The sequence below is a fragment of the Paractinoplanes durhamensis genome (assembly GCF_016862175.1).
Lineage (GTDB): Bacteria > Actinomycetota > Actinomycetes > Mycobacteriales > Micromonosporaceae > Actinoplanes > Actinoplanes durhamensis.
In genome coordinates this window covers 1-113,797 of sequence record NZ_BOML01000052.1, presented here as the reverse complement: position 1 = coordinate 113,797, position 113,797 = coordinate 1, and the positions used below count along the sequence as shown (strand labels likewise).

The following is a 113,797-nucleotide window of genomic DNA, read 5'->3' as shown; positions in this document are numbered from 1 at the left end:
CTCCAGCTCGGCGAACAGCGGGTTGTTCTGGGTGCTCGCGGCCAGCGAGGTCAGCGCCGTCTTGACCGCGGCCGCCTGGGCGGCCGGGGCCTGCACGACGACCATGTGGTTGGTGCCGTTGCTGGGGTAGGCCGCGGCCAGCCGGTCGTACGCCTGCATGGCCGGGGTGGTCCGGGGCAGGTCCTCGGTGCCCGGGAACTTGAGCTTCATGCCGAGCGCCGGGGCGGCCAGGGCGAGCAGGGCGAGGACGCTGACCAGCAGGGTGATCGCCGGGCGGCGCAGCGCCGGGGTGAGGATCCGGCGCCAGAGGCGGGATTCGCCGCGGTTGGCGGTGAGCCGCCAGATCAGCGGGACCCGGGGCCGGTCCACCCAGCGGCCGAGCTTGGCCAGGATGGCCGGCAGCACGGTCAGCGAGCCGAGCACGGCCACCGCGACGACCAGGATCGAGCCGGTGGCGAGCGAGGAGAACGTGGAGTCGCCGGCCAGGAACAGCCCGGCCATCGAGATGATCACCGCGAAGCCGGAGACCACGACGGCGTGCCCGGAGGTCTCGGCGGCGATCTCCACCGCGTCCACGTGCCCGCGCCCCTTGGCCCGCTCCTCGCGTTCCCGGCGGACGTAGAACAGCGAGTAGTCGACGCCGACCGCCATGCCGATCAGCAGGATCACGCTGCTGGTCGCGTCGCCCATCGGCACCAGGTGCGAGGCGAGCGTGGACAGGCCCATCGCGGCCGCCACCGAGGAGAGCGCGAGCAGCAGCGGCACGCCGGCCGCGATGAGCGCGCCGAACGCGATGATCAGGATGAACAGGGTGACCGGCAGGCTGAGGATCTCGGCCTTCTGGAAGTCGTCGCCGAGCGTGTCGTCGAGAGCCTTGTTGATGGACGGGCCGCCGACCTGTTCGATCCGCAGGTCCGGGTGGGCCTTCTGCACCTCGGCGGTGGCCGCCCGCAGCGGCTCGACCCGGTCCGAGGCGGTGTCCGGGTCGCCGGACATGGTGATCGGCACGAGCAGCGCGGTCCCGTCGGTGGCCGGGATCGGCTCGCCGACCTTGGCCACGCCCGCCACCGTGCCCAGCCGGGTGGCGGCGTCCTTGGCGGCGGCCTGCGCCTTGGCCTGGTCGAGCCGGCCGGACGGCGCGGTGATCAGCACGTTGTCGACGGCCGGTTCGTCGGCGAACTTCCCGTCCTCGATCATCACGTAGGCCTGACCGGCCTCGCCGATCGCGTCGTCCTGGGCGGTCGCCTCCCGTGTGCCGGCCGCGTTGCCGCCGACGAAGCACACCGCCACGAAAACCACCCAGAGCGCGATCGCTCGCCACGGGTGTTCGGCGCTCCATCGCGCCATGCGTACCGTCACCGGTCGCTTCGCCATTTCCCTGCCCCCTGTACCCGGTTTCTGTGTCGAAACTGAAGTTAGGCAGTGCGGGAGCTGGGAACATCCGGGTCAGACCCCGGTCGCCCCCGGAGTCGCCGGCGCGCGGGAGTTGGTCAGGTAGCCGACTTCCGGATGCCCCAACCGCCCCAAAAGGGGCATCGAACCCCGAGAAACACTCAGGGCTTCCCCCGAAAATGATGTGAGGACCACCACGGTCGGTTCCCGACCGGATTGGTCCCTTCCCGTCTAGGCTGGTCCGCATGCCGCGTCCGACGAAGCAACAGATCGAGGACGAGATCCTGGAGACCGCCGCCGCGCTGTTCGCGCGGCACGGCTTCAAGGAGACCTCGATCCAGCGGGTGGCCGACGCGGTCGGCTATTCGAAGACCGGCCTGCTGCACCGCTTCCCGACCAAGGAGGCGCTGCAGGCGGCGGTGATCGAGCGGGCCCTCGTCGACCTGCGGGTGATCGCCGCCGAGGCGGACGGCCTGCCGGTCGGCCCGGAGCGGGACCGCATCGTGATCACCGGCGTGGCCCGGCTCGCGATGGAGCGACCCGGTGCGGTGGCGCTGCTGCTCAGCGGCCTGATGAGCGCCCCCGACGGCGAAACGCTGCACGAGACCGGCAACGCGATCTTCGCGGCCTTCGGCATCGCCGACCCGGAGTGCGTCGCCGACCAGGACCTGCCCCGGCTGATGCGGATCGTCGGCGCTCTTGGCGGGCTCGCCGTCACCACGGTGGCGATGCACGACAAGCTCACCCCCGCCGCCCTCGCGGAAATCGTCGAGGTCAGCTACGACGCGCTCGGTCACGAGCGCCCGACTAACTAAGGCAAGGGACTCCCCTCATGGCAACCCTGCTGCATCGCCTCGGTCTCTCCGCCGTGCGGCACCGGATTCTCGTGACCGTCGTCTGGCTGGTGGCGCTGGTCGCCGTCGGCGTCGGCGCGGCCACCCTCTCCGGCCCGACCGTCAACACGTTCTCCATCCCCGGCCAGGAGTCGACCACCGCGCTCAACCTGATGAAGGAGCGCTTCGGCGACGCATCCGGCGGGGCCACCGCCCAGGTCGTGTTCGCGGCCCCGGCCGGCGGCAAGATCACCGACCAGCAGAACGCCGCGACGGTCGTGCAGACCGTCGCCGCGCTGGCCAAGCTGCCCGGCGTGGTCGCGGCCAGCAACCCGCTCGACCCGAAGTCGCCGGTGGTGTCGCAGGACCAGTCGGCGGCCTACAGCACGGTCAGCTACGGCGTGCAGGGCTCGGAGATCACCGTCGAGGAGCGGGAGGCGCTGCTCGGCGCGGTCGATCAGGCCCGCAGCGGCGGCCTGACGGTCGAGGTCCGCGGCGAGGCGTCCAAGGAGTCCGGCGCCGACGTCGGCGGCCCGGCCGAGGGCCTCGGCGTGGTGGTCGCGCTGCTGGTGCTGGCCCTGACCTACGGCTCGCTGGTCGCGGCCGGGATGAACCTGCTGACCTCGATCGTCGGCGTGGGCATCGGCGCGGCCGGCATCTTCACCCTGACCGGCTTCGTCGAGTTGCAGTCGACCACGTCGATCCTGGCGATCATGCTCGGCCTCGCGGTCGGCATCGACTACGCGCTGTTCATCATCACCCGGTTCCGCCAGGAGCTACGCCGCGGCCTGGACGTGCCGGAAGCGGCGGCGATGGCGGTCGGCACGGCCGGCTCGGCCGTCGTCACGGCCGGCCTCACCGTGGTGATCGCGCTGGCCGGCCTGTCGGTGGCCGGCATCCCCTTCCTCACCGAGATGGGCCTGGCCGCGGCGGCCACCATCGTCATCGCCGTGCTGGTCGCGATCACCCTGGTCCCGGCGATCCTCGGGATGATCGGCCGGCGGGCGCTGCCGAAGAAGCTGCGCAACGCGCCGCCGGTCGAGCACGTCGAGGACGAGACCGGTCGCGGCTTCTTCAAGGGCTGGGCGCACCTCGTCTCGACCCGCCGCTGGGCCGGCCTGCTGATCGCGGTGGCCGCGCTCGGCGTCATCGCCATCCCGATCACCAAGATGCAGACCTCGCTGATCCTCAAGGAGGTGCCGGGCAGCACCCAGGAGAAGGCCGACGAGCTCATCGCGGAGCGGTTCGGCGCCGGCTTCGCCGGCCCGCTGCTGGTCCTGGTGGACGGGTCCGGCTCCGGGTCGTACGCGGCGACCGTGCAGCAGCAGGTCAGCACCCTGCCCGGGGTCCTCGTCGCGACCACGCCGCAGCCGGACGCGAACGGCACCGCGGCCCTGATCACGATCATCCCGAAGACCGGCCCGGACGACACCGCGACGGTCGACCTGGTGCACGCGATCCGCGACAAGGTCGCCGACGGCCCGGACGCCAAGGTCTACGTCACCGGCCAGACCGCGGTCAGCATCGACGTGTCGCAGAAGCTCGACGACGCCCTGCCGATCTACCTGGTGCTCGTCGTCGGCCTCGCGTTCGTGCTGCTGGTGCTGGTGTTCCGGTCGATCCTGGTGCCGGTGGCCGGGGTGCTCGGCTTCCTGCTCACGATCGGCGCGGCACTCGGCGCCACCACCGCGGTCTTCCAGTGGGGCTGGCTGGACGCGGTGGTCAACGCCAAGGTCAACGGCCCGCTGCTGAGCCTGTCGCCGATCATCATCGTCGGCATCCTGTTCGGCCTGGCGATGGACTACATGGTGTTCCTGGTGTCCCGGATGCACGAGGCGCACGCGCACGGCGCCGAGCCGCGCCAGGCCGTCGTGAGCGGGTTCCGGCACGCCGCCCCGGTGGTGGTCGCGGCCGCCACGATCATGTTCTCGGTCTTCGCCGGCTTCGTCCCGCAGGGCAACGACACCATCAAGCCGATCGCGTTCGCGCTGGCCATGGGCATCCTCTTCGACGCCCTGGTGGTCCGGATGATCGCCATCCCGGCCGCGATCGCGCTGATGGGCAAGGCCGCCTGGTGGTTCCCGACGTGGCTGTCGAAGCTGCCGGAGCTGGACGTCGAGGGCATCGCCCTGGAACGCCGGCCGGCGGCGCGCGCCGCGGAGGAAACCGTCCCGGCGGCGTGATCGGCGATTCGCCCGCTTCCGAGGCCTTCGCCTGTTATGTGGCGGAATATCCGGAAGGAAGCGGGCGAATCCCCAGCGTAACGGCCGTCCGTCTTGCTGCAATTAGAGGATGCGGCCGGATCATGCAGCGGAACTGAGCGAGCAACCCGACGGCGTGGTCCGGGCTGCGCTGGAAACGTGGCGCTCCGGACTCGTCGACCTTACCGACGGCAACCGGCTGCTCAACTTCGGCCGGACCCCGTCCGACGCCGTGGAGATCACCCGCCCGTCGCCCAAGAGCATCCTCAAGGTGCTCCAGGAGGGGGACGCGTTCGGTTTCCCCGGCGGCGACGGCGAGGAGGACCCGAACCGGCCGGTGCTGCGCACCGACCTGGCCGAGCACGACCTCGGTGCGCTGCTGCACCGCTTCTACCGCCGCTCCCGGCAGGAGATGATCGACCGCGGGGTGGGTTCGCTCTACCTCGCGATCGGGATGCTGCACTGGAGCGACGAGCGCAACACCCCGCACCAGAGCCCGATCCTGCTGGTCCCGGTCGAGATCGACCCGGCCGGGCCGCTGCTGCGGGCCCGCGGCGAGGACCCGATCATCAACCCGGCCCTGGCGCTGCGGATGTACCCGCAGGGCATCGACCTGCCCGAGGTGAAGTCGCTCGGCGAGCTCGACGTCACCGTGCTGTGGGCGCACATCGACGTGGCCATCGGCGAGCAGCGCGGCTGGTACGCCGACGAGACCGTGGTGCTGTCCACCTTCGGGGTGCACCGCGAGTCGATCCACGCCGACCTGATGGAGAGCGAGCCGCACATCGCCGAGCACCCGCTCGTGCGGGCGCTCGCCACCCGGGACGCCGACCGGACGTTCGCCTTCGACCCGATCGACGCGGGCCGGATCGACGAGCTGGTGCCGGCCGAGGAGGTGCCGCTGCTGCTCGACGCGGACGCCTCGCAGCGGGCCGCGGTGGCCGCCGCGGTGGCCGGGCACAGCTTCGTGCTCGACGGCGGGCCGGGCAGCGGCAAGTCGCAGACCATCGCCAACATCGTCGGCTGCCTGCTGCACTCCGGCAAGCGGGTGCTGGTCGTCTCGGAGAAGGCGGCCGCGCTGGACACCGTGCACCGGCGCCTGGTCGAGGCCGGGCTCGGCAACTATCTGCTGCCGCTGCACAGCGACCTGATGGGGCGGCGGGAGGTGGCGACCGCGCTGTCCGAGGCGCTCGACACCGACCCGGTGCCGCTGGCCGCCATGGACCCGATCGACCGGCGCGCGGTCCGGGAGCGGCGGGAGCGGCTCACGTCGTACGCGGAAAGCCTCAATCGCGTGCGCCCGCCGCTCGGCCGGACCCTGCACGAGGTGATCGGCATCTGCGCCGGCCTGCAGGACGTGCCGGCCGCGCCGGTGCCCGCCGAGATCCCGGCCGAGCTCACCCCGGAGGCGATGGTCGAGATCCGCGAGGCGGTCGGCCGGCTCGGCCGGCTGCGCAGCGAGAGCTACCTGTGGCGGGATGCCAGCGAGCGGGAGCCGATGGAGGGCCGGCTGCGGGCCGCGATGTCCGCCCTCGGTCAGCTCGCCGAGACGGTGATCGCCAACTCGGCCCTCGCCGACGCGTTCGACCTGCACGAACCGGCCGGCGCGAGCACCCTGGCCGCGCTCGCCGCGCACACCGCGCACCGGCCGAGCACGATCGTCGAGGAGTGGCTGATCGCGACCAGCCTCGCCCCGGTGCAGGAGGCCGCCGAGGACCTCACCACGCATCTGGCCGCGCTGCGCTACGGCGGCATCCCGTGGGCCGAGCTGCCGTCCGCGGCCGAGCTGACCTCGGTGCCGGACATGTCCGAGCTGACCCCGCCCGGGATCGACCTGCGCCCACTCAACGCTGCCCAGGCCGAGCACCTGGCCAACAAGTTCGCCGAGGAGGCCGACCGGCTGGAGACCCGGCAGGAGAGCCTCGACCGGGTCACCGCCCGGCTCGGCCTGCCGAACGTGGTGAGCTTCCCCGACTCGACCCGGGTCATCAAGATCTCCGAGCTGATCAACCGGGAGAACAAGCCGGAGGCGGCCTGGTTCGCCGAGGGCGGGATGGCCGCCGCGCACGCCGCGGTGCGTGCCCTGCGCCGCGGCGTCGAGGCGGTCAACGCCGCCGAGGCGCAGGCCCGCCGGCACTTCGACGAGGGTGTGCTGAACGAGCCGATCGAGGAGATGGCCGACCGGCTCAACAAGCAGCGCGGCCCGCGCAAGCTGCTGCGCACCTACCGGCGGGACAAGAAGGCGGCGATCGAGGCCGCGCTGCCCGAGGTCAAGCCGGAGGACGCGGTCGCCAACGTGGAGGACGCCGCGATCTGGAAGGCGGCCCTCGACGAGTTGGAGGAGCTGGCCGAGGAGCACGCCGAGATCCTCGGCCGGCACTGGGACGGCCTGGACACCGACTTCGCCGCCATCCTGGAGGCGCTGCACAACGCGGACGAGGTGATCCGGGAGACCCCGGCCGACGCCCTGGCCGCGGTCGTCGTGCACGTCTCCGCGCCCCGGCCGAACGGCGCGCTGCTGCGCATCGTCAGCGAGGCCCGTGACGAGTTCGACCGGTTCCGCACCACGCTGCGCGAGGCGCCGGCCCGCGCTCCCCGGCCCGAGTTGGGCGAGGGAGCCGTGCAGGACGCCGTCCTCTGGCTGCGCGCGCACATCAGCCCGCTGCGGGCGGCCGCCGAGATGCTGCGCGCCTACGGCGGGCCGACCGGGCGCGGCGACCTCACCCTGGCCGAGGCGGTCGAGATCGCCCAGCAGCGCCAGGCCGCGGTCGACGCCGAGGCCGCCATCTGGTCGAACGCCGGCCCGCACGCCGCCGTGCTCGGCTCGATCTACCGCGGCACCAAGACCAACGACGAGCTGATGAACCAGATCGTCGCGTGGACCGCCGAGGCCCGCCGGATCCACACCGGGCACGACGCCGCGCTCACCCCGGACCAGGCGCACGCCCTGCACGAGGCTCAGCCCAGCGACGGGCTGTCCGCCTCGGTGGCCGGCTGGGAACAGGCCCGCGAGCAGGTGCTGGCCGCGTTCGGGCCGGACCGGCGGGTCGAGCTGACCACCCACCTCGGCGACTACGACAGCGCCCGGGACCTGCTGATGGAGCTGATCCACGACGCCGAAGGGCAGCAGGAGTGGTTCACCCACTCGGACGCCCGGGACGTGATCACCTCGTTCGGGCTCAAGGACGCCCTGGAATTCTGCGCCGACCACCACACCGCGACCGAGCAGATCTGGCCGGTGCTGGAGAAGGCGCTCTACCGGGGATGGGCCGACGCGATCATCCGGGACGACGCCGGGCTGATGCCGGTCGACGCCGAGGAGCGCGGCCACCTCGTCGAGGTGTTCAAGCTGCTCGACCACGAGCTCAACGCGGCCGCGCTGGCCGACATCGTCTACGCGGTCGAGGCTCGCAGGCCGTCCGCGGCCACCACCGGCGAGCCCGCCCTGATCCGCCGGGAGGGCAGCAAGCGCACCGGGCACCTGGCCGTCCGCGACCTGATCGCCCAGGCCCGGCACGCGGTGCAGGCGCTCAAGCCCTGCCTGCTGATGTCGCCGCTCGCGGTCAGCCGGCTGCTGCCGCCGGAGATCGAGTTCGACGTCGTGATCATCGACGAGGCGTCCCAGGTCACCACAGCCGACGCGATCAACTGCGTCTACCGCGGCGACGCGCTGATCGTGGCCGGTGACGAGCGGCAGCTGCCGCCGACCACCTTCTACGACAAGGTCGAGGACGACGTCACCGACTTCCCGTCGATCCTCGACCTGGCCAAGGAGACCTTCCCGATCCTCGAGCTCGACTGGCACCACCGCAGCCGGCACGAGGCGCTGTTCGCCTTCGCCAACCTCGCCTACTACGGCGGGCGGCTGGTCAGCCTGCCCCGCGCCTACGCCCGCGAGCCCGACCACGGCGTGCAGCTCTACCACACCGACGGCGTCTACCACCGGCTCACCACCTCGGACAATCCGATCGAGGCGGACGCGGTCGCCGCCCGGGTGCTGCACCACTTCACCCACCGGCCCGGCCGGTCGCTCGGCGTGGTCACGCTGTCGGTGGCGCAGGCCGACGCGATCGACACCGCCGTCCAGCGGATGATCTCCGACCGGCCCGACCTGGATCACCTGCTGGACGACTCGGACCGGCTCAACGGCTTCTTCGTGAAGAGCCTGGAGGCGGTGCAGGGCGACGTCCGCGACGTGATCATCCTGTCGATCGGTTACGGCTACGACGACCACGACAAGATCAGTACGAACTTCGGCGTGCTCAACCGCCCGAAGGGCTGGCGCCGGCTGAACGTCGCGATCACCCGCGCCCGGCAGCGGATCGAGGTGGTCTCGTCGATCCACGCGTCCGACGTGCCGGACATGGGCAACGAGAGCATCCGACACCTCAAAGCATTCCTTGAGTACGCCGAGCGGGACGCGGCCACGCTGGGTAGGGACAGTTCCGACACCGAGGGCGTGAGCGCGTTCGAGAAATCGGTGCTGAGCACGATCAAGGGCTGGGGATTCGACGTCCGCCGGCAGATCGGCGCGGCCGGCCACTGGATCGACATCGGCGTCGTGCACCCCGACCACCCGGACGAGGTGTACGCCCTGGGCATCGAGTTCGACGGCCCCGGCTACCGGCAGATCGGCGCGGCCCGCGACCGGGACCGGCTGCGCGAGCAGGAGCTGCGCGAACTCGGCTGGCACCTGCACCGCGTCTGGTCCACCGCCTGGTACACCAACCAGGCGCAGGAGGCCGGCCGGCTGCTCGGCGCGATCCAGACCGCGCTCGCCGACCCGGCCCCCGGCTTCGACCGGCTGCCCGGCCGGGCCTGGGGCGGCATCCCGCACCGGCCGATCGGCCACGTCCTGGTCGAGCCGTCGATGGAGGACATCTCACCGGTGGCGGGGGGCGACCAGGCCTGACTCGTACGCCCAGACGACCAGCTGGGCCCGGTCCCGGCAGTGCAGCTTGGCCATCGCCCGGTTGATGTGCGTCTTCACGGTCAGCGGGCTGATCACCATCCGCTCGGCGAGCTGGTCGTTGCTGAGCCCGCGCGCCACCAGCTGGACGAGCTCCTGCTCGCGGGCGGTCAGCGAGTCGCGCCCGGCGGCCGGGTCGGCCGGCGCCGGACCGGCGGCGAACTCGCTGATCAGGGTGCGGGTCACCGACGGGGCGAGCAGGGCGTCGCCGCGCGCCACCACGGTGACGGCCTGGAGCAGGTCGGCCGGGTCGGCGTCCTTGAGCAGGAAGCCGCTGGCTCCGGCCCGCAGCGCGGCGAACACGTAGGAGTCCAGGCCGTAGTTGGTGAGGATGAGGACCCGGACGCCGTCCAGGGCCGGATCGGCGGCGATCCGCCGGGTCGCCTCGATGCCGTCCAGCCCCGGCATCTGCACGTCCATCAGCACCACGTCGGGCCGCAGCCGGCGGGCCAGCTCGACCGCCGCGGCGCCGTCGGCGGCCTCGCCCACCACCACCATCTGCTCCTCGGCGTCGAGCAGGGCCCGGAAGCCGACCCGCATCAGCGGCTGGTCGTCGACGAGCAGGACGCGGATCATGCCGAACCGGGCAGGGGGAAGGTGGCCCGCACGGCGAAGCCGCCCTCGTCGCGGTGGGCGGCGATCAGCGTGCCGCCCAGCCCGGTGACCCGTTCCCGCATGCCGCGCAGCCCGACGCCCGGGGTCAGCGGCTCGGCCGCCGGCTTCTGCCCGTCGTCGAGCACCGAGACGGTCAGCCGGGTCGGGGCGTACTCGACGCGGACCTCGGCGGTGGCCGGGCCGGCGTGCCGGGCGATGTTGGTCAGCGCCTCCTGGATCACCCGGTAGCCGGCCTGGTCGACCTCCTCGGGCAGACCCGGTGGCTCGCCGGCGACGCTGACCCGCACCGGCACCCCGGCCGCCCGGGTGCGTTCGGCCAGTTCGCCGACCAGCGCCAGGCCGAGCCGTTCGGCGTCCGGCTCGCGCAGCACGTCGAGCGTCGCGCGCAGCTCGCGCATCGCCGCGCTGCTCGCCTCCTGAATCGCCAGCAGGGCCGGGGCCGGCTCGTCGCCGGCCTTGCGGGCCAGGTGGACGGCGATCCCGGCCTGCACCTTGACGATCGAGATGCTGTGCGTGAGCGAGTCGTGCAGGTCGCGGGCGATCCGCAGCCGCTCCTCGCCGGCCCGGCGCAGCGCCGCCTCCTCGCGGGTGCGCTCGGCCTCGGCCGCCCGCTCCTCGGCCTGCCCGATCAGCGCCCGGTGCTGCCGCGCCACCAGGCCCGCGACGTTGACCGCGACGAACCAGCCGAGCAGCAGCGAGGTCCGCTCGACCAGGACCTGGCCGGGGCGGCCGGGCGGGGCGGCCGCGATGTCCCGGGCCAGGAAGCCGGCCAGGAACACCACGCTGGCCAGTCGCGCGGGCAGCCGGTAACCCCGCCACGCGGCCAGGCAGACCAGGCCGAGCACCGGGAACGCGGCGGCCACCCCGGCGTGCACCCGGACGTGGGCGGCGAGCATGGCCGCGGTGGCCACCGCCAGCGCCGGGATCGGGAACCGCCGGGCCAGCGCCACGGCCGCCGCCATCAGCAGCACCAGCAGGACGTCGGCCGGATGCACCGGGGCCGCGTCGGGGGCGACCGCGGCGTTGCCGAGCAGCAGGGCGCCGAGGGTGACGCCGGCGAGGGCGTAGGGCAGGTCCGGACGCATGACCGCACTGTAGGACGAGGGTCCACTGCGGAGCATCCAACTTCCGCAGTACATCGCGGTCCATCCTGCGCAGTGCGGCGGGCCGGCCAGAAGCCTGCGCCGGCTGGACGCTTTCTGGTCGCCCCGCGACCAGCATCGACGCCATGACATTCCGCTTCTTCACGCCACCGGCGGGATCTCCCGCCGATCCGGTCCTGGCGGCCCTGTCGGTCGCGCCGGACCTGCTGACCGCAACCTTGGCGCTCCTGCGCGAGACGACCGGCCCGCGCCCGCTGGCCCTCGACTTCACCGGCCGGATCGCGGCGGCGCTGCTGACCTTGGAACCGCTGCCCGGGCGGTTTTTTCACCGTGGGCCGGCCTACTCGACGCTGCGGGACATCGCTTACCGAGGCGGGGAACTGCTGAGCGGCACCGGCCGGGACACCGTCACCGGCACCGTCGGCTGGGAGGGCGGTCGCCGGCCCGACCGGCCGGGGGAGTGGGCCACCGAGCTGGTTCAGGACCTGCCGCCGGCCGATCGGGTCGGCACCCGGATCGCGCTGCTCGCGGCGTTCGCGCCGGCCGCCATCGGGCACGGCGACGTCGGGCTGTGGCGGCTCTTCCATCCGGCCGACGCCGATCTCGTCCGGCTCGTCGCCTATGGCGCGATCACCGCCACCGACCACGCCGCCCGGGCGCTCGCCCCGGCGCACCGCTGAGGACGGTCACCATGCGCAAGGCCTTCGTCATCACCACCGGGCTGCTTCTGGTCGCGTTCGCCCTGCAGTTCGTGTTCGCCGCGGTGGGCGCCTTCACCAAACCGGCCGGCGGCGACGACTCGTACGCGCTGCACAGCATCAACGGGATGGCCGTCATCCCGCTGCTCACGATTCTCACGGTCGTCTTCGCCGCGCTGGCGAGGGCGCCGGGCCGGGTCATCGCGATGGCGGCGCTGCCGTTCGGGCTGGTGCTGCTCCAGGTGCTGCTGGCCGCCCTGGCCGGTGGGCTCACCGACGACTCGGGCGGCAGCACCACGGCCGGCCTGATCATCGGCGGCCTGCACGCGGTCAACGGGATCATCGCGGTGCACGTCGTGGTCGGCGTGCTCCGGGCCGCCCAGAAACTGGCCCAGCCGGTACCGGTGGAGCAGCCGGCATGACTACCGGCTCGCTGATCGTTGTCGACCTGCTGGTTGCCCTCCTGGCGGCGGCCGGTTGGCTCGGCTCGGGCGGCGCGGCCGCCGCCGGACGCCGGCGCGTCACGCTGGGCCTGTCGGCCGGTGCGTTCCTGGCCACGCTGGCCCGCGTGGCGACGGTCGCGGCGCTGGCCAGGGCAGGCTGGTGGTTCGCCGCCGAGAAGGTGCTCATCGCCGGGCCGTTGTCGCTCGTCGCCCTCGTGGTGGCCGGGACGCGGCTGGTCCGGCCGGCGCGCGACATCCGCGCGGCGGCCGTCGCGTTGCTCTTCGCCGGGTACGCCACGGCCGCCGGGCTGCTCGTGACGGTCCTGCACGGGTATCCGGCCTCGGCCGGGGCAGGGCTGCTCGCGGTCGCCGCGGTCGCGGCCGGGACCGCCGTCACCTGGCGTCTGGTCGGGCCGCGGCCCTCGCCGGGCGTGTCCCGGGCGATCCTCGCGGTGGCGGCCGTGGCGGTGGTGGCGGGCGTCGGGCTCAGCGCCGCGCCGGGCGCCCCCTCCGGCCTTCCCCACCAGCACGAATACGCCGCCGCGGTGGACGTGGGGGCGCCGACCAAGCGGTTCACCCTGACTGCCGGGACCGTGGCTGGGAAGGACGTCTGGGCGTTCAACGGGCAGGTGCCGGGCCCGGAACTGAGCGCGACCGTCGGTGACGTCCTGGAGGTGACCCTGCGCAACCGGGACATCGGCCAGGGCGTCACGCTGCACTGGCACGGCTACGACGTGCCGAACGCGCAGGACGGCGTCCCGGGCGTGACCCAGGACGCGGTGCTGCCGGGGAAGGAATTCGTCTACCGATTCAGGGCCGACCAAGCCGGCACCTACTGGTACCACACGCATGAGGCGTCCTCGCTCGGCGTGCGCAAAGGACTCTACGGCGCGTTCGTGGTTCGCCCTGCACCCGCGACGGGGGTGGACCGGGTGATCCCTGTGCACACGCTGGCCGGCCACCCGCTGCACGCCCCGGTATCCGAGAACGTCAAGGTGGGCACTCCGATCCGGCTGCGGCTGATCAACACCGACTACACCACCCATCGGTACGCGCTGGCCGGCGCGCCGTTCCGGGTGGCCGCGATCGACGGCACCGACCTGAGCGGCCCCACCGACCTGACCGAGACCGCCGTGGCCATCCCGGCCGGCGGCCGCTACGACCTGACCCTGACCGCCCCGGCCACACCGGTCGCGCTGCTGGCCGACGGCCGCGAGGTCTGGTCGACCGGCCCGGTCACCGCCACGACCGCGCGGTGGCCGGTGCTGGACCCGCTCACCTACGGCACCCCCGCACCCGCCCCCGCGCCCCGGCCGGCCTTCGACCGCACGTTCACGCTGGTGCTGGACCGCGGTCTCGACCTGCGCGGTCTGCTCCCGCGCTACGCCCACACGGTCGGCGGCGCGGCCTACCCCGACATCCCGACCGAGGTCGTACGCCGGGGTCAGACCGTGAAGTTCACCGTCGTGAACCGCTCATTGGCCGTACACCCATGGCATTTGCATGGTTTTCATGTGCTCGTGCTGAAGCGCGACGGCCGGGCGCCGACCGGCAGCCCACTGTGGCTGGACTCGTTCGACGTGCGGCCGGGCGAGGTCTGGGAGGTCACCTTCCGCGCCGGCAGTCCGGGGATGTGGGCCAATCACTGCCACAACCTGCCGCACGCCGACGCGGGGATGATGCTCCACCTTCAGGTCATTTAGCCTTTGTGCTGTCCGCGACGATCGCTTCCAGGCGGGTCCGCTCGAACGGGTCGCCGTATTCGTGGATGGCCCGCCGGGCGAACGCCTGCTGGATCGTCGACACCCGTTCCGAGCGGCCCCGGCCGATGAAGCTGACCGCCCAGTGCATCACCGCGGACACCCGGTTCTTGAAGCCGACCAGGTAGAGCAGGTGCACCGCGACCCAGATCAGCCAGGCCGGAAAGCCACCGAGGCGGAGCTTGCCGATGCTCGCCACGGCCGAGAACCGGGAGATGGTGGCGAGGCTGCCCTTGTCGAAGTACCTGAACGGCTTGCCCGCGGGCTTGCCGTCGAGGCGGTCCTTGATGGTCGCGGCCGCGTAGCGACCGCCCTGGATGGCGACCTGGGCAACGCCGGGCAGCTGGTTCCCGTGCTCGTCGTTGAGGTTCATCATGTCGCCGAGCACGAAGATCTCGGGGTGGTTCGGGACGGTGAGGTCCTTTTCCACAAAGATCCGGCCGGCCCGGTCCGTCTTCGCGCCGGCCTGCTCGGCCAGCTTGCGGGCCAGCGGGGGAGCGGACACACCGGCCGCCCACACCTTCGTCATGCTCGGGATGCGCTGGTGGCCGCGCTCGCTCTCCACCTCGATGCCGGTCGGGTCGACCCCGACGACCTTGGTGTTCAACTCGACCTCGACGCCGAGCAGGTGCAGCTGGCGCAGCGCCTTGGTGGAGAGGTGGTCGCCGAACGTGTTGAGCACCGCGCCGAGCGCGTCGACCAGGATGATCCGGGCCTTCCGCGGGTCGATGTGTTTGTACTGCCCCGGGAGGGTGCGGTGGGCGAGCTCGGCGATCTGGCCGGCCATCTCGGTGCCGGTCGGGCCGGCGCCGACGACCACGAAGGTGAGCCAGCGCTCGATGTCCTCGGGATCGGTGTGCAGGTCGGCGATCTCGAACGCGCCGAAGATCCGGGCACGCAACTCGAGGGCGTCGTCGATGTTCTTCATGCCGGGCGCGTTGTCGGCGAACCCGTCGTTGCCGAAGTAGGACTGCGCCGCGCCGGCCGCCACGATCAGCGTGTCGTACTCGACCTCGTAGTCGATGCCGGGGCCGTCCACCTTCACGACCTTGTTCTCCACGTCGATCTCGCGGGCCCAGCCGAGGCGTACGTCCACGTTCTTCTGCCGTTTGAGCACCTCGCGGATCGGGGGCGCGATCTCGCCCTCGGAGAGGATGCCGGTCGCCACCTGGTAGAGCAGCGGCTGGAAGAGGTGGTACGCCGTGCCGTTGATCAGGGTGATCTCGACCGGGGCGTTGCGCAGTGCCTTGATCGCGAAGAGACCGCCGAACCCCGCGCCGATGACGGCTACACGATGCATTTTCGCTCCCGTTCTATGCGCTTATTACAGCGCCCTGATCAGGGTGATTATGCCGTGACTCCGCGCACGCGGAAGGGCCCGGCGATCAGATCACACCGGGCCCCACCGAGGTTTAGAACTAAGGCGTCCAGACGATGTTCGGGTTCACGTGGCCGGTCCAGTCGAAGATGGCCATGTTGTCCCAGCCGTTGCCGGAGCCGCTGATGTTGGCCGGATCCCAGCCGTTGCCGGCCACCGCGTACCAGGTGGGCTCCCAGTAGAAGACCCCCACCGCGCCGGCGTTGCGCGCGGTGTTCTGCACGTAGGTGAACTCGGTCGCCTGCCCGGCCCAACTGGCCGATTGGCCGTCGCAGGTGGTCGTGCCCGGGATCGAGTTGCTCGTACCGTCGGCGTTGGCGGTGGTGAACATGTATGCCGTCTCGGCGATCACCACCGGCTTGCCGTAGCGGGACTTCACGTCGGCGATGACGTTGTAGAGGTTCGCCAGCGTGCCGTGCCACATGCAGTAGTAGGACAGCGCGGTGACGTCCCAGGTGACGCCCTGCGCCTTGATCCCGTCGTAGAACCAGCGGGCGTTGGCGTCACTGTCCGCGTCGGCCGTGTGGATCCAGACCTGGGTGGCGCTGTTGCACGCCTTGGTCGCGGCGTAGCCCTGCTTGAGCAGCGAGGCGAGCGGGGCGAAGTTGTTGTTGGTGACCTTGCCGTTCGGCCAGAGCATCCCGACGTTGATCTCGTTGCCGATCTGCACGCTGTCCGGCGTGGTGCCCTGCGCCTTCAGCGCGGTGCACACGTCGTACGTGTAGTTGTAGACGTCGGTCTGCATCTGGGCGAGCGTGTGCGACGACCAGGCGGCCGGCGGGTACTGCTTGCCCGGGTCGGCCCAGGTGTCCGAGTAGTGGTAGTCGATCAGCAGCTTCAGGCCCTTGGCCTTGATCGCCTTCGCCTGCTGGAGCACCTTGGCCTTGTTGTTGTAACCGCTGGCCGGGTTGTTCCAGACCCGCAGCCGCATGTAGTTGGCGCCGGCCGTCTTGAGGATGTCGTAGGGGTCGGCGGCCGTACCGGCCTTGTTGTAGTACTTCGCCCCGAGGTCGAGGCTTCGCTGCAGCGTGGACACGTCCGCACCGAGCATGGTGAGGGTGTTCGCCGCGTTGGCGGGGGTGGCGGAGAGGGTCAGCGGGACCGCGAGGACGAGGGCGGCCGCCAACACTCGGAGGGACGGTTTCATGACGCTCCTTCATCGAAGAAACGGCTGACCGGCGTGGGGGACGCCGGGGCCCGGCGGTCGGTGGCTCCGCCGGGGGCTCAGGAGGGCGACGACTCCCGGATCACCAGTGAGGTGGGCACGGTGATCGAGAGCGGGGTACGCCCGTTGATGACGTCCGTGAGGAGACGGACCATTTCGTCGCTGATCCGGTCGAGGGGATGCCGGACCGTGGTGAGCGGCGGGTCGAGGGTGGCCGCCAGCCCGGAGTCGTCGAAGCCGATGACCCGCACATCACCGGGCACGTCCCGGCCGGCGTCACGCAGCACCGGCAGCGCGCCGGCCGCCATCGCGTCCGAGGCGGCGAACACCGCGTCCAGGCCGGGGTCCTGTTCGAGGAGCTGCCGCATGGCGGTGGCCCCGCTGACCCGGCCCCAGTCGCCGTGCACGATCCGGGCCTCGTCGACCGGCAGGCCGTGCGCCATCAGCGCCTCGGTGTAGCCCTGCAGCCGGTCGACGCCGCCGGCGGTGTCCTGCGGGCCGGTGATAGTGGCGATCTTGCGGCAGCCGACCGAGATCAGATGCTCGACCGCCGAGCGGCCGCCGGAGCGGTCGTCGGCCATCACCGAGCTGATCTGCTGCTCGTAGCCGAGGACCCGGCCGCACGCCACGATCGGCACCTCGGCCTGCACGAGGTGCGACAGCAGCGGGTCGCCGGAGTGCGGCGACACCAGCAGCACGCCGTCGACGTGCCCGCCGGACAGGTAGGCGATGGTGCGGGTGCGTTCCTCCGGGGTCGACGCGATCATCAGGATCAGCGTCAGCTCCCGGTCGCTCAGCGCCTGGGCGACGCCGCGCAGCAGCACCGAGAAGTTGGGGTCCTCGAAGAGCAGGTGCTGCGGCTCGGTGAGCAGGAACGCGATCGACCCGGACTTGCCGGTGGCCAGCGAGCGGGCATGCGGGTTCGCCGTGTAACCGGTCCGGGCGATGGCCTCCCGCACCACGCGGACGGCTTCCGGGCTGACCCATTCCCGGCCGTTCAGGACTCGGGAGACGGTCGCGTAGGAGACCCCTGCCTCGCGAGCGACGTCGCGGATGGTGGGCCGTTTGCGCACGTTCGGGATCATAGACTGCGCCATCAGGCCTTCACCGCGCCCGCGCCCAGGTCCACCCGCCAGTAGCGCTGCAGGCTGAGGAAGAGCGCGACCAGCGGGATGATCGAGATCAGCGCCCCGGTGACCACCGTGATGTACATCGCGGGCTGGCTGGCGCCCTGATTCAGCAGTCCGGACAGGCCCACGGTGATCGGAAACAGATGGTCGTCGCCGAGCATGATGTACGGCAGCATGAAGTTGTTCCAGATCGCCACGAACTGGAACAGGAAGACCGTCACCAGGCCGGACTTCATCATCGGCAGCACCACCCGGCCGAAGGTGCGCCAGTCGCCGGCACCGTCGATCCGGGCCGCCTCGAGGACCTCGGTCGGGATGGTTGCGGCGGCGAAGATCCGGGACAGATAGATCCCGTACGGGGAGATCATGCTGGGCAGCAGCACCGACCAGTACGTGTTGGTCAGCCCGACCTTGGCCAGCAGCAGGTATTGCGGGATGGCAAGGATGACGCCGGGCACCAGCACCCCGGCCAGGATCACGTTGAACACGAACTTCTTGCCGGGGAAGTCGTACTTCGCGAGGGCAAAGCCGGCCATCGCCGAGATGAGCGTGGAGACGGCCGAGCCGACCCCGGCGTACAGCACCGTGTTGGCCATCCAGCGCCAGTAGAGCCCGTCCCGGTAGGCGAACAGGTCGCCGATGTTGTCGAACAGGTGCGTGCTGGGGGCCAGGGTGAACGTGGAGAACAGCTCGCCCGAGCTCTTGGTCGAGGCGATCAGCACCCACAGCACCGGGAACAGGCAGTAGAGCGCGCCGAGCAGCAGCAGAACCGTGGCCAGGGTGCTGTTCCTGCGGTTGCCGCGACGATTCCGGGCGGTGGCCGGTGGCGCGGCGGTGGCCGGGACGGCCGGCACGACGGTCGAGATGGTCATGATCAGTCCTCCTGGTTGAAGGCCCGGTTCCCGACGAGCTTGAGGAACCCGAAGGACACGGCGAAGGTGGCGACCGCGATGATCACCGAGGTGGCGGCGGCGGAGTAGATGTCGTTGCGGACGAAGGCGTCCCGGTAGACCTTCATCAGCGGCGTCCAGGTGCTGGAGATCGTGTTGCTCAGCGGCTTCAGCGTCATCGGTTCGGCGAAGACCTGGAGCGTCGCGATCAGCGAGAACACGAACGTCATGATCAGGCTCGGCAGCACGATGGGAATCTTGATGCGCCAGGCGATCTGCCGATCGCTGGCGCCGTCCAGGCGGGCCGCCTCGAACAGGTCGGTCGGGATCGCCCGCAGCGCGGTATAGATGACGATCATGTTGAAGCCGGTGCCGCCCCAGACCGCGATGTTGGCGACCGCCCACAGCACCCACGAGCCGCTGAGCACGTCCGGCGGCGTGAACCCGAGACCCTGCACCAGATCGGTGAACGGGCTGACCCGCGGCAGGTAGAGGAAACCCCAGAGCAGCGAGCTGATCACGGCGGGCACGGCATAGGGCAGGAAGATCGCGGTACGGCTGAAGGTTCCGACACGGGTGCGGCCGGCGTCCAGCAGCAGCGCCATGAGCAGGGCGAGCCCGAGCATGGTGGGCACCACGATCAGGCCGTAGGCGCCGATCCGGTAGACGCTGGGCATGAAGTCGGGATCGGCGAGCGAGCGGCTGTAATTGCTCAGGCCGGCCCAGATCTCGGTGCGTGCCCCGGCGCCGAGGCCGAGGCCGCTGACTTTGACCCGACGGAGGCTCAGGTAACCCGCGTAGACGATCGGCGCGGCCAGGAACGCCACGAACAGGATCAGGGCGGGGGCGAGGAACGAGTACGGTGCGGCGGCGCGCCCGCCACGGCGGGTTGCCGTCCTCGGCGTACGGGATGAAGTGGGAAGCGCCGACACGGGCCGTCACCTTCTGTCGTGCTGGGGGTGCGGCGCGGCTTTCGCCGCGCCGCATCCGGGGTTGATCAGCCGGCGACCTTGAAGCCGGTGTTCTTCATGTCGTCGACGGTGGTCGACTGCATCGTGGTGAGGGCGGCGGTGAAGTCGGCGGCCTTCTTCGACGTGGCGGCCTTGCCGAAGGCGTCGTTGTAGCTGCTGTAGGCCACGTTGACGTTCGGGCCGTAGGTGAACGGCTTGGTGATCTTGGCAGCTTCGGCCGCGACCGTGTAGAAGTCGGGCTGGTTCGACAGGAACGCCGGCGGCGTGGTCAGCGCGGCCGACGAGTCGACGCTGGCCGGGTAGACGTTGGCGGTGCCGGCGAGAGCCTTGATGCCGGCCGGGTCGGTGTTGAGCCAGGCGATGAACTGGGCCGCCTCGGCCTTGTGCTTGCTCTGCGTGGTGACGCTGGTGGCCGAGCCGCCCCAGTTGCCGTTGGCCGGGCTGGCCGCGTCCCACTGCGGGAGCAGTGTGGCCTTCCACTTGCCCTTGGTGCTCGCCGCGTTGCCCTCGAGCACGCCGGGGCCCCAGACCGAGCTGGTCCAACCGACCTGGGTGCCGTCGTTGAGGGCCGCGTTCCACTCCGGGGTGTACATCGGCTTGTTGTCGATGACGCCCTCCTGCACCAGGCCGCCCCAGTAGCCGGCGACCTTCTGCGTGGCGGCGTCGTTGATCGCGACCGACCAGGTGTCGCCGTTGATGCCCCACCAGGACGCGCCCGCCTGCTGCGACAGGCCGGCGAACCAGCCCGCGTCAGTCGCGGAGAAGGTGCCGAGGTACTGCTTCTTGTTGGCGGCGTGGATCTTGCGAGCCGCCGCGGCGTAGTCGTCCCAGGTCTTGGGGGCCTGCAGGCCGAGCTTCTCGAAGACGTCGGTGCGGTAGTAGAACATCATCGGGCCGGAGTCCTGCGGCACGCCGTAGAGCGCCTCGCCGCCAAGGGTCACCGCGTTCCAGGCCGAGTCGGGGAACTTCGACTTCAGGCTGCCGGACTCCTTGGCGATGTCGGCCAGCGCGTTCGCCGAGACCAAGGTCGGGATCTTCTGGTATTCGGCCTGCATCACGTCGGGGGCGCCGCTGCCGGCCTTGATCGCGGTGAGCAGCTTGGTGACGGCCGGGTCGCCGCCGTCCTGCTTGTTGACGGTCACGTGGATGTCGGGGTGCGCGGTGTTCCAGCCCTCGACGACCTTGTCCATGTTCGGCGCCCAGGTCCAGTAGGTCAGTTCGACCTTCTCGCCGGGCTTGGCCGAGCTGCCGGTGGTCGCGTCGTCGTCGGAGCTGGAGCACGCGCTGGTCATCAAAAGGGTGGCGGCGAGAACGCCCACGATTGTCTTTTTCAACGATCCTCCTCGATCGGCCGGCCGGGGGTGGTGCGGGCCGGGGTCGCTGCCAGGTTCGCCACGGGGGAGACGTGCGTCACCGAACAGGACCTGTGACCGGTTACAGTGCTGCGAGTTTTCGTGGTTGTCAAGTCCTTGCGTCCGACCCGTTAACTGGATGTATCGTGCGGAGCACTACGCCTGTGACCGGTTACAGTGCCGATCGCAGCAGGGGTCGCTCGTTGATCACGTTGGCCCGCAGCATCCGTTCGTCGCAGAGGAGTCCCTGTGTCCACCGACCCGCTCGCCGTACGGCACCATCCCTGGTCCCAGCCGCTGCGCCGGCCACGGATGAGCAACGACGAGGAGGCGCGGCCCGGTGTCTCGCTGACCAGCCGCTACCTGCAACGCAACGGCGTTCCGGTCATCCCGGTCTCCGGGGAGATCCACTACAGCCGGATCCCGCGCGCCCGCTGGCGGCAGCGCCTGCGGCAGATGCGCTCCGGCGGCGTCACCGTCGCGGCCAGCTACATCTTCTGGCTGCACCACGTCGAGCATCAGGGCCGGCCGCGCTTCGACGGCAACCTGGACGTGGCCGCGTTCGTCGACCTGGCCGTCGCCGAGGGCCTCGACGTCATCCTGCGGATCGGCCCGTGGTGCCACGGCGAGTCCCGCAACGGCGGTTTCCCCGACTGGGTGCAGCAGGCCCCGGTCCGGCACCGCACCGACGACCCCGGCTACCTCGACCTGGTCCGCGAGTGGTTCGGCCAGATCGCGGCCGCGCTCGACGGCCGCTGCGGTCCGGACGGCCCGGTGCTCGGCATCCAGCTGGAGAACGAGCTCTACGACCAGCCCGAACACCTCCGCACGCTCAAGCGGCTGGCCCGCGAGGCCGGCATGTCCGCGCCGCTCTGGACCGCCACCGCGTGGGGCGGCGCCGACCTGCCCGCCGAGGAGTTGCTGCCGCTCTACGGCGGCTACGGCGACGGCTTCTGGGTCGACGCCGACGCGCCCTGGGACCCGACGTTCCGCGACCACTACTTCTTCTCGCACGTCTGGGACGACCCCGGCATCGGTGCCGACGTGCGGCGGATGCAGCTGCAGGGGATGCGGGCGGACACCGCCCACCCGCGTACCCCCTCGGATCTTTTCCCGCCCTCGACCTGCGAGCTCGGCGGCGGCATGGCCACCGCCTACCACCGCCGGCCGCGGCCGGCCGCCCTCGACGTCGCGACCATCGCGCATTGCAAGATCGGCAACGGGTCGGCCTGGCAGGGTTATTACATGTACGCCGGGGGCACGAACCCGCCCGGCGACTCCGGGATGCAGGAATCGCACGCCACCGGCTACCCGAACGACATGCCCAGGCTCGGGTACGACTTCGGCGCGCCCATCGGTGAGGCCGGACTCCTGGCCGCCAGCCATGCCGAGTTGCGCCGGCAGCACGCGTTCCTGGCCGCGTTCGGCGCCTCGCTCGCCGAGATGCCGTCCAGCCTGCCCGACGTGCGGCCGGCCGGCGTCGAGGACTCGCAGACCCTGCGCTGGGCGCTGCGCAGCGACGGCACCAGCGGCTTCCTCTTCATCGCCTGGCACCAGCCGCACGTGCCGCTCGAACGCTATGCCGGAGCGCAGTTCCGGGTCGCGCTGGCCGACTCGGAGATCGTGCTGCCGGCCGCGCCGGTCGACATCCCGGTCGGCACCCTCGCCCGCTGGCCGATCGCGCTGACCGCCGGGGGAGTGCGCCTCGACTGGGCCACCGCGTCCGCGCTCACCCTGCTCCCCGGCCCGGTGCCCACCCTCGTGCTGGTCGCCGAGGCCGGCATCGACACCACGTACTCGGTCGACGGCGAAGCCGTCGCCGTCGAGCCGGTCCTGTCGCCGGTCCGGCTCCGGCAGCACGGCGGCGAGCTGGACCTGCTGGTCCTGCCCGCCGCCGTGGCCGCCGACGTGTGGGTCTGCGAGGACGGCCCGGCCCGCCGGCTGCTGCTCTCCGCGGCCGACCTCACCTGGGGTGCCGACGGGCGGATCGAGTCCGCCGGTCCCGGCGTGCGGGTCTACGAACCCGCCGCCCGCGCCTTCACCGACCTGCCGCTCGAGGGCCACGCCGCGCCCGCCGCGCCGGCCGCCGTGGTCGCCTCGCTCGTGCGGCCCGCCGGGAATGCGGTGCCGGTCGGCTACGAGAAGTTCGACGGGCGGCAGTCGGCGCCCTCGCCGGCCGCGTTCGACGAGCTCGCCGCGGTCTACCGGCTGTCGCTGCCGGACTCGATCGGCGTGCCCGGGCTCGACAGCTACCTGCGGATCCGCTGGGCCGGGGACGTCGGGCAGCTCCGGGTCGACGGGCGCACGGTCACCGACCGGTTCTGGGACGGCTCGGAGTGGACCGTCAGCCTGCGCGACATCGGCGCGACGGCCGCCTCCGAGGTCACGCTGCACCTGCTGCCGCTCGCGGTCGGGTCGACCATCTCGCTGCCCGAGGACGCCCACGAACGCCTGGCCGCCGCCGACGGGCAGCTGCTGGCCATCGACTCGCTCAAGGTCGAGGCGCGCAGCCTCGGTCAGGAGCCGCACCGGGTACGCCGGACCGCGCGCTCGATGGCCGACGGGCGGGAGATCATCTACTTCGACGACACCGAGCCCTTCCCGGCCCGCGACGCCGTCGACCAGCGCGAACTGCCGGCCGCCGCCGACGCGCCCGGGCCGGAGATGCGCTACGACCCGCTGACCGGCGAGTGGATCGCGATCGCCGCGCTCCGCAACGACCGGACCTTCCTGCCCGCCGCCGACCAGGACCCGCTCGCCCCGACCGTGGCCGGCGGCTTCCGGACCGAGATCGCCGAGTCCTCGTACGACGTGGTGGTGTTCGAGAACCGCTTCCCGTCGTTCTCGCCCCGCGTGCCGGGTGCGGCCGGCCTCGTCGACGGCGACCCGTTGTGGCCGGTGCGGCCGGCCGCCGGGCGTACCGAAGTCGTCTGCTTCTCCTCGGCCCCGAAGGGGTCGTTCGGAAGCCTGACCCCGCACCGGGCCCGCACCGTGATCGAGGCGTGGGCCGACCGCACCGCCGAGCTGGGCGCCCGCAACGACGTGGAATACGTGTTCCCGTTCGAGAACCGCGGCCGCGAGATCGGCGTGACCCTGCCCCACCCGCACGGCCAGATCTACGCGTTCCCGTTCGTGCCGCCGAAGGCCGCCCGCATGATCGAGCTGGCCGAGGCCCACGAGGGCGGCAACCTGTTCCGCGACATCCTGGACGCCGAGCGGCGGGCGCGGACCCGGATCGTGACCGAATCGGCCCACTGGACCGCCTACGTGCCGGCGGCGTCCCGATGGCCGGTCGAGGTGCACCTGGCCCCCAACCGGGACGTGCCCGACCTGCCCGCCCTGACCTCGGCCGAGCGAGACGACCTGGCCCTGATCTACCTGGACGTGCTGGGCCGGTTCGACCGCTATTTCCCCGGGGTGAGCTCCACGCCGTACATCTCCGGGATCTTCCAGGCCCCGACCCGCACCCACCGCGACGTGTTCCGCCTGCACCTGCAGGTGTTCTCCATCCTGCGGGCCCCCGGAAAGCTGAAATACCTGGCCGGCGTGGAGTCGGCAATGGGTTCCTGGATCAGCGACACCACCCCCGAGCGGGTGGCCACCCGCTTGCGCTCACTGGGCTGACCGACGATCGGGGACGCCGGCTTGGTCCGGCGCCCCCGACCTCTGTGCGCGCCAGGGGGTAGCGCTATGACAATATAGCCTAATGACAACTAGCTGTGTGACCCGGTCTTCTTGCATCTGATGCAAGGCATTGTGCGAGATGCGCAAGCCGTGTGGTGACCGCGTGAGGGTGGGCATTTACCGGTGTCGTGGTATCTCGCACTGTGTGTCCGGCGGGTCGCGGCGGGTAGCGGGACCATAGTCGTATGACTACAGCTGAGATGGTGCGGCTGGTGCGGGTGCGGTCGGATCTGCTTCCGATGTTGCGGTCGCCGCTCATGGGTGAGTTGTTGGCCTGGATCTATCTGCATCCGGAGATGAGTTATTCGGCCGGTGAGCTGGCCCGGCAGTTCAAGGTCTCGGAGCGTAGCGTCGGTAAGGAAGCTGATCGGCTCTCCGAAGCTGGGCTCGTTCGCGAAGAGCGGCGCGGGAACCTTCGACTCCTGAAGGCTGACCTGCACAGTCCGTTCGCGCGGCCGCTCACCGAGCTGCTCGCGTTCAACTACGGGCCGGCCGCCGTCCTCGCCGAGCTGATTCCCGCGCTGCCGGGGGTGGACGCCGCCTACCTGTATGGACCGTGGGCGGCCCGCTATCTCGGGGCGGCCGGTCCGCCGCCGCGCGACGTCGAGGTGCTCGTGGTGGGGGCGCCGGATCACCGGGAACTGGCCGACGCGGCCGGCCTCGCCGAGCGGCGGCTGGGCCGAGAGGTCAACGTCCACTGCGTGTCGGTGGCCGCCTGGCGGGCGCGCGGTGGCGATCCCTTCCCGACCGCGAACTACGCGGTCCTCGACGGGGCGGCGAATCGACGGCGATCGCGGTAATTTCCTCCCGGCCGATCGCCGGGAGGAGTCGCACGAGCCATGACGCGTTGGACAGGCGCCGCCGCTGCGCTGGTCATGGTGGCGGGGCTGCTCGGTGGCTGTGGCCAGGCGTTCCGGCATGACGACTGCCCGGGCGGGCCGGTCGACGAGGTCGCGCACGGTCAGGCGCCCCGCATGCCGGCGGCCGCGGACAGCGTGTGGGTCGCCGACGGGAGCGGGTCGGTGCGGGCCATCGACGGGCGCACCGGGCGGGCCACCGCGACCGCCACCGTCGCCGGGACCGAGCCGCTGATACCGCCCGTGCTGGTGACCGGCGGCGGGCGCCTCTGGGTCTACCGCACCGACACCGGGACGCTCGCGATCATCGACCCGGCGAGCGGTGCGGTGGTCGGGCGGGCCACCGTGGAGCCGGTGAAACCGGCGGCCTACCAGCGGATCATCCACGCGTCCGGCTCGCTCTGGATCGCTCAACCGGGGCGGCTCTGGCGGGTCGGCTCGGCCGGGAAGGTCACCCGAACGGCGCTGCCGGCGGACTTCCGGCCGTGGGCGTTCGCCGAGACCGGGCGCCTGCTCTGGCTGGGCGCCGGCACCCGGCTGCTGCGGATCGACCCGGCCCGGCCGGCGAGCTTCACCGAGGTCGCGCTACCGGACGACATCGGCGAGCTTTCGTACGCTGGCGGCCTCTACGCCACCGGGATCAACTCGCCGGTCGTCCACCGCCTCGACCCGGACACCGGCGCCGTGGTCGGCCAGGTCCGGCTGAAGCACGACGAGCCGGCCCTCTCCCTGGCCGGCGGCTGGGCGATCGGCAACTGCGGCAACGTCGTCCGGCTCCCGGACGGGCTGACCGTGCGGATCTCGGACGTGTCGCAGGACCTGCCGTCCGTGGTGGCGCTGGGCGATCTGTGGGTCGGCGACGAGATCGCCTCGGAGATCGTCCGCATCGACGGCGCCACCGGCAAGGTCCGGGCCCGGCTGCCGGTCGTGGCCGCCGACCCGGACGATCCGGCCTTCGCGCTGCTCGCCGGTCGCGCCTCGGTGTGGGTGCTGGACGGTGGCGTCTCCCGGGTCGACGCCGACCGGGTGACCCGGATCCTGCCGGCCACGATCGGTGTCGGGCTGTCCGCCGCGGCGTTCTAGCGCGGCAGCTCGCTCCAGCCGGCGGCCAGGGCCTCGCGCACCAGGTCCGCCTGCGTCTGCGGCGACATCCCGTCGACCGGCTGGTCGCGGTCGAGGTCGGCGGGGAACGGGTAGCCCTCCGCGGAGGCCGCGATCACGTTCTCCACCGAACCGGCATAAGAGCGCAGAACCGGATAAAGAGCTTCCACCATCGCCGTACGATCCACCTTCTCCATCGCCCGGCCGAAGGCCGACGACACCTGCAGCAGGTTGGCCATCCGGCGTACGCCGGTGGAGCGGTTCGTGCCGGCGCCGTGGAAGACCGCCGGGTTGAAGAACGCGGCGTCGCCCTTGGCCAGCGGCAGTTGCACGTGGTTCTGCTCGAAGTAGGCGGTGAACTCCGGGCGGTGGTAGGCGATGTAGCCGGCCGGATACTTCTGCGAGTGCGGCAGATACCGCGTCGGCCCGGTCTCGACCGGCATGTCGACGTGCGCGACCGCGCCCTGCAGGGTCAGCACCGGTGACAGCGCGTGAATATGCCCGGGGTAACCCAGAGCCTGCTCCTGGGACATGAAACCGAGGTGGTAGTCGCGGTGCGCGACCTGCGCCGTACCCCCCGGATTGACGACGTTGACCTGCGAGGTCACCTGGTAGCCGCGGCCCAGCCAGGCCTGGCAGATCAGCGCGAGGGTGTCGTTGTCGTAGTAGGCGGCGAACGCCTCCGGGTCACGCAGCGCGAACTTGTCGAGCGCACCCCACACCCGGTCGTTGGCGCCCGGCTTCGCGAAGTGATCACCCGCGGCGGTGCCGGCCGCCTTCTGCGCGGCGATGATGTCGTGGAACACGGCGCTGGCCCGATCGACCACGTCCGAGCCGAACGCGCCGGTGAACACCACCACCCCGGGCCCGTCCATCAGCGCCCGCACCAGCTCGGCCTGGACCTCCCGGGTGTTCGGCAGCTGTCCGGGATAGATCAGCACGTTGTCGGCCACGCCGGTCGCGTGCGGGTAGGAACCGAGATCCGTCTTCTGCTCGCAGACCGCCCGGAAATCCTCCAGGTCGCAGTCGGCGGCGGTGAACCAGGTTGTCATGCCGTCACGCTAGGTCACCCCGACGCATCGAAGACCCTTGAGAAACCCTCAAAAGACCATCATGGTGTACGGGTGAAGCACCCCTTCCGGATCCGCGAGATCGCCGCCCAGGCCGGACTCAGCGAGGCCACCGTGGACCGGGTGCTGCACGGCCGCGCCGGGGTCCGGGACAGCACGATCCGCGAGGTCCAGGCGGCGATCGCCGACCTCGACCGGCAGCGGACCCAGGTGCGGCTGGCCGGGCGTACCTTCATGATCGACGTGGTCGTGCAGGCGCCGCCGCGGTTCTCCGCCGCCATCCGGGCCGCCCTCGAGGCGGAGCTGCCGGGGTTGCGCCCGGCCGTGATCCGGGCCCGCTTCCACCTGCTCGACTCGCCGTCGACCGCGGACGTGGTGGCGGTCCTCGACCGGGTCGGCGCCCGCTCGCACGGGGTGATCCTGAAGGCCCCCGACGTACCCGACATCGTCGCCGCCGCCGGCCGGCTCGCCGCACCCCTGGTCACCTGCGTGACCGACCTGCCCGCCAGCCCGCGCATCACCTACGTCGGCCTCGACAACCGGGCGGCCGGCGCCACCGCCGCCTACCTGATCCAGCGCTGGCTGGGCGACCGCTCCGGCGAGGTCCTCGTGGTGCGCGGACGCGGGTCGTTCCGGGGCGAGGACGAGCGGGAGGCCGGCTTCCGCGCCGAGCTGGCCGCGGCCGGCCCGGCCCGCCGCCTGCACGAGGTGGTCGACGCCGAGGACCGGGCCGACGCGGTCGCCGCCGGCATCCGCGACCTGCTGGCCGGCAACCGGGCGGTGCGGGCGATCTACTCGCTCTACGCCGGGGCCGGCGGCAACACCGCGGTGGTCGACGCATTCGCCGAGCTGAGCCGGCCCTACGAGGTCTTCGTCGCGCACGACCTCGACGGCGAGAACACCGCGCTGCTGCGCGAGCGGAAACTGTCCGCGGTGCTGCACCACGACCTTCGCACCGACCTGCGCCGGGCCTGCCACGCCATCATGCAGGCGCAGGGCGTGCTGCCCGGCCCGGTCCGCACCAATCCGTCGGCCGTGCAGGTGATCACCCCGCACAACGCGCCACCGGTCGAGTTCGGCTGACCCTCTTTCACTCCACGATCTGGACGGTTTCCCGGGCGGGCCGACGAGGCGACGGCGGTGGCGCCTCGTCGGAGTCGGGGTAGCCCAGCCGGAGGATCAGGTAGGGGTCGCCGGGCCACGGCAGGAGGCGGCGCAGCAGCCGGTGCGGCCAGGACACCTCGACCGCCTCGCTGATCGGGGCGGTCGCGATGCCCTCGGCGGTGGCGTGCAGCAGCACCGCGGACAACGCCTCCCCGCCGCGCAGCAGGTGCAGGGGCTGATCGCCGGGGCCGGAGAGGATGACGTACGCGCCCCCCTCGTCCCCGCCGGAACCCGCCGCCAGGCCGGCCGTGCCGCCGGGCAGGAAGTTACGGGCCGGGACCCGGCGCATCGTCGGCTGCACCACGGTGGACGGCGGGACACCGTCGCCGGTCCACGCCGGACGATGCGTCCAGCGGCTCAGCTCGCTGCGGAAGGCCGGGTTGAAATACTCCACGTCGGCGGCCTCGTCGACGGCCACCGCCAGCTCCGGCACCCGCTCCTCCGGGACCAGATGCAGGCGTACGCCCTCGGCCTCGGCCAGCTCGGCCAGGCGGGCGAACGTCTTCGGCGGGATGCGGCGATCGCCGTACGCCCGCCGGTCGGTGCGCCGCCGGATGATCGCCTCGGCCAGCCGTATCGCGGCCATGTCCGGCTCGGCGAGGCCGGTCACCCGGATGCGGGCGAGCAGGTCCGGGCGCCGGGCGTCCGGCATCCGCTCCACGCCGGCGCTCCAGCCGGCCGCGGCCAGCGCGACCCGGGCGTGGTGCAGCGCGGCACCGCAGCTGATCCGCATCAGCCGGCCGGTCGCGTCGGTCACCGCCAGTCGCCGTGCCGGGTCGGCCGAGAGTTCCATGACCTGGCCGCTGATACGCCACGCCCAGGGCTGGGTGTTGAACACCGACGGGGCGCGCAGCGACGCCCGGGCGGCGGCCTCCAGCGCGGCACGTGCCTCGGAGTGGGGGAGCAGATGGACGGACGCGTTCATGACCCCACGTTCACAGGTCCGGACCGGCCGGGGCAGGGCCGGAGGTCCCGCCGTGGTGTGCCCGGCGCAACTGTGGCGAACGTGTGCGACGACGGCCGGAGCCTGGTTAGATCGTTGTGGTGCCTCACCGAGGTCGCCGGCTCTGCAACCGGTGGCCTCTTCAGGCTGCGCGCGCACTGAGCAGGGGAGAAACGCCATGACCGTCGACGCCGACCGCCGTCAGGCCCTTCGGGAGGCCGCCGAGGCCGCGCGGTATGCCCCCTCGATCCACAACACCCAGCCGTGGAAGTGGACCGTCCACCCGGACCGGCTCGAGCTGCACGCGGTCACCGACCGCCAGTTGACGGTCCAGGACCCGGACGCCCACATGCTGCTGCTCAGCTGCGGCGCCGCCCTGCACCACGCCCGGGTCGCGCTGGCCGCGGCGGGCTGGCGGGTCCGCGTCGAGCGCCCGGCCGGCACCCCGCTGGCGGTGCTGCACCTCGACGAGCAGGCCGCCCCCGAGCCGGCCGCGGTCGAGCGGTTCGAGCAGCTCAAGGCCCGGCACACCGACCGCCGTACGGTCAGCGAGACCCGGCTCGGCACGCCGGTGCTCGACGCCCTGGTCGCCGCCACCGAGAGCGAGGGTGCCCGGCTGCACCTGATCGGCCACGACCAGGTCATCGACCTCGCGGTGATCGTCGAGCGGGCGCAGAAGACCGAGACCTCCGACGAGCGCCTGCAGCAGGAGACCGCCGCCTGGGTCGGCGGCGAGCGCAGCGACGGCACCGGCATTCCCGATGCCAACCTGCCGGCCGGCCTGCCGCTGACCACGGTCGCCGAACGCGACTTCGGCCGCACCGGCACCCTGGCGGCCGGCGAGGGCCACGACACCGCGGCGACGTACGCGGTCCTCTACGGCACCGGCGACGAGCGGCACGAGTGGCTGCAGGCGGGGGAGGCGCTCAACGCGCTGTGGCTGACCGCCACCGAGCACAACGCCGGCCTGCTGCCGATCAGCGGCCCGATCGAGGTGCCCTACACCCGGCACGAGCTGCGCCGCATCATCGGCGACCTGGGCGCGCCCTACCTGGTGGTCCGGCTCGGCCTGCTGGACAGCGCGAGCGCCAAGCCGGCGAAGACCCCGCGGCTGCCGCTCGACCAGGTCATCGAGGAAGCTTCGTCCTGACCGGCGGTTACTCCGCGGCCATCCGGATCAGGGCGTTGCCGCCGAGCAGCAGCACGTCCGCTCCGGCGGTCAGGGCCATGCCCAGGTAGAGCCGCCGGGAGGCCTCCTCCGGGTCGGCCCCGACCATGCCCCGGGCCACGCTGACCAGCGCGGCCAGCACCAGCGGAATGCCACCGATCAGCAGCAGGCCGACCTTGCCGGGGGTGTCGCCGCCGATCACCAGCAGGGTCACCATCACCGCCGGAAGAACGCCGAAGAACAGCACGGCAAGACCGGCGTACCACCGCAGTGAGCGCAACGGGTTACTCATCCGGGAGATCTTAACTTCGGCCGGCCGCGGCGTTGTCGCGGTCCGGTCGCTCACCACGGTCATCCGCCCGGATTGCGCCCGGCGGGAAAACCGGTCTGTGCCAACCGGGCGGCACCACCGATACGGGCAGTCACGTGCGGCGGAGAAATCCGTTACGATCCGGTCATACGTTGGGATCGCGTCGGAAATGAGAATCCGTGTCGGAAACCGCGATTGCAGACAGTCCCCTTGACGCTCTGGTCGAAACGTTACTGGAAGTCGCTGCGTTGTCGGACGGTGATGTTCGCGATCAGCTGGTCGACGAGGCCGAGATCGTTCTTCGACGCCGTTATACGACGCGTCGTTCACCGGACGCGCGCGCCGACCTCAGATCGTTGGTCGACATATTCGACATGCTCAGCGGCGGCCTGGAGGTCTTCGTCGGCATAGTCGCTGATCGATATCGAGGGCCGGCGGTCCTGCGCGCCCTTGATCAGGCCAGGGAGATTCGCGGTCCACTTCTGCTGTCCGAACCGGACCGGCGCGAGTTGTGCCGGATGCTCGGCAACGTCGGCAGCGCCGCGGTCTTCGGCGCGCTCGGCGAGTTGTCGGAGGTGCCGGAGCTCAAAGACTTCGGCATCTGGCAGGACTGGCAGGCCGTCCTCAAGGTGATGGAACAGCAGCCGCCGTCCGTCGAAGGGCTGCCACCCCTGCTCGGGTTCGTGATGCGCCTGGGCGGTCCGCTCGACGGCGCCCCGGGCAGCGGTCTTCGGTACTGGGCGTCCAGTGTCGCCGGTGGCCTCGGTGTGTCCAAGGCGAGGTTCGATGCGTTGCGGCTCGGCCGGTGGGGCGGCGAGCAGTCTTCCGGGCCGCGTCAGCGTCGCGGTGGCGGCCGCGCGATCCGCGGCGGCGTGCCGCTGCAGAACCACAACTTCACCGGCCGGACCACGCTTCTCGACCTGCTCGGCGACACTCTCGCGTCCGGGAACAGGGCAGCCGTCCTCCCGCACGCCGTCCACGGCATGGGTGGTGTCGGCAAGACCCAGCTCGTACTCGAATATGTGTACCGCCATCTCGAGGACTACGACCTGGTCTGGTGGGTTCCCGCCGACGCGGCGTCGGGTGTGCTCGCATCGCTGGAGCAGCTCGCCGGGCAACTCGGCATCCGTCCCGACGAGAACGCGAAGCAGACCGCCCGGCTGGTGCTCGACGCGCTGGCCGCCGGGGCACTCAAGTGGCTGCTGGTCTACGACAACGCGAACGACCTCGACTCGATCAGTGACTACCTCCCCTCCACCGGCGGGGACCTCATCGTCACCACCCGAAACAAGGAATGGGCCGGCATCGGCCTGTCGATCGAGGTCGACGTCTTCGAGCGGTCCGAGAGCATCGACCTGCTGCGGCGGCGCACCGACAACAGCATCAGTACCGACGACGCGTTCAAGCTGGCCGCCCGCCTCAGCGACCTGCCCCTCGCCCTCGAACAGGCGGCTGCCTGGCACCTGCTGACGAAGATGCCGGTCAAGCAGTACATCGAGCTGCTGGAGCAGCATCAGAAGGAGTTGCTGTCGGAGGGAAAGCCGGTCGGCTACCCCGATTCCGTCGTCGCGTTCGTGACCCTGGCGATCGAGAAGCTGCGCACCGACGCGCCGGCCACCGCTCAGCTGCTGGAGCTCTTCGCGTTCCTCGGTGGTGAGCCGGTTCCCGTGTCGCTGCTGCGGTACGGCCGGGACGCGGAGGTGCTGCAGCCGCTGCGTGCCCTGCTCGGCGATCCGATCAAGATCAACCGAGCGGTCCGGGATCTCAACCAGTACGGCCTGGTCAAGGTGGACAACGCGCAACGCCTGCAGGTGCACCGCCTCGTCCAGGGCGTGCTCCGGGACGCGCTGGAGGAGCAGCACGCTGCGGAGATCCTGCGGAGTGTGCAGAACCTCCTGGCCGAAGCCGACCCCGGGGACCCGGACGAGAAGGTCGAACGCGCCGACCTGGACCGGCAGCGCGAGATCGGCGCACATCTGGAGTCCGCCGACATGATCCGGGCCGAGCGCATCGAAGCGAGATCGGTGGTTCTCGACCACGTCCGCTACCTCTACAACATGGGCGACTACGAGAACAGCCGCCGCATCGCGGAGGAGGCGGTCAAGCAGTGGCAGGGCGAGGGGCCCTACCCGAAGCTCGGTGCCAACGGCGAACTCACGCTGCAGGCCCGGGCCCATATCGCCAACGCCATGCGTGCTCTGGGCGAGAGCGCTCCGGCCGATCAACTCACCAACGACACGTACGCCCTGATGCTCGAGCACCTCGGGGAAACCGCCAAGTCCACCCTGGTGCTCACCAACCAACTCGGCGCGGCCATGCGGATCCGCGGCGAGTACAAGGATTCACTGGCCTTCGCCCGGGAGGCGCTCGACCGGCACCGGCAGGTGTTCGAGCGGCAGGAACCCTATGTCCTGCGCGCCCAGTCGAACCTGGCGGTCGCCCACCGCATGGTCGGCGAATTCACCGAGGCGGCGCAGCTGGACCAGGCGACGGTCGACTACTGGGAGCGAGTCAGCCCGCTCGTCACCAGCTTCGGCGCGCTCGAGGCGTACATGAACGTTGCCCGCAACTACTACGGACTGGGTGCCTACCAGGCGGGTCTGGCGGTGCTGGAGGGCTGGCGCGGGTCACTGATCGACCAGCGCAGCAGCGGCCACCGGCTGGTGCTGTTGTCCGGCCGCACCTACGGCATCACGCTGCGCAAGGCCGGCCGCCTGCGGGAGGCCCGCGATGTGCTGAGCGAGAACCTGGAGCAGTCGCAGCTCCGGTTCGGCCCGAACCACGAGTACACCGTCGCGGTCCTGTGCAGCTTCGGCAATACGCTGCGGCAGCTGGGTGATGTGGCGGGAGCACTGGAACACCTCACCAGCGCCAAGCAGCGCTATCTCGATTTCTTCGGCGACGACCACCCGCTCACCCTGGTCGCGGTCGTCAACGAGGCGGTGGCCCGGCGAGCCGCCGGCGATCACCTCACCGCGCAGGAGCTCGATACCCAGGCCTACGAACGGCTGACCGACGTCCTCGGTGCGGAACACCCCTACACGCTCTGTGCCGGCACGTCGCTCGCCACCGATCACGCGTTGCGTGGCGATGGGATCGAGGCGCGAGCCCTCTCGACCGAGATGCTGGAGCGCAGCCGGACGGTGTCGGGCGGCCGGCACGAGGCGCGGGACAACGGCGAACACCCCTACCTGCTCGCCCGAGCCATCAATCTCGCGTACGACCTGCAAGCGAACGGGGCGGCCGACGAAGCGGAGTCGATACGGCGGGATGCGCTGACGGGCCTACGCCAGGTTCTCGGCGCCGCTCACCCCGAGGTCGTGGCCGCGGAACGCGGCGAGCGACTCGAGGGCGACATCGAGTCGCCGCCCACCTGAGCGGGAGTTACCGGATCAGGCGGTGTTCGCGGCCAGCCATCGCTGATGGATGTCGTCGTGGTGCCGTTGGGCCCGGCGTGCCGCGGCGTCGGACACCGGCTCCGCGAGCAGCCCGTCGGTGAACTGACGCAGCCGGGTCGCGAACTGCCGGCCGGTCGGCGTCAGGGCGTCCGACGACTCCAGCGTCGCGAGACTGCGATCCACGTGCAGCCGTGCGTCGGCGAACTCCTGTTCGGCCGCGTCGGCCACCCCGTCCGCTCCGCGGAGCGCGCGCCAGGTGTCGGCGACACCGGCGAAGGCGTAGACGCCCTGGAGCAGGCCGGCCAGCGGTCGCGGATCGGTGCGCCAGGGTGCGAAGTATCGCCGTTCGTCAGCCGGATCGCTCAGCTGCACGAGATTGAGGACGGCGCTGAGCTTGGCATGCTGGTACTCGTGGACCAGGGTCACGGCGAAGTCGGCGGCGGTCGGCGGCAGGGTCAGCCCGAAAACCCCGTACAGGTGACGGATGGTCGCGCTGCGGGACGAATGGCCGTCCGGCTGCAACGGCACGAGAGCACGCAGCCCGGCCGCGACCTCGGCGGCTCGATCCGGGACATGCTCGGCGAGCAACTGCCAGGCCTCGGTGAACAGATCCTGCCAGCGCAGGAATTCGGCCGGGGACAGCCGCGGCGCGGGTGGTGCGTGATATCCGTGCCGGTACGGGTCCACATCGTCGAGCGCCAGCACGGCTCGAAGCCCGCCGTCCCCGGCCCGCAGCAGTCGCAGTGGTTGCCAGCGTTCGTCATTCCCGAGCTCGCCGATCGCGATCGGGCCATGACCGGCGTCGACGATCAGGTTGCCGGCCGCGACGGTGACGCGTGCGGACGAAGCCTCGCCGACGGTCAGCCGGCCGATCCCGGGCAGGGCTACGGCGCCGTCCCGGACGGGTGCCTCGGTCTCGGCGTCGACGCCCGCGGCCGCGCAGGCGGCCGCCGCCACCGCGCCGATATGCAGCAGGTCGGCGCGCTCGGCCCGGCCCTGCTCGAGTGCCCGGCTCACGATGGCGATCCACGCCCCGACCTCGGGCGAACCCAGGACCCGCGCGGCCGCGGCCGGTGCGGCCCGCCGTGCAGCCTCCAGCAGAGCGACGACATGGTCGCGCTCGGCGGCCGGGCCGGGCCATCTCCGTAGCAGGTCGGCGATCAGCAGCAGTTGCTTGCTGAGCTGCGCGTCGGCGAGCGCCTCGGACGAGGCCACGCCACCGCTGCTCGCGGCCAGCCCGCCGAGCAGATCCGCGGGCAGCCGGTGAAACGTCGTCATCATCTGGTCACCGCCAAGGCGAGATCGCGCGAATCGGCAACGACCCGATCGCGTACGTGTTCGATGAACAACTGGAGGTCGGAGCAGTACACGGAGGGGTTCCGGAATCCGGCGCCGGGCCGGTAGCGGTGGGCGTAGTGGCCACCTCCGCAGACGCGGCGCACCGGGCAGGCCGCGCACCGCTCACCGAGCGCGGCCAGTCCGATCTGACGGGCCAGCACACCGGGATGGGCCAGCGCGGCGTCGAACTCGTCGCGGCTCACGTTCAGCCCGGTGGCGCACGCCCCCGGGTACGCCGTCTTCAGCGCGTCAACCTGTTCGATCGCACCGTCCGACTCGACCACGACCAGCGCGGCCGGGCTGAGTCCCACCTGCTCCGACCTCGATGCGCCGCCCAGCGTGAGGTCGATGACGCTCTCGAACAGGCGCACCGGCACCGGCTCCGGGTCGTCGTACCACGCGTCGAACGCCGCGATCAGCCATGCGCCGTACTCCGTCTCGCCGCCGCCGGGCCGATCGGGGGGCGCACCCCAGTTGGAATGCGGAAGGAGGAAGTCGATCGCCGGTGGGTCGAACGAACGTAGTTGCCGGTAGCACTCCGCCGCGTCGGTGTCCGGTGCGACGGTGCACAGCAGGCCGCCGAAGCCGGAACGGTATTCCGGCCGGGCGAGCAACTCGATCGCCCGGCTCACCGCGCTGAACGTTCCCCGGCCGCCGTGCGTGACACGGTACCGATCGTGGTTCTCGGCGATGCCGTCGACGCTGACCGCGACCGTGATGTCGTGGTCACGGAGCACCCGCAGTGCCGCTTCGTTCAGCAGCACCCCATTGGTCTGCATCCCCACCCGCAGCTCGCAGGACGATGGCAGCGCGGCCCGCAATTGTTCGGCCAAGCCGCCCAACCGTTCCGCACCGAGCAGCATCGGCTCGCCGCCGTGCAGCACCGCACCGACCCGGCGGAGATCGTGTTCACGGACGTGGTTGCCCAGCCGCTGGGCGACCGAGGCGAACACCTCGGCGGGCATCACGGCTGGGCGATCACGCCACGTCTGATCGGCGTGCTCGTAGACATAACAGTACGAGCACGCCAGATTGCAGCGCTGGTGCACCTTGATGATGACCTCATGGAACGGCGTCGGCCGCCAGCCACCGGCCAGCAGAGCCGCGACGTCGAGGCCTTCATAGGGCCAGCCGACCGCGGTCATGGGCTCGCGATGAAGGAACTGAAAGCCGAGAGAACACCATTCGGATCTTCCAGGCTCGCCTGCAAGCGCCTGATCGAGCGCTGTACCGGTGAGTCCTCGCGCGCGCCCAGCAATTCGGTCAGTGGAACGTCCGCGACATCGACGAGTTCGTCGTCTCGCTGCTCGCCGTCCGCGATCGATCCAGAAGCGCCAACCACCGGTTGTCCTCCACAGCTGAAGAGAGTTACTCCCGGCATGACTGTCTACCCCCCGTGAACAGTGCTTGCAAAGCGGCCGGACGGCCTCATTCTCGAGGCCCACCGCAAGGAGGATCCTCGTAGCCGTGATCTTGGCGCAGGCGACTCGGCCGAATTTGACAAGACTTGCCAAACTACCTAGACGGGTGGCGGCTCAAGAATGCAGTCGACTCGCTCGCCGTGTGCTACGGCGACAGCGGCCGGATGAGCCGGGCCGAACCGGGATTCGAGCCGTTCCAGCACCTCCCGGCGAATGGCGGCCGCGGCGGCGCTGTTCACTCCTTCGAGGTCGACCGCCAGGTTGGCCTTGGCCGCGATCACGTGCATATGGTCCTGTCGCGGGTGTGCTTTCTTCGCGAGCTCGAAGGCCCGCCGGGAAGCGGTCAGCCGATTCGGGTGTGCGGCGCGCGCATAGTCGGATGCCAGATTGACCGCAGCGGCCACCGAAAACGGGTGGTCAGGACCCACCCTGTCGATAAGCGTCTCGCTGCTCGCACCGTCGATCCGCATCGCTCGCATGATTTCGCCCTTGGCCCGCAACGCGTTCGCCAGATTGATATCGGCGGCGACGGTCAGCGGATTGCCGGAGCCGAAAAGATCGCGATAGCAGCCGAGGACCAGCGAGACCTCGTCGATAGCCTCCTGCGTGCGGCCCAGGAGATGAAGTGTGTTCGCATGGCTCATCCGTAACGCGAGCGGATACTCGTGACGTTCGCCGAAAAGCGCCGCGCATTCGACGTAGGCGGACTCCAGCAACTCCAGTGCCTCCGGCAGCAGCCCGGTTCCGCGCCGGGCCAGGGCCAGCGTGCGCCGGGCGAGCATCAACCCGCGATCCATCCGCGTTCGCTGCCGTGTCTCGATGCGTGCCAGCATCGGTTCCACCTCGTCGAGGACATCCTGGTAGCGGCCCTGCCCGTTGAGGTCCTCGGCGAGCGCGTTGATGGAGAGCAGGGTCCGCCAGTTGTCGTCGCCGAACCTGTCCCGGTGCTGGCGCAATGCGGCGCGATCGGCCTGCTCCGCGGCCCGGAAGGCGCCGGTCAACCGCAGGCTGATCGCGAGTCTGTGCCGGCTCATGGTGGTCCGCGGATGGTCGGCACCGAAATTCTCCTCGCATTGCGCGAGGGTCTCCCGGTCGAACTCGTGCGCGCGGGCGTAGTCGCCCGCGATGCGCAGGTCCGCCGCCCGGCTGGCGGCCACGGCGACGCTGTACGGGTGGCTCTCGCCGTACGCCGGGTCGACACGGAGCTGACTCATCGCCGTACGGGTCAGGGCGCCGGCTCGTTCGTATCGTCCGGCTGCCCGTAGCGCATTGGCCAACTCCTGCGAGGTCCGGAGCACGAGATGGTCGTCCTGGGACGGGTCGTTACCGACGCGCCAGGCGGCGTGCGCCAGTTCGCCGAGGTCGCAGGCCACGGAGTAGTCGCCGCACAGGTATCTGAATCGGATCTGGTGGTAGACCGCCTCGCGGGCCCGGAGGCCGGTGGCCGACACCAGCCCGGTTGCGTCCACGTGGGCAGCGATCTCCCAGTAGTACGTGTCCGCCGCCGGCGGCCGGTCGTCCGGCCATCCGGGGTTCGCGGCGGCCAGCACGGCGTGGGCGCGGGCCCGGGCCTGGTCCCGCTCCTTGCCGGACAGCGCCCGCCGGACGACGAGCCGTGCCAGCGGGAGCAACTCGATCCGCTGGCCGTCCGCGGTCAGCCGGGTCAGGCCACGCCGGCGAAGCTCGGCCATCGCCTTGTTGAGAGTCACCTCGTCGCGCGGAAAACCGGCGAGGACCTCGTCCGTCTGTGCGGTCGCGCTCCGGCCGAGCAGATCCCTGGAAACCGGCACCGGGGCGAAACAGGCGAGCGTCTCGAGGAGCAGCAGCGCCGGGTTGCTCGCTGCCTCGAGCCGGTCGAGGGCGAAGAGCAGGGCCAGCGAGGCGGTGCGTCCGTACCCCTCGGCCGGAGTGGTGGTCAGCAGGTCGGCCGGGTTGACGCCGTCCACCGGGCCGAAGGAGATGCCGGCCGCCCGCGACCAGGCAATCGTCTGCCGGAGCGCCAGCGGGCTCCGCCCGTACGTCTCGAGGGTGTGCTTCACCTGCTCGTCGTCCACCTCCGGGTCGTGATCCCGCAGGAGCTCTTCCGCCTCGCCCGGCTCGAGGTCTGGAATCTCGATGCCGGTCGTCGACCCGTCGTCGCCGAGCGAGGGATCGCGGGTGGTGATGATGACGTGGCCGCCGTTCGGGACCAGGCGAAGCATCTCCGGCTCGTCGAGGCCATCGAAGATCATCAAGTACGGAAAGTGCTGTGACTCCAGCTCGTCCAGCACCAGGTCGAGCGTGCGGTCGACGCGGTGGTGCAGCTCGATCCGGAGCACCGCCGCCAGCTCTATCAAGGACGTCGCGGCCGCATCCGCCGAGGAGGACGGCACCCACCAGACGGAGCGATCCGGATCGGGGGACAGGGTGAGGTATTGCAGGACGGTCTGTGTCTTGCCCGACCCGATCGGCCCGTGCAGGACCAGCCGCACATCCGGCCCGGTGGCCAGGGCGGCGTGGATCGACTCGAGTAGCGCCGAGCGGCCGACGAACCCGGGGGTGGCGGGCGGGCGGGTGGCGGCCGGCGGCGCGGCCTGGCTCGGCAGCGTGACCGGCGTCGATGACCTCGGAATCGGCCGGGGCGTGGGAGCAACGGCGCCGAGCTCCACTTCCTGCAACTCGTGCCGGGCCGATTGCCACAGCTCGATCATCCGTTGCTCGAGAGCCAGGAAATCACGCTCGACGGGTGTCATCGAAGCGAGCACGCGCAGTATCGCCCGGACTTTCTCCCAGGCCGGCACCGTGCTGGCCCGCAGCGTGGCACTCACCGTCTCGTGCGAGACGGAATGGAACTCGTGGACCGGGAGCTCCACTGTGGCCTTGGCAATCAGCCGGGCGGCGGGCTGTCCGGCGCCGTCATAAACCTCATGCACGGCCGTGACGAACGCACGCAGAGGCCCGTCGGGCAGCTTGTCAAGACCCGGCAGCGGGATTGCCACTCGACACGCTCCGACCGGGACGTCTCCTCAGTTTTTGTCAAGCTCCAGGTTTCCATGCCGCGATCGGCGTCCACAATGGGACCGGCGAGCCAAAATTTGACATTCCTTGTCAGATTTGGAAGATCGCCCGGACGGGTGACGGCCATTGTCCCGTGCCTACGATTGATCATCTCGGCCAGTCAACTGACAACCGGTGGACGCGGAATTAGACAACGACCGGGCGAATAGAGGTCGTCAAGACAAGTTGGTATCGCATCGGGAAGCCTTTTGGTTGACCGGCGCCTAATTCAGCCTTGGAGGTGTAGTCGATCGGATACCCCAAGGAGACGACGTGTTCGAACTGCCTGACCCGTTCACGCTTCTGATGCTGGCTCGCCTGGTCGAGGAGACCGCGGTTATCGTGGCCGTCGGAGTCAGTCTGTGGTCGCGCAGCCCGTCCAGGCGCGAGGCTGCTCGCCGGGTGATTCGGGCACTTCGTCAGGGCGAGGAGGACGCGGACGATGCCGCCGGCCCGGACGACCCTGGTGAGCCGGATGGTCCTGGTCCTCGTCCTAAACCGAGCGCGCCGCGAGGGTCATGACCGTCGCGGCGCGGGCTGCACCGCCGAGCGTATGTCCGGCCCGGAAGTATTCACTCGAAAAGGCGACTCCGGCGCCGCGAGAAATGCGAGCATCTTTGCGCCCATCCGCGAACTTATATGCGGGTGGGCGCCATTGTTCGGTTGTCCCGGCGCCGGCGTACTCCATCGGCTACGCGCCCTTGCGGCTCGCGATGGCCTCCAGGAAGATTTCGCCGATCTTGGCGGGGTCGGTGGCGATGTAGACGCCGCCGGAGCCGGCCGCCTTTGTCACCGCTTCCAGCTCTTCTCGGTCGATCGCCGTGCCCATGCCGATGATGATCATGCGGACCGGGCGGTTCGGGTCACGCAGCTTGGTCATCTTGGCTACCACCTGGTCGACGTCGAGGCCGCCCGGGTTGTCGTTCTTGCCGTCGGTGTAGATCACCACCGAGTTGGACACGCCGGCCTGCCAACCCTCCTGCACCCGCTGGTAGGCGGCCAGGGCGGTGTCGAAGAGGCCGGTGTCGCCGCCCTCCTTCGGCACGATCTTGTCGATGGCGGTCAGCATCGCGGCACGTTTTGTCGCGCACGGGGAGATCGGCAGGTTCTCCACCCAGGGGCGCTTGCCCACCATGTTTGTCGAGAACGTCCAGTTGCCGACCGACCAGCGGTCGTCCAGCAGCGCCAGGCCCTGTCGCGCCACCCCCTGCGTCAGCTGCGCGCGGGTCAGGCCGCCGGCCGTCGGCACCGTTGCCTTCATCGACTCGGAGACGTCGAAGACCGCGAGCATCCGGCCCGGCTGGGTGATCGCGGTCCAGCTGCCGAGCAGCTGGGTGATCGCGGCGGTGACCACCTTCGGATCCCTGGTGGCGACCGGCGGGATGGCCGCCGGAGCATTCTCCGGGGTGGCGAAACCGGCGCCGGCCTCGCCGCCCGGCCCGCGGACGCCGGCCCTCGCCAGCTCGGCCACGAAGGCGGCGGACGCGAGGGCGGTGCGCAGGCCGGTCGCGGCCTTCGCCTTCTCCGGGTCGACGCCCGGCATCACCGCGAACGGGTAATCCAGGACCACCGAGGCCGGCTGCGGGTAGAGCGCGGCCAGCGGGGTCTCCGGGCCGCTCCGGTTGTAGTCGATCACGTCCGCCTCGGACAGCGGTGCCAGGCCGACGGTGGTGCCGAACTTCTGCGTCATGTCGCTGCGGATGCTGGAACTGTTGGCGGCCAGAGCCCGCATCGCGCCGACCTTCAGCGTGGCGGCGGACGTGCCGGTGCCGGCCGCGCCGGCCACCGCGAGCAGGCCGCCCAGGCCGGTCGCGTCCCGGCCCGGGTCGACGATGCCGGCCCGCAGCGTCTTGTCGGCGGCGATCCGCTTCACCAGATCGGGCAGGGCCGGGGTCTTGGCCGGCCAGCCCAGGGTCTTGGCGGCCGGCTCCGGCACGGCCAGGACGATCGGGCTCACCGCGACCGAGCCGAGGCTGGTCGGCACGAAGCCCGGGGCTTCCGAGGCCAGCCGCAGCAGCCAGGTGCTCGAATCCGGGATCCAGGCGTCGATGCCGGACGGGTCGAGCTTGCCCGAACCGACGCCCTCCAGGCTGACGCCGTGCCGCTGGCCGATCGCGGCGGCCATCTCGGCCGGCCCGGCCGCCGTCACGGCGACGGTGACGCAGCTGCCATCCTTCTTGGTCCAGGCGTCGGCGGTGGTCTTGATCGCCGGGGCGATCTCGGCGGCCGCGGCCACCTGCAGCTTCACGGGAGCGGTGCACTTCTTGCCGGAGAGCTCGTGGTAACCGGCCCAGGCGCCGCCGGTGATCACGGCGATGGAGAGGGCGGCGGCGGTGACGACGAGTCCGGTGCGCTGAAGGTGGCGATGACGTCCGGGCATCGAGCAATCATGGTCGTCACCCGCAGTCGTTGACCATGGACATTCGGTTGAATCTTTCACCGAATATGCAAATAGATCTTGTGGCGTGGTTGATCCGCCGGGCGGCCCCCGCCGTGCAGGTCAGTGCGGGGGCGGGGGCACCGTGGACAGGTCCGGCGGCTCGTCCGGCCAGATCAGTAACACCCGGCAAGGGGCATGGTCGATCACGAAGCGGGCGTGGTGGCCGAGGCTGTGCGGGCCGAGCCGGGTGTGGTCACCGTCCCGGGCCAGGGCCAGCAGGCCGGCGTCGGCGCAGGCGGCGATGACCTCGCGCTCGACCCGGCCCTGCCTTCTCTCCAGCTGCGCCGGGCGGCCCAATCTCGCCTGCGCCGCGGCCAGCAGCTCCGCCTGGGCGTCGGTCAGGACCTGCTCGGCGGGGCCGGCCGCGTCGTAGCTCCGGCCGCGGCCGAGAAGGCCCGCCCGCGAACCGGCGACGGCCTGCACGGTGTGCACGTCGATCACGTGCAGGAGCGTGATGTCGGCAGCGGGCAGGTCGCGGACCGCGTCCACCACCGACTGCCAGGTGCCCTCGGTGATCCAGACGACGACCTTCATCGTGACCAGTCTTCCCGGGCTAAGCCGCGAGCGCCAGCGCCGGGTCGGCCAGGAGGGTGATGTGGTTGGCATCGACCCGCTCGCTGGTCAGCCGGGGCACCTGCGTTGCGGCCCTGGTCAGGGCGGCATCGCTCAGGAGCGGTTTGGCCTGGTCATGGGCTCCATGGCGGGCGGCGATCAGATGAACCGGAAAATTCAGATTTCGTACGGCGGGGAGAGTCGGCTCGCCGGTCAGCGCGTCGGTGGCGTCCTCCACCAGACGGCGGCGATCCAGTCGGGCCCGGCCGCCGGTCTCGTTCCCCAGTAGGTAGGCCGCTCGCTCGCGGGCCACCGGCCACAGGTCGGGGCGGTGGCGCAGGGCCCGGCCCTCGGCCGCGGCGACCAGGGCGTCGGTGCTCGGCCAGCGGCGGCCCAGCGATCGGCCCTGGGCGCGGAAGGCTGTCCGGACCAGCGGGGGCCACATCAGCGGGGACGGGTCGGGGGAGACGCCGCCGTCGGCCAGCACCACGCGGCGTACGCGATCGTCCAGGGCCGCGGCGACCAGCGGAGCCAGGAACGCGCCCATCGAATGGCCGATCAGCGTGACGTCGGTGAGCTCCAGCTCGTCGGCCAGCGCGACCACTGCCGTGGCGTGCCCGGCCAGACCCGGGCCGGCGGTCACCCGCACCGAGCCGCCGCGACCGGGCAGGTCGGGGGCGATCACACGGGCCTCCGGCAGCGCGGCGGCCAGGCTCGCCCACGCCTGGGACGTGCTGGTCAGGCCGTGCAGGGCGAGGACCGTTCCGGTCTTGTCCGGGTGCCATTCCGCGCAGGTCAGGGCCGCGATCGTACGCCGTACTGTCACGCTCTTGATTCTTTCAGGCCGGCGGTAAATGCGTTGCCCGCCGCCCCGGGGGTCTTTACCGTATGGATCACCACCGACGACCGAGCAGGGAGAAGCGGATGTTCCGGCAAGCCACGATCGGCTGTATTCAGCAGTCCGGCTCTCCTACCGGCGGCAGGTGGCGCATTTAGCAGCGCCCTTCTCGGCTCGTGCCGCCGCCTTTCCCGATCCGGGGCGGCGGCTTTTTTGTTTCCTTGACAACTCCACAGCGGATGACAATGCATGCGGTTGTAGCTCAGCGGGAAGAGCGCCACCTCGCCATGGTGGAGGTCGCCGGTTCGAGGCCGGCCAGCCGCTCCAGTAATCGATCAGCGCAAACGGGTGACCGGATTTTGTCCGTGGGCACGGCAGTGGGCCGTGCTGTCCCGGCGCTGAGAACGGCCGGCGGGCCATCACCCCGCCGGCCGGATGCGGGCTGGTGCAATGGGCAGCACACCCGGCTCTGAACCGGGAGGTTGGAGGTTCGAGTCCTCCGCCCGCAGCGTTCTTCATCAGGTAGGAGTGCCGTCCCACTTCCACGACGTCCGCCGTTGATGACCAGGTAGCTCCGTCCGGCCGGTGGACCACAGCAGGGTCGGCCACGGCTCGTGTCCGGCGGGCGCGTCCGGGAACAGGCGGCGCAGCGCCCCGGTGCACAGGTCCGCCGGCGGCGACCAGTCGAGGCCGAGACCGGCGGCCACGTCGTGGGTGTGGACGAGGATCTCGGTGACCCCCATCGCGGCGAAGCCGGACGCGTCGGACGGCCCGTACCAGTGGAACGAAATCCGGTCCGGCGGAACGTAGGCGACCTGGGCCGCGAGCATGGCCGCGGACGCCTCGAAGACGTGCAGCAGCCCGGCCGGGCCCTCCTTGCGGTCGACGAAAACGGTCAGCTCCGGGCCGCCCTCACGGAAATGCTGCCAGCCGAACGGCACGTGCGTCGTGGTCGACGGGTGCGCCGGGGCGAGCTGAGCGGCGTACGCAAAAAGGTCGTCGATCATGTGCTCGACGGTCTCCCAACAGCTCCACTCCAGCTCGTCGGCGGGCTGTTCCCAGTCGAGCCCGACGGCTGCCGCGAGCGTCTCGCGGGCGAGGGTCGCGGCTCTGGTGACGTCTCCAGCAATCATGGAGCTATTAGGTGCGGCCGCGGGCCGGCGCGCAATCGAATTCCGCAGCGTTTCACGTCGCCGTAGCTCAGCAGGTAGAGCACCGCCCTGATAAGGCGGCGGCCGGTGGTTCGACTCCACCCGGCGACACTTCGCCCTCGTAGCTCAGCGGAAAGAGCACGGCGTTCCGAGCGCCGGGGCCGCTGGTTCGAGTCCAGCCGGGGGCACGCACGGTCGTATGCCCGAGTGGTGAGGGAGCCGCCCGCAAAGCGGAACACGCCGGTTCGATCCCGGCTACGACCTCGAATGCCGTGGGCTGACTTTGTTCCGCCTCTCCCACAGTGCGCCACCCCTGGCCGAGTTGGCTAAATAGTTTGCGGGTGATTCGGGCCGAGCACCCGCAACCGGTCGGTGAGTACATGCTCATATGCGGCGGCAGTCCCGGCCGAATCCCCGGCGCCACCGCGCCAACTGGCGGCACTGCGGCGAGTTTTCAGGGTTTGCGGGTGATTCGGGCCGAGCACCCGCAACCGGTCGGTGAGTAGCTGCTCCAGGGCGGTGACGGCGGCAGCCGGATTCCCTGCGGCACCTCGCCAGTTGGCGAGGCTGTGGCGGGTGGCGAGGGTGTCCGGGTGGTTCGGGCTGAGCACCTGCAACTGGTCGGTGAGTAGCTGCTCCAGGGCGGTGACGGCGGCAGCCGGATTCCCTGCGGCGCCGTGCCAGTGCGCGAGGCTGTGGCGGGTGGCCAGAGTATCCGGATGGTCAGAGCCGAGTACCCGGAGTACATCGGTGAATACCTGCTCCAGGGCGGTGACAGCCGCGGCCGGATTCCCTGCGGCACCTCGCCAGTTGGCGAGGCTCTGGCCGGTGGCGAGGGTGTCCGGGTGGTTCGGGCCGAGCACCCGCAACTGGTCGATGAGTAGCTGCTCCAGGGCGGTGACGGCGACGGCCGGATTCCCTGCGGCACCTCGCCAGTTGGCGAGGCTGTGGCGGGTGGTCAAAGTGTGCGGGTGGTCTGGGCCGAGTACCCGCAACCGGTCGGTGAGCAGCTGTCCGGAGGCGGTGGTGGCCCCGGCCGGATCCCCCGCGGCACCTCGCCAGTAGGCGAGGCTGTGGCGGGCGGCGAGGGTGTTCGGATGGTCTGGGCTGAGCACCCGCAACAGATCCGTGAGCAGCTGTTCGGAGACGGCGGCAGCCCCGGCCGGATCCCCCGCGGCGCCCTGCCACCGGGCGAGTTGGCCACGGGTGGTCAAGATGTCCGGGTGGTCTGGGCCGAGTACCCGCAACCGGTCGGTGAGCAGCCGTTCGTACGCGGCGGCTGCCCCGGCCGGATCACCAGCCACACCCTGCCACCCTGCGCGATCGCTGCCGATGATCAGGGTGTCCCGGTGGTCCGGGCCGAGTACCCGCAGGCTGGTGGTGTGCAGTTGCTGGTAGTGATCGCGTGCGGCATCGGCCAGGCCGATCTCTCCGAGACTTTTCCCGGCTCGGAACAGCACGCTGTGTGCGGCCGGAGTGCCGTCGGCTGTGCACCACAAATGGTCGGCCGTGACAGCGGTCAGGTTAGTGGCGTTCGCTCGAAGCAGCTGCGCGAGCCGGCTGGTTGCGGTGTCGCGTTCGGTCTCGGGCCAGGCCTGGATGAGGGCGTCGGCTGCGGCGCGGGCGAGTGGGGCATGCACCGGTTCGTCGGTATTCTCCCGCACTACGCGCTGCACCAGTGCGTGGACCCGTAGCAGCTGGTCGTCGAGGTCGGGATCGGCGGTGGTCTCGGCCAGACCGAGCCGATACAGAGCCCGGATCGTGTCGTGGACGTCGTCGGCATCCACCTCCCGGCGGAGCTGCCGCCGCCAGTAGCCGAGCGCGGCATCGGTGGTGAACAGCCGGATCGGGATACCGTTAGGGTCGAGCAGGGCGGCCATTTTCAGCACGATCGCTGCCAACCCACCGGTCTGCCGGTCGGCCGCATCGATCGACAGACCCCAGGTGTCAGCAACAGCCCGCTGCTGTCCGTCAGGCAGTACCGCCGGATGCAATCGGTCCAACCGCCGCGCATGCAGACGTCGCCGGTAGCCTGCGCAGGTCAGGTCCAGATCGCGCAGGTAAGCGGCAGCCTGTGCCAAGGCCAGAGGTAGGTAGCCCAGGTCAGCGGCGAGCCGGTCGGCCTCGTCCAGGCGGTGCGGCTGTTCACCCAACCGGGTCCGTAAATAGTCGACAGCCTCCAGCGCGGTGAACACGCCTACATCGACCAGTTGCCGACCATCGACAAGAGCCGCGTCCCGCCGGCGGCTGGTCACTATGGTCCGTCCCGACCGCGTATCAGGTGGCCACAATCCAGCCATGTCCTGTGGGTCGGCCACATCATCGAGCACTACCAGCCACCGCCTGCCGGTGGAGGCCAGCCAGGCCAGCAGTCGCTCCGCCGCCTGCTGCGGATTGCGGTCTTCCAGTCCGGTCACCTCGGCCGCGGCTTGGGCGTAGGCGCTGAGCACACCGTCGCGGCTGCCCACGCTCACCCACACCAGCAAATCGAGCTTCCGGGCTTGCCACAGACGCTCAACCAGACCAGCGGCGAGCTGGGTCTTTCCGACACCGCCCATACCGGCAAGCACCTGACACACCACCGCCGTCCCGCCCGCCGCGACCGCGGCGGCGAGCAGGTCGTCCGCCGGACGCTTCTGTCGTCGCACCGCCAGACGCGGCACCGCGCCGACCCGGTGCGGCCACGACACCCCTTCCCGGCCACCCACAGTCACCGGGCCAAGAAACACTCCAGCCGCCCCGTGAACAGTTGTCCTCTCCACCGGGGGCGGTGCGGAGGCAAGCAGATCGCTGCCGGCAACCGCCGCTACCCGGCTACCGGCGGTGGTGGGGGGAGCTGGCTCCGCATATCGAACGACACCGGCGCGTTGAACTGACCTGCCGCACCCTGCACCGAGCCAATGGTGAATGTCGCGCCCACCCTCGGATCAACAAGGGACAGCAGTTCCCGTGCCGCCGCCAGAACCTGCTCATCAGTCGCGGCCCCGCAGTCCTGCAAATCCTGACCGATCGCGGCCTGCCACACTCCAGGCTCGGTCTGCTCCGCCTCCAGCGCTGCCCGAGCCGCCTCACGGCCGGTGAACCTGCGCCGTAGCAGCGCCTTCAACACTCCATAGGCGTCCTTGACGGCCTCCGATGCCGTGCCGGACACCCCCGCCGTCGCACCCGCGGCCAACGCCGCCACGATTACATCGACCATCAGAAGCCTGAACCCTCCACATTGATCACCGGGTGTCACCGAAACACTACGCAGAATCGCACACTCGCGGACGGCGGCAAAGCACGCCAGCAATCCGGCCGCAGGATGTGCGTTGAGCTGCGAATATTCGACGATCTTGCGGTGGGTCTGCGGCACGCGTGGGGACGAGGGCTACGGATCGCTGATCTGACCGGGCTTCCCGCTTGCCGCTCGATCGAGACTGATGATTTGAGTCCCGTACCTGGTGGCGTGATTGTGCAACGATTGCATCGATGAAAATCACCGCGACGCCGGTCGAGAAGTCCCGTGCCGCTATACGGTCGTGGGCTCGTACCGTCGGCTCAGGGTTGCGTCGGGCGGGTCCGTACAGCATCGTCGCTTTTCTTGCCGCGTCGGCGGTCGCGCCGGTCGCGGGTGCTGCGCTCGGTGCGTCGACTGAGTATGCCGCGGCGCTTGGTCAGCTCGGGGGGATGGGTAGCAATTACCTCTCCGACGCGCTGGCGTCGGCTGCGGGCCGGCTTGGTGACAGGTCTGTGGTCTCGCAGGAGGAGTGGCGGGAGGCTGTCGCCGGCGAGTTGCTGGCTCGGCTGGAGGCTGGTGACGTCGCGCTGCGCGAGGAGGTAGCCGGTCTGCTGACGGCGATCGACGCGGTGGACGTTGCTTTGCGGGCTGCCGATGAGCAGGGCCGGGCGGAACTGGCCGCCGCCTTCGGGTCGCTCGACGTCTTGGCGAGAGAGGCGAGCCGATCGCTTGCGCAGATCGGTCATCAGCTCGCGGAGCAGGCCCGCGAGCAGCGGTTGCAGACGGACATGTTGCGTCAGTCGCTGGTTGTCACGGCGCGGATCCAGCAGGATCTGACCGATCGGCAGGCAGGTGTCCGAGTGACGGCGGTGCCTCCCGCGGACATGGATGTTTCGCCCTATCCCGGGTTGGCGAGCTTCGATGCTCTGGAGGCGCGGTTCTTCCGGGGCCGGGAGACTCTGGTCGACGAGTTGCTCGGGCGGCTCAGTGAGCAGCTCGTCGGCGGGCCGCCGCTGGTGGTGGTCGGTGTCTCGGGTGTCGGTAAGTCGTCGTTGTTGCGGGCCGGAGTATGGCCTGCGGTGGCGAACAACGGTCTCGGTAAGGAGGTCGCCGGCTGGCCGTGGCTGGTCATGACGCCCGGCGCGAACCCGCTGGCCGAGTACACCGGTCGGGTTGGTGCGCTCGAGACCGACCGTTTCGTCATCCTGGTCGACCAGTTCGAGGAAATCTTCACCCAGTGCACCGACCCGGCGGAACGGGCGGCGTTCGTGGAAGCGCTCGCTGCGTCTCGCCCCGCATTGTTGATTGTTGCGGTGCGCGCCGATTTCTACCCGCAGTGCACAGAGCTGGCGCCCATGGTTCCCATGCTCGGCGCCGGGCAGGTCGTGGTGGGTCCGCTGGGCGGGGAGGACCTCCGCCGGGCCATTCGCGAGCCCGCCACCGAGGCAGGTCTTGCCATCGAGCCCGGGCTTGAGGAACTGCTGCTCACTGATCTAGGTGCCCCTGACTATCCACCGGGGGCGCTGCCACTGTTGGGTCACGCTCTGCGCGCCACGTGGGAGCGCCGCGAGGGCGCCACCATGACGGTGAACGGCTATCGCCGGACCGGCAGCATCCGCCGGGCCGTCGCGGAGACGGCCGAGCGCATCTATCTCGACCTGAACGACGCCGCGCGCACGGCGATGCGGGCGGCGTTGCTCAGTCTGGTAACCGTCGTGGACGACAGGCCGGTCCGTCGTCGCTCCACCCCGCTGGAGACCGACGCGGTGGTGCTTCGCCCGATGATCGAGGCGCGCTTGGTCACCACCGGGGAAGGCACGGTGGAGATCAGCCATGAGGCGTTGCTGACCGGGTGGCCGCGGCTGGCCGGCTGGCTGGTGGAGGCGCGCGAGGAGATCCTGCTGCGGCAGTGGCTCGCTCAGGCCGCCGCGGAGTGGTCGGCAACCGGCGAGGACCCCGACGCGCTGTACCGGGGTGCACGATTGGCGGCCGCCCGGGAGTGGGCCGCCGACCATGGTGAGGTGTCGCCGCTGCAACGGCGTTTCCTGGCCGCGTCGGAGGTGGCGGCTCAGGCACAGGAGCTGGCGCAACAGCGCAGCAACCGGCGGCTGCGGCAACTGGTCGCCGGGCTTGCCGCCGCCCTGGTGCTCGTAGGCGTCGGCGGACTGGTGGTTTGGCGGCAGCGGGTCCAGGCGGACCTGGAACGGCGGTATGCGACGTCACGGCAGTACGCGGCGCAATCCCGCGCCGAGTTCTTGGCGGAGCCGGACAGGTCGGTGCGGGACGCGTTACGGGCATGGCAGGCAGCCGACACCGCCGAAGCTCGCGGTGCCCTGCTGTTCGCCCAGCATGCGGTTGTCTCGGGGCAGCTCGGCTCGGAGCCCGGAGCGGTGGCCGTCGCGGTGAGCCCGGACGCTCGGCTGGTCGCGGTGGGCTTCGCGGACGGGCGGGTCCAGCTCTGGGACAGCGTGACTCAGCGGCAGGTCGGCCGGGAACTGCGGCATCCGGCCGAAGAGCGGCTGTTGCTGTCGCTGAGCTTCTCCCCGGACGGGCGTTACCTGGCAGGCGGGGCTGCGGCGGTCGATGGCGTCGCGATCTGGGACGTGCCGGGCGGCAGTCTTCGGCGGCGGCTACCCGGAATCGGCGCGGTCGCCTGGCTGCCCGACGCCTCCGCGGTGGTGGCCAGCCGTTCCGACGTGACTCCGGCCGGCTCGGTCGCCGCCTGGGATCCGGCGACCGGCCACGTGCTCGGCTCGATCCGTACCGGCGTCCCGGGTGCTGTCAGGCTCGCGGTGAGCCAGGACGGGAAGTATCTGGCGGTGGTCGGCACGGACAACGCCGAGGTGGTGCGTCGCGCCGACGGACGGCGGCTTGCCACGCTGGGATCCACGGTGCGGAGCGTCGGGTTCGCTGCGGACGGCACGCTGTTCGGCGGTGCGACGAACGAGCCCGTGCGCGCCTGGCGCGCCGCGACCGGATGGCGACCGGAAACCCTCGACGATTCCGAGTTCGGCGAGCTCGGCGCGGTGGTAGCGGTTACTCGTGACGGCACCGCGATCGTCGGCGGCAACGAGCCCGGCGAGATTCTCGCCCTCACCCTCGGCGGCCCTCGCCAACCGGTGCGCGGATTCTCATCCGTCCCGTCGGATCTGGCGTTGTCCCCCGACGACCGTTTGCTCGCGATCACCAGCGCATCCGCGCCGCCTCAGCTGATCCGGCTCGGCACCGATCAGCTACCGCACCCGCAGATCATCGGCTACCTGGCGTTCGACGCCACCGGGCAGCAACTCGCCACCGGCAGCGCCGACCCGGTCATCCGGATCTGGGATCCGCGGACCAGCTCCCTGCGCGACACCATCACGGTGCCGGGCGACGGCGGACCTCTTGGCCTGGCATACGCACCGGATGGCTCCCTCGCGGCCACCTTCGCCGACGGCCGGATCCTGATCTACGACCCGGTTCACCGGTTGCGTGGCACGCTCCGTATCGACCCGACCCTCTACCCCGGGGACGTGCGATTTTCGCCGGACGGGTCGCTGCTCACCGTGGTCACCAACTTCCGCAACCCCGACGTGAAGTACTCGGCGCAAGAAGAACAGGAACGCGATGACCCGGACGTCCAGGTGTGGGACGCCCGTACCCTGCGGCCTCGCGCCTCCCTCAAACTGCCTGAGCACGTGTCCATCGCCGAGGAATTCACCCCAGACGGGCGCTATCTGCTCGTGGCGTCCAACCACTCACCCGCCGACCACAGTCAACCGCAGGACGCGGCCATCTGGCGGTACCGTCTACCCGAGCTGACCCTGGTCGACCGGCGTGATCTGCCGGGCAGCCCGGTGAACGAGATCGCCGTCAGCCCGGACAGCGCATTCGTGGCGCTGGCGCGCGGGAAGAAGGCCCCGGTGCTGCGGGTCGACGGCCTGAACCCGGTCCGCACGATCGGCGAGCACCCCGTGCCGCTGTCCCGGGTAGCCTGGTCACCGGACAGCCGTACCGTGGCCACCGCTACGGACAACGACAACGACATCGTCCGGCTCTGGCAGGCCGACACCGGCAACCTGATCGCCGAGGTCCGGGCCAACAGCAACCAGAACGGCCAGCTGGAGTTCTCTCCAGACAGTGGCACCTTGGCCGCCGGCGCCAATGACTGGACCGTCACACTCTGGCACCTCGATCCGGACCAAGCGGTGCGGCGCCTGTGCGACATGCTCATCCCGGCATCCCGCTACGGCGGGCAATCGTTACCCGGCAGTTGTCCCTGACCTCCGACGGCAGGGTGTCATCAAGTGGTGAAACGATCCGGGAACGTACTGGTGAGAACGGCGCACCCCAGCCCTGACGCCGGCGCCAAGGTGTGCGTCGGCGGACGGTCGGCTCAGCGGGTTGAGTTCCCGAAGCGCCGGGCCGATGGCCGGGCAGTCGGCCGTCCTGAGCTGTTGTGCAGCGAGCGGATCGCGGCTAGATCAGGATGTCGACTGGCAGAGTCGGGCTCGTTCCACCGGCTATCGGCAAAGCCAGACACCTTCTCCTTCATGGCGTACGGGGCTGCCGTTCGGACGCTGCACAAAGACGGCGGCGCCGCGTATCCAGATGTGGTCGTCCGCTTCCAACGTCAAAGGCTCGGTGAGCTCCACCGCCCAGTCGCCGGCTTCCACCATGGTTACGAACGTCTGCCGCCCCACCAGGGTCGGTTCGGTCACGATGACGCCAGTGACGTCATCACCACGTCCGAGCCGGATCTGCATGTCCGCGAGGGTACCGAGGTAGGCCGCCGACGGAGTCTGCACGCACGATCGGCGGCAGAGCCGGATACGGATACGTGATTCGCTGAGGCGGGCCGGCGTAGTTACGGTGTCCCGTTGTGGGAGCCGATTTCGATCTTCATGTCGAGCTTGATCGAGGTTCGCGTGATGCGGTAGGTGCGTGGCGGTTCATCCGGTTGTTCGCGGCCGAGTATGCGAGCCCTGTTGTGGCCGGCGACGGTTGGGGCGACGACGATCTCCGAGAGGCGGAGACGCGGCTGGGCTTCTCGCTGCCGGCGTCGTTGCGTACGGCATACGGGCTGGTGGGTAGACGTCGTGATTTGACCAGTGTCCAGGATCGGCTGCTGGCGCCGCATCAGCTTGAGGTCGACCCTGCGGGAGGACCCTGGGACTTGGCTGTGGGCGGGCGCCGTTTCACCGGACGAGCTTGCTGCGGTGCGCCGCGCGCTGCCCGGCGATTGGTCGGGCAACGACGAGTAGCACCAACGTGCCCACCACGGCATGGTGATAGGCAACTACCTCTGCCGCTCAGGGGGCTTTGCCAGCCCGCCGAACGTGGCGGCTTGCCACCCAGCAACGAGCGCGATCAGCGGCATGTGAGGATGCCTTCCAGCCGGTCCGACGAACTGTCGTGCGACCCAGTTTGCACGTGACGCGTTACCGGACGGGAACCTCTGGGACCGCGATCACCTTCCTCTTGAACGCCGCGAACCTGCCCCAGCGGTACGACAGAAGATTGCTCTTCGGCCTCGGCCGTACCCGTCGGTGCACCGCCACCAGGAAAGTCAGATCGATATACCGGACCGGCTGGGTTCGGAATGACCCGGACGGGTTCGCCCGGTCTGGTCACGGTTCCGTCCGCTCTGCGTGGACCACTGCCGATCATCCGTGCTCGTAGCGTCGATCGTTGCATCGAAGCCGCTGTCCTGCGTCCGAAAGGGACCGTAAGTTCGCGAGTTGCCTGCGGCCGGTCGATGACGTCGCTGTGGTAGCCGGACACGATACGTGGCACGGCGAGAGCACGTCGAGAGGCAGATATGTCGAACGTTGCGCGGATCCTGGGAGAAATGCCCCCAAAGGAACGTTCCAGAATCCCGGAAGGACGAATTCTGGAACTCGAACGGGAGCTGGGAGATGAAACGGTCATTACTTTCACTCGATGCCACTTCCCGTTCGGCACCCTGGTGGTCACCGCCAGCCGCATCATCATTCTATTGCAGGACGGCGGAGTTGATGTTACGCGGTTCGCCGACATTGCGAGTTTTTCGCTGATCGAGGGCCGCAAGAAGATTCTTGGTGGCCATTCGGAGACAATATTCTGCACCCAGATGCGCGACGGTACGCGGTTCACCGGGCAGAGCGTCGGGACTGACGGACAATGGGGCATCCATGCGGCGCGCCAGATGCTCGCCGCGCACGAAACCTATTCCCTGAGAGCACGCTGACAGATGCCGTATCCAAATATGCCGACGGCTGTGGTCCTGACTGCTTTGGAACTGGAACACGCCGCAGTGGTCGAACACTTGTCGCCGCCAACCAGCGAGCGCATCGAACGTGGTCTGCTCTTCGATGTCGGCACATTCGAAGGGCGAACGCCATGGCGTGTCGCGGTGGCCCAGGTCGGGCCCGGCAACCCGTCGGCCGGAGTGTTGCTGGAGCGCGCCGTCGCTGTGTTCAAACCGGGGATAGCGATGTTCGTTGGCATCGCAGGCGGCCGCAAGGACGTCCGGCACGGGGACGTGGTTGCGGCCGACGCCGTCTACGACTACGAATCCGGCAAGGACGGCAACAGCATCTATCTGCCACGGATCAAGACGTCGGCACCTTCGTTTGCATTGGTACAGCGCGCACAGGCTGTCGTACGCCGGTCCCGCTGGCAGGAACGGATCAAGCCAACGCCGCCAACGACCCGCCCCGCGGCGTTCGTCAAGCCGGTTGCGGCTGGAGGAAAGATCGTAGCCCACGACCGGTCGGACACCGCACGACTGCTAGCGGCGTATTGCGGCGACGCGTTAGCCGTCGATATGGAGAGCTACGGATTCCTGCGCGGCGCATATGTGAACGAAGGTGTCGCCACGCTTGTTGTGCGCGGGATCTCGGACCTGCTGAGCGACAAGACTGAGGCGAACGATCGGCAATGGCAGGCCGTCGCCGCGCAAAATGCCGCCGCATTCGCGTTCGAGGTACTCGCGAACAGCCACGGGAATGACAAGCCCGCCACCATCTCGACTGACCGACCACCGGCCGATCGGTGGACCCAGCACAACGCCCCGGCTGGCGGCGGCACAGTCTACGCGAATCAAGGTGGCGACCAGACGATCTACTTAGACAATAAGTGAGGAGTGCGATGGGCCTCTCCGATGACCACAATAACCCGAATGATCCGCCGCGGTACACGCAGCAGAATGCTCCCCATTCTGGTGGCAGCGTATATGCCAACCAGGGCCCCGGAAACCAGATCATCAACTCACTGCCGGAAAAGCGTGGCGTCGGATTCGACACCAAGGCACTTCTTGTAGTGCTATTGGTCGATGGAATCTACTTCTTTTATGGTATGTCATCGTATACGGGCCGGAATACTGCAGGGGATGAATGGCGCGCTGCCTTCTTTTTCGTCCTGTTGGTCGTGACCGTGGGCGTGGTCAGGCGGTGGCTGCGCCGGAGGGTTTGACAGCCGGCGGCGGGGTAGACGCAACCGCCTTGCAGCGAGCCTCGGCGGTCGGCTCAGATCGTGGCCACATTCGTCTCGGTCGCCATCAGCACCCATATCTCGCGCAGCGCTCAAATGATCGAAGGGATTGCAATGTCGCTGGAAAAGTACGTTGAGTTCGATGCGGCGCAGCGGACCTACCGCATCAAGGTGCGCCTCAACAACACTTATGATATACACGGGCTTAATGCGTTGATGCAGCAGGTTGGAATCTACGATGACCTGAACTCGGGTGAGAAGCTTTTTGTGAACTGGAGCTCAATTCCAGTGCTGAGATTCAGCGACGCCCCAGACTCAGACTGAGCGGGTCGCACTGTTCTCAGCAGATCCGACACCTGGTCTGTGCCGCTGGGCGGCACTGTCGGTGTTGAGCGGCGCACGGCACTCGGAGGACTGACTTCGATGGCACGGCCGCGGACCACCCTTCTTGTCATCCAGGAGGCCCGCGTCAGGTCAAGTGGTGCCGCCGGGGCCGAGATGACTGGCACGTTTGCCCATCGATGCTCTTCAGTCGCGATGGCTCGATATCCCGCGCAGGTCAGGGCAATGTGACTACCTGGGCTGCGTAGGAGAGGCCGGCGCCGAAGCCCACGAGCAATGCGGGGCCGGTCGCGTCGGGCAGGGCTGCCATTGCCTGGGGGATGGAGGCCGCGCCGGTGTTGCCGTTGGTGGTGATGTCGGTGGCCACCTGGACGTGCGGGCCGAGCCCGATGGCTTTGGCGGCGGTCGAGGTGATGCGCAGGTTGGCCTGGTGGGGGATGAAGGCCGCCAGGTCGTCCGCGGAGATGCCGGCGGCGTCCAGCGCGCGCCTGGCCAGGCCGGGAATGACGGAGGTCGCCCAGCGGAAGACTTCCGGGCCGGCCATGCGCAGGATGCCCTCCTCGTCGTAGCGCAGCAACTCACTGCCGGAGCCGTCGGCACCCCAGACCACCGGGCCGATGCCGCATGCCGGTGCCGGACCGATGACCACCGCGCCGGCGCCGTCGCCGAAGAGGAATGCTGTGCTGCGGTCGCGCTCGTCGATGATGTCGGTCATGCGCTCGGCGCCGACCAGGACCACGTAGTCGGCCGAGCCGTTGCCGACGAGCGCGTCGGCGGTGGCAAGTGCGTACGGGAATCCGGCGCAAGCCGCTCCCAGATCCATCGCGGCGGCCGCGGTGGCGCCGAGCGCGTCGGCCACCAGTGGTGCCGTAGTGGTCGCGCGGCCGCGGTGGGACATCGTTGCCACCAGGACGGCCGAGACGTCGCGGGGATCGACGCCGGCGCCGGCCAGAGCTTTGGAGGCGGCCGCCGCGGCCATCGTGACCAGGTCCTCGTCGGGTGCGGCGCGTCGGCGCGACTCGATGCCGCAGCGGCGGCGGATCCATTCGTCGCTCGAGTCGATCAGGGCCGCGATCGTCTCGTTGCCCACCTCGGTCCGTGGGCGGTACGTGGCGACGCTCAGGATGCGCGACCCGGGGTGACCGGAGCGGCGCTGCAGGTGGATGGCCATGGCCAGAATCCAAGCATGCCCGTCTGGGTGCCCTCCGATTCCTTCATTCCTCGCCGGTAACTAAGGCCCTTAGACCCTTCCCGGAGGCGAATCTCCTGAGCTGACGGGCCTCGCGCGCCGTCGCCCGGCCATCAGCGCGAGCCCTCCACCGAGCAGGACGAGCAGGCCACCGGTCGCCGCGATCCACGCAGCGGGGGCGCCGGTGATCGGCAAACCTCCGCCGCCGCCCTCGCCGCCCGTCACGCCTTCGACGGCGGTCGCCTCGGTGGTGGCGTACGACCTCGGCTTGCGGTCGCCGTCCGACCGCTTCCAGGTGACGACGGGTGCGACCACGCGGTAGTCGGCCGAGGCCGTGAACGGGACCTTGACGCTGAACGTGCCGGTCTTTCCGGCCCTGGTGGTCGCGACCGTGTGCCACGCCGCGCCGGCCGACGTGCGTGATTGCACCTGGAGCCCGCGGCCCTCGTCGTCGTAGGTGTCGACCTGGCACCAGAAGTGCGAGCAGAAGCGTACGAGCCGCTCGGATTTGCCGTTGATCGTGAGTTTGCCACCGATGGTCGCCGTGTGCGGGATGGTCGCGGTGAGCCCGGTGCCTTGAACGGACAGGGTGGGGTAGCCGCCGTACTGCTGCCATTCGTTCGGCACGGCCCGCAGTCCGACGTCGACCGGCGATTGCCGGGACGGCACGAGGAGCTGACGGGCCGCTGTCGGCCCGGAGAGCTCGTCGTACTCGTCGAAGGAGACCGTCGAGGCGATCGGGATGTACTTGTACGGCAGCACCGGCGGGAGGTCGAGCGGGTCCCCCGGGTTGGGGTCGTTGTCCTTGCCCGGCTCCCAGGTCATGAGGATCGACCCGTCCTCATGCGGGCTGCAGCGGCACCTCATTGGGTTGTCCCGCTTCCGTGAACTGCGGATTCTGCCCGATGGTCGTGCCGTCAGCGGCGACAATATCGACCCGATTGCGTACGTCCCCGGTCTCGCTCCAGGTGATCGTCGCACCGTCGTGCGCGCTGGAATTCCACGCCGACGTCACGTCGGTGGGCGCGGGTTCGGTCGGCGCGGCCAGCGCGATCGGCGCACCACCGAGCGCGGCGGCCGCTACCAAAGCAGCGAGACTCCCCAGCATCGGCGCAGGTTAGCGACATCCCTCGATCGATTACAGGCCACCGATGCCGGATGCGAATTCCGACGTACGGGATCAGTGCGTGGGGCCGGTCCCGGCGATGGCGGCGAGGGCGGTCAGGTAGCGATCTGAGATGAAGACCTTGGTGATTCGGCGGAGCTTGTAGCCGAGCGGGCGCTTTCGCCATGTGGCGTTCGGGCGAACTAAGCGCAGCCACAGCCACCGTTTGGTGATCTCGTGGACGACACCTATCCACGCCATCCGCGAGTGGAACCGTCTTTCCTGCTCGATGGCGATCATTGGCGAGATCGCGCTCATGCCTCTGAGCAGACCCGCGGTCGTGTCCAGGTCGAGGTTCGCTGGGGCGGTGGGTGGCCACTCGGGCTGGGTCCGGGCGAAGCGCTCCTCGAACGAGAGGTCCCTCTTGACCGTCACCACATCCTTGACGCGGATGGCGATCAAGCCCTCGAAGAAGCCGCCATCACCGGTGTGCGCGATCAAGGCCCATTTGGAGCCGACCGCTACGACGATGCCGTCGATTCGGTCGGCGTTGCGCGGAGACCGTTTGATGCGTACGAGAGCTTGCGACCCGGCTGCACGACGGAGCCGGTCAGCCTTGCTCACCCTCGATGACGTCATGCCGCGGATCCTCGCACGGCGACGTCCATCTCCTCCTCGAAATAGACGGGTCCGGCTCCTTGCTGGTGACGCGCGTTTCCCGGTATCAGTGCGGTCGTGGCGCGGGCTCGCCACGCTGTTCCCGTGACGAGTGCCGCCGCCCACCGTCGCGGCCGCCCTGTCGTGCGGGCGTCATGCGTGGTCGAGTGGGGTGAAATAGGCCTTGAGGCTTTCGCAGCCGTCTCCCGCCGCGCCGTCGGCCCGGATCGTTGCGGAGCTGTTCCCGGCGATCGTGGTGACGCCGACCGGGATGACCCCGCGGGCCTGCTGCGGGCGGCCGGCCGGTGGCTGGTCCCAGAGGATGCAGACCACCCCGGCCGCTACCTTCTCCTGGTTGGGGTTGGTGAGTTCGACCGACTGGAACGGCCCGTCCTGCGACGTCGGCTTCCCGGCGACGTCGACCGCCTTCACCACCACGTCCTGCGGCGCGACCGGAAACTTCACCCTGGCCGAGGCGCGGACGGTCACCCGCACGTCCGCCACCTTGGACGTGTCGCCGCCGGTGAAGGCGAGAACGTCGAGGGAGGTCATCCGGGCCGGAGCGAGCAGTCGGCCCACATCGCTTCCGTAGAGCGTGGTCACGTGGATTCCCGCCAGCACCGCGCCGGAACTGTCGACCGGCACGATTTCCAGCGTCGGCACCTCGGCCGATCGACCGGAGTTGATGATCTCCACGGTTTGATCCATCAGGCCGGACCCGTTGTGATGGTGGTAGGCGAAGGTCAGCGGCGGCACCCTGTTCCACTCCGTCATGCATGCCGTGACCAGGAGGAACATAGCGGTGACCGCGAGCGCTGCGGGGACGCGTAGGGCAGGGCGGAGGATCACGGATCGGAGTATTTCAGAACACCGGCCGTGGCGAGGGGCGGGTGAAACCGTTACGAGCCTGCTGACTGCGGCGGGGTCGCGGGTCTGGCCTTCTGCGGGTGGAGCGTCTCGTGCCGGGCCAGCATCGCTACGACTTCGATGATCTTTCGTTGCCGCGTCTCAGCTCGTTTGACGCCGGTGACCCGGTAGATGATGGCGAAGAGGTTGCTCTTGGTGAGTACGTCGAACATTGCCTGGGCGGCCGGGACGGCGGCGATTGCGGCGATGAGGTCGGCCGGCGCCTCGGCCTCCGAGACCGGGGCGTAGGCGGCCGCCCAGCGTCCGTCCGCCTTCGCGGCTTCCACCGCGGCGCGGCCCCGGGGCAGGATGCGCCCCTCGGCCTCCAGCCGGGCCACGTGGCCGACGTTGCGCTGCGACCAGGAACTGCGGGCTGCGCGCGGGGTGAACCGGATCCACGAGATGTCCTGATCCCCCTTACGGCCCTGGCCATCGATCCAACCGACGCACAGGGCCTCGTCGACCGCCTGCTGCCAGGTCAGCGATGTGACCGTGCCGCCCTTCCGGCCGAGGGCCAGCCAAACGCCGGTCGACGTGGCGTGGTTGCTCAACAACCACACTCGCAGTGCCTCGGCGTCCGCGACGATCAACTCATCCAGTTCGGCTTTTCCCACACCAGCAGGCTAACCGTTCACCACGACAGCAACCCTCACCGGCCGCGTCGCAGCGGCGGCGCGCAGGGCGGTCAGATCATCGTCGTTGTCGAGGGTGGCTGGGTGTCGTGGAGAGTGGCGCCGCTGGAGCGCCACTCGAGTGCCTCCGGGGTTTCGTGGTAGGCGAGCAGGTGCTGGCCGGCGATCTTCTGGAGCAGGTCACGGACCTGGGCGGGGTTCGCGTAGAAGAATTCACGCCGTACGTTCACCTTGTTGACGCGCTGGGCGGCGAGCGCGGCGTGGAGTTGGCCTTCGAGGCCGACGGCGTCGTGGCTGAAGATCAGTGCGTGGGTGTCGAAGCGGAACGGGACCGACGCATCGCCGAGTTCCCGGACGCGGTCCTCGGGGTCGAGGCGGCGGGTCATGCCGATCTTGACCATGTCGGGGCCGAAGGCGCCGTAGTTGGAGATCACGTAGACATAACCCGCTCGGGTGTTGGCCTCCCGTGCCTCCACGCCCGCGATCGCGTCGCCGATCTCGGCCAGCTTCGCCTCCATCTCGCTGACCGCCGCGGCGTCGCCCTTGGCGTGCAGCTTGGCCAGTGCGGCCTCGTAGTGGGACTGTTCCTTGGCGAGTCGGGCCTTCTCCCGTTCGAGTTCGGCGAGCGCGGCGCGTTCCTCACGCTGGTGTTCCCGCTCTTCGCGTACGCGTTCCTTCTCCTCGTCGAGTTTCGCCCGGTAGTCCGCGGTCATCCCGATCTCGTGGATGCGGAGCTGGTGATAGCGGGGCGAGACCCGAATTCCCATGGTCTTGCCGAGCCGGGCGATCGTGTGGGCGACCTTGTCGAGTCGTTCGACCGTGGTGTGCAGGCGGTGCGGGCGGACCCGGGCCACGCAGCCGTCGGCTTCGGCGTTGTAGGCGCGCAGCATGAGCTTGGTGTACTCGTTGACCATCTTGCGGCCCTCGACGGTGGAGCCGTTCACCGTCCATCCGTTGCCGGCCTCGACCGCTGTTCCGCTGCGCGCCATGGCCTTGATCTGATCGGTGAGATCGGCGAGCTGTCCCTTGTAGGCGACCGCGTCGGCGAGCGGATGCTGGTACCGGTAGATCCCGACCTCCTGCAGCTCCGCCTCCTCCGACGTGCGGACCAACTCGGCCCGCTGGTGGGTCAGCTGACCCTCGAGGGTGGCCTGCTCGGCACGCAGCCGCTGCAGTTGGTCGCGCAGCCGGAAGGCTTCGGCGCTGACCGCGGACGGGTCGAGGCCCATGACCGCGGTGAGCTGGCGCCGCAGATCTTCGTTCTCCTCCTCCAGCCGGCGCTTGCCACCGAAGATGCCACGCGCGGTGTCGGCCGGCGCGGGCGGCGCCGCCGTCTCCGGGAGACCATGAACAACCGGCACCACCGGCCGGTTACTGTCCGGAGGCGGGGCGGCGGGCGCTTCCGGCAGCCACCACGGCCAGCCCTGCGGGGCGGGCGGCCAGGACGGATCCGGTTGCCAGCCCTCCGGCGGAGTCCAATCCGCGGGCGGCGTGGGCCAGCCTGGCGGCGTGTTGAATCGATACGTCGGCACCGCGGACAGCCCCTTCAAGATCTACGTTCCGTAACCGAGGCCCTTCACCGTAGTCACCTCGGTGGTCGGCAGCTATCACCCGCACGGCGCACGCCGCTCGCCTACCGGCCCGGTCGTTGCAGGGGTCTCGGCGGCGTCGAGAAGAGTGTGGAGCGCTGGGTGAGTGATCGGGTGGAAGGCAGATATGCGGTTCAATGCGGTGTTTGCGGACCTTGTGGGGGAGGCGGCGCTCGAAGACGTTTCGCTGCCGGATCTGTTTCGGGGGGCCGTTGACGACGGGTGGACCGTCGATGAGCGTGGGGCCTGGCTGTTGCGTCGCTTCCTTGCCACCTACTCGGGGTCGCCGTCTGCCTTCAGTGATGTGACCGGCTATGAGGCCGCCGTTAACGGTCGTGGCATTCCGGACCTTGATCTCGACGTCGGGGGGAAGGCTCGGGCCGCGGCGCTCGCCCGGCGTGGTGCTGCCTTTGCTCGGGCGGCGCTTGCCCGGCTGAATGCTGACTTTCCGGATCATCCGGCTGCCGTCGCGTACGTCTCGATCAGTGACGTGGACATGGATGACGAGGTGGTCTACGTGGGGGACGTGACCTTTGTCAGCGTGCATGACGGGGAGCCGCCCTACCTTGCGGACCTGGACGGGATGGCCGAAGGGGCGGTGCTGGCGATCGACTCCGCGGAATGCTGAGAGTCAGTCGGTCCGGAGCAGGGTGTAGACGGTGGTGATCAAGCCGTCTTTGACCAGGGCTATGTCCAGGCCGCGCACCACCGGGGGCCGGCCCTCGGGGCCGAAGTTCCACTCCAGGTAGCCCAGGTCGTGGTTGACCCTGGTGGGGCCGGCTGCGGTGAAGACGAAATCGGGGGCGCCGGCGAGGATTTTGGCGGCCTTGGCGTTCAGCGCCTCGTGGCCGGTGACTATCTCGTCGGGGTCGGAGAACTGGACCTCGGGGGCGTACGTCCTGGTGATTGCTTCTCGGCGGCGGGTGGAGTCTCGCTCGTTGAAGACCTCCAGGAGATTTGCCTGCATGAGCTGCTCGATCGTCGCCATGCTCGCGATCGTACGTCGTGATCTTGGAGGTTGACCTGTGTCTTTGCTGGCACTTACAGGTTTTGTGACGTTCATTTCGAGTCCGGGGCCGGGGCGTGGTGGAGCTGTTTAACTGGCCGGGCGAGTAGAACTCACACGGGAGGTTCGCATGAGCAGCATCACCACGAACGACGGCACGGAGATCTTCTTCAAGGACTGGGGCACCGGTCAGCCGATCGTGTTCAGCCACGGCTGGCCTCTGTCGGCCGATGACTGGGACGCCCAGTTGATGTTCTTCCTGCAGAAGGGCTATCGGGTCGTCGCGCACGACCGGCGCGGCCACGGGCGGTCCACCCAGACCAGCGAGGGTCATGACATGGACCATTACGCCGATGACCTGGCCGCGGTCACCGCGCATCTCGACCTGCACGACGCCGTCCACGTCGGGCATTCCACCGGTGGTGGCGAAGTGGTGCACTACATCGCGCGGCACGGTGAGAGCCGGGTCGCCCGGGCGGTGCTGATCAGCGCCGTTCCGCCGATCATGGTGCAGACCGAGGCCAACCCGGGTGGCCTGCCGAAGAAGGTCTTCGACGACATCCAGACCCAGGTGGCGACCAACCGGTCCAGCTTCTACCGGGATCTGCCGTCGACCGCCTTCTACAACTTCAACCGGCCTGGGGTGGAGCCGAACGAGGCGATCATCCAGAACTGGTGGCGGCAGGGCATGATGGGCGGCGCCAAGGCGCACTACGACGGAGTCGTGGCGTTCTCGCAGACCGACTTCACCGAGGACCTCAAGAAGATCACGGTGCCGGTGCTGGTCATGCACGGCGACGACGACCAGGTCGTGCCGTACGAGGACTCGGCTCCGCTCTCCGCGGCGCTGGTGCAGAACGGCACGCTCAAGACGTACGCGGGCTTCCCGCACGGCATGCCGACCACCCACGCGGACACCATCAACGCCGACCTGCTGGCCTGGCTGCAGGGCTGATAAGGGCTCCAGGCCTGATCGGGTGACGGGACTCGCACCGGCAACCGGTGCGAGTCCCACTAGCATCAGGGCGTGACGAGACGGGTCGCACTGGCGCTTGGATCGGGCGGCGCCCGCGGGTTCGCCCACATCGGCGTCGTCCAGGTGCTGCTCGAGCGCGACTGCGAGGTCGTGGCGATCGCCGGCTCGTCGATGGGCGCCCTGGTCGGCGGGGTGCTGGCGGCGGGGCAGCTGACCGAGTTCACCGAGTGGGCGGTGGGGCTCAAGCAGCGCGACGTGCTGCGGCTTCTCGATCCCACCTGGTCCCTGCCGGGGGTGCTGGCGGCCGACCGGCTGATCGATCACCTGGGCAGCTTCCTCACCGACGCGATGATCGAGGACCTGCCGATCCCGTACACCGCGGTGGCCACCGACATCACCAGCCGGCGCGAGGTGTGGTTCCAGAAGGGGCTGCTGCGCTCGGCGATCCGGGCATCCATCGCCATTCCGGGGCTGATCACGCCGGTGGTCGTGGACGGGCGGGTGCTGGCCGACGGTGGCCTGCTCAACCCGGTGCCGATCGAGCCGACCGCGGCGGTGCCGGCCGACCTGACGGTGGCCGTCTCGCTGCTCGGGCGGCGGCCGGACCACGAGTCGGCGGCCCCGATCCGGGCGGCGGCGAAGCGCAGCTGGACCGCTCGGCTGCTGCCGGCGAGATCCGTCGTGGCCCCGACCGTCGACCTGCGGCTGAGCGACGTGGTGATCAACTCGCTGGACGCGATGCAGGACATGATCGCCCGCTATCGGATGGCGGGCCTGCCGCCGGACGTACACATCGCCGTGCCGGTGACCGCGAGCGGAGTGCTGGAATTCCACCGGGCCGCCGAGATGGTCGCCCTCGGCCGCGAGCTGGCCACCAAAGCGCTGGACGACGCGGGCTGGTGAGACCCAGATCAACGGCATTGACGCGGGGAATCGCAGTACGGTGTCGACGTGTCGTTGAAAACCGATTTGACCAGTGCAGACCTGAATGAGATTCGGCGCTCGGCGCTCGGCGCGGCCGATCCGCTGGGCGTCGCGGCCGAGCTCGCCGACGCGGTGGACGCCGGGCGGCTCGCCGACCAGGCCGACGCCGGGTACGCCCTGGCCCTGGCGGCCGAGATCGCCGAGAGCCGGGCCAAGTTCGACGCCGCCCTGCGCTACGTGGACCGGGCCGTCGAGGCGTACGGGACCCGGGACGACAGCGAGACCGGCGCCGCCCGGGCCCTGCGCGCCCGGATCCTGTTCCAGACCGGCCACGACGACGAGGCGATGGCCGAGCTCGAACCGCTGCGCCCGCTGCTCACCCGCTATCCGGACGCGTCCGCCTACCTCAGCTCGGCGCTGGACATCGGCAAGCGCGCCCGGCTCGCCGAACAGTGGCTGACCGAGGCCGTGCAGAGCACCCTGGCCGAGCGGGACAGCGCCGAGCCGGCCAACGCGGAGGACGCCGGCCAGCTCTTCTTCCTGCTCCAGCAGCGGCACCGCATCCGGCACGCCATCGGCCTGCCGCACGACAACCACGACAACCTGGCCGAGCGCCTGGAGACCCGGCTGGCCAACGCCACCGCCGCGGAGGCCGCCACCGAGCACGAGCTGGTGTTCTTCCCGCAGGCCGAGTTCGAGCGGCTGCGGGCGAAGTGGCCGGCCGCGACGGCGTACGGCGAGAGCTTCGACGAGCACCGCGCCCACCTGGAGACGGAACTGGTCCGGCTGGCGGGCGCGGGCCGGGTCGGGCTGGCGGTGCTGCCGGGTGCCCTCGACGGGCTGACCGGGGACCCGGCCGAGGCGAAGACCCGGGCGGCGTACGCGCGTCAGCTGGCCGCGAGTTCGCGGCGGATCAGCTGGCCGCCGGAGCGCAACGCGGCGTGCTGGTGCGGGTCGGGCAACAAGTACAAGAAGTGCTGCCTGCCGCGTTCCCGCGGCTGAAAAGGGTCAGGGCGTGGCCGCGGCGACCAGTTCCTGGCACGCGGCCACCCCGTCCGGGTCGGCGTAGCCGCCGGCCGGGACCGTGCTGGTGCCCAGATACCAGTTGTCCAGCTGCCAGTAGGCGATGATGTGGAAGTCGTGGCTGGTCAGCCATGTCCGGGAGGCGCGGATGGCGGAACCGCGGGACGCCCGGGTGCCCTGGTCGTCGTCGATGCCCCACTCCGGCAGGGTCAGCGGCTTGCCGAGCCCGGAGACCGCGTTGTACCAGCGGATCATCCGCGGGTCGGCGTCCACGCTGACCGGGTCGTCCGGTTCGCTGCCCCGGGTGCTGGCCTGCCAGTAGAGGTCCAGCCCGTACGCGTCGGCGTAGGCGGCCGGGACCAGCCAGTCCTGGATCTCCCGGTCCCCGCCGGTGCCGTTGTTGGTGACGCCGGTCGACCCGCTCCGCCATTGATAAGACATATAGATGGGTACGACGTTGAGCGTCGAGTTGGCCGCCTTCGCGACCGTGTAGACGCGCTGGAACGCGGCCACGAACTGCACCCCGGTCATGTCGTTCTCGGGCTCGTGGTTGTAGGTCAGATAGCTGCCGGCCGGCATCGCCGTGGCGATGTTCTGGATCTCGGTGTCGCAGGTCCCGGCCGCGACCCCGGCCGGCGTGCAGGACGTCTTGAACGAGTACCAGAGCACCGCGCCGTTGTTGTTGTGGCAGTTGACGGCGTTGGACGGGGGTAATTGCCCGGCCGAGGCGAACACCCGGCGGATGCCGAGGTTGCCCAGGTGGGTCCGTTCGTCGAGGAAGCCGGCGCAGGTGTTGCCGCTGCCGACGGTGTCGGCCGCGGAGGTGGTCGCGCCGACGGCGAGGGTGGGCAGCGCCGCGTGGGCCGCTGTGGGCACGGCCGCCGTCGCAAGGATGACGACGGCGGCCGTGGCGAGCGTTCTGCGAAACGTGGCCATGGCCGGAGCGTAGGCAGACATATAAATAGATCGCCATACGACGATGCGTGAGTGAGTTCCGCTCACCCGGCGGTCAGCACGTCCCGCAGGCCGATGGCCGGGCGCGCGTCGGCCGAGGTCGGCACGGTCTCGGCGCCGCGGACGGTCAGCCCGTCGATGTGCCGGAAGAAGTGGCCGTACACCGGAAGGATGCCGTAGCCGGTGGCGGTCCAGAGGCTGCTCTCCGGGTATTCGCCGCGGTATTCGATCGGCTCGGCCGGGATCTTGGTGACGCCACCCGGCACCGCGGTCCGCACGTTGCTGACCAGCACGTCGTAGACCCGGTAGGTGGTGCCGTCGATGATCTGGCCGGTCACGATGGACGGCTCCACGAGGTGCGTCGCGGTGATGTCCTCCAGCCGCACTCCGCTCGCCCAGGCGGGCAGCGGCGGGTTGGTGCGGTCGGCGGTCCGGCGGCCGAGCAGCACGAAGTAGGCGAGCCGGGAACCGTCGACGGTGATCCGCCGGAACGCCAGCTGCGCGGCCACCCCGCCGTCGGTCACGTTCACCGTGATCGCGCCCTTGTCGGTGTGCTTGACCAGGACGTCCTCCATGGCGACATCGCGGAACGCGCCGAAGCTGGCGGTGCCGAGCTTCAGGCCGTTGGCCCGGGTCGACCGGGCGACCGTGGACTGCCGCACGGTGACGTGGTTGACCCCGGCCACGGTGTTCGACTTGAGGCAGATCGCGTCGTCGTCGGCCCACACCGTGGTTCGCTCGATCAGCACGTTGCTGCTGTCGACCACGTCGATGCCGTCCCGGTTGTACTTGAGGTCGCTGTCCAGGTTGACGTCGGCGATCAGCAGGCCGTCGACCTGGACCGGCATCACCGCCCAGGCCGCCGAGTTGCGCAGGTACACGTTGCGGATGCTGATGTCGCGGCCGCTCATCGGGGCCAGCAGGGTCGGCCGGACCAGGCCGCAGGCGCTGCCCTCGCAGTTGACCCACTGCGCCGCGGTGCCGTTGCCGTCGATCGTGCCGCCGCCGTCGATCCGGATGTTGCTCGCCCCGATCGAGTAGAGCAGGGCCTTCCAGTCGCCGATGCCGGTCTCCGGCGAGCCGTTCCTGATCAGTGGATAGTCGGCGTCGGCCTGGCTGCCGAGCAGCGTCGAGCCGCGGGAGATCCACAGCGTCATGTCCGACTTGAGGCGCAGGCTGCCGGTCCGGAAAGCGCCGCCGTCCAGCTTGACCGTGCCGCCGGCCGGGGTCTCGTCGATCGCCCGCTGGATGGCCGCCGTGTTCAGCGTCGTGCCGTCCGGCACCGCGCCGTACGCGGTCACGTCCTTGATCGTGCCGAGGTCGGCCGGGGCGTTCTGGTAGACGAGCAGGTTGTCCACCATCACCGTGCCGGTCTGCCCGGCGCCGACCCCGAACAGCAGCCGGCTGATGCTGGTCGCCGTCTGGTCGCGGAACACCCACTGCGGCACCGAGGTCGACCCGGCGGTGGCCGAGGGGGAGAAGCGCTTCCCGTCGATGTAGATCTCGAACCGATGCGTGGTGACGTTGATCGCCAGGTGCACCGTGTACCACTCGCCGGCCGTGATCGTGGCCAGCTGGTAGCCGGTGGTGCCGTCCCAGTAGACAAGGTGATTCTGGACGAACTGGAGCGAGATGACCGGACTGGCCGCGTCGTTCTGCAGGTAGAGCGCCACCTTGGTGCCGGTGGTCTCGTCGGTGCGCAGGTTGGCGTGCACGAAGAAGACGGCGCTCTGCGCGGGGAAGGACCGCAGCGCGCTGACCCCGTCGGCGGTCGTGCTCTTGGCCAGGCGCAGGCTGCGGTCGGCGGCGCTCGGGGTGGCGACCACCGCGACGCCCGCGGTCGCCTGGTAACCGGCCGGTGGCGCCCCGACCGGCGCGTCGTTGAAACCGTCCTCGACCAGGTACGACACCGACGGCGCCGGGATCGCGCGCACCACCACGTCGTCCACGTTCACGCTGCCGGCGTAGCCGTCCGGGACCCCGGTCGACAGCGCGGTCAGCTCGGTCGACGCCGACTCGAACGGCGCGTCGGTGATCAGCCGCGCGCCGTCGACGTAGAGGTCCCACTGCCGGTCGGCGGTGTTCAGCTCGGCCCGGATCGCATACCACCGGTTGTCGGCGGCGGCCGTGCCGGCCAGGTCGCCGTTGCGGATGACGACGCTCGCCACCGGCCCGGCGTTGCCGGCGATGGTCAGCACGTCGAGGCGTCCGGCCACGCCGGAACCGCGGACCCGGGCCTCGGCCCGGACCGTCCCGGTGAGCGCGGTCAGCGTCGTCGTCGCGGTTCCGGCCCCGGTCACCTGCAGGCTCCGGTTGACCGCATCCGGCACCGGGACGACGCCGACGGTGGCGCCGCTGTCCGAAACTGACCAGCCGGCCGGCAGCGTGCCCACCGCGGCGTCGTTGAAGTCGAAGTCGGGCACCGCCGCCGCCTGCGCGACCGCCGGACCGAGGCCGGTGATGGTCAGCAGGACCGCGGCCGCCATGGCGAGCCGTCGTCGTCTCCCGGTCATTTCTGCTCCCCCGTGGATGGATGTGCATCGCATCGAACCAGATCCATCGGCCGCGATGGGGGCGGCGGCCGGGCAGCGGCACCGGGTATTGATCTCCTAGGATTCGCCCATGCCGGATGACGGGGGGACGCGCCTGCCGCCCGTTCTGCCGTTGCGGGCGACGACGGCGGGGGAGTCGCTGGACAGCGCTGTCGCGCTGCTGAGGCAGCGTGCGCTTCCGCTGTTGGTCCCGGCCGCCGTGCTGGCGGCGGCTGAGCAGTGGCTTCTGGCTTTATTGCGTACGCGTGCGGAGCTGGCGCCGCCGTTCTGGTTCCCGGGCGACGACTGGGGCCGCTGGTGGGAGATCACGGTGACCGGGCTGGCCCTGGAGGTCGGGATCATCGCGCTGCTCGGCGCCTACGCCGGTGCGGCCGCCGGGCCGGCCCTGCTCGGCCATCGGACCGGCGGCTGGCGGCTGTGGTGGCGGGCCCGGCCGATCGGAGCACTGCTGATCGCCCTGGCGCTGACCGTGCTCGCCTGGTTCGCCACCTATCTCGGCGGCGTCGGCCTGGTCCTCGTCGGCGCGTTCTTCGGGCTGGTCACACCGGTGCTGGCGATGGACCGGGTGGGCAACCCGTTCCGGGCGCTGGGCCGCTCGGCCAGTCTGTCGGCGAGCGGCGGCCTGCGGGTCGCGCGGATCCGGATCCTCGGCTATCTGACCTGGCTGGTGATCCGGTTCGCGCTGGGCACCGGCTGGCTCGCGGTGGCGGCCCTGGTCCTCGGCCTGTCCGACGTGTCCGGGGCGGACTGGCTGCCCTGGGCGACGGCGATCGCCTGGGGGCTGGCGAACACGGTGGCGTACGCGGCGCTGGCCTGCCTCGACGCGGTGCTGCTGGTGGAGGCGCGGATCCGGGTCGAGGGCCTGGACATCGCGCTGCGGCACCGCCGGGCGCGCGGCGGGGACGAGGCGGCGATCCTGGTGGTCGCGCGATGACCCGCGGGTACGACGAGCTCGTCGGGCGCCTGTTCGACCGGGTGCCGGCGCCGCTCGTGTTCCTGCTGCTCCTGCTGATCACCGGCCTGATCGCGGTGCTCTGGTACTGGTTCCCGGCGTGGGTTCCGCGCCGGCTGCCGAGGGTCAGGCTTCCGCGCCTCCGGATGCCGAAGTTCAGGCTGCCCCGATGGCGTCGTCGCCGGCGCAAGCCCCGCCGGCGCAAGCCCCGCCGGGTCAAAGCAGCACGTGCGGCCCCCGAGCCGGTGGCGGACGACGGAGAAGCGACGGTGGTCGCCGCGCCCCGCCCGGGGATGTCGCTGGCCGACCGGCTCGCGGCCGAGGGCCGCTATGCCGAGGCGATCCGCGAACGGCTGCGCGACACCGTCGCCGACCTGACCCGGGCCGGCGTGATCGCGCCGCAGCCCGGCACCACCGCCGCCGAGCTCGCCGCGGACGCCGCCGACCGCCGGCCGGCGATCGGCGCACCGCTCGGCGGCGCCACCGCCATCTTCTCCGAGATCTGGTACGGGCAGCGGGAAGCGTCGCCCGGGCACGACGAGCGGATGCGTACGCTCACCGACCAGGTCCGCGCGACCGTGCCCAGCCGGCGGCCGCAATGACGACGACCCGGCGCAGACGGCGGTGGCTGCGCCTCGCCGTACCCTTCGTGATCCTCTTCGCGCTGGTCACCGGCACCCTCGTGGTGCACGCGATCGCGCAGCCCGACCCGGAGGACGCCGACTACCTGTCGCCGGTCAGCGACGCCGGGATCGGCGGCGGCACGCTCGCCGCCCGGCTGCGCGGCGAGGGCGTGGTCGTGGAACGGGTGACCAGCACCGTCGACGCGCTGACCGCACTGTGGACCGGTGGCGGCAGCACCCTGCTGGTCACCACCCCGGGCCTCGTCGACACGTCCCAGCTCAGCACGTTCGGCCGGCTGCCCACCGGGACCAGGGTCGTGCTGGTCGCGCCGACCCGGGCGGCGCTCGACCGGTCCGACTGGCCGATCGAGGTGCACGGCGACCGGTGGACCGCGACGACCGCCGAGCCGGGCTGCACCGACCCGACCGCCGCGGCGGCCGGACCGGCCGCGGTCCGGGACCTGAGCTACGGCGGTGACTGCTACGACGGTGCGCTGCTGACCGTCGCCTACGGCGGTGCCGTGGTCACGGTGGCCGGGGCCGCCGACCCGTTCCGCAACGACCGGATCGGCGAACACGGCAACGCCACCCTCGCCGAGGGCCTGCTCAGCCAGGCCGGCCGGGTGGTCTGGCTGGACGTGCACGAGCGGGAAGAGCCCCCGCCGCCGTCGAGCGAACCGACGCCGCCCACCACCCCGCAGCAGACCACCGCGACGGGCGAGGCGAGCCCCGGCGACGGGCGGCCCGCCGACCCGACCGACGGGCCGCAGGAGCAGCCGGAGCAGGCGGCGGAGAGCCCGCCGAATCCGCTCGGCCAGGCGTTCCCGCCGGCGTTCTGGGCGACCGTCGTGCTGCTCGCGGCCGCGCTGCTCGCCCTGGCCGTCGCGGCCGCCCGCCGGCTCGGCACCCCGGTGGCCGAACCGCTGCCGTCCCGGGTGCCGGCCCTGGAGACCCTGCTCGGACACGCCCGGCTCTACCAGCGGGCCCGCGCCCGCGGTGCGTCGCTGGCGATCCTCCGGACCGCCGCCCGGCGCCGGCTGGCCGTTCACCTCGGCCTGCCGCCCGGCGCCGGCATCGCGGACATCGCCGAGGCGGCCGGGCTCGAGGAGGACGGCGTCCGGGACATCCTGGGCAGCGCCGTCGTCCCGGAGAACGACGACGAGCTGATCGCGATGGCGGCCGCCGTGCAGAACCTGGAACGTGAGATCACCGCCAATTCCGCGGCGGCAATTTTTGAGGGAGAACAGTCGTGACGCCCGACGCCGAAGAAGCCCGCCTCGCCCTGGGCCGGCTGCGCACCGAGGTCGGCAAGGCCGTCGTCGGCCAGGACGTGGTGATCGGCGGGGTCGTGGTCGCCCTGCTCTGCGGCGGCCACGTGCTGCTCGAGGGCGTCCCCGGGGTGGCCAAGACGCTGCTGATCCGGGCCCTGGCCGCCGCCCTCGACCTGGACACCAAGCGGGTCCAGTTCACCCCCGACCTGATGCCCGGCGACGTCACCGGGTCGCTGGTCTACGACTCGCGGACCGCCGCGTTCAACTTCCGGGCCGGGCCGGTCTTCACCAACCTGCTCCTCGCCGACGAGATCAACCGCACCCCGCCGAAGACCCAGGCGTCGCTGCTGGAGGCGATGGAGGAACGCCAGGTCAGCGTGGACGGCACGCCTCGGCCGCTGCCCCAGCCGTTCCTGGTCGCCGCCACCCAGAACCCGATCGAGTACGAAGGCACCTACCCACTGCCCGAGGCCCAGCTCGACCGCTTCCTGCTCAAGCTGACCGTGCCGCTGCCGGAGCGGGAGGCCGAGCTCGAGGTGCTGCGCGCCCACCACCGCGGCTTCGACCCGCGCGACCTCAAGGCGGCCGGGATCGTCCCGGTCGCGGGCGTCGCCGACCTGGCCGCCGCCCGCGCCGCGGTGCAGCGGGTCGAGGTCGCCGACCCGGTCATGGCGTACATCGTGGACCTGTGCCGGGCCACCCGGGTCGCCCCCGCGCTCGAGCTGGGCGCCTCGCCGCGCGGCGCGACCGCGCTGCTGGCGGTGGCCAAGGCGTTCGCCTGGCTGCTCGGCCGCGACTACGTGGTGCCGGACGACGTGAAGAGCTACCTCCTGCCGACCCTGCGGCACCGGGTCCGGCTGCGCGCCGACGCCGAGCTGGACGGGGTCACCGTCGAGTCGGTGCTGGCCGCGGTCCTGGCCGCGGTGCCGGCCCCACGATGATCACCCGGCGGTTCGCCGTGCTGGTCGCGGTGGGTCTGCCGCTGCCCGCGCTGCTGCCGGCACCCTGGCTCGCGGTTGCCGGGGTGCTCGCGGTCGCGCTGCTGCTCGCCCTGATCGACCTGGCGGTCGCCGGCCCGCTGACCGGCCTGCGGCTGCGCCGCGACGGCGACCGCACGGTCTGGCTCGGCAACGGCGCGACCAGCAGGCTCACCGTGACCAACGGCGGGCGGCGGACGGTACGGCTGAGCCTGCGCGACAGCTGGGTCCCGTCGGCCGGGGCCGGGCCGCTCCAGCACGCCCTCACCCTGCCGCCGGGCGCCGAGCAGGAGGTCGTCACCACGCTCGTGCCGACCCGGCACGGAGACCGGCCCGCCGTCCGGGTCACGTTGCGCTCGCGCGGGCCGCTCGGGCTCGCCTACCGGCAGCGCCGCCGCAAGTGGAACGAGAAGGTCACCCCGCCGTGGACGCTGCGGGTCCTGCCGCTCTTCCCGTCCCGGCGGATCCTGCCGGAGAAGCTGGCCCGGATCCGGGTCCTCGACGGGTCGGCGGTCACCCGCGGCCGCGGGCACGGCACCGAGTTCGACGTGCTGCGCGAGTACGTGATCGGCGACGACGTCCGGTCGATCGACTGGCGGGGGAGTGCCCGCCACCACGACGTGGTGGTCCGCACCTGGCGGCCCGAGCGCGACCGGCGGGTGTTCTGCGTGCTCGACACCGGGCGGACGTCGGCGGTCCGGATCGGCGACGTGCCCCGGCTGGACGCCTCGATCGACGCGGCACTGCTGCTGTCGGTGCTGGCCGCCCGGGCCGACGACCGGGTCGACCTGCTCGCGCTGGACACCGTGGTGCGGGCCCGGGTGGCCGGCGGCGGGCATCGCACGCAGCTGCCCCGGCTGATCGACGCCCTCGCCTCGCTGGAACCGGCGCTGGCCGAGACCGACTACTCGCTGCTGGGCCGCGAACTGCTGCGCCGTGACCGGAAACGATCCCTCGTGGTGATCTTCACGGCGCTCGACATCGCCCCGATGATCGAGGGACTGCTGCCGTTGCTGCCGCGGCTCGCCGCCCGGCACAAGGTGGTCGTCGCGGGCGTGCGCGACCCGGCGATGGCCCGGCTGGCCACGCTGCCGGCCGAGGTGTCGGCGGCGGACGTGCACGCGGCGGCGGCCGCGGAACGGGTGCTGGGCCAGCGGGACCGGCTGCGCGATCTGCTCGACCGCTCCGGCGCGACCGTGGTGGACGCCGACGCGGACACCTTCGCGAGCAAGGTCGCGGACGTGTACCTGCTGCTGAAAGCGACCGGCCGGCTCTAGAGATCGACGGCCTGCGGGCGGTGTTCGTGGGCGATGCGGCCCCAGCCCACGGCGTACGCAAGGAAAGCAAGCCAGACCGCGGCGCCGATGCCGATGCGGATCGTCGGCGGCAGAGCCGACGGCGTGATGAACGCCTCCAGCACGCCGGCCATCGCCAGGGTGGGCACCAGGCCGACCGCGACCACCATGCCCTCGCGGGCCCAGGCGACCAGCGACTGCCGCCGGGTGCGCAGCGGGCCGGGCGCGATCCATGACCAGCCGATCCGCAGGCCCACCCCGGCCCCGATGAACATGCAGGTGAGCTCGAGCAGGCCGTGCGGGGCGAGGTAGGTCAGGAAGGTGCCGGCCAGGCCCTCGCGGACCATCACGCCGCCGAGGATGCCGAGGTTGAGCAGGTTGGCGGCGAGCAGGTAGAAGACCGGCAGGATCAGCACGCCGGCGGCCAGGCACTGGGCGGTGACCAGGGCGTTGTGCGTCCAGACCTGCAGGGCGAAATTCTCCGCCCGGAACTCGCTGTAGTAGCCGACGAAGTCGTTGGCGGCCAGGTCCTGGACCTTCTGGTCGTCGAGGAACGCGGCGATCGCGGCGGGGTGGGTCGACATGTACCGGATCAGGACGGCCGTGAGCGCGATCAGCAACACGCTGAGGCCGCCCCACCAGCGGCGGGTCCGGTAGAGCGCGGCCGGGAACGTGTACGCCACGAACTCGGCGACCGGGCGCAGCGAGAAGCCGCCGCTGGTGCGGGTGACCGCGGCCCGGCCGGCCAGCATCAGCCGGGACAGGTCGGCGACGACGACCGGGTCGGGGCTGCGGCCGCGCAGCGCCGACAGATGGGTGGCCGCCCGCTGGTAGAGCAGCACCAGCTCGTCCGCCTCGGACGCGGACAGCCGGCGGCGCCCGGCCAGCACCTCCAGCCGTTGCCACTCGCCGCCGTGCTCGGCGACGTACGCGTCGAGATCGATCAAAGCCGCTGCCCCCCTGTCGAGGCGGATCTTAGTGGAGACTGTCCCGGTGAGTTCCCCCTCGACCGTGGACAGCGGCACCGGACTGGTCACCGCCGAGGCCGTCGCCCTCGATCTGCGCCCGGCCCGGCTCGGCTCGCGGGCCATCGCATTGATGCTCGACATCCTGCTGCAGGCGGTCGTCTGCCTGTTCCTGCTGGGCATCCTGGGCAGCATCGTGCCCGCCCTGCCCTACGGCACGGTGGACGGCGCCCTGCGCGAGGCCATGTTCACCATCCTGGTCGTCGTGGTGCTGCTGGCCTACCCGACGATCGTGGAGACCATGACCAACGGCCGCAGCCCCGGCAAGGCGGCGATGGGCCTGCGGGTGATCCGCGAGGACGGCGGCCCGATCCGGGCCCGGCACGCGTTCACCCGGGCACTGGTCGGCCTCGCGGTCGAGTGGCCGGGCCTGCTGCTGCCGCTGGTGACCTGGGCCGGCAGCCTGGCCGTGATGATCGCCTCGGACCAGGGCCGCCGGCTCGGCGACCTGGCCGCCGGCACCCTGGTGATCCACGAGCGACGGCCGGCGCCGTTCCGGTTCGTGCCCGGCACCCCGGTCGACCTCGCGCCGTGGGCGGCCACCGCCGACCTGTCGGCGATCGACGACGCCCTGGCCGGCTCGATCGGGCAGTTCCTGTCCCGGGCGCGGGAGATCCGCGAGCCCTACCGCGGGTCGCTGGACCGGATGCTGTATGCGGAGGTGCTGGCCCGGGTGACCCCGCCGCCACCGCCGCTCGCGCCGTCCTGGCTGGTCCTCTCCGCGGTCCTGGCCGAGCGCCGGCGGCGGTCCACCGCGCAGCTGGTGGCGGGCCGCATCATCACCGACCGCCTGCTGCCGGGCTACGGCCAGATGAGGCTGCCGCACCACCCGTCCCGGCCCGCCGTGCGCCCGGCCGCCCCGGCCGACTAACACGCAGATTTACGTAGGCGTACGTCTGTGATCCGACATCGGAAATCAGCTGTGCGGCCGACGAGTTACGCCCGATCCGCCATGAGACTGGCGGGTATGGACAACGCTGATCAGAACCTGAGCGACGGTCGCTACCAGGGCGACAACGGCACCGTCCGGGTCGAACTTCGGATCGACGCGGACGCCGGCATCGTCAGCGGCGACCTCTTTCTCCTCCGCCAGGCGGGCGACGGTTATCTGGGTTCGGCCCGGACCCGGCCGGACGTGACGGCCGAGCTGCCCGGCTCCTGGCCGGCGATCTGGCAGTCGGCCAACGGCATGATCATCGCCGCCGAGATCGCGGCCGGCCCGGTGCCGGGCGACCCCGGCGCGGCCACCGTGCGATTCACCTGGGACCGGGCGGTGAACGGGCTGCCGGTCGGCGCGACGGTGACCGTCGTGGTCCGCTGGGCCGGGCCGGAGTTCCGCGAGCTGGGGGTCGAGACCGAGACCGAGGAGGGGGTGCGGCCGCCCGAGCCGGTGCAGTGGAACGGCACCCCGACCGGGTTCCGGGAGTGCCTGCGCGGCGCCGGCTTCGCGGTGCCCGAGGCCGGCGAACCGACCGGCATCCCGCGCCAGGCCGACGGCTGGCTGTGGGACGAGTCGGTCGTCTTCGGGGTCCTCGACGACTGGATGACCTGGGCCGCGCAGGCCCGGCTGGACGCCCCGGCCTGGCAGGCGCACCTGCTCATGCTGGGCCGCCCGGTCAAGAAAGGCCTGTACGGCGTCATGTTCGACATCGGCGGCGGCCTTCCCCGGCAGGGCTGCGCGGTCTTCGCCGACGAGATCCGGGCCCGGACCGACCCGGCCGACCACGACCGGCGGATCATCCAGACCGTGGTGCACGAGCTCGGCCACACCTGCAATCTGGTCCACCGGTTCGAGCGGCCGGTCGGCCGGGCCGATTCGACGTCGTTCATGAACTACGACTGGATGTACGACGGCGGCAATCAGGCCGCGCTGTTCTGGGACCGGTTCGCGTACCGCTTCGACGACGACGAGCTGGCGTTCCTGCGGCACGGGCCGCGCACCTCGGTCGAGCCGGGCACCGCGCCGTTCCACTCGGCCGACTACTGGGGTGCGGCGCCGGGCACCAATCCGGCGTTCATCCCGGCCGCCCCGACGCCCGGTTTCCGGCTGACCCTCGAACCGCCGGCCCGCGGCGCGGTCTTCGAGTTCGGGCAGCCGATCTACCTGCAGGTGACCCTGGGGAACACCGGGCCGGCGGCGGTGCCGCTGCCGCCGGGCGCGCTCGACATCAAGGCCGGTCACCTGGAGATCATCGTGGAGCGAGGGCCGGGCGACGGGAGCGGCACGATCGGCGCCGACGCGCGGTCGTTCGTGCCCATGGTGCAGCGCTGCCTGATCGACTTCACCGGCGACGACGACCAGCTGGAGCCCGGCGACTCGATCACCGAGAACGTCAGTCTCACGTTCGGTGCGGGCGGGTTCCCGATGGCCGAGCCGGGCACCTACCTGCTCACCCCGCTGCTGTCGCTGCCCGGGGACAACGTCATCCGGGGCCGGACGCTGCGGGTCCGGGTCGCCTACCCGCGCTCGCGGCGGGACGAGGACCACGCCGCGGTGCTCCAGCGGCCGGACGTGGGCGCGTGGTTCGCCCTCGGCGGCAGCGAGGTGCTCGGCGCCGCCCGGGACTCGCTGTCGGCGATCCGCGAGGAGCGGATGGCGACGGCCGGACCGGCCGATCCGATCGCCGCCACCATCACCCGCAGCCTCGGGCTGGACGCCAGCCGGCCGTACGTGCGGTTCACCGACGGCAAGTACTCGAGCCACCCGGCCGACACCGACCGTGCCTTCGCGACGCTCGGCGCCCTGACCTCCGACGAGACGGCCATGCTCTGCTTCGACGAGGCCACCGCGGAGAAGACCCGCGATCTGTTCACCCTGGTTCGCTCGGGTGACATCTTCCGGGTCCAGCGTTGAAAGTCCGGCCGGTTCTCAGGCCGCGACTCCGGCCGGGACCCGGACCAGCCCCGAGCGGTACGCGACGACGACCGCCTTGGTCCGGTCCCGGCAGTCCAGCTTCATCAGGATCCGGCCCACGTGGGTGCGGACGGTGGCCTCGCTGACCACCAGCCGGGCCGCGATCTCGTGGTTGCCGAGCCCGTGGGCCAGCAGCACCAGCACCTCGCGTTCCCGGGCGGTCAGCCGTTCCATGATCACCCAGGCGCTCTCCCCGGTGACCGGCCGGCTCGCCAGCTCGGTCAGCATGTCGTGGACGACGGCCGGGTCCAGCCAGGTGCCGTCCAGCGTCACCGCGCGCAGGGCACCGAGGACCACGTCCGGCGGCCGGGTCTTGAGCAGCAGCCCGGAGGCGCCGGCCCGCAGCGCCGCGTACGCCCGGAGCAGATCCCACTCGTCGGTCATCGCCAGCACGCGCACCGGCCGGGCCGGAGCGTACCGCCGGTTGTCCGCGACGATCTCGGCGATCACGTCCAGGCCGTCGCAGCCCGGCATGTTCAGTTCCATGAGTACGACGTCGGGCTGATTCGCCGCGGTCGTCCGGACGATGTCCTCGCCCGCGGCCACCTCGGCCACCACCGTGATGCCGGGATGGGCGGCCAGCAGCGCGCTGAGCCCGGCGCGGACCAGCGGGTGGTCGTCGGCGACCAGCACCCGGGTCAGCATGTCGTCGCTCCGGGCCGATGCACCAGGGAAAAGTCCACTCTCACCATGGGATCCAGGGTGGGTGCGGGCGGGACCCGCAGCGTCAGGGTGCCTACCCTGAGATTTGCGGGTCGTCGCCCAGCGCGGCCGCCAGGTGCTCGCGGCCGGACACCTCGAGTTTGCGGTAGACCGCGGCCAGATGTGTCTCGACTGTCTTGATGGTGACGTAGAACTTTTCCGCGATCTCCCGGTTGGTGCAGCCGCTCGCCGCGAGCCGGGCCACCGCCGCCTGGCCGTCGGTCAGCGAACCCACCCCGGTCACCCTGGTCCGCCGGGGCCGGCCGCCGGACGCTCGCAACTCCCCGGCGACTCGCTCGCGCAGCCGGGTCAGGCCGGAGCGGTCGGCCAGGTCGAGGGCGACCGCCAGCTCGGTGCGAGCGGCCCGCAACTGCCCGGCTCGGCGCATCGCCGAGCCGCGGGCGGCGTGCACCCGGGCCAGCACCGGCAGCCGGGGAGTGCCGGCGCAGGCCTCGGCCGCTTCGTCGAGCAGTTCCAGGGCGGTGCGGGCCGGGGCGAACGACGCGCGCCGGCGCAGCGCCAGGGCGAGCCGGAACGACGGCCCGTGCCGGCGCCGGATGGCCAGCTCCCGGTCCGCCGCCCGGAGAGCCGCGTCGCGGTCGCCGAGCAGCTCCCAGGCATGGCTGGCGACCAGGTGCGACTCGAACTCGATCTCCCGCTCGCCGACCGGCGCCGCCGGATCGGTGGGCAGGTCGAGCAGCCGCAGCGCCTCTTTCGGGCGGCCGGACAGCAGCTCGCCGAGGGCACCCGCGATGCCCTCCTCGACCGGGCCGTCGAGCACGAGCCGCCCGGCCTCGGCGTAGTTGCCGCGCTCCAGCTCGATCCAGCCGCGCGCGTAGGCGGCCAGCGCGGTGTAGACGACCAGGCCGTGCCGGGCGGCGAACTCGGCGGCCTCGCCGAGGCGGGCGCCGGCCTCCTCGAACCGGCCGCGGCGCAGCGTGTTCAGCACCGTCCGCTGGGTCCACTCGGCCTGCACGTCGGGGGCGACGCCGCGCAGCCGGGCCACGTCCGGTCGCAGCCGCTCCAGGACGGCGTCGGCGTCGGTCATCGCCTCGGCCGCGGCCAGGAAGGCGGCCGAGTTGAGGGCGGCCAGCACCTCCCAGTAGGTCAGCGGCCGGTCGGCCGGCAGGTCGCGCACCGACCGGCGCAGATAGGTCACGAACTGCTCGGCGGTGCAGGCCCCGGCCGCCCGGAGCTGGATCGCGGCGGACAGCAGCAGCCGCCGGTGCTCGCCGGAGTCGGTCGGCAGCCGGTCCACGTCGAGGTCGGCCAGCGCGGCCGGCGCCCGGGTCACCAGGCCGTTGGCGTGCCGGACCAGCAGCACGGCGCGCAGGCGCAGCTCGGCCGGGCTGTCCCCGTACGGCCGGGCGTCGAGCGCGCGCTCGTCCAGCCGCCGCGCGCCGTCCTGGTCCTCGATGTCGTAGAGCACCTCGAACAGGTCGGCCATCGCCCGCAGGGCCGGCTCCCGCGGCCCGGTCTCGATCACCTCGGTCAGGTGTGCGGCGGCCTGGGCCGGCTCGCCCACGGCGCGTTCCGCCTCGGCCAGCGCCAGCAGGGCGGCCGGCCGGTCCGGCGGCGGGGGCGGCTCGGCGAGCGCCCGCCGCATCAGGTGCAGCGCGGTAGCGGCCGCACCGGTCATCAGGGCGTGGTGCCCCTCCGCGGTCAGCAACTCGGCCACCGCGGCGTCCCCGGCCGGCGGGGCCAGCAGCAGGTGCTGGGTGATCTGCGCGGCCGGTGCACCGGCCGCGCGCAGGATCTCGGCCGCCCGGGCGTGCAGGACGCCGAGCCCGCCCGGGTCGATGGTCTGCTCGATCGCCGACCGGACCAGCGGGTGCGGGAAGGACACCGGGTCGGTGCGGGCCAGCACGGCCGCCCCGGCGAGCCGCCGGGCCTGCAGACCGGCCTGCCGCAGGTCGGTCCCGGCCAGCGCGGCCACGTCGCGCAGCGGGGTGTCGTCGCCGAGCACGGCGGCCGCCCGGGCCACCTCGCCGGCCTCCGCGCCCAGCTCGCCGAGGCGGCCGCGCAGCGTCCACACCAGCGCGTCCGGCCCGATCGCGGTCAGCTCGGAGACGGCCGCCGCGGCCGGGGGCAGGCCGGCCGCGGCCATCGGCCGGACCAGCTCGCGCAGGTAGAAGACGTTGCCGCCGCTGGCCTGCGCGCAGGCCCGGGCGAACGAGGGGTCGGGCGGCTTGCCGAACGCCTGGCGCACCACCGTCGTGACGCCCGCCTCGGTGAGCGGGGCCAGGTGCAGCAGGCCCGCCGAACTGAGCGTGGCGAGCCGGGACAGCATCGGCTGCACGGCGAGGTCGGCGGTGGGGCGGGTGGTCACCACGATCGCCAGGGGAGCGCGCTGCAGGTCCTCGGCCGCGTCGGCGAGCACCCGCAGCGATTCGGCGTCGGCCCAGTGCGCGTCGTCGATCGCCACCAGCATCGGCCCGTCGTCGGCGAGCGACGCGAGCAGCCACTGGCATCCGTAGTCGACCCCGGCGGCGAGCTCGCCGCTCGGGGTGAACAGGGGAGCGGCGAAGGCGGCCGCGCCGGTCAGCGCGGCCGGGCCGCCGCGCTCGGCCACCGCGGGGCCGAGGAGGCGGCGCATCAACGCGTACGGCATGGGGGCGGTGCTCTGTGGCGCACGCGCCCACAGCACCCGCACGTCGTCGTCGGCGGCCCGGTCGCGGGCAGCCTCGAGCAGGGCGGTCTTGCCGATCCCGGCCACCCCGGAGAACATCAGGACCCGGGCGCGGCCGGACCGGATCTCCCGCAGGCAGTCGTCGAGCGCGCCGAGCTCACGCGTGCGTTCGACGATCCTGGAAGGCCTGTCGTCCGTTGGCCGGCCCATGACCGCGATGCTAGGGGCGCGGCGTCGGACCTCGCACCTGATTATCGGCTGGCGTGAATAGATGATCGGTTGATTGACTGGCGTCTTATCGCTCGGAAGTGTGAGCGGAGCGACTCCGCCGGATTTCCGATCATTAAGTGCGATCTTTCGCCAGCCACTTCGACCGGAAGTTGATCGATCATGACCGACGCCAATCCTTCTGGGCTGAACGCCATCCGTATCGACGGCGACGCTCTCCGGGCGCTTCCCGAGGAGGTCCGGTCGGCCGCCCTGGTGGTCATGGCCTATGTCGACGGTCTGGCCGAGGGGCAGCGCCGGCTCCTCCAGGCGACGCAGCCGCCCGCCGCCCAGCCCCCGGCCGCTCCGCCGCAGGCCAACGTGGCGGGCGAGCCGGAACCCGAGCCGGAACCGGAGGTCGACGTCCGCGCGCAGCTGGAGAACGAGGCCCGGATCCAGCTGGCGGCCGCCGTCCAGAGCGCTGCGGCGCTCCTCGGCCCGGCCAACTTCTGTGGTGCGATCGCCGAGGCCGCCCCGGCCCGGACGCCGATCACCCCCGCGCCCTTCCACGGTCGCGAGGTCGTGGTGGTGTGGGGTCCCGATGCGCACCGCGCGGTCCGCCGCAACCTGCCGTGAAGGAGTCCGGCTACAACACCTGGGTGGCGGACGGCCCGCGATGGTGGGTCCACAACGGCATCTCCGGCCGGATCGTGGCGGTCCCGGCCGGGCAGCGCGAACCTATCCGGCTTTTCCTGGCCGGCCACGACGACGTGCCGGTCGACGTGGACCTGCTGCACGACCTCGTCGCCGCCCAGGTGCTGATCCCGGACGCCGCCGACGAGCTCGACCTGCTCCGCCTGCGGTACGCGGCGACCCGGCGCAACCCGGACCGCTTCCACCTGACCGTCGTCACCAGCCTCGGGTGCAACTTCGACTGCCCGTACTGCTTCGAGGCCAAGCATCCGTCGCTGCTCGACGGCACCGTCCAGGAACGCCTGCTGCGCCTGGTCGACCGCAAGCTGCCGGACGTGCGCGAGCTGGCCGTCCTCTGGTACGGCGGGGAACCCCTGGTCGGCCTGCCCGCCCTGTTGAGCCTCTCGGACGAGCTGCGGGCCCGGACCGATGCGGCCGGGGTGGGCTACTCGGCCGGCATCATCACCAACGGCTACCTGCTGACCGCCGAGGTGGCCGGGCAGCTGCGGGATCGGGGCGTCACCACCGCCCAGGTGACCGTCGACGGGCCGCCCGAGGTGCACGACCGCCGCCGCCCGCTGGCCGGCGGCCGCGGCACGTTCGACACCCTGCTGGCCAACATCGTGGCGGTGGCCGGGCTGATCGACGTCACCGTGCGGGTCAACCTCGACCGGGGCAACGCCGGCGACTACCCGCGACTGCTGGCGATCCTCGCGGCGGCCGGCCTCGCCGGGCGGGTCGGCGTCCACCCGGCGCAGGTCGTGACCCCGGCCGGCCGGGCCGGTGCGCCGAGCGGCAGCTATCGGGTCGACTGCCTGCCCCGGCCGGAGTACGCGTCGGTGGAGCAGGAATTCCTCCGGCAGGCCGAGGCCCTCGGCTTCGCCACCTCGGCCCCGCCCGGCCCGGTCGGTGCGCCGTGCACCGCGGTCCGGGACAACGAGCTGATCGTCGGGTCGCGCGGGGAGCTCTACAAATGCACCGAGACGGTGGGCGATCCGGCCGAGGTGGTGGGCAACCTGCTCGATTGGCCGCGCGCCGGGGACCGGCTGATGAAATGGCTGACCTACGACCCGTTCGGCGACGAGGAGTGCCGATCCTGCCCGGCGCTGCCGGTGTGCATGGGTGGCTGCGCCTACCACGCGATGGACCCGCGCACCCGCGACTCCCGCTGCTCGACCTTCCGCTTCCGGCGGCAGGAGCAGGTGGGCCGGATGATCGCCCGGCACGCGCAGAAAGCCGGCTGACCACCTCAGGCCGGGTGCGCCCGGATTCTTGCCGACCCCGGCCATGCCCCTTCAGCGTAGCCGGGGGTCACGGCCTACGCCCTGAGCAGGCGCAATTGCTCGACAAGATCTTGCAGGCCGGCGGCCCGAGCGGGCTCGGCCGGGAGGCGAACGCGTCCGTCGGCATCGCCTCCGAGCGTAGCGAGTCACCCCTGTGCGGTTCACGACCCCGGGCCGCCGGATACGGTTGACCACCATGACGACCTATTCCGGTCCGGCGAGGCTGACTCTCGCCGACGGCACACGCGTTTCCGGCATGGCATCGCTCAGCACCAACCAGCGCGGCGGCATCGACGGCTGGGGTGGCACGTTCCGTCCGGATCAGGTCACCGCGGACGTACGCAACGCGAGTGCCGGACTGTCCTTGGAGCTGCCCTACGACCAGGTGGGGGAGGTCAACGTCACCGGCGTACGCAAGCTTCTTGCCACGCAGGTGCTGATGTCTCTCGCCGGCAGTGGGCCCGCACCGTTCTGACGGATCGACGCACCGGCCGGCGGGAACGCCGGCCGGTGCGGCAAGCACTCAGCCCTGATTCACTCCAAAGCTGTACGTCGTCTCATCGGTCGCCGTTCCGTCCGCGGTGTGGCCGGTGACGGTCAGCGTGTGCCAACTGAAGCCGGTCGCCGGGGTGAACACCACGTCGGCCGCCCCGGACGAGTCCGCCGCGGCCGTGCCCGCGGCCGCCTCCGCGCCGTTACCATCGGTGAACCGGTAGTCGAACGACACCACGCCCGGCAGGCCACCGCTGAGGTGGAACGTCCCGGCCACGCCGGGCCCGCCCTTCCAGCTGCCGGCCGGATAGTCGGCCGACTGCACGAACACCTCGGCGCCGACCATCAGCGTGTACTGCCGGATCGGGGAGAGAACCCCGTCGGTGAACTGACGCTGCACGTACAGGGTGTTCTCGCCGGTGCGGTCCGGGGTGTACGACACGTCGGTGACCGAGGAGTTCTCGTCCCGCGTGACCTCCTGCACGGCACCGTCGTTGACATGCCAGAGGTACTTCACCGTCGCGTCGGCCATGCCGCCCCAGCCGCCGAAGAAGCCGAGTCGGCCGGGCACGCCGACACCACCGGCCGGGAACCAGTCGTTCCACGAACCTTCGTACTCGACGCCCGGGTCGTTGATCTCGACGTAGATCCGCCGCTCGTCCGACTCGGTGCCGTCCCGGGAGACGGCGACGACGCCGAGCATGGGGACGCTGACGTAGGCGGCGGTCCAGACGACCTGGGCCGAGCCGTCCGCTGCGGCGTCGACGGTCTGCGAACCGTCCGGGTCACCGATCCACTGGTAGCGGTAGCTGACCACGTCCGGCGTCGCCGGCTTGAAGGTCAGCGTCGACTCCCGGCCGACCACGGCGTAGTCCGCGTACGGCCCCTTGTTGGTCACGACCGGCGCGTTGGTGATGCTGATGGTGATGGTGTTCGACGGCGAGAAGGTGCCGTCGGCGAAGATGGCGCGGGCGGTGAAGGTGCTGTCCCCGACGTGGGCCGGGGTCACCGTGACGTCGGTGTAGGCGGCACCGTCGGTGGTGGTCTTCTCGGGCCCGCCGTCGTAGCTGTAGACGAAGCCGGTCACCCCGGGCAGATCACTGGACAGCGACACCCGCACCGGCACGCCCACGCCGTCCCGGACCGGGCAGCACTGCCCGGCGTCCGACCAGATCGCCGGGCGCGTGTCGGTGACCCAGAACTGGTCGTACGCCGTGGTCGAGCGGGTCCCGTCGGCGGTCACCGACGTCACGCCCAGGGAGAAGTAGCCGGGCTTGGTCGCCGTCCACGCCAGGGTGGCCGTGCCGTCCGCGGCCGCGTCCACCCGTTTCTGGTCGCCGTCGCCGAAGTCGTACAGGTAGGCGACCACGCCGGTGGTGCGCGGGGTGAACGTGAAGGTGCCCTGATCGCCGAGGATCGGCTCGGCCGGGAACAGGAACTGCGCGGACGCCAGCTTCGGGGCGTCGTCGACGTAGATCTGCTGGGTGTCCGACCCGATCATCTTCTTGCCCGCGTAGCTGCGGCTGACGATCGTCTTCGTGCCCTTGGTGGCGAACACGACCTGGGCGGTGGCCTTGCTGTCGACCGCCGGCACGGTGGTCTCCGGCCCGCCGTCGACGGTGAAGCCGAACGAGGTGACGTCGGTGGCGCGCGAGTAGAGGTTGATCGTGCTCGGCAGGCCGACCCCGCCGATCAGCACGTCGATGCGCGGCGCGGTGTCCCGGACGTAGAACGCGTAGTTCTTCCAGGGACCGCGGTTGCCGGCCCGGTCCACCGACCGGGCGTTGAGCTGGTCGTCACCGGCGCGGAACGGCGTCACGCTGATCTTCGCCCGGCCGCCCGGGTGGTTGGCGGCGACCGTGGTGCTGATCTGGCTCTGGTTCTCGTAGTAGTCGAAGGCGACCACGTCGCGGTCGCCCTGCGCGTCGAGCAGGAACGTGCCGGCCACCCCCGGGCCACCGGCGCCCGGGTACTGCGTCTCGACGTACTTGCGCGCGATGACCGCCGGCGCGGCGGCCGGGGCGGTGTTGTCGATCGTCAGGTAGCAGGTTTTACCCCACTCGCCCTGATCGTCGTCGTCCTTGGCCTGGACACTCCAGGCCAGCACGGTGCCGTCCGGGTAGGCGCGCAGGTCGGTGCTGACCAGGGGGGTGAAGCCGTAGCCGTACCCGAACCGGGTTTTCGTCTCCGGGTTGTCCACCGGCCACAGCGAGAAGTCCGTGGTCACGTACGCGTTCGGGTCGGGGTCGGTGACCGTCGCGGTGAAGTACGTGGTGCCGCCGGCCGCCGGGTGCCGATCGAGCGTGCCGCAGGCCCGGTCCGGGTTGCGCAGTCGCTGGGCGCTGACCGTCGGCACGGTGTTGGTGGTCATGCTCAGCAGCATCGGGTGCAGCGAGCGCCCGGCCTTCGGGTCGGGCTCGGCCGCGGCCGCCAGGCGTACGCCGAAACTCAGGGTTTTCTCGTTCCGGGCGAGCGCCGCGGTGACGTAGCCGGCCACGTCGACGCTCACGTACGCGCCCGGGCAGTAGGGCCCGGCGCCGAGCGTGCGCTGGGCGACGAGCTCGAGCTCGGCGGGGGACTTGCGCCAGGTCGACTTGTCGGTGACCTTGCCGGTGCGCCAGATCTCGATCGGCGCGGGCGTGGTGCAGTCGGCGACCTCGGTCTCGTACATCGAGAGGCTGGCCTTGTGGATCGCCTGGCCGCGGAAGGCGGCGAGGTCGAAGGTGAAGTAGGCGCGGCGGGTGTGGGTGGTGCCGGCTCCGTCGACGGTGGAGCCGACCGGCGCGTTGCCGGCCGGCTTCACCGAGGCGGTGGTGGGGGTGGCCGAATCCGTGAAGGTCCACGCGCTCAGCGGAGCGCTGGAATAGTTCATGGCCTGGGCGGGCTGAGCCGGCCCGGTCGCCGAAGCGGCCACCAGAGCGAGGACGGTGGCGCCGCGCAGAATGCGGCGCGATTTAGTTTTCATGGTGCTTCTCCCCGGTTTCTCGCCGCGTCTCAAGCGGCGAGCGACCGGATGCTAACACCCGTCGATGGCTCTTAGAAGCCGGGGAATACCGCCCGCAGCTCGTCGAGGGAAACATTGCCGGTTACCGCAATGCCGGGCGCGGTGTACTGCGGGCTCAGGCGGCCGACCAGCAGGCGCAGAGCCGCCTCGAGCGGGCCGTCGAAGGTCGCGGTCGCGGTGGCCGGCTCGGTGGTGAAGCTGATCTGCTCGCCGAGGACGATGCGGTACGGCGTGCCGGTGACGTCGACGACGGCCGGCTCGCGGACCAGGTCGGGCTTGGCGATGAAGCCGAGGTAGAAGCTCAGGCCGCCGCTCAGGTGCTCGGCCAGCACGGTCGCCGAGTCGCCGAGGAGGCCGGCGGCCGGGTCGAGGGCGACCCGGATGTCCCAGCTGTGGTGGGCCACCTCGCTCAGCCGGGTGCCGGCGAACGATGCGAGGGGGATCGCCTGCGGCAGGAAGCCCGGGTTGATCTGGACCGACTCGTGCTGCTCGGGGGTCAGTGCCTCGAGCGCGGCCACCAGCGTGGCGTTCGACTCGACCGAGCCGGCCGCCTGGTCCTCGGGGCTCAGCGCGTTCCAGCGGTCCCACACGCTCTGGTTGAAGCCGGGGCCGGGCTTCTCGATCTCGCCCAGGCCGGCCTTGAGCGCGGCGAGCGTGATCTCGGCGCCGCTGCCCAGGTGCGAGAAGACCTGCGCGACGGTCCAGTCGGAGGCGCCGGACGGGCCCTTGAGCTGGTCGGGCGAGATGGTGGCGGCCGCGGCGGCCAAGGTGTCGTGCTCGGAGCGCAGGGCGGCGATGGTGCCGGCAGCGAGGGTAGTCATGACCCCCAGCCTAGAGCGGCGGCGGGACCGGCCCGAGGTCAACCGGAAGGGCGTCCAGACCGAAGACGATCGAGGCGCGGCGCATCGGCAGCTCGGCCGGGTCGATCGCCGGGCGCATCGCCGGGAAACGGCGGACCAGGGCCGGGTACGCGATGCGCAGCTCCATCCGGGCCAGCTCGGCGCCGACGCAGCGGTGCAGGCCGTGCCCGAACGCCAGGTGCGAGCGGCTGGTGCGCCGACCCGCGTCGATCTCGTCCATCCCCGGCCCGAGCACGGCGTCCCGGTCGGCCGCGCTCAGCGAGCACATCACCATGTCGCCGGCCTTGATCGACGCGCCGGCCACCTCGAGGTCGCGGACCGCGAACCGGGGGAACGCCACCTGCACCACGGTCAGGTAGCGCAGCAGCTCCTCGACCAGGGCGTCCGGTGACTCGCCGCGGCGCAGCGGGGCGGCCAGCCCGGGCTGGGTCATCAGCACCAGGGCGCCGAGCGCGAGCATGCTGGCGCTGGTTTCCAGCCCGCCGGTGAGCACGCCGTCGGCCAGCCCGGCCAGCTCCTGGTCGTCGAGCTCGTCGCCGTGGTCGCGGATCAGCGACCCGATCAGCCCGTCGCCCGGCTTGCGGCGCTGGTCGGCGACCAGGCCGCGCAGGTAGGCCCGGGACTCGTTGATCGCGTCGAGCGGTGCGTAGGCGCCGTCGCCGAGGTCGAACCGGGCGGTGCTGAACTGCTGCACCAGCGCCTGGTCGGCGTAGGGGACGCCGAGCAGCTCGCAGATGGTCAGCGCGGGCACCGGCAGGGCGAACTCCTGCCACAGGTCGACCGGGCCGGTGCTGCGGGACATCGCGTCGAGCCGCTCGGTCACGATGGCGTCGATCCGCGGCTGCAGCCGGGCCAGCCGGTGCATGGTGAACTCCGGCATGATCAGGCGGCGCAGCCGGGTGTGCATCGGCGGGTCGGACATGCCGAGACCGCCCGGCTCCCGGCCCGCGTCCAGCCCGACCTGCGCGGCGAACCGGCCGAAGTCGTTGCTGAAACCGTCGGGGCTGCCCAGCACCGCCCGCACCGGCTCGTAGCCGGTGACCAGCCAGGCCCGGACGCCCAGCGGCAGCGGCAGGCGACTCACCGGCTCCTGCTCGCGCAGGGTGCCGACCTCGGCCACCGGGTCGAGCCCGTCGCGGAAGAGTGGGAACAGCGAGCTGTCCGGCAGCATCGAGAGCGAGCCGCCGAAGGAGATCGAACCGGCTTTTCCGGCGAAGCGACGGGCGGCCCAGCCGAGCAGACGCAGGCGGACCGACGAGAATGTCTTTTGCAAGTCGCCCTCTCTTCCCCAGGAGTTGGCGTACTTGATAGTGGTCCCAAGATCCCACGGACGCAGTGAGGCCGGTCACGGAACTAAAAGTCCTGGTCCGGAATGTGCGCGGGTGCAGCCTTTGGTGCAACCGTCCGTTGTGGCCTTGTCCGTGCCCAGCCCGCAGTCGATGCTATTCGGAGGCGGCGGCAAAGATCACGAAAGGCCGAGATGACGTACGGGCTGGGCGTGGACCTGGGGACCACCTGGACCGCGGCGGCGGTCCGGCGCGGCGATGTCGGCGAGGTGCTCCGCCTCGGCGGCCGGCGGCCCGAGATCCCGTCGGTGATCTTCCTGCCGGAGAGCGGCCCGATCGTTGTCGGCGAGGCCGCCACCCGCCGTGGTGAGCAGCAGCCGGAGCGGCTGGCCCGGGAGTTCAAGCGGCGCGTCGGCGACCCGGTGCCGCTGCTGGTCGGCGGCTCGCCCTATTCGGCGCACGCGCTGCTCGCCCGCCAGCTGGAGCACGTGCTCAGCGTCGCCACCACGATCGAGCAGGGCCCGCCCGCGTCGGTGGTGCTGACCTGCCCGGCCAACTGGGGTCCCTACAAGCGGGACCTCCTCGAACAGGCGGCGCGGATGGCCGACGCACCGCCGGTGGTGCTGCGCAGCGAGCCGGAGGCGGCGGCGATCTCGTACGCGGCCGGTGAGCGCATGTCCGACGGCGACGTGGTGGCCGTCTACGACCTCGGTGGCGGCACCTTCGACGCGGCCGTGCTGCGGCGCACCGCGGCCGGGTTCGAGCTGCTCGGCGCGCCGGAGGGGATCGAGCAGCTCGGCGGGATCGACTTCGACGAGGCGGTCTTCGACCACGTCACCGGTGTGCTGCCGGCCGAGCGGCTGTCCGGCGACGATCCCGAGCTGGTCGCGGCGCTCGCCCGGCTGCGGCGGGACTGCGTCGACGCCAAGGAGGCGCTCTCCTTCGACACCGAGGTGATGATCCCGGTGGCGCTGCCCGGCCTGCACACCCGGGTGCGGCTGACCCGGCGCGAGTTCGAGGCGATGATCGCGCCGCCGCTGCAGGAGACGGTGCGGGCGCTGGGCCGCGCGCTGCGCTCGGCCGAGGTCGCCCCCGACCGGCTCCGGGCGGTCCTGCTGGCCGGCGGGTCGTCCCGGATTCCGCTGATCAGCTCGCTGGTGGGCACCGAGTTCGGCCGGCCGGTGGTGGTCGACCCCGACCCGGAACACAGCATCGCGCTGGGCGCGGCGAGGCTGACCGATGTGCGTACGCCGTCCGCGCGACCCGCCGCCGCCCCGGTGCCCACCCCGGTTCCGGCCGCGCCGCTGCCCGCCGAGCCGGTGCCGCTCCCGGTGCCGCCCGGCCCGCCGCCGACGCTGGAGCTCGCCGTCGGCCGGGCCACCCCGGCCGAGGCCACCGAGGTGCTGCCGACCGGCCCGCGCCGGAACCGCGTCCGCCGGCTCGTCGCGGCCGCCGCCGTGCTGGTGATCGCCGTCGGTGTCCCGGTCGCGGTGTGGCAGTTGCGCGACGACGGCGGCAGCCCCGCCGCCCTGCCCTCAAGTGCGGCCGGCACCCCCGCCTGTGGCTTCGTCGACGACTTCGACGGCACCACCCTCGCCGGGGCCTGGGAACGCAACCGCAAGGACCTGACGATCGACGTCAGCAGCGGGGTGGCCGACCTGACCGTGCCCGACGGCGCCGACATCTACGAGACCAACCTGACCGCGCCGATGCTGCTGCGCCCGATCACCGGCGACTTCGTGCTGGAGGCCACCGTCGAGGCGGCGCCGTCGGTGTTCTACCAGGGCGCCGGGCTGCTGCTGTGGAACGGCGCGACCAGTTACGTACGCATGGAACGGGGTTTCGGGGCGTCCGGCACGGTCGGTTTCGAATACAAGAACGGCGGCCCGCACCAATGGGTGCACGGCACCCAGCCCGACCAGCACCCGATCAAGACCACCGCCACCCGGCTGGTCCTGCGGATGAAACGCGTGGGCAGCACCGTCACCGGTTCCTGGCGCCCGGCCGACCAGACGTTCTACACCGACCTGGCGACCATCCAGATGAAGCTGCCGGCGTCGGTCCGGGTCGGCGTGGCCGCTCTCAACCGGGCCCAGAACGGCGCGAAACCCACCCCGTTCCGCGCCCGTTTCGACCGGATCGCCCTGACCTGCTGACGGGACGGCCTGATCGCCGACCTCCACTAAGCACGGCTCTGCCCCCACCGGAAATCGATTGCGGCCGGTAACCGTCTCCGTAGGGTGATAGCCGTCAATGCCGGCGAGCACACGGGGGTGGCTTTCGCATGCCGATCGTCGAGGCGCGGGGTCTCACCAAGGTTTTCCGCCGGCCGGACAAGGGCACCGGCCTGGCCGGCTCGGTCAAGCATCTGCTGGCCCGGCGCTACGTCGAGAAGGTCGCGGTCGACCACGTCGACCTGTCCATCGAGGCCGGCGAGGCGGTCGCCTACGTCGGGCCGAACGGGGCCGGCAAGTCGACCACCGTCAAGCTGCTCTGCGGCATCCTGGTGCCGACCGAGGGCGAGGTCCGGATCGACGGGCTGCACCCGCAGCGCGACCGGACCACCGTGGCACACCGGATCGGGGTGCTGTTCGGGCAGCGTACGCAGCTCTGGTGGGATCTTCCGGTCGCCGAGTCCCTCGGCGTGCTGCGGGACATCTACCAGGTCGATCACGCCACCTACCGCAAGCGGCTGGCCCGCTTCGACGACGTCCTCGAACTCGGCGAGATCCTGCCGGTGATCGGCCGGAAGCTGTCGCTCGGCCAGCGGATGCGGGCCGACCTGGCGGCCGCGCTCGTGCACGGCCCGCAGGTGGTCTATCTGGACGAGCCGACCATCGGGCTCGACCTGGCCGTCAAGGACCGGGTCCGGGAGTTCTTCCGCAGCCTGCGCGACGAGGGCATCACGGTCATGCTGACCAGCCACGACCTGGCCGACATCGAGGGCTTCTGCCGCCGGCTGGTGATCATCGACGAGGGCCGGATCATCTTCGACGGCGATCTGGAGTCGGTGAAGGACAGCTTCGCCCGCGAGCGCATCCTGCACGTCGAGACGGCCGGGCCGGTGCCGCTGGAAACCCTGCGCGCGTCCCTGCCGGGCGCGGAGGTCACCGAAGAAGAAAGCCCATTGAAGTACGCCGTACGCTTCGACCGTTTCGCGATGACCGCCGGTCAGGTGGTGACCGTGCTCGCCACCCTCACCGACCTGGTCGACTTCCGGGTCGACGAGCCGAGCATCGAGGACGTCATCCGCCGGGTCTACTCCGGCGAGCTGGTGCTGCCCCGATGAAGGGTTACCGGGCCCTGGCCCGGGCGACCGCGAAGGCGGCCCTGGCCTACCGGCTCAGCCTGCTCCTCGGGATGGGCGCGGTGCTCGGTCAGCTCGTCGCGTTGCTCGCGGTGTGGGGCGTGATCCTGGCGCGGTCGCCGGTCAACGGCTTCACCTGGCCGCAGATGCGGGCCTACCTGCTGGTGGCGTTCGCGGCCGGCACGGTCGTGTCGATCCTCGGCGACTTCCGGATGGCGTCGCGCATCCTCGACGGGGACGTGGCGCTCGACCTGGTCAAGCCGATCGACTACCAGAAGGCGCGGCTGGCCGAGTCGCTCGGCGGGCTCTGGATCGAGATCCTGCTGATCGCCGCGGTGATCGGCGTCGTGGTCGCCCTCACCGGCGGCGTGGACATCCCGGCCGGGCCGGCCCTCGCCCTGTTCGCGGCGAGCATGCTCATCCTCGTACCCCTCAAGTTCTTGATCGTCTATGTCAGCACGCTCGCCTGTTTCTGGACGCAGAACTTCATGGGCGTGCAGTGGGCGCGGCTCGCCGTGGTGAACCTGCTGTCCGGGGCGCTGATCCCGCTGGTCTACCTGCCGCACTGGCTGGCGACGGCGGCGCAGTGGTCCCCGTTCGCCGGGCTCACCTCGACCCCCGCGCTGATCTTCCTGGGCCGGGTGCACGGGCGCGAGGCCCTCGTCCTGGTCGCGGTGCAGCTCGGCTGGGTGCTCGTGCTGTGGTTCGGCGCCCGCCTGGTCTGGCGGGCCGCGCTGCGCCGGCTCACCGTGAACGGAGGCTGACATGCGGCTCTACCTGCGGCTGCTCGGCGCGCACTTCCGGTCGTTGCTGGAGTACGAGACCGACTTCCTGATCCTGGTCGCGGCCACGGTGCTCATGCAGGTGATCAACATCGTCTTCCTGGCGGCGCTGTTCGCGAAGGTCCCGGCGATCAACGGCTGGACGTTCTGGTCGGTGCTGATGATGTTCGGCGCGGTCGCCCTGGCCGAGGGCGTCGGCTCGCTGTTCTTCGACGGCATGTGGAACCTCGCCTGGATGATCAACCGGGGCGACCTGGACTACTACCTGGTTCGGCCGTACCCGGTGGTGCTCCAGGTGAGCAGCCACTGGCTCGGCATCAACGGCCTCAGCAACATCGTCACCGGCAGCCTGATGATCGGCGCCGGCCTGGCCCACTCGGCCATCGACTGGACGCCGTGGCGGGCCGCCGTCGGTGTGCTGCTGCTGATCAGCTCGATCGTCATCAAGGTGTCGCTCAACCTGGCCACCAACGCGGTGTGCTTCTGGTCGACCAGCCCGAGCCCGATGTTCGCCTTCGCCATGCACCAGGTCGGCGACCTGGCCCGCTTCCCACTGTCGATCTACCCGGTCGCGCTGAAGGCGGTGCTCGGCCTGGCCCTGCCGTTCGCCTTCATCAGCTTCTTCCCGATCGCCTACCTGCTGAACACCGGCTCGTCGCGATGGCTGGGCCTGCTGACACCGCTGGTCGCCGCCTACTGCGTCGGCATGGCCGCGCTGATCTTCAAGCGTGGGCTGCGCCGCTACGAGAGCGCCGGCAACTAGGAGCGCCGCCGGGCGGAGGAGGTGATTCCTCCGCCCGGCGTGCGTTGCTAGATCACTTCGAAGAGTTCACTGCGGACCCGGGAGAAGTCGTTCGTGGCGTCGCCGGACGGGTTGCCGGACCGGATCGTCCCGATGACCTCCAGCAGGTCGCCCACGTTGATGTGCGGCGAGCCCGGGGCCACGGTGAAGACGAACGCCTGGTTGTTGACGTTCCAGGTCTGGCCGACGCCGATGTTGCCGGTCGCGTTGCCGGCCGGGGTGTCGACCTTGACCAGCTTGAACTGGGTGAGGTTGAAGATCTGGATGGCGGCGGTGTAAGGCGTGATCGAACTCGGGCCGGTCACCCCGTTGCCGGCCTCACCCTCGAGATGGATCTCGAAGCCGGCGGCCTTCTCCACCGTCGGGACCCGGAAGGAGTCCTTCGGGTCGGTCGGGTAGACGGTGATCGCCTCGACGTCGTGGAAACCTGGCATGGGACGCTCCTCTGCGTGAGTTGGCGCAGGCTGATGTGGCAGCAGCTTCATCGGCGCCGCGTGACAGGGGCGTGACAGTTCCGTCACCGTTCACCGCCGGAAGAGTTCGGCGACTTTTCTGGACGGCTCGACGCCGAGTTCGCCGCGGAGCAGATGGCGCAGGCGGCCGAACTGCTGCAGGGCCTCGGCGCGGTTGCCCTCGACCAGATGGGCGCGGATGACCGCGCCGTGCGCGCTCTCCCGCAACGGTTCCAGCGCCACCGTGGCGAGCGCGGCCTCCACCGCGGCCGCGGCGTCGCCGGCCCGCAGGAACCGGTCGGACAGCGCCTCCAGGGCGTGCAGGCGCAGCTGCCGCAGCCGTTCCCGTTCGTGCAGGACCCAGTCGTCGTACCAGCCGGTGAGCAGCTCGTCGACGGTGAGTTCGCGCAGGGTGATGCGGTCCGGCGCGGCCGGCGGGCCGTCCAGGACCCGGGCCGCCGCGGCCACCACGCGGGCCGTGTCGACCTGCACCGACGCGCACATCGACAGGGCGCCGCCGACGGGCGCGCGGAGCAGGCCGGGCGGTTGCAGCCGGTGCAGGGTGGCCCGCAGGTTGCCGTTGGCGCGAAGGTCGGAGGAGTCGGGCCAGAGCGCTCCGGCCACGAAGGAGCGGTCGCAGGTGCCGTGCACGGCGAGGAACGCGAGGAGCCGTTTTCCGTTGCGGCCCACCGCGATCGGCCGCCCACCGGCACTGAGCTGCCAGGCGCCGAGAAGCGAGAGCCGCGGACAGGGTGGTGATTCGGTCATCGTCGCCTCCGCGGAAGCCGGACGAAGATGGGCGGGGGCTGTCGCCCTCAGCTTCCGCCGTGACTCCGGGTTGTCAATCGGGTTACGGACGGTCGGAATCCCGTCAGATCAACGTCTTTCAGGCGGTCCGGGCCGGTAGCGGGCGGCCGGCCAGCTCGCGCAGGTGTTCCAGGACCTGCAGGGCACCGACGCCCAGCGGAAGTGGCTCTTCGGCGAGGTGCTCGCCGGGCAGCGGATCGGCAACGCCCAGTCGGAGCAACGGCTGAAGTTCCTGGTCGCCTTCCGGCCCGGGCTGGTCGCGCCGTTCCTGGCCGCCCAGATGGCCGGGACGTTCCAGAACCTCTCCGGCGGCCGGCTCCTGCTCAACGTGGTCACCGGGGGCGAGGCGCACGAGCAGCGGATGTTCGGCGACTACCTGGACAAGGACGCCCGCTACGAGCGATGTGCGGAGTTCCTGCAGATCGTCAAGGCACTGTGGTCCGGCGAGACGGTCACCCACGAGGGCCGGCACTACCAGCTGGAGAACGCCGCCCTCGCGCAGATCCCGGACCCGCTCCCGGAGGTCTACTTCGGCGGTTCCTCGCCGGCCGCGCTGGATGTCGCGGCCAAGCACGTCGACGTCTACCTGACCTGGGGCGAGCCACCCGCGGCGGTCGCCGAGAAGATCGACCGGGTGCGCACCCTCGCCGACAAGGAAGGACGCGAGCTCCGGTACGGCCTCCGCGTGCACGTCATCGCCCGGGACACCGCCGAGGAAGCGTGGGCCGAGGCCGGCCGGCTGCTCGACGGCATCTCCGAGGAGCAGATCCGGACGATCCGGGCCGGCCTGAGCCGCAGCGAGTCCGAGGGCCAGAAGCGGATGCTGGCCCTGAACGGCGGCACCAAGGACGGCCTGGAGATCTACCCGAACCTGTGGGCCGGCGTCGGCCTGGTCCGGGGCGGCGCGGGGACCGCCCTGGTCGGTTCGCACACCGAGGTCGCCGACCTCATCGAGGAGTACGCGGCGGCCGGCATCAGTGAATTCGTCCTCTCCGGTTACCCGCACCTGGAGGAGTCCTACCGGTTCGGCGAGGGCGTCCTGCCCGAGCTGACCCGGCGGGGGTTGTGGCAGCACCCGGCGCCCAGCCGGCGGTCGGGGTCGGCGGTGCCGTTCGGCGCCCCTTCCGTCAAGGAGGCACGATGACAGCGTTGCGGACCAATCAGGATCTCGACCCTTCTCGGCTGCGGGAGGTCTTCGGCATCTTCCCGAGCGGCGTGGTGGCGGTGGCCGCCCTGGTCAACGGCGAGCCGGTCGGCCTGGCCGCCAGCTCGTTCACCTCGGTCAGCCTCGACCCGCCGCTGGTCTCCTTCTCCATCGCGAACGCCTCGAAGACCTGGCCCGACCTGCGCCGCGCCGCGCACCTGGGCGTCACGATCCTCGCCGACCACCACTCGACGGTCGCCCGCCAGCTGGCCGGCCCGGTCGAACGCCGCTTCGACGGCCTGTCGCTGACCGCCACCGATGACGGCGCGGTCACCCTGGACGACGGCCTGGCCCACTTCGACACCACGATCTACCGCGAGGTGCTGGCCGGCGACCACACGATCATCCTGTTGCAGCTGCACGCGGTCCACCACGGCGGCCACGCCGAGCCGTCCCCGCTGGTCTTCCACCGAAGCCGGTTCGGCCGCCTGCACAACGGCGGCTGAACCGGCCCGGCTTTCAGGAGGTCGCGGCCCGCGCCGCGGCCTCTTGCGGCTCGTCTTGCGGCTCGTCTTGCGGCTCGTCTTGCGGCTCGTCTTGCGGCTCGTCTTGCGGCTTGGCTTGCGGCTTGGCTTGCGGCTTGGCTTGCGGCTCGTCTTGCGGCTTGGCTTGCGGCTTGGCTTGCGGCTCGTCTTGCGGCTTGTCGAAGCCCAGGCTCGGCGGCACCGCGTTGACGTGCCAGTCGCCGACCAGGCGCTCCTTGTAGATGCGCGGGTTGTGCGAGGTGATCGTGCGGGCGTTGCGCCAGTGCCGGTCGAGCTGGGTGCCCGCATCCAGGGCGGAGGAGCTGAGCGCGTCGTACAGCAGGGTCGTGGCCTGCAGAACCAGCTCGGTGACGGCGACCTGAGCCTCGTACACCATGATCGTCGCCGGATGGACCGACGCGGCGTCGGTGATGCCGTCGAGAGCCCGCGCCGCCCCCAGGACCGCCGCCTCGGCGGCGTAGGCGAGACCGGCGACCCGGCCGACCACCGCGAGCACCTGGGCGTCCTCGCGGGCGACGTCGCCGACCCCGTGGCGGTAGGCGCGGCTGCGGTTGCGCACGGCGTCAACCAGATCGCGATGCGCGGCGCGCCCGATGCCGGCCAGGGTGGCGAGGTGCACGAGCTGGTAGACGGCCTCCTGATAGGGCGCCCGATCGGCGAACGGGAAGACGTCGTCGGCGGCTACGCCGGTGAACCGGGCGGTGCCACTGCCGGTGGTGCGCTGCCCGACCCCACCCCAGTCGTCGACGACCTCGACCCCGTCCGCCTTCGCGTCGACGACGGCGAGAACGAACTCGTCCCCGCGCTTGGCCAGCACGGTGATCCAGTCGGCGAAGATGCTGCCGGTGCTGTAGTACTTGACCCCGGTGACCAGCCCGTCCTCGCCGAGCACGGTGGTGAGCGCCCCGAAGTCACCGGCGCGTTCCGACCAGGCCCCACCGACCACCGCACCGTCCGCGATGACCTTGCGCCAGCGGGCGTTCTGCTCGACCGGCTCGGGTTGCCGCCGGTCCTCGACGAACGCGATGTGGTTGCGCCAGATCTGCGGAAGGTTGGAGTCGGCGGCGGCAAGCTGAACGAGCAACTCGAAGAACTCGCCGAGGCTGACCCCGTCGAACCGCAGCGCCCCGAACCCGGCCTCAGCCAACCACCGCACCTCGTCGTAGGGAAGCGAACGGTCGCGCTCATGCGCACCGGCATTGGCACGGATGCGGTCAAAGATCGGCGCGAAGCGCTCGGTCAGTTCAGTGGCCATACCTCCAATATCCTATCGGCGCGATAGGAAAACAAGGCCGGGTCCAAGTTTGTAACTGTTCACACGGTTCCGGCCGGACGTCTCGCAGGGCTACCGATTTCGCGGAAGTTGGGGCCTCGCAACGGCGGCCAGAGGCCGAGATCCAGGAAATCGGTGTCTCGCCGCACGACCGAGGCCCCGACATCAAGGAAATCGAAGTCCGACCCGCGCCGCGCAGACCCCGCTATCAAGGAAATCGGGCCGGCGGTTGCGCGCTTCGGCTTTCCTCAAGGGAGGCCCAACGAACGACGATCGGATGCGGACACACATGGATGACGACCTTGCCCGGCTGGCTGCCGACATCCGCGAGCGGGAGCTGCTCGGGTCGCGCAAGAGCGGGATCACGGCCGCGATCGCGGGGCTCGGCCAGCAGCTGGAGAGGCTGCGCCGCCAGCATGCGATCGAGCAGGCGGACGTCGATCGCCTGGAGCAGATGTCGCTGACCCGGCTCCTGGCGACGCTGCGGGGCAACCGCGAGGAGGCGATCGACCGGGAGCGGGCCGAGGCGGAAGCCGCCCGCTACCGGGTCGCCCAGGCGAAGGACCGGCTCGAAGTGCTCGGCGCCCAGCTGGCCGCGGTCGAGAGGCGGCTGGTGGAGACCTCGACCGCGCCCGCGACCTACGCGATGCTGCTCGCCGAGAAGGAGCGGCAGCTGCTGGCCGATGGTTCGGGGCCGGGGCGGCGGCTGGCCGAGCTCGCCGAGCGGCGCGGGCGGCTCACCGCCGAGCTCAAGGAGCTGACCGAGGCGGAGACCGCGGCCCGGGCCGCCGCGCAGGCGGTGGCCGAGGCGGCCGGGCACCTGCAGTCGGCCGACGACTGGTCCACCGCCGACACGTTCCTCGGCGGCGGCGCGTTCAGCAGCATCGCCAAGCACAACCGCCTGGACGACGCGGCGACCCGGGCGGCCGAGGCCGACCGCCGCCTCGTCGTGCTCCAGGCCGAGCTGCGCGACGTCGACCCGGCCCTGCCGTCCCTGGCCGGCCCGCTGGAGCTGGGCGGCTTCACCCGCTTCGCCGACATCTGGCTGGACAACATCTTCACCGACCTGTCCGTCCGGGGCCAGATCAAGGACGGCATCGGCCGCCTCGACCAGGCAGCAAACCGGGTCGCCCGCATCCGCGCCGCCCTGGCCACCCGAATCAACGAGACCCGAGCCGAACTGACCCTCCTCGATCAGGAGCGCACCGCCCTGCTCCAGCCTTAGGATGACGGCCATCGCCACCGTCTCGATCGCGTCCAGCGGCGTCAAGGGGTGACTCATGCTGCGACGCCCCGACATGTGGTTCTGGGACAGTTGGCCGGTCGTCGACGGCGGCGACCGGCACCTGTTCTTCCTCCAAGCCCCGCGCTCACTCGGGGACCCGGACACCCGCCATGTCAACGCGGCCATCGGGCACGCCGTCAGCGCCGACTGGACGAACTGGACCATCCTGCCCGACGCCCTCACCGCGGCACCGTCGCCGGCCTGGGACGACCTGGCCATCTGGACCGGCTCGATCGTGCGGGACGACGCCGGCCGCTGGCGCCTGTTCTACTCCGCCATCTCCCGCAAGGAGAACGGCCGGGTCCAGCGCATCGGCCACGCCGCATCCGACGATCTGATCAGCTGGCGACGGACCAGCAGCACCGCCGGGTTCAGCCGGCGGCTGACCGCACCATCTCGCCGGCCGAAGCCGGGTGCGGGTTGATCGTGTGTTCCACCGCCATCGCGTGCCACAGGCAGAACATCGCCACCGTCCACACCTTGCGGGAGTTGTCGGCCAGGCCGGCGCGGTGGTCGGCCAGCAGGCGCTGGGCGTAGGTCAGGTCCAGTAAGTAGCCCGCCTGGGAATCGGCCAGCAGGCCGCCGACCCAGTCGCCGATCGTGCCCTTCAGCCAGATCCGGGTGGGAGTCGGGAAGCCCAGTTTGCGGCGGGAGCGCACCGACTCGGGGACTATGCCGCGCATCGCCTCGCGCAGCGCGTGCTTCGTGGTCTGGCTGTGTGGGGGAAGTTTCAGGGCCGTCGGCAGGCCGGCCGCGGCGGCGTATACCGCCTTGTCCAGGAACGGGACCCGCAGCTCCAGCGAGTGGGCCATCGACATGCGGTCGGCCTTGTGCAGGATGTCGCCCGGTAGCCAGGTGTGCAGATCCACGTACTGCATCGAGGCCACGTCGTCCACGTCCGCTGTCTCGGCGTACAAAAGCTGGGTTATCGATGTGTGGGGTTCGGCGGTGAAACGCATCAGCTGGGCCTTCTCCTCGGGGGAGAAGATGCGGGCGTTGCCGTAGTAGCGCTCCTCGATGGGGGTGGTGCCGCGCTCCAGGAAGCTGCGGCCGCGCATTCCCTCCGGCATCACGTGCGACAGGGTGCGCAGGCCGCGCTTCATGCCGTCCGGCAGGCGGTTTATCCCGGCCAGGGACGCCGGTTCCCGGTAGATCGTGTAGCCGCCGAACAGCTCGTCCGAGCCCTCGCCGGACAGCGCGACCGTCACGTACCTCGATGCGGTTCGGGCCAGGAAATACAGCGGGATCAGCGACGGGTCGCCGCTCGGGTCGTCGAGCAGGTGGATGATGCGGGGGAGCTCCCGGATCACGTCGTCCTCGGTGACCACGGTGGGCGTGATGCGTACGCCAAGCTGGTTTGCCGTGTCGGTTGCGATGTCGATCTCGGAGTAGCCCTCGTGGGCGAAGCCGGCCGTGAAGACGTGCAGATCCGGGTGGACCTCGCGGGCCAGCGCCACGACCGCGGACGAGTCGACGCCGCTGGACAGGAACGCGCCGACCGGCACGTCCGCCTGCAGGTGGGCGCGGACGCTGTCGCGCAGCGCGTCCTGGATGGCCTGGACCGCCACCTCGGGGTGGACGTGCAGCGGGCGCAGCGACGGCCGGAAGTAGCGCTCCTGGCGCAGGCCGCCACCCGGCGTCCAGGTCAGGCGGTGTCCCGGGGGCAGCCGGCGCACCTGACGGTCCAGGGTCATCGGCTCGGGGACGTACTGGAACGTCAGGTAGTGGGCGAGTGCGTCGGTGTCCAGGGAGCCGGCACCGTTGAGGGCCTTCCGCTCGCTGGCCAGGAAGATCCCGTCGGTCGTCTCCAGGAGATAGAGAGGCTTGATGCCGAACGGGTCGCGGGCCGCGTGCAGGGTGCCGGTCGCGTGGTCGTAGGCGGCGAAGGCGAACATCCCGCGCAGCCGGGGCAGGGCGGCCGCGCCCCAGTGGTGGAACGCCGCCGCCAGGACCTCGGTGTCGCCGCTGGTGGTGAACGTCGCGCCGGCCCGCATCAGGTCGTTGCGCAGCTGCCGGTAGTTGTAGATCTCGCCGTTGAACACCACGGTCCAGCGGCCCTGCTGCGGACCCGACGCCGGGTAGTGCAGCGGCTGCGCACTTTCCGAACGGTCGACGATCGCGAGGCGCTTGAAGCCGAACGCCATCCCGTCGGCGTATTCGACCCTGGTGTCGTCCGGCCCGCGGTGGTGCATGGCCTCCAGGGCGCGGGCGAACGTCGCGATCGTGTCCTGGTCGGGGTGCCCGGCCTGGGCCCGGCTGCTCACGAAGACTGTGAAACCACACATGGCGGGGCACGCTAGGCGGCCACCTGTGAGGAACTTGTGCGGAAGAAGTCAAGATCGATGCGCGTACCGGAACCGGATCTGATCTTCATAGGTTCCGCACATTTCTTGGCCGCGGTGGCACGGGCCGGTCACAATCGGCCGGTGACCGCACGTATTCTCGTGGCCGACGACGACCCGAAGCACGCGCAGCTCATCCGGCTCTATCTGGAGCGGGAAGGCCACCAGGTGCTCACGGTCGGTGACGGCCGGGCGGCTCTCGACCAGGCCCGGGCGCGCCGTCCCGATCTGATCGTCCTCGATGTGATGATGCCGCTGGTCGACGGGCTCGACGTCTGCCGGATCCTGCGCGCCGAGTCGAACGTCGCGATCCTGCTGGTCACCGCGCGCTCGTCGGAGAACGACATGCTGCTCGGCCTGGACATCGGCGCCGACGACTACCTGGCCAAGCCGGTCAGCCCGCGTGAGCTGACCGCCCGGGTGCGGGCCCTGCTGCGCCGCGCCGGCGCGGGCGATGCGGCCACCTCGGTGCTGCGGGTCGGCCCGATCGAGGTGGACGCCGGGCGGTTCGAGGTGCGGGTGGAGGGTCAGCCGGTCAGCCTCACCGCCAAGGAGTTCGGCATCCTCGAACTGCTCGCCCGGGAGCCGGGCCGGGTCTTCACCCGCGGCGAGATCATCGACAAGACGTTCGGCTTCGAGCAGGAGGTCTCCGGCCGCACCGTCGACGCGCACGTCGTCAACCTCCGCCGCAAGATCGAGAAGAACCCGGCCGAACCACGCTACGTGCAGACCGTCTACGGCCGCGGGTACCGTCTGGCCGACCGGTGAGCTTCCGGCTGCGCCTGTTCGTGCTGGTCATGCTGGTCGCGGTGACCGCGATCGGGGCCACCGCCTGGCTCACCCTGAGCCTCACCCAGCGTGAGGTCACCCGCTCCCGCGAGGCGCAGGTGCGGCATCAGACCGAAATCATCGACACCATTCAGTCGTACGGGCTCCGGCACGGTCACTGGCCGGGCGTCGACGTGGTCGTCGCCGCGCTGGCCGAGCGCACCGAGCTGCACATCCAGCTGCGCACCGACGACGGCCAGGTGCTGGCCGACTCGGACACCCTCCAGAACCGCCCGTCCGGCGGGGTCCGCGGCTCCTCGCTGGCCATCGACCCCCGGCCCCTGTTGGATACCAAGATCATCAACACTGCCGGTGACCCCAAGGTGTACGGCTACCTCGCCAAGGCCCGGCTCACCGACATCTACGGGCCGGCCCCGACCGACGTGCTCAACGGCAGCGCCCCGGCCCTCGCTGCCCGGCAGGTCGCGCAGTACCGGGCCGCCCTGGTGATGGTGCGCTGCCACGGCCAGAAGACGAAGACCGACCCGGCGCTGCTCACCGATGACGCCCCCTACCTGACCGCGGCCCAGATGAGGGCCGACCCGGCGTGCCTGCGCCAGGCCACTGCCAAGGTCCTTGCCGACACGTCCTGGCAGGTCGACGTCAACGCCGCGTTCTACGCCTGCATCGCCAAGCGGGCCGAGTTCCAGGGCGACTTCTGCCTGCAGACCGGCTTCACCAACGCGGTCGCCACCACCTCGGCGGAGCCGCTGCAGCTCTACCTGGGCGGCCGCGACGAGACCGACCTGAGCGAGCTGGGCCGCCCCGCCCTCTACGGTGCGGCCGGCCTGCTCGTCCTGGCCACCCTCGGCACCGCGCTGATCGCCCGGCAGGTCAGCCGCCCGGTCCGGCGCCTGACCGCGGCGTCCCGGGAACTCGCCGGCGGTCACCTCGACACCCGGGTGCCGACCCGCGGCGGCGGCGAACTGGCCCGGCTGTCCCAGTCGTTCAACGCGATGGCCGAGGCGGTGCAACGCAGCGAGGAGCGCCAGCGCCGGCTGATCGCCGATGTCGCGCACGAGATGCGTACGCCGTTGTCGAACCTCCGCGGCTACCTCGAAGGCCTGTCCGACGGCATCGTCGAACCGAGCCGGGAGCTGTTCGCATCGCTGCACGAGGAAACCCTGCTGCAGCGCCGGATCCTCGACGACCTGCAGGTCCTGGCCCTGGCCGAGGCGGGCGACCTGGGCTACACAAAGGCCCCGCTCGACCTGGCCGACCTGGCCTCGACCAGCGCCACCGCCCATCGCGCGGTGGCCGCCGAGGCGGGCGTGACGCTGACCGCCGACGCGCCCGCACCGGTGTGGGTGGACGGCGACGGCGACCGTCTCCGCCAGGTGATCGGCAACCTGCTGTCCAACGCGATCCGCTACACCGACCGCGGCGGGCAGATCCTGGTCCGGGTGTTCGTGGCGGGCGGGGTGGCGATCCTGGCCGTGCAGGACACCGGCGTCGGCATCGACGCCGGCGACCTGGCCCGGGTCTTCGACCGCTTCTGGCGCGCCGACCCGGCCCGGCAGCGGGCCACCGGCGGCACCGGCCTCGGCCTGACCATCGCGCACCGCATCGTCACCGACCACGGCGGCAGCGTCGAGGTGGTGAGCCGCCCGCACGTCGGAACGACTTTCACCGTGCGGCTCCCGCTGCTCCCGCCCAGCTCCGGAGCCATGTTCTGAACTCAGATTCAAAGTAAAATGCAAATTACCAGGTCATGGGCGTGTTTCGAAGTCTTGTGTTAGCTGAGTTGCGCTGCAACACTCAGCCGCCAGGCCGGAACTCCCACCTGGAGGAGACCCACGTGTCACGCATTCCTTCGATCCGTCGTGCCCTGACCGGGGCCGCGGCCACCGTGCTCCTCATGACGGCGGCCGCATGCGGCGGCGGCGAAACCAACGCCGAGCAGGCCGCTCCGGACGCCCTCAACCCGAGCGCCGACCTCACCAAGCAGTCACTGACCGTCTCGAACTGGGACGCCTACATGCCGGCCGACCTGCCGGCCACCTTCGAGAAGAAGGTCGGCACCAAGGTCACCGTGACCAAGCACGCCACCAACGAAGAGATCATGGCCAAGCTGACGGCGGGCGGGGACAGCGGCATCGACGTCGCGTTCGTCTCCGGCCCGTTCGCGCAGGCCCTCGCCGCGCAGGGGCTGGCCGAACCGATCCACGCCGACCTGATCCCGAACCTCAAAAACCTCTACCCCGAGGCCACCAACCTTGCGTACGACCCGGGCAACAAGTACTCGGTGCCGTACACCTGGGGGACCACCGGGCTCTGCTACCGCAGTGACCTGACCGGATACGAGCCGGACAGCTGGAACGACCTGCTCAACCCGAAGCCGGCGCTGGCCAAGAAGACCACGATGCTGGGCACCGACCGGTGGCTGATGCTGCCGGCCCAGAAGTCGCTGGGCTACTCGGCCAACACCACCGACGCCGCCGAGATGGCGAAGGTGAAGGAGCAGCTGGTCACGACGAAGAAGTCGCTGCTGGCGTACGACGACACCACGTTCTACTCCCGGCTCGTGTCGGGGGAGGCGGCGCTGGTCGAGGCGTGGGACGGCTGGTGCAACTACGGCATCACCGACAACGCGAAGATCAAGTTCACGGTGCCGAAGGAGGGCAGCGACCTCTGGGTGGACACCATGGTGATCCTCAAGACCTCCAAGAACAAGGAGGCCGCGCACGCCTTCATCAACTACATCCTGGACCCGGCGATCCACTCCTGGGCGGTGCAGAACATCCTCTACAAGGTGCCGAACAAGGCCGCCATGGAGGCGATCGACCCCGCCCTGATCAAGAAGTACCCGAACCTCGGCACCACCCCGGCCGAGCTGCTCAAGGGCGAGACGCTCGTCGACCTGGGCGAGGGCGCGACCACCTACAGCCGGATCGTCACCGAAGTGACGGCCAGCTGACGATGAAGGCGAAGCTGGAGCGAATCACCCTGCTGGGCCCGGGGCTCGGCTACCTGACCGCGCTGATGGTGGTGCCGCTGGCGCTGGTGCTGAGCTACACGATCTTCCAGCGGGGTCGCTTCGGCGGCCTGGTCTACGAGCCGACCACGGAGAACTTCCGCCGGGCCGTCGACCCGCTCTACCTGGACGTGCTGGTCACCTCGGTGTGGATCGCCGGGGTGACCACCCTGCTGGCGCTGCTGATCGGCTACCCGACGGCGTACGTCATCGCGCACCTGCCGAAACGGGCCAAGACGATCGCCCTGGTCGCCCTGGTCCTGCCGTTCTGGACCAACTTCCTGATCCGGACGTACGCCTGGATCGTCCTGCTCAGCCCGGCCGGTCTGGTCAACGATGCCCTGACCGGCTGGGGCCTGGTCGACGAACCCCTGCAACTGCTCTACACCAAGCCGGCGATCATCGCCGGGCTGCTCTACAGCTACCTGCCGCTGATGGTGCTGCCGCTCTACGCCTCCCTGGAGAAGCAGGACGGCCACCTGCTGGAGGCGGCCGCGAACCTGGGCGCCCGCCCGGCCCGCGCGTTCTGGACCGTCACCCTGCCGCTGACCTTGCCGGCGATGCTGACCGGCTGCGTCTTCGTCTTCGTGCCCAGCCTCGGCAACTTCGTGGTGCCCGAGCTGCTCGGCGGCGGCCGCACCGCGATGGTCGGCAACCTCGTCCGCGACCAGTTCCTCAAGGCCCGGGACTGGCCGTTCGGCGCCACCCTGGCCCTGGCCGTGGTGGCGATGCTGGTGGTCCTGCTGCTGATCCAGGCCTGGAGCGGTCGCCGGCTGCAGGGAAGTGACCATGCTTAAGAAGATCCCGTTCTGGTTCGCGTACGTCTTCCTGTACGTCCCGATCCTGGTCGTCGTGGTGATGTCGGTCAACGCCGGCGACTCGCCGTACTCGTGGAGCGGCTTCGGCCTCGGCTGGTACGCCGAGCTGGCCCACGACCAGGAGATCCGCACCGGCCTGGTGAACACCCTGATCGTGGCGGCCGGCTCGACCGCGATCGCCACCGTGCTCGGCACCATGCTCGCGGTCGGCCTGGCCCGGCACACCCGGTCCAAGGTGCTCGACGCGATCGCCACCCTGCCGGTGATCCTGCCGGACATCGTGATGGCGATCGGGCTGCTCGCGTTCTACTCGCTGATCCAGCTCACCCTCGGGCTGTACTCGGTGCTCCTCGCGCACGCCGTGTTCGGCACCGCCGCGGTCGCCGCCGTGGTCCGCACCCGCCTGACCTCCGCCGACCCGGCGCTCGAGGAAGCCTCCCGGGACCTCGGCGCGAACGGGCTCACCACGTTCCTGCGGATCACCCTGCCCACCCTGGCGCCCGGCATCGTGGCCGGCGCGCTGCTGGCCTTCACCCTCTCCGTCGACGAGTTCGTGATTGCCTTCTTCACCGCCGGTCCGCAGTCGCCGACCCTGCCGATCGTCATCTACTCGATGGTTCGCTTCGGGGTCACCCCGGAGATCAACGCCCTCGCCACGGTCCTGCTCGCGGTCACCTTCACCGCGATCCTGGCCGTGCAGCGACTGACCAGGTTGACGGAGCGCCGATGACCTCCCTGCTGACGATCACCGACGTACGCCGCAGTTTCGGCGACGTGACCGCCCTCGACGGGGTCTCGCTCGACATCCGGGAGGGCGAGTTCTTCGCGCTGCTCGGCCCGAGCGGCTGCGGCAAGACCACGCTGCTGCGGATCCTGGCCGGCTTCGAATCCCCGGACGCCGGCACCGTCACCCTCGGCGCCGACGACCTGACCGCGATCCCGGCCCACCGGCGGCCGGTCAACCTGATGTTCCAGTCGTACGCCCTCTTCCCGCACCTGAGCGTCGAGAAGAACGTCGCCTACGGCCTGGAGCGGGAGAAGCTCGGCCGGGCCGAGATCCGCGAGCGGGTCGGCGAGGTGCTCGACCGGGTCGGCCTGGCCGGCGCCGCGAAACGCCGCCCGCATCAGCTCTCCGGCGGCCAGCGGCAGCGGGTCGCGCTGGCCCGGGCGATCGTGAAACGCCCCCGGCTGCTGCTGCTCGACGAGCCGCTGTCCGCACTGGACCGCAAGGTCCGGGCGGAGATGCAGCTCTGGCTCAAGCAGCTGCAGCACGAGGTCGGCATCACGTTCGTGGTGGTCACCCACGACCAGGAGGAGGCGATGTCGATGGCCGACCGGATCGCGGTGCTCAACCACGGCCGGGTCGAGCAGGTGGACACGCCGGTCGCCCTCTACGGCGCGCCGCGCACGCACTTCGTCGCCGACTTCATCGGAGGCAACAACTTCTTTGCGGGTACGGCCGTGCCGGGTGGCCTGCTCGACGGCACCGTGTTGCCCGGCTTGCCCAGCGTCCCCGACACCATCGCCGAGGGGGACGCCGCGGTGCTCGCGGTGCGGCCGGAGCAGATCCGGATCGGGACCGGCCTCGACGACGCCGTGCTGCGCGGCACCGTGCTCGACGTCAGCTTCTACGGCGGCACGTCACGGTTCGCGGTCCGGGTCGCCGATCGGGCCACGCCGATCCAGGTGCAGCGGCAGGGCGCACCCGGCTTCGTACCCGATCAGGAGGTTGATCTCAGCTGGAGCGAGGCCGAGGCCGTCCTGATCCAGCCGGCCGCTTCGGGGTGACCGTCAGTTGGTTGCCGGTCATCCCGCGTGCGTAGCTCAGGATCAGCTCCTCGGCCTCGGCGACGCCGATGGTCGGGTGCCGGGCCACGATCCGGTAGCCGTAGGCGTCTTCGAGCGCCACCAGGTTGCGGCCGATCGTGACCGGGTGGTCGGCCAGGGTGAACACGCCCTGCAGGACGCCGGACTCGAGAATCGTCTGGTACATCGACACCTGACGGTCGAACAGCGTGGTGAGCAGGGCGGCGTAGACCCGGTTGCGGCCGGCCGCGCCACCCAGCTCGCAGAGCAGCCGCACGTCGAGGTCGTCCGAACCGGACGGCAGCCCCGAGCGGACGGTCACCACCAGCTTCTCGACCGGGTCGTCGACCTCGGCGATCCGCTTGACCCGGTGCTCGTAGAACCGCTCCATCCCGGCGTGGTGCGCGTCGAGCAGCAGGTCCTGCATGTCGGCGTAGTGGTAGAGCACCGCGCCGGAGGTCAAGCCGGCCTCGGCCGCGATCTGCTTGAGGTGTACGCCGTCGGTGCCATGCAGCACCATCGCGCGCCGGGCCGCCTCGATCAGGTCCTGCTGGCGGTCGGCGCGGCGCTTACGAGGAGTCGTCATCGTCCTGCCCTATTTGCATACCGATTCAGGTCCGAACCAGGTGGAGCCCATGTCCGAACGCAAGCCGACCCTACCCGCCGGGCCCTTCCGCTCCTCAGCGCTCGACGATGCCCGGCCGGCCGTCTTCTGGACCGACCGGGCCGACGCCCCCGAACCCCGCCCGCCGGTCCCGGCCGGCACCACCGCCGACCTGGTCATCGCGGGCGGCGGCTTCACCGGGCTGTGGGCGGCCATCCAGGCCAAGCAGGACGACCCGGACGCCGACGTGCTGCTCCTCGAAGCGCGGCATGCCGGCTACGGCGCGTCCGGGCGGAACGGCGGCTTCCTCAGCGAGTCGCTCACCCACGGCCTCGGGCACGGCCGGGCCCGCTGGCCCGGGGACTTCCCGCGGCTGGTCGAGCTCGGCCGCCGCAACCTCGCCGAGATCGCCGCCACGGTCGCCGGCCACGGCATCGACGCCGACCTGCGGCTCGTCGGCAAGACCACGTTCGCGCTGGCCCCGCACCACCTCGGCGAGCTGGCCGGGCTCGCCGGCGCGCACCGGGAGATCGGCGACCGGGTCACCCTGCTCGACGCCGAACAGGCCCGCGCGGGCGTGCACTCGCCCACCTACCTGGGCGGGCTGCGCATCCACGAGTCCGGCGGGCTGGTCGACCCGGCCGCGCTGGTCCACGGGCTGGCCCGGCTCGCCGACGCGCTCGGCGTGCGGCGCCACGACCGGTCCCCGGTGACCGGTCTGCGTCGCTCCGGGGCCGGCCTTCAGCTCCGCACGCCCGGCGGTGCGGTCCGCGCCGGACAGGTCCTGGTCGCCACCAACGCGTTTCCGTCGCCGCTGCGCCGGATCCGGCCGTGGGTGCTGCCGGTCTACGACCACGTGCTGGTCACCGAGCCGCTGTCGGCGGCGCAGTGGGCGTCGATCGGCTGGGACGAGCGGCAGGGGCTCACCGACAACGGCAACCAGTTCCACTACTACCGGCCGACCGCGGACGGGCGGATCCTCTGGGGCGGGTACGACGCGATCTACCACTTCGGTGGCCGGGTGCGGCCCGCCTACGAGCAGCGGGCCGCCACCCACGAGCTGCTGGCCCGGCAGTTCTTCGCGACGTTCCCGCAGCTCGACGGGCTGCGCTTCACCCACCGGTGGGGTGGGGTGATCGACTCGACGAGCCGGTTCACGCCGATCTTCGGCACCGCGCACGGCGGCCGGGTGGCGTACGCGGTCGGCTACACCGGGCTGGGCGTGGCGTCCTCCCGGTTCGGCGCGCGGGTGGCACTCGACCTGCTGCGCGGCGAGCCGTCCGAGTTGACCGAGCTGGCCATGGTGCGCCGGCGTGGGGTGCCGTTCCCGCCGGAGCCGCTGCGCTGGCCGGTGGTGGCGTTCACCCGGCAGCAGATGATCCGGGCCGACGCCAACGGCCGGCGCGGGGCCTGGCTACGGCTCCTCGATCACTTCGGCGTCGGTTTCGACAGCTAACGGTCCGCCGGTCGATCCGCGCCGTCACACGCGTCCTCGGTCAGCTCACCCAGCACATCCAGCAGGTCCGGGCCCTCGTGGCCGACGTCGACCGAGCCGCCGACCAGGCCCATCTGGGTCGCGCACTCCCGGCCGAACCCCTTGACCATCCGGTCGGCACGGGTCGGATGACCGCACCGCGGGCACCGTCGCATCTCCGCCACCCTCGCAGCGTAAACCGGTAACGACAGAACCTCCCTGATGCGGCCCCGGGCTCGTAGCGTTGGGGCATGGACAACCGGGCGGAGATCCGCGATTTCCTGACCAGCCGGCGCGGGAAGATCACGCCGTCGCAGGCCGGCCTGCCGGACTTCGGGTCGCGGCGGCGGGTCAGCGGGCTACGGCGCGAAGAGGTGGCGATGCTGGCCGGGGTCAGCGTCGACTACTACACGCGGCTCGAACGCGGGAACCTCTCCGGGGTCTCCGACAGCGTCCTCGAAGCGCTCGCCCGCGCTCTGCAGCTCGACGACGCCGAGCGGATCCACCTGCTCGATCTCGCCCGGACCGCCAACGCGACGATCTCCACCGTGCGCGGCCGGCGCCGCACGTCGGCCAGCCTCCGGCCCGGCGTGCAACAGGTGCTGGACTCGATGACGATGTCGCCGGCCTACGTGCGGAACGGGCGGCTCGACATCCTCGGGGTGAACGCGCTCGGGCGGGCGGTTTTCTCGCCGCTGTTCGCCGGACCGCCTAATTTGGCCCGGTTCATCTTCCTGGATGCCGCGGCCCAGGAGTTCTACCTCGACTGGGAAGAGTTGGCGGGCGACGTGGTCGCGCTGCTGCGGGCCGAGGCCGGGCGGGATCCGTACGATAAGAAGCTCAGTGACCTGGTGGGCGAGCTGAGCACCCGCAGTGAGGTTTTCCGCAGCTGGTGGGCGGTGCACAACGTGCGCCTGCACGCGACCGGGGTGAAACGCCTGCACCATCCGGAGGTCGGTGATCTCACCCTCGGGTACGAATCGATGGAGCTGACCGCCGACACCGGGTTGCGGCTCAACGCCTACCACGCGTCGCCGGGCAGCCCCGAGTTCGACGCCCTGCGGCTGCTGGCCAGCTGGACCGCGCCGGAGCACGCCCGATGACCGCCTGGACCTCCGCCGAGCTCGCCGCCATCAGCGGGGCCGACGAACTGCGGATCGCTTCCCGGCGGGCCGACGGCACACTGCGGCCCTACGTGATCATCTGGGTGGTCCGGGCCGGCAACGACCTTTACGTACGCAGTGCCCACGGCTCGCAGAATCCCTGGTTCCGCCGGGCCGTCGCCGCCGGCGCGGGGCGCATCCGGGCGGCCGGGCTCGAACGCGACGTCAGCTTCACCCTCGCCGCCGAGTCGACCGGCCCGGCCATCGATCGGGAATATCACACCAAATACGACCGGTACGGGCCGGCGATCGTCGGCGCCGTCGTCGGGGCGAAGGCCGCGCCGGTCACTATTCGCCTGGCGCTCGCATGAGTACCTGGCTGATCACCGGGTGCTCCTCCGGGCTCGGGCGCGCGCTGGCCCTGGCAGTCCTCGAAGGTGGCGACAACGCGGTGGTCACGGCCCGCGACATCGCCAACGTTGCGGACCTCGCCGAGGCGTACCCGGCAAGCGCTTTGGCTCTTGCTCTTGATGTCACCGACGCCGGGCAGATCGCCGCCGCCGTCGCGGCGGCCGGGGAGCGCTTCGGGGCGGTCGATGTGCTGGTCAACAACGCCGGGTACGGCTATCGGGCGGCCGTCGAGGAAGGCGAGGACGACGCCGTGCAGCGGCTCTTCGCCACCAACTTCTTCGGGGCGGTCGCCATGATCAAGGCGGTGCTGCCGGGCATGCGAGCGCGCCGCAGCGGGGCGATCCTCAACATCTCGTCGATCGGCGCCCGGATCAACCCGGCCGGGTCCGGCTATTACTCGGCGTCGAAGGCGGCGCTCGAGGGCATGTCAGGCTCGCTGCGCAAGGAATTGCAGCCGCTGGGCATCACGGTGACGGCGGTGGAGCCGGGCGCTTTCCGCACCGACTTCGCGGGCCGGTCACTGACCCAGGCGGCGTCCCCGATAGCCGACTACGCGCCGACGGCGGGCGTGCGCCGCAAGGAGCACGACACCGCCCACGGCACCCAGCCCGGCTCTCCGGCTTTGGCGGCCCAGGCGTTGATCACGGTGGTGAGGAGCGGAAAGGCACCCGAGCTCCTGATGCTGGGAAGCGACGCGGTGGCCGCGATAACCGAAGTGCTGGCCGCCCAGCACGCCGACGTCGAGGAATGGCGCTCACTCTCCACCGGCACCGATTTCTGAGGACCTCGGCCCGTCCGCGCGCCCCCAGCGCGCCATGCGCTTCGCCTGCGCGGACCTGCATGCCTTCTGCGCTTCGCCTGCGCGGACCTGAGTGGACCTGCGCTTCGTGGGTGGACCTGCGCTTCGTGGGTGGACCTGCGCTTCCTGC

At 70.9% G+C, this 113,797-nt stretch carries 94 protein-coding genes and 5 tRNA genes (1 of these 99 cut by a window edge); 54 read left to right on the top strand and 45 right to left on the bottom strand.

The window, feature by feature from the left end; translation table 11 throughout:
- Positions 1 to 1,374 carry the 5' portion of an MMPL family transporter gene (locus Adu01nite_RS32430; protein WP_203732604.1) on the bottom strand. It extends 828 nt beyond the left edge of the window, so the window shows 1,374 of its 2,202 coding nt (coding positions 1-1,374); it begins with the start codon at positions 1,372 to 1,374; its stop codon lies beyond the left edge, outside the window.
- 263 nt (positions 1,375 to 1,637) lie between these two features.
- Here Adu01nite_RS32430 and Adu01nite_RS32425 point away from each other — a divergent pair, with 263 nt between their 5' ends.
- The 3 genes from Adu01nite_RS32425 (at position 1,638) to Adu01nite_RS32415 (ending at position 9,338) form a co-directional block, all read left to right on the top strand.
- Complete coding sequence (locus Adu01nite_RS32425; protein ID WP_203732602.1) at positions 1,638 to 2,207, top strand: TetR/AcrR family transcriptional regulator; 570 nt, start codon at positions 1,638 to 1,640, stop codon at positions 2,205 to 2,207.
- Between the two features lie 17 nt (positions 2,208 to 2,224).
- On the top strand, positions 2,225 to 4,408 hold the full coding sequence (locus tag Adu01nite_RS32420; protein ID WP_203732599.1) for an MMPL family transporter: 2,184 nt from the start codon (positions 2,225 to 2,227) through the stop codon (positions 4,406 to 4,408).
- A 109-nt stretch (positions 4,409 to 4,517) separates the two neighbouring features.
- Positions 4,518 to 9,338, top strand: coding sequence for a PDDEXK-like endonuclease domain-containing protein (locus Adu01nite_RS32415; RefSeq protein WP_203732597.1), 4,821 nt, complete (start codon positions 4,518 to 4,520; stop codon positions 9,336 to 9,338).
- On the opposite strand, the gene Adu01nite_RS32410 is transcribed toward Adu01nite_RS32415, so the two are convergent.
- Positions 9,309 to 9,971, bottom strand: a complete 663-nt coding sequence (locus tag Adu01nite_RS32410) for a response regulator (protein ID WP_203732595.1) — start codon at positions 9,969 to 9,971, stop codon at positions 9,309 to 9,311. The genes Adu01nite_RS32415 and Adu01nite_RS32410 overlap by 30 nt on opposite strands.
- Complete coding sequence (locus Adu01nite_RS32405; protein WP_239132856.1) at positions 9,968 to 11,095, bottom strand: sensor histidine kinase; 1,128 nt, start codon at positions 11,093 to 11,095, stop codon at positions 9,968 to 9,970. The genes Adu01nite_RS32410 and Adu01nite_RS32405 overlap by 4 nt, the downstream gene beginning before the upstream one ends.
- 143 nt (positions 11,096 to 11,238) lie before the next feature.
- Between Adu01nite_RS32405 and Adu01nite_RS32400 the strand changes: the two genes are divergently transcribed.
- Genes Adu01nite_RS32400 through Adu01nite_RS32390 form a run of 3 tightly spaced genes read left to right on the top strand, consistent with a single transcriptional unit; the run spans position 11,239 to position 13,957 of the window.
- Entirely contained in the window at positions 11,239 to 11,793 is a 555-nt protein-coding gene (locus Adu01nite_RS32400) for a hypothetical protein (protein ID WP_203732590.1), read from the top strand.
- 11 nt (positions 11,794 to 11,804) lie between these two features.
- Entirely contained in the window at positions 11,805 to 12,233 is a 429-nt protein-coding gene (locus tag Adu01nite_RS32395) for a DUF6220 domain-containing protein (RefSeq protein ID WP_203732588.1), read from the top strand.
- Complete coding sequence (locus Adu01nite_RS32390; RefSeq protein ID WP_203732586.1) at positions 12,230 to 13,957, top strand: multicopper oxidase family protein; 1,728 nt, start codon at positions 12,230 to 12,232, stop codon at positions 13,955 to 13,957. Before Adu01nite_RS32395 ends, Adu01nite_RS32390 begins: the two co-directional genes overlap by 4 nt.
- Here Adu01nite_RS32390 and Adu01nite_RS32385 read toward each other — a convergent pair.
- From Adu01nite_RS32385 to Adu01nite_RS32360, 6 genes are all read right to left on the bottom strand, one after another.
- The gene (locus tag Adu01nite_RS32385; RefSeq protein ID WP_203732584.1) at positions 13,950 to 15,314 is read right to left on the bottom strand and encodes an NAD(P)/FAD-dependent oxidoreductase; all 1,365 of its coding nucleotides are present in this window, start codon (positions 15,312 to 15,314) and stop codon (positions 13,950 to 13,952) included. The two genes, Adu01nite_RS32390 and Adu01nite_RS32385, sit on opposite strands and share 8 nt — an antisense overlap.
- A gap of 118 nt (positions 15,315 to 15,432) precedes the next feature.
- On the bottom strand, positions 15,433 to 16,539 hold the full coding sequence (locus tag Adu01nite_RS32380) for a glycoside hydrolase family 53 protein (RefSeq protein ID WP_203732581.1): 1,107 nt from the start codon (positions 16,537 to 16,539) through the stop codon (positions 15,433 to 15,435).
- A gap of 77 nt (positions 16,540 to 16,616) precedes the next feature.
- A complete protein-coding gene (locus tag Adu01nite_RS32375; protein ID WP_239132855.1) occupies positions 16,617 to 17,630 on the bottom strand; it encodes a LacI family DNA-binding transcriptional regulator in 1,014 nt (337 codons plus the stop codon).
- A gap of 23 nt (positions 17,631 to 17,653) precedes the next feature.
- Complete coding sequence (locus Adu01nite_RS32370; protein ID WP_203732579.1) at positions 17,654 to 18,559, bottom strand: carbohydrate ABC transporter permease; 906 nt, start codon at positions 18,557 to 18,559, stop codon at positions 17,654 to 17,656.
- 2 nt (positions 18,560 to 18,561) lie between these two features.
- Positions 18,562 to 19,509, bottom strand: a complete 948-nt coding sequence (locus tag Adu01nite_RS32365; RefSeq protein WP_203732577.1) for a carbohydrate ABC transporter permease — start codon at positions 19,507 to 19,509, stop codon at positions 18,562 to 18,564.
- A gap of 65 nt (positions 19,510 to 19,574) precedes the next feature.
- The gene (locus Adu01nite_RS32360; RefSeq protein WP_203732575.1) at positions 19,575 to 20,882 is read right to left on the bottom strand and encodes an ABC transporter substrate-binding protein; all 1,308 of its coding nucleotides are present in this window, start codon (positions 20,880 to 20,882) and stop codon (positions 19,575 to 19,577) included.
- 267 nt (positions 20,883 to 21,149) lie between these two features.
- On the opposite strand from Adu01nite_RS32360, the gene galT reads away from it, so the two are divergent.
- The 3 genes from galT to Adu01nite_RS32345 all read left to right on the top strand — a co-directional run bounded on the left by galT (position 21,150) and on the right by Adu01nite_RS32345 (position 26,524).
- Positions 21,150 to 24,524 (top strand): galactose-1-phosphate uridylyltransferase, encoded by a 3,375-nt coding sequence (gene galT / locus Adu01nite_RS48755; protein WP_307836665.1) that lies wholly within the window; start codon positions 21,150 to 21,152, stop codon positions 24,522 to 24,524.
- A 245-nt stretch (positions 24,525 to 24,769) separates the two neighbouring features.
- Entirely contained in the window at positions 24,770 to 25,384 is a 615-nt protein-coding gene (locus tag Adu01nite_RS32350) for an ArsR/SmtB family transcription factor (protein ID WP_203732573.1), read from the top strand.
- A gap of 39 nt (positions 25,385 to 25,423) precedes the next feature.
- Positions 25,424 to 26,524, top strand: a complete 1,101-nt coding sequence (locus Adu01nite_RS32345) for an NHL repeat-containing protein (protein WP_203732571.1) — start codon at positions 25,424 to 25,426, stop codon at positions 26,522 to 26,524.
- Here the strand turns inward: Adu01nite_RS32345 and Adu01nite_RS32340 are convergent.
- On the bottom strand, positions 26,521 to 27,594 hold the full coding sequence (locus tag Adu01nite_RS32340; RefSeq protein WP_203732569.1) for a phytanoyl-CoA dioxygenase family protein: 1,074 nt from the start codon (positions 27,592 to 27,594) through the stop codon (positions 26,521 to 26,523). The two genes, Adu01nite_RS32345 and Adu01nite_RS32340, sit on opposite strands and share 4 nt — an antisense overlap.
- Before the next feature lie 72 nt (positions 27,595 to 27,666).
- Between Adu01nite_RS32340 and Adu01nite_RS32335 the strand changes: the two genes are divergently transcribed.
- On the top strand, positions 27,667 to 28,695 hold the full coding sequence (locus Adu01nite_RS32335) for a LacI family DNA-binding transcriptional regulator (RefSeq protein WP_203732567.1): 1,029 nt from the start codon (positions 27,667 to 27,669) through the stop codon (positions 28,693 to 28,695).
- Between the two features lie 7 nt (positions 28,696 to 28,702).
- Here Adu01nite_RS32335 and Adu01nite_RS32330 read toward each other — a convergent pair whose 3' ends face one another.
- A complete protein-coding gene (locus Adu01nite_RS32330; RefSeq protein ID WP_203732565.1) occupies positions 28,703 to 29,701 on the bottom strand; it encodes an Acg family FMN-binding oxidoreductase in 999 nt (332 codons plus the stop codon).
- A gap of 196 nt (positions 29,702 to 29,897) precedes the next feature.
- Here Adu01nite_RS32330 and Adu01nite_RS32325 point away from each other — a divergent pair, with 196 nt between their 5' ends.
- A complete protein-coding gene (locus tag Adu01nite_RS32325; RefSeq protein WP_203732563.1) occupies positions 29,898 to 30,869 on the top strand; it encodes an Acg family FMN-binding oxidoreductase in 972 nt (323 codons plus the stop codon).
- Between the two features lie 7 nt (positions 30,870 to 30,876).
- Here the strand turns inward: Adu01nite_RS32325 and Adu01nite_RS32320 are convergent, their stop codons facing one another.
- On the bottom strand, positions 30,877 to 31,179 hold the full coding sequence (locus Adu01nite_RS32320) for a hypothetical protein (RefSeq protein WP_203732561.1): 303 nt from the start codon (positions 31,177 to 31,179) through the stop codon (positions 30,877 to 30,879).
- Between the two features lie 197 nt (positions 31,180 to 31,376).
- Here Adu01nite_RS32320 and fxsT (Adu01nite_RS32315) point away from each other — a divergent pair, with 197 nt between their 5' ends.
- A complete protein-coding gene (gene fxsT, locus Adu01nite_RS32315; RefSeq protein WP_239132854.1) occupies positions 31,377 to 34,574 on the top strand; it encodes an FxSxx-COOH system tetratricopeptide repeat protein in 3,198 nt (1,065 codons plus the stop codon).
- A 15-nt stretch (positions 34,575 to 34,589) separates the two neighbouring features.
- Here the strand turns inward: fxsT (Adu01nite_RS32315) and Adu01nite_RS32310 are convergent, their stop codons facing one another.
- From Adu01nite_RS32310 to Adu01nite_RS32280, 7 genes are all read right to left on the bottom strand, one after another.
- Positions 34,590 to 35,876 carry an HEXXH motif domain-containing protein gene (locus tag Adu01nite_RS32310; protein ID WP_203732557.1) on the bottom strand — a complete coding sequence of 429 codons (1,287 nt, stop codon included), beginning with the start codon at positions 35,874 to 35,876 and terminating at the stop codon, positions 34,590 to 34,592.
- Positions 35,873 to 37,078: an FxsB family cyclophane-forming radical SAM/SPASM peptide maturase gene (locus tag Adu01nite_RS32305; RefSeq protein WP_203732555.1), complete on the bottom strand. Its 1,206-nt coding sequence runs from the start codon at positions 37,076 to 37,078 to the stop codon at positions 35,873 to 35,875. Before Adu01nite_RS32305 ends, Adu01nite_RS32310 begins: the two co-directional genes overlap by 4 nt.
- Positions 37,075 to 37,275 (bottom strand): FxSxx-COOH-like cyclophane-containing RiPP peptide, encoded by a 201-nt coding sequence (locus Adu01nite_RS32300; protein ID WP_203732553.1) that lies wholly within the window; start codon positions 37,273 to 37,275, stop codon positions 37,075 to 37,077. The genes Adu01nite_RS32305 and Adu01nite_RS32300 overlap by 4 nt, the downstream gene beginning before the upstream one ends.
- Positions 37,276 to 37,452: 177 nt before the next feature.
- Positions 37,453 to 40,332 (bottom strand): FxSxx-COOH system tetratricopeptide repeat protein, encoded by a 2,880-nt coding sequence (fxsT, locus tag Adu01nite_RS32295; RefSeq protein WP_203732551.1) that lies wholly within the window; start codon positions 40,330 to 40,332, stop codon positions 37,453 to 37,455.
- Between the two features lie 749 nt (positions 40,333 to 41,081).
- Positions 41,082 to 42,770 carry a substrate-binding domain-containing protein gene (locus tag Adu01nite_RS32290; protein WP_239132853.1) on the bottom strand — a complete coding sequence of 563 codons (1,689 nt, stop codon included), beginning with the start codon at positions 42,768 to 42,770 and terminating at the stop codon, positions 41,082 to 41,084.
- Between the two features lie 120 nt (positions 42,771 to 42,890).
- Positions 42,891 to 43,364, bottom strand: coding sequence for a universal stress protein (locus Adu01nite_RS32285; RefSeq protein ID WP_203732548.1), 474 nt, complete (start codon positions 43,362 to 43,364; stop codon positions 42,891 to 42,893).
- Between the two features lie 19 nt (positions 43,365 to 43,383).
- Positions 43,384 to 44,208: an alpha/beta fold hydrolase gene (locus tag Adu01nite_RS32280; protein ID WP_203732545.1), complete on the bottom strand. Its 825-nt coding sequence runs from the start codon at positions 44,206 to 44,208 to the stop codon at positions 43,384 to 43,386.
- A gap of 263 nt (positions 44,209 to 44,471) precedes the next feature.
- On the opposite strand from Adu01nite_RS32280, the gene Adu01nite_RS32275 reads away from it, so the two are divergent.
- Together Adu01nite_RS32275 and Adu01nite_RS32270 are read left to right on the top strand one after the other, a co-directional pair.
- Positions 44,472 to 44,547, top strand: a tRNA-Gly gene (locus Adu01nite_RS32275).
- Positions 44,548 to 44,656: 109 nt separating this feature from the next.
- Positions 44,657 to 44,729, top strand: a tRNA-Gln gene (locus tag Adu01nite_RS32270).
- A 9-nt stretch (positions 44,730 to 44,738) separates the two neighbouring features.
- On the opposite strand, the gene Adu01nite_RS32265 is transcribed toward Adu01nite_RS32270, so the two are convergent.
- Positions 44,739 to 45,353, bottom strand: a complete 615-nt coding sequence (locus Adu01nite_RS32265; RefSeq protein ID WP_203732543.1) for a maleylpyruvate isomerase N-terminal domain-containing protein — start codon at positions 45,351 to 45,353, stop codon at positions 44,739 to 44,741.
- A 56-nt stretch (positions 45,354 to 45,409) separates the two neighbouring features.
- Here Adu01nite_RS32265 and Adu01nite_RS32260 point away from each other — a divergent pair.
- The 3 genes from Adu01nite_RS32260 to Adu01nite_RS32250 all read left to right on the top strand — a co-directional run bounded on the left by Adu01nite_RS32260 (position 45,410) and on the right by Adu01nite_RS32250 (position 45,635).
- Positions 45,410 to 45,482 (top strand) — tRNA-Ile (locus Adu01nite_RS32260).
- A 4-nt stretch (positions 45,483 to 45,486) separates the two neighbouring features.
- A tRNA-Arg gene (locus Adu01nite_RS32255) sits at positions 45,487 to 45,559 on the top strand.
- Positions 45,560 to 45,564: 5 nt separating this feature from the next.
- Positions 45,565 to 45,635: transfer RNA gene (locus Adu01nite_RS32250), tRNA-Cys, on the top strand.
- 62 nt (positions 45,636 to 45,697) lie between these two features.
- Here the strand turns inward: Adu01nite_RS32250 and Adu01nite_RS32245 are convergent.
- Together Adu01nite_RS32245 and Adu01nite_RS32240 are read right to left on the bottom strand one after the other, a co-directional pair.
- On the bottom strand, positions 45,698 to 48,085 hold the full coding sequence (locus Adu01nite_RS32245) for a tetratricopeptide repeat protein (RefSeq protein ID WP_203732541.1): 2,388 nt from the start codon (positions 48,083 to 48,085) through the stop codon (positions 45,698 to 45,700).
- Positions 48,086 to 48,177: 92 nt separating this feature from the next.
- Positions 48,178 to 48,726, bottom strand: a complete 549-nt coding sequence (locus tag Adu01nite_RS32240) for a Het-E N-terminal domain-containing protein (RefSeq protein WP_239132852.1) — start codon at positions 48,724 to 48,726, stop codon at positions 48,178 to 48,180.
- Positions 48,727 to 48,842: 116 nt separating this feature from the next.
- Here Adu01nite_RS32240 and Adu01nite_RS32235 point away from each other — a divergent pair, with 116 nt between their 5' ends.
- Entirely contained in the window at positions 48,843 to 52,853 is a 4,011-nt protein-coding gene (locus Adu01nite_RS32235) for a WD40 repeat domain-containing protein (protein WP_203732539.1), read from the top strand.
- Between the two features lie 240 nt (positions 52,854 to 53,093).
- Here Adu01nite_RS32235 and Adu01nite_RS32230 read toward each other — a convergent pair whose 3' ends face one another.
- The gene (locus tag Adu01nite_RS32230) at positions 53,094 to 53,336 is read right to left on the bottom strand and encodes a hypothetical protein (RefSeq protein ID WP_203732536.1); all 243 of its coding nucleotides are present in this window, start codon (positions 53,334 to 53,336) and stop codon (positions 53,094 to 53,096) included.
- Positions 53,337 to 54,391: 1,055 nt separating this feature from the next.
- On the opposite strand from Adu01nite_RS32230, the gene Adu01nite_RS32225 reads away from it, so the two are divergent.
- From Adu01nite_RS32225 to Adu01nite_RS32210, 4 genes are read left to right on the top strand one after another with little or no spacing between them, the layout of a single operon-like run.
- Entirely contained in the window at positions 54,392 to 54,799 is a 408-nt protein-coding gene (locus Adu01nite_RS32225; RefSeq protein WP_203732534.1) for a hypothetical protein, read from the top strand.
- A gap of 30 nt (positions 54,800 to 54,829) precedes the next feature.
- Positions 54,830 to 55,693 carry a 5'-methylthioadenosine/S-adenosylhomocysteine nucleosidase family protein gene (locus Adu01nite_RS32220; RefSeq protein WP_239132851.1) on the top strand — a complete coding sequence of 288 codons (864 nt, stop codon included), beginning with the start codon at positions 54,830 to 54,832 and terminating at the stop codon, positions 55,691 to 55,693.
- An 8-nt stretch (positions 55,694 to 55,701) separates the two neighbouring features.
- Positions 55,702 to 56,025, top strand: a complete 324-nt coding sequence (locus Adu01nite_RS32215) for a hypothetical protein (protein ID WP_203732530.1) — start codon at positions 55,702 to 55,704, stop codon at positions 56,023 to 56,025.
- Between the two features lie 60 nt (positions 56,026 to 56,085).
- Complete coding sequence (locus Adu01nite_RS32210; RefSeq protein WP_203732527.1) at positions 56,086 to 56,367, top strand: hypothetical protein; 282 nt, start codon at positions 56,086 to 56,088, stop codon at positions 56,365 to 56,367.
- Between the two features lie 235 nt (positions 56,368 to 56,602).
- Here Adu01nite_RS32210 and Adu01nite_RS32205 read toward each other — a convergent pair whose 3' ends face one another.
- The 7 genes from Adu01nite_RS32205 to Adu01nite_RS32175 form a co-directional block, all read right to left on the bottom strand.
- Positions 56,603 to 57,556, bottom strand: a complete 954-nt coding sequence (locus Adu01nite_RS32205; RefSeq protein ID WP_203732525.1) for a beta-ketoacyl-ACP synthase 3 — start codon at positions 57,554 to 57,556, stop codon at positions 56,603 to 56,605.
- A gap of 69 nt (positions 57,557 to 57,625) precedes the next feature.
- The gene (locus tag Adu01nite_RS32200) at positions 57,626 to 58,399 is read right to left on the bottom strand and encodes a hypothetical protein (protein WP_203732523.1); all 774 of its coding nucleotides are present in this window, start codon (positions 58,397 to 58,399) and stop codon (positions 57,626 to 57,628) included.
- Positions 58,400 to 58,415: 16 nt separating this feature from the next.
- Complete coding sequence (locus tag Adu01nite_RS32195; protein WP_203732521.1) at positions 58,416 to 58,682, bottom strand: hypothetical protein; 267 nt, start codon at positions 58,680 to 58,682, stop codon at positions 58,416 to 58,418.
- 72 nt (positions 58,683 to 58,754) lie between these two features.
- Positions 58,755 to 59,303, bottom strand: coding sequence for a hypothetical protein (locus Adu01nite_RS32190; protein ID WP_203732519.1), 549 nt, complete (start codon positions 59,301 to 59,303; stop codon positions 58,755 to 58,757).
- A 186-nt stretch (positions 59,304 to 59,489) separates the two neighbouring features.
- A complete protein-coding gene (locus Adu01nite_RS32185) occupies positions 59,490 to 60,185 on the bottom strand; it encodes a hypothetical protein (RefSeq protein ID WP_203732517.1) in 696 nt (231 codons plus the stop codon).
- Positions 60,186 to 60,235: 50 nt separating this feature from the next.
- Entirely contained in the window at positions 60,236 to 60,856 is a 621-nt protein-coding gene (locus tag Adu01nite_RS32180) for a YdeI/OmpD-associated family protein (RefSeq protein ID WP_203732515.1), read from the bottom strand.
- Positions 60,857 to 60,927: 71 nt separating this feature from the next.
- Positions 60,928 to 62,406, bottom strand: coding sequence for an SNIPE associated domain-containing protein (locus tag Adu01nite_RS32175; RefSeq protein WP_239132850.1), 1,479 nt, complete (start codon positions 62,404 to 62,406; stop codon positions 60,928 to 60,930).
- A gap of 184 nt (positions 62,407 to 62,590) precedes the next feature.
- Between Adu01nite_RS32175 and Adu01nite_RS32170 the strand changes: the two genes are divergently transcribed.
- Positions 62,591 to 63,091 (top strand): hypothetical protein, encoded by a 501-nt coding sequence (locus tag Adu01nite_RS32170; RefSeq protein WP_203732513.1) that lies wholly within the window; start codon positions 62,591 to 62,593, stop codon positions 63,089 to 63,091.
- Between the two features lie 3 nt (positions 63,092 to 63,094).
- On the opposite strand, the gene Adu01nite_RS32165 is transcribed toward Adu01nite_RS32170, so the two are convergent.
- The gene (locus Adu01nite_RS32165) at positions 63,095 to 63,451 is read right to left on the bottom strand and encodes a nuclear transport factor 2 family protein (protein ID WP_203732511.1); all 357 of its coding nucleotides are present in this window, start codon (positions 63,449 to 63,451) and stop codon (positions 63,095 to 63,097) included.
- Positions 63,452 to 63,599: 148 nt separating this feature from the next.
- Here Adu01nite_RS32165 and Adu01nite_RS32160 point away from each other — a divergent pair, with 148 nt between their 5' ends.
- From Adu01nite_RS32160 to Adu01nite_RS48595, 3 genes are all read left to right on the top strand, one after another.
- The gene (locus Adu01nite_RS32160) at positions 63,600 to 64,424 is read left to right on the top strand and encodes an alpha/beta fold hydrolase (protein ID WP_203732509.1); all 825 of its coding nucleotides are present in this window, start codon (positions 63,600 to 63,602) and stop codon (positions 64,422 to 64,424) included.
- Between the two features lie 72 nt (positions 64,425 to 64,496).
- Entirely contained in the window at positions 64,497 to 65,348 is an 852-nt protein-coding gene (locus tag Adu01nite_RS32155) for a patatin-like phospholipase family protein (protein WP_239132849.1), read from the top strand.
- 48 nt (positions 65,349 to 65,396) lie between these two features.
- Entirely contained in the window at positions 65,397 to 66,371 is a 975-nt protein-coding gene (locus Adu01nite_RS48595) for an SEC-C domain-containing protein (RefSeq protein ID WP_203732506.1), read from the top strand.
- 6 nt (positions 66,372 to 66,377) lie between these two features.
- Here Adu01nite_RS48595 and Adu01nite_RS32145 read toward each other — a convergent pair whose 3' ends face one another.
- A complete protein-coding gene (locus Adu01nite_RS32145) occupies positions 66,378 to 67,328 on the bottom strand; it encodes a glycoside hydrolase family 26 protein (protein ID WP_203732504.1) in 951 nt (316 codons plus the stop codon).
- 62 nt (positions 67,329 to 67,390) lie between these two features.
- Positions 67,391 to 69,859, bottom strand: coding sequence for a glycoside hydrolase family 28 protein (locus Adu01nite_RS32140; RefSeq protein WP_203732501.1), 2,469 nt, complete (start codon positions 69,857 to 69,859; stop codon positions 67,391 to 67,393).
- Between the two features lie 109 nt (positions 69,860 to 69,968).
- Here Adu01nite_RS32140 and Adu01nite_RS32135 point away from each other — a divergent pair, with 109 nt between their 5' ends.
- Genes Adu01nite_RS32135 through Adu01nite_RS32115 form a run of 5 tightly spaced genes read left to right on the top strand, consistent with a single transcriptional unit; the run spans position 69,969 to position 74,998 of the window.
- Complete coding sequence (locus Adu01nite_RS32135; RefSeq protein WP_203732499.1) at positions 69,969 to 70,832, top strand: hypothetical protein; 864 nt, start codon at positions 69,969 to 69,971, stop codon at positions 70,830 to 70,832.
- The gene (locus tag Adu01nite_RS32130) at positions 70,829 to 71,452 is read left to right on the top strand and encodes a DUF4129 domain-containing protein (protein WP_203732497.1); all 624 of its coding nucleotides are present in this window, start codon (positions 70,829 to 70,831) and stop codon (positions 71,450 to 71,452) included. The genes Adu01nite_RS32135 and Adu01nite_RS32130 overlap by 4 nt, the downstream gene beginning before the upstream one ends.
- Complete coding sequence (locus tag Adu01nite_RS32125) at positions 71,449 to 72,726, top strand: DUF4350 domain-containing protein (RefSeq protein WP_203732495.1); 1,278 nt, start codon at positions 71,449 to 71,451, stop codon at positions 72,724 to 72,726. The genes Adu01nite_RS32130 and Adu01nite_RS32125 overlap by 4 nt, the downstream gene beginning before the upstream one ends.
- Positions 72,723 to 73,685: an AAA family ATPase gene (locus Adu01nite_RS32120; RefSeq protein WP_203732493.1), complete on the top strand. Its 963-nt coding sequence runs from the start codon at positions 72,723 to 72,725 to the stop codon at positions 73,683 to 73,685. The genes Adu01nite_RS32125 and Adu01nite_RS32120 overlap by 4 nt, the downstream gene beginning before the upstream one ends.
- Entirely contained in the window at positions 73,682 to 74,998 is a 1,317-nt protein-coding gene (locus tag Adu01nite_RS32115) for a DUF58 domain-containing protein (protein WP_203732491.1), read from the top strand. Before Adu01nite_RS32120 ends, Adu01nite_RS32115 begins: the two co-directional genes overlap by 4 nt.
- Here the strand turns inward: Adu01nite_RS32115 and Adu01nite_RS32110 are convergent.
- The gene (locus Adu01nite_RS32110; protein WP_239132848.1) at positions 74,995 to 75,963 is read right to left on the bottom strand and encodes a stage II sporulation protein M; all 969 of its coding nucleotides are present in this window, start codon (positions 75,961 to 75,963) and stop codon (positions 74,995 to 74,997) included. The two genes, Adu01nite_RS32115 and Adu01nite_RS32110, sit on opposite strands and share 4 nt — an antisense overlap.
- A gap of 46 nt (positions 75,964 to 76,009) precedes the next feature.
- Between Adu01nite_RS32110 and Adu01nite_RS32105 the strand changes: the two genes are divergently transcribed.
- Together Adu01nite_RS32105 and Adu01nite_RS32100 are read left to right on the top strand one after the other, a co-directional pair.
- Positions 76,010 to 76,912, top strand: a complete 903-nt coding sequence (locus Adu01nite_RS32105; protein WP_239132847.1) for an RDD family protein — start codon at positions 76,010 to 76,012, stop codon at positions 76,910 to 76,912.
- A gap of 96 nt (positions 76,913 to 77,008) precedes the next feature.
- Positions 77,009 to 78,895, top strand: a complete 1,887-nt coding sequence (locus Adu01nite_RS32100; RefSeq protein WP_203732489.1) for a zinc metalloprotease — start codon at positions 77,009 to 77,011, stop codon at positions 78,893 to 78,895.
- Positions 78,896 to 78,910: 15 nt separating this feature from the next.
- On the opposite strand, the gene Adu01nite_RS32095 is transcribed toward Adu01nite_RS32100, so the two are convergent.
- Together Adu01nite_RS32095 and Adu01nite_RS32090 are read right to left on the bottom strand one after the other, a co-directional pair.
- The gene (locus tag Adu01nite_RS32095) at positions 78,911 to 79,600 is read right to left on the bottom strand and encodes a response regulator (RefSeq protein WP_203732487.1); all 690 of its coding nucleotides are present in this window, start codon (positions 79,598 to 79,600) and stop codon (positions 78,911 to 78,913) included.
- A gap of 91 nt (positions 79,601 to 79,691) precedes the next feature.
- On the bottom strand, positions 79,692 to 82,496 hold the full coding sequence (locus tag Adu01nite_RS32090) for a helix-turn-helix transcriptional regulator (protein WP_203732485.1): 2,805 nt from the start codon (positions 82,494 to 82,496) through the stop codon (positions 79,692 to 79,694).
- 180 nt (positions 82,497 to 82,676) lie between these two features.
- Between Adu01nite_RS32090 and Adu01nite_RS32085 the strand changes: the two genes are divergently transcribed.
- From Adu01nite_RS32085 to Adu01nite_RS32075, 3 genes are all read left to right on the top strand, one after another.
- On the top strand, positions 82,677 to 83,129 hold the full coding sequence (locus Adu01nite_RS32085) for a hypothetical protein (protein WP_203732482.1): 453 nt from the start codon (positions 82,677 to 82,679) through the stop codon (positions 83,127 to 83,129).
- Positions 83,126 to 84,430 (top strand): radical SAM/SPASM domain-containing protein, encoded by a 1,305-nt coding sequence (locus Adu01nite_RS32080; RefSeq protein WP_203732480.1) that lies wholly within the window; start codon positions 83,126 to 83,128, stop codon positions 84,428 to 84,430. Before Adu01nite_RS32085 ends, Adu01nite_RS32080 begins: the two co-directional genes overlap by 4 nt.
- A 235-nt stretch (positions 84,431 to 84,665) precedes the next feature.
- Positions 84,666 to 84,944: a hypothetical protein gene (locus Adu01nite_RS32075; protein WP_203732478.1), complete on the top strand. Its 279-nt coding sequence runs from the start codon at positions 84,666 to 84,668 to the stop codon at positions 84,942 to 84,944.
- A 48-nt stretch (positions 84,945 to 84,992) separates the two neighbouring features.
- Here Adu01nite_RS32075 and Adu01nite_RS32070 read toward each other — a convergent pair whose 3' ends face one another.
- From Adu01nite_RS32070 to Adu01nite_RS32060, 3 genes are all read right to left on the bottom strand, one after another.
- Positions 84,993 to 87,926, bottom strand: coding sequence for a DNRLRE domain-containing protein (locus tag Adu01nite_RS32070; RefSeq protein WP_203732476.1), 2,934 nt, complete (start codon positions 87,924 to 87,926; stop codon positions 84,993 to 84,995).
- A gap of 71 nt (positions 87,927 to 87,997) precedes the next feature.
- On the bottom strand, positions 87,998 to 88,786 hold the full coding sequence (locus Adu01nite_RS32065) for a maleylpyruvate isomerase N-terminal domain-containing protein (protein ID WP_203732474.1): 789 nt from the start codon (positions 88,784 to 88,786) through the stop codon (positions 87,998 to 88,000).
- A 10-nt stretch (positions 88,787 to 88,796) separates the two neighbouring features.
- Positions 88,797 to 90,098: a cytochrome P450 gene (locus tag Adu01nite_RS32060; RefSeq protein ID WP_203732471.1), complete on the bottom strand. Its 1,302-nt coding sequence runs from the start codon at positions 90,096 to 90,098 to the stop codon at positions 88,797 to 88,799.
- A gap of 207 nt (positions 90,099 to 90,305) precedes the next feature.
- Between Adu01nite_RS32060 and Adu01nite_RS32055 the strand changes: the two genes are divergently transcribed.
- From Adu01nite_RS32055 to Adu01nite_RS32040, 4 genes are all read left to right on the top strand, one after another.
- Positions 90,306 to 92,267 (top strand): Hsp70 family protein, encoded by a 1,962-nt coding sequence (locus Adu01nite_RS32055; protein ID WP_203732468.1) that lies wholly within the window; start codon positions 90,306 to 90,308, stop codon positions 92,265 to 92,267.
- 128 nt (positions 92,268 to 92,395) lie between these two features.
- Positions 92,396 to 93,400 (top strand): ABC transporter ATP-binding protein, encoded by a 1,005-nt coding sequence (locus Adu01nite_RS32050; RefSeq protein ID WP_203732465.1) that lies wholly within the window; start codon positions 92,396 to 92,398, stop codon positions 93,398 to 93,400.
- The gene (locus tag Adu01nite_RS32045; protein WP_203732463.1) at positions 93,397 to 94,182 is read left to right on the top strand and encodes an ABC transporter permease; all 786 of its coding nucleotides are present in this window, start codon (positions 93,397 to 93,399) and stop codon (positions 94,180 to 94,182) included. Before Adu01nite_RS32050 ends, Adu01nite_RS32045 begins: the two co-directional genes overlap by 4 nt.
- Position 94,183: 1 nt before the next feature.
- Positions 94,184 to 94,963, top strand: a complete 780-nt coding sequence (locus Adu01nite_RS32040) for an ABC transporter permease (RefSeq protein WP_203732461.1) — start codon at positions 94,184 to 94,186, stop codon at positions 94,961 to 94,963.
- A 47-nt stretch (positions 94,964 to 95,010) separates the two neighbouring features.
- Here the strand turns inward: Adu01nite_RS32040 and Adu01nite_RS32035 are convergent, their stop codons facing one another.
- Positions 95,011 to 95,436: a hypothetical protein gene (locus Adu01nite_RS32035; protein WP_203732459.1), complete on the bottom strand. Its 426-nt coding sequence runs from the start codon at positions 95,434 to 95,436 to the stop codon at positions 95,011 to 95,013.
- 90 nt (positions 95,437 to 95,526) lie between these two features.
- Complete coding sequence (locus tag Adu01nite_RS32030; protein ID WP_203732457.1) at positions 95,527 to 96,222, bottom strand: AfsR/SARP family transcriptional regulator; 696 nt, start codon at positions 96,220 to 96,222, stop codon at positions 95,527 to 95,529.
- Between the two features lie 217 nt (positions 96,223 to 96,439).
- On the opposite strand from Adu01nite_RS32030, the gene Adu01nite_RS32025 reads away from it, so the two are divergent.
- On the top strand, positions 96,440 to 97,405 hold the full coding sequence (locus tag Adu01nite_RS32025; protein WP_239132861.1) for an LLM class flavin-dependent oxidoreductase: 966 nt from the start codon (positions 96,440 to 96,442) through the stop codon (positions 97,403 to 97,405).
- Complete coding sequence (locus Adu01nite_RS32020) at positions 97,402 to 97,911, top strand: flavin reductase family protein (protein ID WP_203732455.1); 510 nt, start codon at positions 97,402 to 97,404, stop codon at positions 97,909 to 97,911. Before Adu01nite_RS32025 ends, Adu01nite_RS32020 begins: the two co-directional genes overlap by 4 nt.
- Before the next feature lie 13 nt (positions 97,912 to 97,924).
- Here the strand turns inward: Adu01nite_RS32020 and Adu01nite_RS32015 are convergent, their stop codons facing one another.
- The gene (locus Adu01nite_RS32015) at positions 97,925 to 99,205 is read right to left on the bottom strand and encodes an acyl-CoA dehydrogenase family protein (protein WP_203732453.1); all 1,281 of its coding nucleotides are present in this window, start codon (positions 99,203 to 99,205) and stop codon (positions 97,925 to 97,927) included.
- Between the two features lie 307 nt (positions 99,206 to 99,512).
- Between Adu01nite_RS32015 and Adu01nite_RS32010 the strand changes: the two genes are divergently transcribed.
- Positions 99,513 to 100,448 carry a hypothetical protein gene (locus tag Adu01nite_RS32010; RefSeq protein WP_203732450.1) on the top strand — a complete coding sequence of 312 codons (936 nt, stop codon included), beginning with the start codon at positions 99,513 to 99,515 and terminating at the stop codon, positions 100,446 to 100,448.
- A gap of 55 nt (positions 100,449 to 100,503) precedes the next feature.
- Positions 100,504 to 100,932 carry a glycoside hydrolase family protein gene (locus tag Adu01nite_RS32005; protein WP_203732448.1) on the top strand — a complete coding sequence of 143 codons (429 nt, stop codon included), beginning with the start codon at positions 100,504 to 100,506 and terminating at the stop codon, positions 100,930 to 100,932.
- Here Adu01nite_RS32005 and asnB read toward each other — a convergent pair.
- A complete protein-coding gene (gene asnB / locus Adu01nite_RS32000) occupies positions 100,880 to 102,793 on the bottom strand; it encodes an asparagine synthase (glutamine-hydrolyzing) (RefSeq protein ID WP_203732446.1) in 1,914 nt (637 codons plus the stop codon). The two genes, Adu01nite_RS32005 and asnB, sit on opposite strands and share 53 nt — an antisense overlap.
- Positions 102,794 to 102,934: 141 nt before the next feature.
- Here asnB and Adu01nite_RS31995 point away from each other — a divergent pair, with 141 nt between their 5' ends.
- From Adu01nite_RS31995 to Adu01nite_RS31970, 6 genes are all read left to right on the top strand, one after another.
- Positions 102,935 to 103,618: a response regulator transcription factor gene (locus Adu01nite_RS31995; protein ID WP_239132846.1), complete on the top strand. Its 684-nt coding sequence runs from the start codon at positions 102,935 to 102,937 to the stop codon at positions 103,616 to 103,618.
- Positions 103,615 to 105,354, top strand: a complete 1,740-nt coding sequence (locus Adu01nite_RS31990) for a sensor histidine kinase (protein WP_203732442.1) — start codon at positions 103,615 to 103,617, stop codon at positions 105,352 to 105,354. The genes Adu01nite_RS31995 and Adu01nite_RS31990 overlap by 4 nt, the downstream gene beginning before the upstream one ends.
- Before the next feature lie 122 nt (positions 105,355 to 105,476).
- Entirely contained in the window at positions 105,477 to 106,595 is a 1,119-nt protein-coding gene (locus tag Adu01nite_RS31985; RefSeq protein WP_203732440.1) for a polyamine ABC transporter substrate-binding protein, read from the top strand.
- 2 nt (positions 106,596 to 106,597) lie between these two features.
- On the top strand, positions 106,598 to 107,449 hold the full coding sequence (locus tag Adu01nite_RS31980) for an ABC transporter permease (protein WP_203732438.1): 852 nt from the start codon (positions 106,598 to 106,600) through the stop codon (positions 107,447 to 107,449).
- Positions 107,442 to 108,200: an ABC transporter permease gene (locus tag Adu01nite_RS31975; RefSeq protein ID WP_203732436.1), complete on the top strand. Its 759-nt coding sequence runs from the start codon at positions 107,442 to 107,444 to the stop codon at positions 108,198 to 108,200. Before Adu01nite_RS31980 ends, Adu01nite_RS31975 begins: the two co-directional genes overlap by 8 nt.
- A complete protein-coding gene (locus Adu01nite_RS31970; protein WP_203732434.1) occupies positions 108,197 to 109,258 on the top strand; it encodes an ABC transporter ATP-binding protein in 1,062 nt (353 codons plus the stop codon). Before Adu01nite_RS31975 ends, Adu01nite_RS31970 begins: the two co-directional genes overlap by 4 nt.
- Here Adu01nite_RS31970 and Adu01nite_RS31965 read toward each other — a convergent pair.
- On the bottom strand, positions 109,206 to 109,862 hold the full coding sequence (locus tag Adu01nite_RS31965) for a TetR/AcrR family transcriptional regulator (protein WP_203732431.1): 657 nt from the start codon (positions 109,860 to 109,862) through the stop codon (positions 109,206 to 109,208). The two genes, Adu01nite_RS31970 and Adu01nite_RS31965, sit on opposite strands and share 53 nt — an antisense overlap.
- Positions 109,863 to 109,911: 49 nt before the next feature.
- Here Adu01nite_RS31965 and Adu01nite_RS31960 point away from each other — a divergent pair, with 49 nt between their 5' ends.
- On the top strand, positions 109,912 to 111,336 hold the full coding sequence (locus tag Adu01nite_RS31960) for an NAD(P)/FAD-dependent oxidoreductase (RefSeq protein WP_203732429.1): 1,425 nt from the start codon (positions 109,912 to 109,914) through the stop codon (positions 111,334 to 111,336).
- Here the strand turns inward: Adu01nite_RS31960 and Adu01nite_RS31955 are convergent.
- Positions 111,333 to 111,530, bottom strand: coding sequence for a hypothetical protein (locus tag Adu01nite_RS31955; protein WP_203732712.1), 198 nt, complete (start codon positions 111,528 to 111,530; stop codon positions 111,333 to 111,335). The genes Adu01nite_RS31960 and Adu01nite_RS31955 overlap by 4 nt on opposite strands.
- 75 nt (positions 111,531 to 111,605) lie before the next feature.
- On the opposite strand from Adu01nite_RS31955, the gene Adu01nite_RS31950 reads away from it, so the two are divergent.
- Genes Adu01nite_RS31950 through Adu01nite_RS31940 form a run of 3 tightly spaced genes read left to right on the top strand, consistent with a single transcriptional unit; the run spans position 111,606 to position 113,649 of the window.
- A complete protein-coding gene (locus Adu01nite_RS31950) occupies positions 111,606 to 112,457 on the top strand; it encodes a helix-turn-helix transcriptional regulator (protein WP_203732427.1) in 852 nt (283 codons plus the stop codon).
- On the top strand, positions 112,454 to 112,828 hold the full coding sequence (locus tag Adu01nite_RS31945) for a DUF2255 family protein (RefSeq protein ID WP_203732425.1): 375 nt from the start codon (positions 112,454 to 112,456) through the stop codon (positions 112,826 to 112,828). Before Adu01nite_RS31950 ends, Adu01nite_RS31945 begins: the two co-directional genes overlap by 4 nt.
- A complete protein-coding gene (locus Adu01nite_RS31940) occupies positions 112,825 to 113,649 on the top strand; it encodes an oxidoreductase (protein WP_203732422.1) in 825 nt (274 codons plus the stop codon). Before Adu01nite_RS31945 ends, Adu01nite_RS31940 begins: the two co-directional genes overlap by 4 nt.
- Positions 113,650 to 113,797 lie beyond the last annotated feature (148 nt).

What these genes read in the sequence shown, in the direction of transcription:
- Adu01nite_RS32085 (WP_203732482.1), top strand. Translation starts at nt 82,677, where the DNA reads ATGACCGACGCCAATCCTTCTGGGCTGAACGCCATCCGTATCGACGGC.
- Adu01nite_RS32045 (WP_203732463.1), top strand. Translation starts at nt 93,397, where the DNA reads ATGAAGGGTTACCGGGCCCTGGCCCGGGCGACCGCGAAGGCGGCCCTG.
- Adu01nite_RS32350 (WP_203732573.1), top strand. Translation starts at nt 24,770, where the DNA reads ATGACTACAGCTGAGATGGTGCGGCTGGTGCGGGTGCGGTCGGATCTG.
- Adu01nite_RS32030 (WP_203732457.1), bottom strand. Translation starts at nt 96,222, where the DNA reads ATGACCGAATCACCACCCTGTCCGCGGCTCTCGCTTCTCGGCGCCTGG.
- Adu01nite_RS32290 (WP_239132853.1), bottom strand. Translation starts at nt 42,770, where the DNA reads ATGCCCGGACGTCATCGCCACCTTCAGCGCACCGGACTCGTCGTCACC.
- Adu01nite_RS31950 (WP_203732427.1), top strand. Translation starts at nt 111,606, where the DNA reads ATGGACAACCGGGCGGAGATCCGCGATTTCCTGACCAGCCGGCGCGGG.
- asnB (WP_203732446.1), bottom strand. Translation starts at nt 102,793, where the DNA reads ATGTGTGGTTTCACAGTCTTCGTGAGCAGCCGGGCCCAGGCCGGGCAC.
- Adu01nite_RS32135 (WP_203732499.1), top strand. Translation starts at nt 69,969, where the DNA reads ATGCCGGATGACGGGGGGACGCGCCTGCCGCCCGTTCTGCCGTTGCGG.
- Adu01nite_RS32195 (WP_203732521.1), bottom strand. Translation starts at nt 58,682, where the DNA reads ATGCTGGGGAGTCTCGCTGCTTTGGTAGCGGCCGCCGCGCTCGGTGGT.
- Adu01nite_RS32230 (WP_203732536.1), bottom strand. Translation starts at nt 53,336, where the DNA reads ATGCAGATCCGGCTCGGACGTGGTGATGACGTCACTGGCGTCATCGTG.
- Adu01nite_RS32320 (WP_203732561.1), bottom strand. Translation starts at nt 31,179, where the DNA reads ATGAGTAACCCGTTGCGCTCACTGCGGTGGTACGCCGGTCTTGCCGTG.
- Adu01nite_RS32415 (WP_203732597.1), top strand. Translation starts at nt 4,518, where the DNA reads ATGCGGCCGGATCATGCAGCGGAACTGAGCGAGCAACCCGACGGCGTG.
- Adu01nite_RS32205 (WP_203732525.1), bottom strand. Translation starts at nt 57,556, where the DNA reads ATGGCCATCCACCTGCAGCGCCGCTCCGGTCACCCCGGGTCGCGCATC.
- Adu01nite_RS32265 (WP_203732543.1), bottom strand. Translation starts at nt 45,353, where the DNA reads ATGATTGCTGGAGACGTCACCAGAGCCGCGACCCTCGCCCGCGAGACG.
- Adu01nite_RS32370 (WP_203732579.1), bottom strand. Translation starts at nt 18,559, where the DNA reads ATGACCATCTCGACCGTCGTGCCGGCCGTCCCGGCCACCGCCGCGCCA.
- Adu01nite_RS32050 (WP_203732465.1), top strand. Translation starts at nt 92,396, where the DNA reads ATGCCGATCGTCGAGGCGCGGGGTCTCACCAAGGTTTTCCGCCGGCCG.
- Adu01nite_RS32235 (WP_203732539.1), top strand. Translation starts at nt 48,843, where the DNA reads ATGAAAATCACCGCGACGCCGGTCGAGAAGTCCCGTGCCGCTATACGG.
- Adu01nite_RS32325 (WP_203732563.1), top strand. Translation starts at nt 29,898, where the DNA reads ATGACCGTCGACGCCGACCGCCGTCAGGCCCTTCGGGAGGCCGCCGAG.
- Adu01nite_RS32070 (WP_203732476.1), bottom strand. Translation starts at nt 87,926, where the DNA reads ATGAAAACTAAATCGCGCCGCATTCTGCGCGGCGCCACCGTCCTCGCT.
- Adu01nite_RS32115 (WP_203732491.1), top strand. Translation starts at nt 73,682, where the DNA reads ATGATCACCCGGCGGTTCGCCGTGCTGGTCGCGGTGGGTCTGCCGCTG.
- Adu01nite_RS32015 (WP_203732453.1), bottom strand. Translation starts at nt 99,205, where the DNA reads ATGGCCACTGAACTGACCGAGCGCTTCGCGCCGATCTTTGACCGCATC.
- Adu01nite_RS32005 (WP_203732448.1), top strand. Translation starts at nt 100,504, where the DNA reads ATGCTGCGACGCCCCGACATGTGGTTCTGGGACAGTTGGCCGGTCGTC.
- Adu01nite_RS32010 (WP_203732450.1), top strand. Translation starts at nt 99,513, where the DNA reads ATGGATGACGACCTTGCCCGGCTGGCTGCCGACATCCGCGAGCGGGAG.
- Adu01nite_RS32380 (WP_203732581.1), bottom strand. Translation starts at nt 16,539, where the DNA reads ATGAAACCGTCCCTCCGAGTGTTGGCGGCCGCCCTCGTCCTCGCGGTC.
- Adu01nite_RS32410 (WP_203732595.1), bottom strand. Translation starts at nt 9,971, where the DNA reads ATGATCCGCGTCCTGCTCGTCGACGACCAGCCGCTGATGCGGGTCGGC.
- Adu01nite_RS32040 (WP_203732461.1), top strand. Translation starts at nt 94,184, where the DNA reads ATGCGGCTCTACCTGCGGCTGCTCGGCGCGCACTTCCGGTCGTTGCTG.
- Adu01nite_RS32395 (WP_203732588.1), top strand. Translation starts at nt 11,805, where the DNA reads ATGCGCAAGGCCTTCGTCATCACCACCGGGCTGCTTCTGGTCGCGTTC.
- Adu01nite_RS31970 (WP_203732434.1), top strand. Translation starts at nt 108,197, where the DNA reads ATGACCTCCCTGCTGACGATCACCGACGTACGCCGCAGTTTCGGCGAC.
- Adu01nite_RS32100 (WP_203732489.1), top strand. Translation starts at nt 77,009, where the DNA reads ATGGACAACGCTGATCAGAACCTGAGCGACGGTCGCTACCAGGGCGAC.
- Adu01nite_RS32385 (WP_203732584.1), bottom strand. Translation starts at nt 15,314, where the DNA reads ATGCATCGTGTAGCCGTCATCGGCGCGGGGTTCGGCGGTCTCTTCGCG.
- Adu01nite_RS32140 (WP_203732501.1), bottom strand. Translation starts at nt 69,859, where the DNA reads ATGACCGGGAGACGACGACGGCTCGCCATGGCGGCCGCGGTCCTGCTG.
- Adu01nite_RS32055 (WP_203732468.1), top strand. Translation starts at nt 90,306, where the DNA reads ATGACGTACGGGCTGGGCGTGGACCTGGGGACCACCTGGACCGCGGCG.
- Adu01nite_RS32390 (WP_203732586.1), top strand. Translation starts at nt 12,230, where the DNA reads ATGACTACCGGCTCGCTGATCGTTGTCGACCTGCTGGTTGCCCTCCTG.
- Adu01nite_RS32330 (WP_203732565.1), bottom strand. Translation starts at nt 29,701, where the DNA reads ATGAACGCGTCCGTCCATCTGCTCCCCCACTCCGAGGCACGTGCCGCG.
- Adu01nite_RS31940 (WP_203732422.1), top strand. Translation starts at nt 112,825, where the DNA reads ATGAGTACCTGGCTGATCACCGGGTGCTCCTCCGGGCTCGGGCGCGCG.
- Adu01nite_RS31955 (WP_203732712.1), bottom strand. Translation starts at nt 111,530, where the DNA reads ATGCGACGGTGCCCGCGGTGCGGTCATCCGACCCGTGCCGACCGGATG.
- Adu01nite_RS32035 (WP_203732459.1), bottom strand. Translation starts at nt 95,436, where the DNA reads ATGCCAGGTTTCCACGACGTCGAGGCGATCACCGTCTACCCGACCGAC.
- Adu01nite_RS32425 (WP_203732602.1), top strand. Translation starts at nt 1,638, where the DNA reads ATGCCGCGTCCGACGAAGCAACAGATCGAGGACGAGATCCTGGAGACC.
- Adu01nite_RS31980 (WP_203732438.1), top strand. Translation starts at nt 106,598, where the DNA reads ATGAAGGCGAAGCTGGAGCGAATCACCCTGCTGGGCCCGGGGCTCGGC.
- Adu01nite_RS32165 (WP_203732511.1), bottom strand. Translation starts at nt 63,451, where the DNA reads ATGGCGACGATCGAGCAGCTCATGCAGGCAAATCTCCTGGAGGTCTTC.
- Adu01nite_RS32225 (WP_203732534.1), top strand. Translation starts at nt 54,392, where the DNA reads ATGTCGAACGTTGCGCGGATCCTGGGAGAAATGCCCCCAAAGGAACGT.
- Adu01nite_RS32285 (WP_203732548.1), bottom strand. Translation starts at nt 43,364, where the DNA reads ATGAAGGTCGTCGTCTGGATCACCGAGGGCACCTGGCAGTCGGTGGTG.
- Adu01nite_RS32405 (WP_239132856.1), bottom strand. Translation starts at nt 11,095, where the DNA reads ATGCGTCCGGACCTGCCCTACGCCCTCGCCGGCGTCACCCTCGGCGCC.
- Adu01nite_RS31965 (WP_203732431.1), bottom strand. Translation starts at nt 109,862, where the DNA reads ATGACGACTCCTCGTAAGCGCCGCGCCGACCGCCAGCAGGACCTGATC.
- Adu01nite_RS32125 (WP_203732495.1), top strand. Translation starts at nt 71,449, where the DNA reads ATGACGACGACCCGGCGCAGACGGCGGTGGCTGCGCCTCGCCGTACCC.
- Adu01nite_RS32340 (WP_203732569.1), bottom strand. Translation starts at nt 27,594, where the DNA reads ATGACAACCTGGTTCACCGCCGCCGACTGCGACCTGGAGGATTTCCGG.
- Adu01nite_RS32420 (WP_203732599.1), top strand. Translation starts at nt 2,225, where the DNA reads ATGGCAACCCTGCTGCATCGCCTCGGTCTCTCCGCCGTGCGGCACCGG.
- Adu01nite_RS32020 (WP_203732455.1), top strand. Translation starts at nt 97,402, where the DNA reads ATGACAGCGTTGCGGACCAATCAGGATCTCGACCCTTCTCGGCTGCGG.
- Adu01nite_RS32305 (WP_203732555.1), bottom strand. Translation starts at nt 37,078, where the DNA reads ATGACCGCGGTCGGCTGGCCCTATGAAGGCCTCGACGTCGCGGCTCTG.
- Adu01nite_RS32160 (WP_203732509.1), top strand. Translation starts at nt 63,600, where the DNA reads ATGAGCAGCATCACCACGAACGACGGCACGGAGATCTTCTTCAAGGAC.
- Adu01nite_RS31945 (WP_203732425.1), top strand. Translation starts at nt 112,454, where the DNA reads ATGACCGCCTGGACCTCCGCCGAGCTCGCCGCCATCAGCGGGGCCGAC.
- Adu01nite_RS32095 (WP_203732487.1), bottom strand. Translation starts at nt 79,600, where the DNA reads ATGCTGACCCGGGTGCTGGTCGCCGACGACCACCCGCTGGTCCGCGCC.
- Adu01nite_RS31960 (WP_203732429.1), top strand. Translation starts at nt 109,912, where the DNA reads ATGTCCGAACGCAAGCCGACCCTACCCGCCGGGCCCTTCCGCTCCTCA.
- Adu01nite_RS31975 (WP_203732436.1), top strand. Translation starts at nt 107,442, where the DNA reads ATGCTTAAGAAGATCCCGTTCTGGTTCGCGTACGTCTTCCTGTACGTC.
- Adu01nite_RS32090 (WP_203732485.1), bottom strand. Translation starts at nt 82,496, where the DNA reads ATGGGCCGGCCAACGGACGACAGGCCTTCCAGGATCGTCGAACGCACG.
- Adu01nite_RS32130 (WP_203732497.1), top strand. Translation starts at nt 70,829, where the DNA reads ATGACCCGCGGGTACGACGAGCTCGTCGGGCGCCTGTTCGACCGGGTG.
- Adu01nite_RS32075 (WP_203732478.1), top strand. Translation starts at nt 84,666, where the DNA reads ATGACGACCTATTCCGGTCCGGCGAGGCTGACTCTCGCCGACGGCACA.
- Adu01nite_RS32200 (WP_203732523.1), bottom strand. Translation starts at nt 58,399, where the DNA reads ATGACCTGGGAGCCGGGCAAGGACAACGACCCCAACCCGGGGGACCCG.
- Adu01nite_RS32145 (WP_203732504.1), bottom strand. Translation starts at nt 67,328, where the DNA reads ATGGCCACGTTTCGCAGAACGCTCGCCACGGCCGCCGTCGTCATCCTT.
- Adu01nite_RS32065 (WP_203732474.1), bottom strand. Translation starts at nt 88,786, where the DNA reads ATGACTACCCTCGCTGCCGGCACCATCGCCGCCCTGCGCTCCGAGCAC.
- Adu01nite_RS32215 (WP_203732530.1), top strand. Translation starts at nt 55,702, where the DNA reads ATGGGCCTCTCCGATGACCACAATAACCCGAATGATCCGCCGCGGTAC.
- Adu01nite_RS32310 (WP_203732557.1), bottom strand. Translation starts at nt 35,876, where the DNA reads ATGATGACGACGTTTCACCGGCTGCCCGCGGATCTGCTCGGCGGGCTG.
- Adu01nite_RS32400 (WP_203732590.1), top strand. Translation starts at nt 11,239, where the DNA reads ATGACATTCCGCTTCTTCACGCCACCGGCGGGATCTCCCGCCGATCCG.
- Adu01nite_RS32345 (WP_203732571.1), top strand. Translation starts at nt 25,424, where the DNA reads ATGACGCGTTGGACAGGCGCCGCCGCTGCGCTGGTCATGGTGGCGGGG.
- Adu01nite_RS32170 (WP_203732513.1), top strand. Translation starts at nt 62,591, where the DNA reads ATGCGGTTCAATGCGGTGTTTGCGGACCTTGTGGGGGAGGCGGCGCTC.